Source organism: Cohaesibacter marisflavi (assembly GCF_963665895.2).
GTDB lineage: Bacteria > Pseudomonadota > Alphaproteobacteria > Rhizobiales > Cohaesibacteraceae > Cohaesibacter > Cohaesibacter marisflavi.
In genome coordinates, this window is record NZ_OY762534.1 from 3,217,488 (window position 1) to 3,332,830 (window position 115,343).

The window sequence follows — 115,343 nt, forward strand, 5'->3', positions numbered from 1 at the left end:
CAGTATCGCTACTGGTTGCGGCATCCTGATGGCCAAATTGATGAACGTGTTCTCGAAGAACAAGATCAACCCTCTGATCGGTTCTGCTGGCGTGTCGGCCGTGCCAATGGCTGCCCGCGTTAGTCAGGTGGAAGGTCAGAGAGCAGATCCAAGCAACTTCCTTCTCATGCATGCCATGGGTCCGAACGTTGCCGGTGTGATTGGTACAGCAGTGGTGGCAGGCTTCTTCCTAGCCTGGTTCTCACTCTGACATTCAGTCAAACTGAATCTAAAATTAAGGAAGCGTAGGCTTATGGCCTGCGCTTCTTTTTTTTGCGTCATCTTTTCACCAGTCCAATAAAACCTTAGTCGTAGCCAGAGGCTGATCCCCGCCGTTTTGATTGGTGTCAATGTTTCCCCCCTTCATGGGCGTAGCGTCGAAGCTGTTGTATTTGTTCCGATTATTGCACCCTGTGCAATCTAGTTGGCAAATTCCGCAGCAAGGGGAGGAAATTCATGTCCGATCGCGGGGTCGCCAGCGGTCGCGGGGAGGATTTGTCTGTCGCAAACCGACAGAACGGATCCGGAAAAGGTGTCACGGCATCCTTTCCAATCCTGACGCGCACCGATTTTTCAAAGTCAACATTCCTTATCGAAATCGAGCATCCAGTCATGGCAAAGGCCGCCAAACCCGGCCAGTTTGTCATCGTGATGTTACATGATCTGGGCGAGCGCATCCCGCTGACCATTGCCGATTTCGACAGGGAAAAGGGAACCATCACGCTTGTCGTGCAGGCCGTGGGCAAATCCACAAGGGAAATGCAGCTGCTCTGCAGACCCGGTCGTGAGATCTACGCCATGCTCGGCCCTCTTGGTATTCCCAGTGACATTTCATCGAAAACCAAAAAGGTCATTTGTGTGGGCGGCGGGCTGGGCATCGCGCCCATCTACCCTCAGGCACGAGCCTTCAAGGAAGCCGGCGCCCATGTGATCGGGGTTCTGGGCTTCCGCTCCAGCAACCTGATGTTTTGGGAAGAGAAGTTTCGCGCCATCTGTGATGACTTTATTATCTGCACGGACGATGGCTCAGCTGGCATTCACGGCCTTGTGACCCAAGGCATCGAGGCGGCAATCAGAGAGAATCCAGACGTCGACGAAGTGGTCGCTATTGGTCCTCCGGTCATGATGCGCGCCTGCACGGAAACCACGCGCCCCTATGGCATCAAGACGATGGTGAGCCTCAATCCGATCATGGTTGACGGCACTGGCATGTGTGGTGGCTGCCGCGTGAAAGTAGGAGACGCGATCAAGTTCGCCTGCGTGGACGGGCCCGATTTTGATGGCCATCAGGTCGACTTTGACGATCTCTTCACCCGACTGCAACGCTACCGCCCCGAAGAGGCCGCAGCGATGAAGCGCTATTCCGATAGTTGCCGCCGCCTGGCCCTTGCGCCGGATGCAGCACCCATTGAGGGAGGCAAGTAAATGGCTCGCAAGACAATTCGATCCATTCCGCAACAACGGGCAGACATGCCGGTTCAGGAGCCGGAGATCCGCGCCAGAAACTTTGATGAAGTGGCGCTGGGCTTTGATCTTGAAAATGCCCTTCTGGAATGTGAACGCTGCCTGATGTGTCCGCAACCGGCCTGCATCGAAGGATGCCCGGTCAAGATCGACATTCCCGGATTCATTTCCAAGATGCTGGAAAAGGATTTCCGTGGCGCCTATGAGCATATGACCGATGCGACCCAGCTTCCCGCCGTGTGCGGCCGGGTTTGCCCACAGGAGGATCAATGCGAAGGGGTTTGCGCTGTGGGCGCAGGTACCGGCCTTGAACCGGTCGCCATCGGCAGGCTTGAACGCTTCCTAGGTGACATGGCTATCAAGGAGGGGTGGCAGAAATCAGCACAGATTGAGCCCAACCGCTTCCGGGTTGCCATCGTAGGATCTGGACCAGCCGGAATGGCTTGTGCGGCGGATCTGGCCAAGGCCGGATGCGCCGTTACCATTTATGAGGCCTTTCATGTGCCCGGTGGCGTCTTGCGCTACGGTATCCCTGAATTCCGCCTGCCCAAGAGCGTGGTGGACGCCGAGATTGCCAATCTGAAGGCGTTGGGCGTCGATATCCAGTGTAACACACTGGTGGGCCGCCTGTTCACCATCGATCAGATGCTCGATGACATGGGCTATGATGCAGTCTTTATCGGCGTTGGTGCCGGTACCCCCCACTTCATGGATATTCCGGGCGAAAATCTCAACGGTGTCCTTTCTGCCAACGAGTTGCTGACCCGCTGCAATCTGATGCATGCGGGGGACTTCCCCAAATTCGACACCCCGCTGGGCCTTGGCAAGCGCGTGGCCGTGATCGGCTCGGGCAATACGGCCATGGACGCGATGCGTGTTTCCCTTCGGCTTGGTGCCGAGCAGGTGCATTGCATCTACCGGCGTAGCGAGATCGAGTGCCCTGCCCGCAAAGAAGAGCTGCATCACGCACAGGAAGAAGGCATCGAGTTCCACTGGCTGACCAACCCGGTCGAGATCCTTGGCGACGCCAACAACAATGTGCGCGGCATCCGTTGCGTGCAGATGGAGTTGGGTGAACCCGATAACTCCGGGCGCAGGCGTCCGGTAGCGGTTGAAGGCAGCGAATTCGACTTCGAAGCGGATACGGTGGTCTATGCCATCGGCACCTCGCCCAACCCGATCCTTGGTCAGACCTCATCGATCGGCCTCAACAAATGGGGCTATATCGACACCGACGACGATCTTTCAACCTCTCTTGCCGGTGTCTATGCCGGGGGAGACATCGTCACCGGAGCGGCGACCGTGATCAAGGCAATGGGCGCAGGGCGCAAGGCGGCTGACAGCATTCGCCGCTATCTGGGCCTCAGAGACACCAACGTCATTTACGAGCCGGAGACATCCGACTTCGAGAATAGCCTGTTCGGCATCGACCTTGCTGAACATTGCTTTACCAGAATAAGACAAATTTAGCTGCCGGAGCCAAAACCATGACGGAATATGGCATGCAGACTTCTTCTCACGATGCTCCTCCCAACGAGGAAAGGACTGCATTGAGGAAGTCCCCAGCAAGTGGACCTGCCGAAGTCATTCAGGAACATATTGTTGAAATCGTAAGTGACTCAGGGGAAGGCGCGCAAAGATGCGGCCAGTCCCTTGCGTCGATCGCCGCCCGATCCGGGCACGGAATCTGGACAGTGGAGATCATCCCCGCCGAGATCCAGCCCCCTCACCGCTCCATCGCGGGTGCCAGCGGCAACAGAGTGCGCATGGCCGCGCACAAGGTCACCAATGTGGGTGACAAGGCCGATCTCGTGATCGCCTTTAACGAGCAGGTGCTTTTAAGCCGCCTGAACGCCAACGAGATCAAGCCCGGAGCCACCATTCTCATCGAAGAAATGTGGAAATGCGACAAGGACCCTGCCGTTGCCGAGAATTATGAAAAGGTGACCGCCGAGGTGCGCGCAAAAGGTTACAATCTGTTCGAGATTCCGATGCAGACGGAATGTCACAAATATGTGCCTGATCCGACCAAAGGCAAGAATATGTTCGTGCTGGGCATTCTCTGCACGATCTACAGTCTGGATACGGCACTGGCCGAAGCACAGTTGCGGCTGACCTTTGCCAAAAAGGACCAGAAGATTGTCGATGCCAACCTCGAACTATTGGCGGCCGGACAGGCTTGGGCGGCGGAGAATCTTTCCGTGCGCTACATGATCCCTGCAGCACCGGTCGTGAAGCCACAAATCGTGACCAACGGCAACGCGGCGCTGGCGCTCGGGGTTGTGGCCTCGGGCATGGAAGTCTGCTCGATGTATCCGATCACGCCAGCCACCTCGGCTTCGCACTATCTCTCGACCATCTTCGAGAAGGTCGGCTGCGTGGTGCATCAGGCAGAGGACGAAATCTCGGCGGCGACCTTCGCCATCGGGGCTTCCTATGCTGGCAAATGCGCAGTGACCATCACCTCCGGCCCGGGCCTCTCGCTCAAGCAGGAAGCCATCGGCCTTGCCGTTATGACCGAAATTCCGCTGGTTGTCATTGATGTTCAGCGTGGAGGACCTTCCACCGGCCTGCCAACCAAGGTCGAGCAGGGCGACATGATGTCCGCCATGTTCGGCAGCCATGGGGATGCGCCCAAGGTGGTCATGGCGGTGGATTCCATCGAGGACTGCTTCTATTCGGTTATAACCGCACGCAAGATCGCCGAGACCTTCAACATGGTCGTGGTCATCCTCTCGGACGCGGCTCTCTCAACGGCACAGCAGCCCTTTGACAGGCCCGAATTCAACCCCGACTGGCTGGCCCCTCCGGTCAACCAATCAGCGGTGCCGGAAGATGCCCATCCCTATGACTGGGACGAACGCACAGGCATTGCGACCCGCTTCATTCCCGGCCAGCCAAACGGCATGCATTGCCTTACGGGCCTTGCCCATGATCGGGACAGCCACGTGGCCTATGACCCTCAGATCAATGAGGAGGGCCTTTTGAACCGCAGCCGCAAACTAGCTGCTTTGCAGAAGACTTTGCGTCTGGCGCCCGTCTATGGCGATGAGGAAGGCGATCTGCTGCTCATCGGTTGGGGCAGCACCCGCGGCGCCATCGAGGAGGCAGTGAAGATCATGCGGGCCAAGGGCCACAAGGTCTCCTCGCTGCATCTGAAATTCATCCAGCCGATGGCCGCAGGCATCGACGCTGTCATGAAGCGTTTCGGCAAGGTCATGACCATCGAGAATAACTGGAATGACCCAGAGAGTGATCCGCTGATCGATCCGTCAAACCGGCGTTATTCCCATCTGGCCATGCTTCTGCGTTCGCGCTGGCTGGTGGATGTGGATTGCTGGGGCAACGCCCGCGGTCAACCGCTCAAGCCTGCGGAAATCATAGAGGCCGCAATGGCCAAGCTCGACGACAAAAAGCCAACGGCGGGAGGGCAATGAGATGACCGCTTCCATGAGCCAATGTCTGATGCAAATGGTGCAAACCGACTATCAGATTGCAGACTATCAAAGCGATATCACCCCACGCTGGTGTACCGGCTGCGGCGATAACGCCATTCTCACCGCCATGCAGCGTTTGTGTCGGGATGAGCAGCTACCGCCAGAAAAGACCGTGTGTGTCTCAGGCATCGGCTGCGCCTCACGCCTGCCGCATTATATGAATGCCTACGGCTTCCATGGCATTCATGGACGTGCCTTGCCTATTGCCGAAGGTATCAAGATCCGACGGCCGGATCTCAGCGTCTTCGTCACCACCGGCGACGGCGACTGCTGCTCCATCGGGGCGGCGCACTGGATCCATGCGGTGCGCTACAACATGAACATGACCATGCTGCTGCATGACAACAATGTCTATGGCCTGACCAAGAAGCAGGCCTCGCCGACATCTCCCAAGGGCCTGAAGAGCAACACCACCCCGTTCGGGGCCACGCTCAATCCGCTCAACCCCTTGAGTGTTACGCTGGGCATCTCCAACGTGTCCTTCGTGGCGCAGGTGCCGGACTGGATACCCGAACTGCTCTATGATGTGCTCTCCAAAGCTTATCACCACAAGGGCTTTTCCTTTATCCGCATCCTGCAGCGCTGCCCGAACTTCATGAACCATCATTTCGACGCCGCCGTTCAGGATCCTCTGCGCGTGCGGATGTTGACCCATGCCGATGGTCTGAGGCTGAAGCCGGAACTTTCCCGCATCTACAAGAATCAGGAGACCCACGATCCGCTTGACCTCAATCGGGCGCAGGCTCTTGCCATGCTGGATGAGGAGATCCCGGTGGGCGTGCTTTATTCCAATCCGCACGTGCCCTGCTATGACGAATTACGCAAAGGCAAACGGCCGAGCACGCCACAGTTGGTGGAAACTGTTCTCAACGAAGAATTCGACAAGGTCGGCATCTGGCCCGAAGGCCAGCAAGCGACCTCAAACGGGGAGTGACCGATTATGCAGGTGGCTCAAATATCAACGGACCCTCAGGGTCAGGGCAGTGACGTTTTCATGGAAGAAGCCGCATTGACGGCTCTCCGTCCAGCGCTCTTTGCCCGCTATAATGCGCTCGACAGTTTGCGCTATGACTATCCTCTTGTCCTCATAGAAGGGGAAGAGGTGGAAAAACCGCTCATGCCCCTATGCCACATCGTGGACGAAGCCTTACGGCTTGTGGCCCCACAAGGACCGGACGGAGAGGAGCTGCGCCAGCAGGTTTTGCGTCTTGAACAGCGCATGCGCGAAAAGGTGGCTGCGGGCGCGGAAGAAAAGCTCTCCGAGTTGTGGCGAATCAGCGTATCCGAGCTGGTGACCGAAAGCGGCCAATCGGCCTTTGGCCCGCTTGATCAAAACCTGGATCGGGCGCGCCAAACCATCACTCTTGATGGCCGCGTCATCGGCTGCACAGAAGCAACGCCAGGCAAGGTTCTGGCCCATGTCTGGCAGTCCATGCATTTGGCCCGGGCTCGCAAGTTCCGCTACAAGGTTGACCGGCTGGTGCTTCGGCTCAATGACATCCTGAAGTCGGACCATATCAAGTCCGATGAGGCCCATAGCCCTGAAGCTCTGGCCAAGTCCATGGGGCTGGATGGAGACAATTCCATCGACTTCGGCGTTTTGTCCAATATCCTGCATCGTGTGCGCCCTGAAGACCGTCTGCCCGCCGACAGGGTAGCGCGTATCAAGCATGTGTTGCAGGTGCTCCAGACACAGGCCTTCTTCGGGCCGGGTCGGGCAACCTATAGCTATCCGGACAAGGCGGTGTGCTACAGCTATGTGTTCCAGAGCTGCACCGAAGCGCTGGATGCCTATCGGGATCGTCTGCCCAGCGTCATCGAATTCTCCAAGGCTTTGGCGATTGCCGAAATGGAAGTTGAGAACAAATATGTTCCCGACCTGCATGATGGGGTCTTTGCCAATTTCGATGAAAGCGATCTGACCGAAGAACAGATGGCCTTCCTGCCACCGGCCATGATCTTCTTGCGCGACGGGGTTACGGACTCCTCCGAGATTTCCCGCGCCTATGAAGCGCTTGCCTGCGGCTTGCCTATCAAGGTGATGATCCAGGTGGATGACATTCTCGGGCCGACCTCACCGGAACCGCCTCGCAATTCCTTTGGTGCGGGCACGGCACGGCTTGCCTCCATGGCCATGGGCATCAACAATGCCTTCGTGGTTCAGGGATCCAGCGCTCATATGACTCGTATGCAGGATGCTATGGTCCGTGCCATGCATTATGGTGGTTCGGCCATGTTCAGCATCTATTCGGGCGCCACGAAAACTGTTCCGGGCGTGCCTGCCTATATTCTGGCTGCGGCAGCAACCGAAGCACGCCTCTTCCCGAATTTCTCCTACGATCCGTCTGCTGGGCCTGATCTGGCCAGCCGGTTTGACCTGTCGGCCAACCCGCAAATGGAGAAGGACTGGCCCGAGCACACTCTTCGCTATGAAGACCCGACAGGGGTGCGCAAGGAAGAGGTCGTGAGCTTCACCTACGGGGATTTTACTCTGGCTGATACCCGCTATCACCGTTTCTGCGAAGCGATCGAGCGCAAGAGCTGGAGCGGCGATATGGTGCCATTCGAGGAATGGCTCGAAACATCAGGGGGCAGCGATGCCATCAAGCGGGCCTATGTGCAGGGTGTGGATCGACAAGACGCACTGATGCGTGTCGTGGTTGATGACAAGATTGTTGCCGCAGCCCGTCGGTGCAAGGATGCATGGAACCGTTTGCAGGAACTGGCTGGCATCAACAATTCCTACGTGCTGGCCCAACTGGCCGAGGAACGGCGCAAACGGGAGGCCCTGCTTGCCGAGCTTTCCACTGACGCAGCAAGCCCCGCTGCTGTCGAGCCGGCCCAGCCGGTCGCCGAGGCGGCGCAGCCAACAGCTGAGCCTCAGGCCGCCTCTGAAGAAGAGGACAGCGTTGCAGCAGAAGTGATGGATGACATGCCATGGATCGAAACGTCCCGCTGCACAACCTGCAACGAGTGCCGCCAGATCAATGACCAGTTATTTGGCTATAACGAAAATATGCAGGCCTTCATCGCCGACCCCGACGCTGGCACCTATCGCCAATTGGTGGAAGCTGCGGAAGGCTGTCAGGTCAGCATCATCCACCCGGGCAAGCCGCGCAATCCGGCAGAACCGGATCTGGACGATCTGATGGAACGGGCCAAACCGTTTCTCTAACAAGCATGTGCGTGTCGGTCGGGGAGCCATCCCCGACTGATGCCCTTTTATCATGGGCCATCACGGTCACATCCTCTTCAGGCAGAGAACAGAAGAGCGCCGGTCGGGGGCCTACATGAGCAGGCCTTTGTCGGCCCAATCCTTGGAAGGCCGGCGAATATGCGCATCTGTCAACACATTGACAAACCGCTCGATATCGCACTCGCTGCCGTCGGATCCATCTTCATAGCGGACAGATTGCATCGCGATGGTGGACACATCGCCAATCAGATTCAGCGCAAAGCGCGCATCAAGATCAAGATGTCTGAAAGCCATCTCGAAGCGCACAGTAGGCGGCGTGGACCAGTCCAATTGCGCCGTGGATTCGCCGCGATAGAAAAGGGTATTGGCCTTGAGGAATAATTCCGATGACGATGCCACAATATCGCTGATATTGGCATGGGAATCCGTAAAGACATACGAAATCAGATGCGCTGCATCGACAAGTCTAAGCTCGGCGATAACATCTTTCATCGCCCAAAGCATGGCATGCTCATAAACGTCTTTGCAATCAACTGTTGCAAGAGGCTTTCGACTAATCATGGTCGATTTCCGGGAAGCTTTGTTCATTCTTAGCCCGAAGCTGTTTTGTATTTCGAGCTATCGGCAGAATACACATAGTATAGAATTTCTGCAACTACTCGGAAAAACTGTGGTGGTATAGGTAAATCGACTTCACTCTCGGCGAACAATGCCCGCGCCAAGGGCACATTCTCGATCACCGGAATGTCATTTTCTTCTGCGATTTGACGGATTTTCAGCGCGATAAGGTCCTGTCCCTTTGCAACAACAACCGGCGCCTTGTCTACGCTATGCTCATAGCGCAAGGCAACGGAAAAGTGCGTCGGGTTGGCAATGACAACATTGGCCTGTGGCACAGAAGCAATCATACGGTTACGTGCCCGGTCTCTGGCCAACGAGCGCATGCGCCCCTTGACCATCGGGTCGCCTTCGGATTGCTTGATTTCATCTTTCACTTCTTTCGGACTCATGCGCAGATCCCGACGCCATTTACCCCTGACCCAAAGGACATCGAGCAGAACCAGCGAAATTGTTGCGACACAAATACCCGAGACAAGTCGGATGGTAATACTGAGGAGTTCCTCTGGCAGCAGGGTAGGATCTGTAAACATGGTATTCACCAGAACCTGTCTGTGACTTGATATGAGAATGCCGAGTACGACGGCAAGCATGGTAAGCTTAGCGAGCGCCTTGAGGAATTCGACCCAGCCTTGCGCGCCAAACATGCGCGAAAATCCCTTGCCGGGGGACAATTTGGAAAGGTCCGGACGCAATCGCTCAAACGACATTTGCGGAGGATGCTGAAACCAGGTTGCAGCAAGCCCGAGAAGGAACAAGATGGAAATGGGCACGACCAGAAATTTGGCCACTTCCATTCCGACAGCCGAACCCAGCTGAGCAAATTGTGCTTCGTTTCCAAGACGAATTTCTCCTGTTCCATCAAGTATACGCGACATGGTTGTCGATAGCGATGCGACTTGTGTTTCCAGTGCAAATGCCAGAATGAGCAGAATTCCGAGAAAGGTAGCGAAGGCATTCACCTCTTTTGAGAGAGGCAGATTCCCCTTTTCAATCGCGTCTCTTATCTTTTTCTCTGTCGGCTCTTCTGTCTTGCTGTCCTTACTCTCGTCTGACATGGGTGTCTCACATTATCCCCGCGCCTGCCGGAGCCCAGAATTGACCGGGCACCTATCAGCACCTACTGCAGAAAGGCTCCGCCCTCCTGTTTCGGGTTGAGGTCGATTTCTCCCCGTCCGGCCATTTCAAGCGCCAGGTCGGTGATTTCTCGTCTTGCCGCAAAGACGTCCCGTTCGGCAGCAGGCTGACCACTGGCCAACTCGTGCTCGATAATGCGTCGGGTCCGGCTTGCCAGCGTGGAGAGAATGGACTGCCGCAGGCCCTGATCCGTGCCCTTGAGTGCCATGACAATGGCCTCGGTGTTAATCTGGTCAAAGATGGCCATACGGGCACGCGGCGTAAGATTGATGATATCGTCGAAAGTGAACAACAGGCCTTTGAGGGCTTCTGCCGCCTTTGGTTGACGCTCTTCGAGCGAATTGAGGGCCGCTTCCATCTGGTCGCGCTCCATCTTGTTGAGAATGTCCGCCATGCGCGAGAAGGTATCAGCCTGCATGTTGCCCGAGAAGTTGAGCAGGAAGTCTTCATGCAGCACTTTCTCGATGTCTCTGGCAGCTTCGGGCACAATGGGCTTGATCGTCAACATCCGTCGCATCAACTGGTTGCGCAATTCTGGCGGCAGTTGATTCATGATCTTGGCAGCGGCGGCCGGCTTGCTACGCGAAAGAATGAAGGCAGCTGTCTGGGGGTGCTCCTTCTTGATATAGTTGGCAATCGCCGTTTCGGAAATATTGGCGATCCTGTCCCAGATGGACCAGTTGGAAGAGCCTGCCACATCGGCGATGATATCAGAGACTTCATCTTCGGGCAGAACGCCCGTCAGCAGTTTCTGAACCTCGTTGACCGAGCCATAAAGGCTGGCACCATCGCCGAATTGCTGCACGAATTCCTCGATGATGGCTTCCATCTCCCTGGCATTCACGCTGCCCAACTGGGCCGCAATGCGGGTGATCATGCGGATTTCGTCGCTATCGAAATGGGAAAGCACACGCGCCGCGTTGGTTTGCCCCATCCCCAAAATCAAAGCTGCAACTTTTTCAACGCCTCTGAATTTGCGAACCATCGGTTCGGGGGGTTGAATTTCGTTGGAAACAGCAGGCACAGCCGCCATGACACACCTCTATCGAATTTGTTACTCTTCTCATGCAATCCATGGAGCAAAACAGCGCCCCGAATGCAGCATCTTTAAAAAATGCGTAGGTCTCTCCCCGGCAGCAAGGGCGAGGAGAGAGGCCTTAATTGATGGCCTCTGGTTTGGCAACGTTCGCCGAGCCGACAATTTCCGTAAGGGAGACGCCAAAACGCGAGTTGTCGTCTTCAACCACGACCACTTCACCGCGGGCAACAACCCGTCCGTTGACAACCACCTCAACCGGCTCACCAACACGATGGTCCAGCGGAATGACCGCCCCGCGCCCGAGCTTGAGCAGGTTGGAAACCAACATCGAGGCCGACCCCAGCACCACCTGAATGTCAACCGGAATGCTCAGGATGTTGTCCAGGTTCCGATCTGTATCAATCACACCGCCAAGGGTGGCTTCGCCTTCGGCTACCTTGGAAAAGTCAGCCAGAGTTGGGCCAGATTCTTCTTTTTCCTTGGCTGCCTGTGGTGGGGTAACCGGTTCATCCAATTCGATTTTTGCGAACTCAATATCATCAGGATTCATGGGGCTGTTCCTCTTCGTTTTCCGAATGGTTCATTTCTGACGTTTGCAAGAGGCGTCATGATTTCAGGTTTACCCTGCGCAGCATCGAGGGCAGTTGATCTTCAATGCGGTAGAAGGGAGGATGTCCGGGCTTGGCTGCCACGTCGCCACCATTCAGTAGGGGATTGGTCTGCTCTTCCCTTTTCGCCGCTTCATTGGCCGCTTCACTGATCTTTTTGAGAATGTCGATCTGTTTGGTACATTCCTTGGCGATCTGCTCCTGGAAGGCGACCATTTCGAGACGCAATTCCTTTTGTTGGCCGCGTACTTCCCGGGTCATCTTGTCGATATCGGTCACAATGTCTCGTGCTTCATCAATGCGTTTACCCAGCGCATTGAGCACTTGCTGGCCGCGCACATTGATCTCGTCGATGGAGACTTCGATCCCTTCCAGAGCCAGATTGGTTTGCTCCATGATGCGGCGAAACTCATAATGATTGTCACGCAGCTTCTGCAGGCGGGAGTTCATTTTCATCACCCAGACCGAGGTAATGATAAGGGCAATCATCAAAATGCCGTCAGCGAGATAAGATATCATCTAGAATGTCCTCTTTCTGGTGGATCTGATCTTCGACCTGCAGGCAGTAGGATCCATCCGACTGACCCATCGAGCAGGTGAAGAGTGGCTGGTTGTTGCTCTGCAATGTAACTTTGGAGCGTGGCGTTGCCTGAAGCTGGATGATGTCGCCAACCTTGAGATCGGCGAGCTTGTCGAGGCTCATCTGCTGCTCTTCGAGCACGGCATTCAGCTCGACATGGGTCCGCTGGATTTCCGCCTGGAACTGCTGTGTCCATTCCTTGTCGCGATTGTTGCCCTCGCCACTGACGACCTGAGCCAGATTCTGCCTCAGAGGGGTGAGTGCGGAATGAGGCACGACAACAAACATCTCCCCGCCCCGCCCGATGGCCTGCAGAAGCAGACGACCAACGACAGCTGAATTGTTGCGACGACCAATAACGGCAAAATCCATTCGCGTTTCGATACGTTCGAACTTCAGGGTGATGTCGGCGACCGATTTCAATGCATCTTCAAGCGCCTTGATGGAATCCATGAACAGAGAGCGCGCCACCCGGGTTTCGATATTCGAGAAGGGGCGTTCGTCATCAATCGGGGGTTCGGTCCCATCAGCTCCGAATAGAACTTCCATCATAGAGAAGATGAAATCGCGGTCAAAGCCGATCAGCAGGCGAGTGTCCCATTCCGGTGTATAGACGACGGCGGCCAGTGCATTGGCCTCATTTTCGTCCAGAATATCTCCGATCCGATCATTGCCGATATAGCTCACGGAGACAAAAACCGGAGACGCCGCCCGCTGACGCATTGTGTCTGCAAATACCCGGGCCATTCGATCAAAGATGATCGGGAGCATCGGCAGACGTTCAATGGAGTTTCCTGCTGCATCCAGCAGTCGATCTGTAATTGGTGAGAGGTTATGTGCCTGTGCCATGGATTATGCCGCTCCCTTCTGGGGCATCTCGTGCACCGTGCCTTCAGCTGCTCCGCCCACAGGGCCAACCATGGTCTGGCTTTCCACTTCATCGATGCTTGGACGATCGATTTCAGAAATAGTCTTGCGGCCATGTTCAAGAGCGATCTGGGGGGCTGCTCCGTTCATGAAGGCCAGAAGGGTCTGTTTGACGATCACATAAAGACGGCCCTTTTTCTCACGCACCGATTTCACCTTGTTGGCCATTGGACCGACGATGGCGTAGGAGCTGAAGATACCGGCGAACGTGCCCACCAATGCAGCGCCAATCAGTCCGCCCAGAATGGCTGGGCTCTGATCAATGGCCCCCATGGCTTTGACGACACCAAGTACGGCGGCGACAATACCGATGGCAGGAAGGCTCTCGGCCTGCAGCGAAAGCGCAAGATAGGGCTTCATCTGATCGCGCATGCGGGTCATCAGTTCCTCATCCATCAGACTTTCGATTTCATGAGGTCTGGCATTGGAAACAATCAGAATTCTGAAATAGTCGCAAATGAAGTCACGCAGTGCCGGGTTGTTAGCAACCGACTTATATTGCTGGAAAATGACAGAGTCTTCGGGGTTTTCGATATGAGGTTCAACCTCGTTGCGGCCCTTGGCGCGAAACTCACGCATGATCGTATAAAGAAGGCCCAGAACATCGAGATATTCCTTCCTCTTCGGCGTGGAGTTGGTTATCGCCTCCAGAATGGCCCGCCCGGTATCGAACACCACCTTAAGCGGGTTGGCGACGACGAATGTTCCGAACGCAATGCCGAATACGATTACAAATTCCCAGGGCTGCAACAAAACCGCTACATGCCCGCCCATTGCGGCGAAGCCACCAAGCAAAGATGCCATCGCTATGGCTAATCCTAAAAATACACTCAAGATCGGCTCTCCCGATTTAGACTTTTCGTTGGGACCAACCTAGATTTGCTGTCTTGCGCGAACCTGACCTGACGCAAGGAAAAGGCGTTGCCGGGCTGATTTGGCTGCGCTTTTCACGCTGTTTCCAACCGGTTATCCGCAAAAACAGCACCATGGACTGACACAAGATAGATGCCCGACCAGCTCTTCTTGGCCGATCAGGCACTATATGTATCCATCAGAGACGAACGGGCTATGCGCTACCAAACAGACATCCGTTTGCCGATGAAAAGTGTGATGACGTCAGCTTGGGGCAAGTTGGGAGCATCATGATCCGCTTATCTGAAACGGAGTTATAGCCATGACTGATACCTATATGCGCGTATCCATGCTCAACCGGGATTACGAGAAGACCATCGATACGCTCAGCAAGGATGGACAGGTAAGCCGGGAAACCGAAAATTATCTTGAGAAAATCCGCGATATCAAATCCGTCGATGACTTTCTTGGCGATTACGAAATCTACAGCTACGCCATGAAGGCCTTCGGGCTGGAGGACATGATCTACGCCAAGGCCTACATGCGCAAGGTACTGGAAGAAGGCATCAGCAGCAGCAAGTCCTTTGCCAATCAGCTGACAGACCAGCGTTTCAAGGAATTCGCGACAGTTTTCAATTTCGCCAGCCACGGGGATTCGACAACCTCCTTTGAAAAGACACAGCAAGGGGTCGTTGACAAATATCTCGAACAGACCCTGGAAACCCGGGAAGGGCAGGAAAATACCGGTGTTCAGCTGGCTCTCTATTTCCAGAAGAAAGCCGCAACCATCACCTCCCCCATGGAGTTTCTCGGCGACAAGGCTCTAGCGGAAGTCGCGCGCACAATCGCAGGCATTCCTGAGGAAGCCGCAGGCGCTGATATCGACTGGCTCTCGGAGACAATCTCGGACCGGATCGATATCGACAAGATGTCCGATCCCGACTATGTCGAAGAACTGGTGCAGCGTTTTTCCATTCTCTACGATCTGAACCATGACACCACATCGACAGCAGCCCCGAATGTTCTCATTTCAAGTGGCAACTCGATCGTCGGAATGGACGAAGATCTTCTCATGTCCCTTCAGGGCCTTCAACTGGGAGGCATCTGATGCCAACATCCAACTATGTTTCTCTCTCCTCGCAGATTGCACTCAGCAACAGAATGGAATCTGTGGCGCGCAATGTCGCCAATATCAACACGGCGGGCTATCGCGGCGAGTCGATCAATTTCTCCGAGGTTCTGGCCAATTCCGGGAGCGAGTCGGTCAGTTTTGTTTCCATGGGCAACACCCATATTTCGCGCGCCAAGGGGGCCATTTCCCAGACAGGAAACCCTCTTGATCTGGCAATAGACGGCGACGCATGGTTTTCATTCCAGCGCGGCACCGAAGTGGCCTATACGCGCGATGGACGCCTGCAGATGGATTCATCGGGACGCCTCACGACCGTCAATGGAGAGCCTGTGCTTTCATCCAGTGGCTCAACCATCCAGATTGACCCGCAGGGCGGGCGCATCGTGGTGCAGGCTGATGGAGAGATCGTCCAGAATGGCCAGACCATCGACAGCATCGGTCTCTATGAAATCAACGAGGAGGATACGCTGAAACGCTATGGTGGCTCGGCGGTTGTGCCTGAAGGTGTCGCCTTCCCGCTTCAGGATTCGTCCAAGGCACGGGTCATGCAGGGCTATGTCGAGGGATCAAACGTCAATCCAATGACGGAAATGACGAAACTGATCATGATCAGCCGCGCCTTTGAAAGCGCGGAAAAGGTTATGGAAACGGCGGAAGATTCCCAGCGGCAGGCCGTGCGTGATCTTGGGGAAACCTCATGACCACACCGGATCTATCAAGCGCAGCGCTCGACGCCCTCAGGCCGAACGATCTGTCAACCAGGGCTTTGCCTCAACGTCAGAGTGCCATCTTTACCATTTCCTCATCGAGGGCCCCTGATGGCGTTGGCCAGTCCGAGACTGCAGGGCTGGTACACGAGGGCTTCTCACTTGAATCCATTCCTCTCGTGGGGGATTTCTTCTCGGTCATCTCGTCGCTCTTTTCGTCATTTGAAAGCGCGCCTTCCCAAGCAAGACAAGCGAACGTACAGCTTTCAGATGCGCTTGCCAGACCGCCATTGCATGCATCGAACATGCAGACACAGCTTGCCTCTGCGCAGGATGTGCCAGTGCAGAATACCCCAGGGCAGCAAACGGATGGGCCGCTCGATCTTAGCCGCTATCTTGCCAATCTGGATGTTGATCCCGCAGGACCGATAGATCTGGTCGGAGACAGCGAAAGAACGGGTCAGAGCAGCGCTACTGAAGAAAGCGCAGCGCAATCAGATCCGACAATATTGCCCCAGATTACAGGGCTGGCGGCACATCCTGCCAACAAAATACCCCTGGATACGCTTGCTCAAATGCAAACGCGTTATCTACAGATGACGTCCGAACAGGACTGACAAGGTGTCAAAGACTATGTCGCAAGGAAAAAAAGCAACCGCTCAGCGCCGAGACCAGGCCAATAAACTGGATCGTCTTCAAGGCGTTGTCCGGCTCTTGCAGGAAGAGCATCAGACTCTCAGAATATGCGGCTCAGTGACACAAATCACACCGGGCTATTATGGAATCAGTGGGCTGGAAAAACATGCCCATATCGGAGACTGCGTCGAACTGGATGTGTTGCGCCCTTTTGGGCGCGGGCCAGCGCGCGCCGAGGTCATCCGGATCGATCAGGGCAAGGTCTATGCCAAGCCCTTCAGCCGTCATCTTGATGTCGGCATAGGCACCCGCGTTTATCGCATGGGGCCGATCCAGTTCTGTCCTGATGACAGCTGGAAGGGACGCGTTATCGATGCTCTGGGTCGCCCGATTGATGGCAAGGGCATGCTGACGCCCGGTCGGCAAAGCGTGCTACTGGAAAACGACCCGCCTTCCGCCATGGAACGCGGCCTTATCAGCAAACCCGTCCGCACCGGCGTGCGCGCTATCGACTTGTTTACGCCTCTGTGCGTGGGGCAGCGCATCGGCGTTTTTGCAGGCTCTGGCGTGGGCAAATCCACTCTGTTGGCCATGCTGGCCCGTGCATTGGAATTTGACATCGTGATTGTTGCCCTAGTCGGGGAACGCGGACGCGAAGTACGCGAATTCATCTCCGAGACACTGGGCGACAGTCTGGAGCATTCCATCGTGGTGGTCGCCACGGGTGATGAAAGCGCCATGATGCGCCGTCAGGCTCCGAAAACAGCGATGGCACTGGCTGAATATTTCCGCGACAAGGGCAAATCGGTCCTGATGATCATGGACTCGGCCACCCGTTTTGCACTGGCTTCGCGCGATGTTGCCATGGCCTCAGGGGAGCCTGCGGTGGCCCGCGGCTTTGCCCCGAGCGTTTTTTCCGATCTGCCCCACCTGCTGGAACGCGCTGGCCCCGGCCCTGCCCCCAAGGACAAGGATCAACCCTGCGGCGCGATCACCGGTATATTTGCGGTTCTGGTCGATGGCGATGATCACAATGATCCGGTCTCTGATTCCATACGTGGCATTCTGGACGGACATATCGTGCTGGATCGCTCCATCGCTGATCAGGGACGCTATCCGGCGATCAATCTGTTGACCTCGGTTTCGCGTATGGCCAACAAGGCGTGGGCCCCCAACGAAACCTCGCTGATCATGAAGCTCAAGGGCATGATTGCCCGTTATGAAGAAACCCGGGATCTGCGGCTGCTTGGTGGCTATACAAAGGGCAGCGACCCCGAGCTGGATCACGCCATGGAGCTGGTGCCGCGCATCTATGACATTCTTTGCCAGACGCCCTTTGAGTTGGGAGATACACGCACGGACCCGTTCCGCGCGCTTTCCGATGCACTGATGGCGCAGGAGAAAAAGAAGGGATAGGGCATTCGATACTAGTGCCTTGCAAAAGAGTGGCAAGCTTCAAGCAAGCCCGACGGCCTAGGCTGACCCTGTCTTTAATCAATGAGGACTGATCCGAGGATAACCGATGGCTATTTCAATCCCTTCAGATCTGGTGCTGGACGTCGTCAACGCGGCAGATCCGGTCGAGCGACAGATGGCAGCACAACGCCTGGGCTCGGCCTCACGCTCCGCGATGCAGGTGGCCAGTGCCACCGGTGCCGTTCCCGACCTAGGGAGCGGCACCGAGCCAGCCAGCTTTGAAAAGCAGTATGCGAGCGTTGCCAAACCTGCAGTGCTCTCTGATGCAGGCATCTCGCGCTATAGCAAGGGCATTGCAAAGGAAAAGGATCCAGTCAGTGAGAAATTCGTGGCGCTGATGCTGCACGAAATGCTGGAGACCATGTTGCCCCGTGACACCGAGGGCATCTATGGCGAAGGCCTTTCTGGCGACATGTGGCGCTCGATGCTGTCCGAACAGGTCAGCAACCAAATGGCCAAAAGCGATAAACTTGATCTGGCATCCTATTTCGATCTGCCAGAGCAAGCTTGATCTTCCCCCTATTCATGAATGAAACAGAGTCTGACATGCAAACATCCATACAAGAAAACACCGGTCAGAGTGTTGATCTGGCAGTCGTTCCCGAAGGTGCCACCGACGGTGTCCAAACTCCACTGATGTCGTTGTCCGAGAGCGAGGAACGCATTCTGGAATGCGTCCAACGCGCCATCCGGGCCGTCTCCAGGGAAACCAAGGCGTTACGCGAAGAGAAAAATGTCGATCTGCGGGCGCATAGCGATGAGAAATCACGCATTTTGCTCGAATTGAGCCGACTGACCGAAATGGTGGATGTGAAGACACTTTCCTCTTCGGTCACCTCCGAGTTGCTGGTCCTGCGCAAATTGCTGGACGAAAACCAGAAGGTTTTGCAGAAGCATCTCGAAGCGGTACGCGAAATCACCGAAGTCCTGTCGAAGGCCATGTTGGCAGCGGAATCTGATGGCACCTATGGTGCTCAACCTACGGAGTGATTGAAAGCAATGCGCTACGCCCTGCTCGCCATCTGGATCGGTGCTGTATCCACCCTGTCGGCCTATGTTTCCGGCCATTGGATGAACAACAAGAGTTTTGCCGAACTGTCCGGCATTCCGCTACAGGAAGGCATGGATTTTGAAAAAACGCGTGCGATCAGCGTGCCCATGATCACGGATGGCAAGGTACGGGGCTATATCGTGGCGCAATTTGTCTACACCATCGATTCCACGACCCTGAGGGAGCTGGCGATTCCGCCCAACCCCTTCATTGTCGATGAGGCCTTCCGCACCATTTTCAATGACACATCCATCGATTTTGACGACCTCAAGGCCTATGACATCGACAAGCTGACCACCCATATCAAGGACAGCGTCAACCAGCGCATGCAAGCCAAGCTGGTGCATGACATACTGGTCGAGGAGTTCAGCTTCTTCCCGGACTCCTCCATCAACAAAAGCTGAGCCCGGCACTTCCGGCTCAGACACATACTCTCTCACACATCTCACGCATAAACGGCTCACTGGCAGCGGCTGCACACATCATGTGCCGGCTCTCAAGCCAGTGCATGCCCGCTTTTGCGCCGTTTTCTGCGGCATTGGCGCAATGGGTGAGACACAGCAGGCTGGGGAACAAGCCCGACGCAAGCTTGCCTATGCATCTTAGAACGCACGCAACGAACAACGGAGAGCGACATGTCCGACAGCCAAGTCGTCGCACCAATTGGAATGAATTCTGAGAAAAAAGGTCGGGATGTCGGCTTTGCGTTCGGTATCGTTATCATTCTGACGATCCTGTTTCTGCCCATTCCACCGATCCTTATCGATATTGGCCTGTCCCTGTCGATTGCCTTGTCCATCCTGATCCTGATGGTCGCCCTGTGGATTCAGAAACCGTTGGAATTCTCCTCATTTCCGACCATTCTGCTGATCGCCACCATGCTGCGCCTGTCGCTCAATATCGCAACGACGCGCATGATCCTGTCGCAGGGACACAAGGGGCTAGATGCTGCGGGCAATATCATCAACGGCTTTTCACAGTTTGTGATGAGCGGCGATTTCGTTATTGGCCTGATCGTCTTCACAATCCTGGTGATTGTGAACTTTCTGGTGATCACCAAAGGCGCGACCCGTATTGCTGAAGTTGGCGCCCGCTTTACGCTTGATGCCATTCCCGGCAAGCAGATGGCCATTGACGCCGACCTCAATGCCGGTCTCATCGACGACAAGGCCGCGCAGGCCCGCCGCAGTGAGCTGGAAGAGGAAAGCTCCTTTTTCGGCGCCATGGATGGTGCATCCAAATTCGTCCGCGGGGATGCCATTGCCGGTCTCATCATTACGGCCGTGAATATTTTCGGCGGTATTGTCATCGGGGCCACACGCCACGGCATGACGATGGCCGAAGCATCCGACGTCTTTACAAAACTGTCCGTGGGTGACGGGCTCGTCTCGCAGATTCCTGCACTGATCGTGTCTCTGGCTGCCGGTCTGCTCGTCTCCAAGGGCGGCACGCGCGGTTCGGCGGAAAAGGCTGTCATGGGGCAGCTTGGCAAATATCCTCGCGCCCTGTTTGTGGCGGCCAGCCTGATGATCATCCTGGCCATCATGCCCGGCCTGCCCGTACTTCCTTTTGCTGCGCTTGCAGGTGTGATGATCTTCACCGGCTATTCCATTCCCAAGCGTCTGGCCGAGGAAGAAGCCGAGAAGGCACGCCGGGCCATGATCGCAACCAAGAAGAAGGAAGATCAGGATCGCCTGTCGGCCAAGCCAAGCCTCAAGACAGCAGAAATCGAGCTTTGCCTTGGCAAGCAGCTGACCGCGCAGATGCTGACATCTCGCGATGATCTGGCCAACCGCGTGGCCAAGATGCGCCGCAAATTCGCAGAGGATTATGGCTTTGTCGTTCCCGACATCCATCTGACGGACAGCCTAGCACTGCCACCCAAAAGCTATGAAATCAAGATTCACGGCACGATCATCGCCAGCCATGAGCTGCGCGTGGGCGAGCTATTGGTTCTGGCCGGTCCGGACAAGACCGCGAGCCTGCCCGGCGAACCGACCCGCGAACCAGCCTTCGGCATGCCCGGCATCTGGGTTCCCAGCGCCTATCAGGGCGAGGTTGACCGGATTGGTCTCAACTCGGTGGACAGCACCACGATCGTTCTGACGCACTTGAGCGAAGTGATCCGCAACAACCTGCCGCAGTTGCTCTCCTACAAGGATATGCGCCATCTGATCAATCGTCTCGATCCGGAATATAAAAAGCTGATCGACGATATCTGCCCGGCCCATATCAGCTTCTCCGGCCTGCAGGCCGTGCTCAAACTGCTGCTGGCCGAGCGGGTTTCCATCCGCAACCTGCATCTCATTCTGGAAGCCATCGCGGAAATCGCACCCCATGTGCGCCGCTCCGAAGAGGTTGTCGAACATGTGCGCGTGCGCATGGGACAACAGATCTGTGGCGATCTGGCCAAGGGTGGCAAACTCTGTGTCATCCGGCTGGGCAACCGCTGGGATCTGGCCTTCCACGAGGCGCTCAAGCGCGATGCCAAGGGCGATATCATCGAAATCGATCTGGAACCGCAACTGGTTGAACAGTTTGGCCAGCAATTGACCAAGGTCGTGCATGAGCAGGCAGCCAACCAACAGAGCTATGCCCTGCTGACCACGCCTGAAGCCCGCAGCTATGTGCGCATGATCGTCGAACGGCTGTTCCCGACCCTGCCGGTGCTCTCGCATCTGGAAGTATCCCGCGGCGTCGAGCTGATCACAATCGGAAGCGTGTCCTGATCTGCCATGGCCTGGATACAACCCACAACATTGCTTGCCGTTTTCCTGATCCAGTGCCGCATTGGCGGTTGCCTGATGGTCATGCCCGGCTTTGGCAGCTCGCGCATTCCCATGAATGTGCGACTGTTCATTTCAATCGCCGTCTCCATCGGCCTTGCACCCCTGTTGCTCGCCCCTGTCATGAAAAGCCTGCCAGACACCAATCTGGACCGCGTGTTTCTGCTGATCACCACTGAACTGATGACCGGTATCACCATCGGTTTTATCGGCCGGATTTTCATGACCGCTCTGGAAACCATGGGCAGTTATGCAGCCATGTTCATGAACCTTGCCGCCATGGGTGGCAGTCCGCTGGAATCCAACGATGCCCTGCCCCCGATGGTCAATATTATCTCGATGACGGCCATCGTCATGATCTTTGTGTCAGGGTTGCATTGGCAGCTGATCTCCGGACTCGTGTCCTCCTTCTCGGTCATTCCTCCGGGACTGACCTTTGATGTGCAGGGCTCACTCATCCAGTTTGTGGACACATTGACCGAGGCTTTTCTGGTGGCTTTGCGCGTCTCGAGCCCTTTTGTGCTTTATGCCGTGCTCGCCAACCTCTCCCTTGGTCTGCTGAACAAATTTACACCGCAGATCCCGGTCTATTTCGTATCCATGCCATTCATTCTCATGGGTGGCCTGCTGCTGACCATGTTTGTTGTCAGCGAAATGGTGGGAATTTTTATCGATGCGCTTTCGCTCGCCCTTAGCCGATAAAGAAGAGAGACCATGTCAAAAAGAACAGAACGACTTCGCAGACTTCTCCACGCCCAGGAACAAATGCACCAAAGTACCCAACGAGCGGTTGAGCAGACCGTTCAACAGAAAACGCATTTGCGGGAAAAGGAAGCATCCCTGGTCAAAATGATGGCCGAAGGCGACCCCATTCTGGTCAATGCCCTGATGGCATCCCATGCCAAGCAGCTCAAAAAGGTGGCCAAGGAGCGGGCCGAGCTGGATCAAGCGCTCGAAGTGCTGCAACAACAGCTGCGCAAACATGGCACGACCATGGAATCGGTGCGACGCTTTTTAACCATGGTGGAAGACAAGGAACGCAAGGAGCAGGAAAAGTCTGATAACCTGGAAATCCTTGAAATGGTTACCAATCCGCGCGCGGATCACCCTTGAAGAAGAGCCTCTGTTATTGTTTTCTTCTCTGCATATTTTCCTTGAAAAGCCTCTTCAACGAAGGGGCTTTTCTTTTTGTTCATGCTTCTGCCAGCAAGCGCTGAATAAAAAATGTCGTGCCTCGACAGACTGGTCAGCCTGAGGCAAGGTCAGCTCACTATGGTGAGAAGCACGACAGGTTGAGCATAACCTAAAGCAAATGCTCAAAGGCATGAGGCCGCCCTGTTGTCCCGGATAAAAGCCCGGAATGTCCCCTCTATCTTCTACTTTTGAAAGGGACATAATCATGTCTAACAGTATTCTGACCAACACCTCTGCAATGACTGCTTTGCAGACCCTGAACGCCACGAACAAAAATCTGGACGCTACTCAGCAGCGCATTTCCACTGGTATGCGCGTTGCCGGAGCAGAAGACAACGCTGCCTACTGGTCCATCGCAACAACCATGCGTTCCGATAATGGCGCTCTTTCTGCTGTGCAGGATGCGCTCGGTCTTGGTGCCGCTACCGTCGACACCATGTATACGGCCATGAACTCTACCGTTGATGTGATGAAAGAGATCAAGAACAAACTGGTTGCTGCGAAGGAACCTGGTCTTGATCGTGCCAAAATCCAGTCTGACATCTCTCAGCTTCAGAACCAGTTGAAATCCGTCGCGAACTCAGCTGTGTTCAACTCCGAAAACTGGCTCGTCAGTGACACGGGTACCACACCTACCAAAAGTATCGTCAGCTCCTTCAGCCGTGACAGCTCTGGTGCCGTTCAGATTGAAACGATTGATGTCACTCTGTCCGACATTCAGCTGTTCGACTCCACTGGCGGTGGTGCAGGTATCTTCGATACTGCCTTGACTATGGGTACCAACGTTGGTGGTGCAGATCTGTCTGACTTCGACATCTCTGCTGTTGCCGATGACGATCTCACGGGTCTTGATACCCTGATCGACGACGTTGAAACCGCAATGGGCAAAATCACTGATGCTGCAACCACTCTTGGTTCGATCAAAACCCGCGTTGATCTGCAGAATGACTTCATCTCTGCTCTGACTGACGCAATTGATCGTGGTATCGGCCAGCTGGTAGATGCGGACATGAACGAAGAATCCACACGCCTGAAAGCTCTTCAGGTACAGCAGCAGCTCGGCATTCAGGCTCTCTCGATTGCCAACTCTGGTTCTCAGAGCATTCTGTCTCTGTTCCAGTAAGCTGTTCTATAAGTGGGCTCTTGATTTTGACAGCTGTAAAAGGCGCATCCTTCCGGATGCGCCTTTTCTTCATTCTGCCTTACCGATTTCTGTCTTCTTTCTCTTTCTTCTCTTTCTTCTGGCTGTGGCCTTTGTCCTCTTTGACTTTAATTTTGGACGGCTATCTTCAATTCAGACGCGCCGCACAGGCTTCACGCAAGCTTTCCGGCCCATAGTCACAAAAGACGTTTCCTTTTGCTTGAAAGAGGGTTGAATTTCGATGCCTGGAAGTGAACAAGCCGAAAAAATATTGGCAAATCTCAAAGAGCTCGGTCCAAGAAGGCTCATGGCTCTTGGCCTTATCGGGCTCATGACCCTTATGTTGGTCGGGGGTGGGGCGTATTTTCTCTCCAAACCACAGATGACCGTGCTTTATTCCGGGCTGGACCGGGAAGACATCACGCGGATCGGGTCTGCCTTGCAGGATTCCGGTATCCGGTTTGATGTGAATACGGAAAGTTCGGCGGTTCTCGTCAACCATTCCTCAGCGTCGCGCGCCCGCATGTTGCTGGCCGAAAGGGGATTGCCCCGTGGCGATAGCGCAGGATATGAGCTTTTTGACAATCTCGGTTCGCTGGGCCTTACGTCTTTCATGCAGGAGATTACGCGCGTTCGTGCGCTGGAAGGCGAATTGGGCCGAACGATCCAGTCGATGAAGGATGTGCAGTCGGCACGCGTGCATATCGTGTTGCCGGAAAAGGGATCCTTCCGCAAGAAGGACCAGATGCCTTCGGCTTCCGTTGTCATCCGGGGATCGGGCACCGGGGAATTCCAGACAGCCCAGGCCATCCGATATCTGGTGGCGGCCGCTGTTCCGGGCATGAAACCGGCCGAAGTGACGGTGTTGGATTCCTCAGGCGAGCTGCTCGCCTCCGGACAGGGCAAGGATGCCTCTTCCGCTGGTGAAATGGCCGGGCTTGAAACGCTCGTCTCTGATCGCATTCAGGAAAATATCCGCAAGACCCTAACTCCCTATCTTGGCCTTCCCAACTTTCAGGTTTCCGTTGCCGCCACGCTCAACACGGACAAGGAACGTGTAGCGCAGACGATTTTTGACCCAGACAGCCGCATCGAGCGCAGTATCCAGACCGTTCGTTCAAGCGAAAGCGCGCAGAATGCCAGCTCTCAGCCACCGACCACGGTGGAACAGAATCTCCCTGATGAACAGGTCGACAACAGCGGCAGCGAACAGTCGGTGGAAGAAAATCAACGCCGCGAGGAAACGATCAACTACGAGATTTCAACCAAGAAGGTCGAGCAGACCCGCGAGGGCTATGATGTGGAGCGTCTCTCCATCGCCGTTCTGGTCAACCGGGCCCACCTTCTGGAAACGCTGGGCGATGGCGCCGATGAAGAAACAATCAACAATGCCATCAACAAGCATATCGAAGAAATCAGCCAGTTGGCTTCTTCTGCAGCAGGCCTGAATGCCACGCGGGGAGACCAGATCAAGGTTGCTGTTGTCGATTTCCAGGCCGGCACCGGGGAGCTTGAACCACTGCCGCCGCTGACCGTGACCCAGGTGCTATTGCAGCAGTCGGGTAACGTGGTCAATGCCGTAAGCATTCTGGTGGTTTCCACCTTGCTGATCTGGTTCGGTCTGCGCCCTGCAATCAGTGCGCTGGTTCCAAAACCGGTGGCGAATGACAACACACCCGAAGAATCCGAGCTTGAGGTTGGCCTTGATGATCAGCTGGGCTACATGGCCTCCGATCCGAGTACCCATGCTGGCCTGATCGAGGAATTGTCCAAGAAGCTGGATGCCTCTCCTGTGCGTAAGCTGGAACGGGTGGTCGAGATGAATGAAGAGCAGTCCGCCGCGATCCTCAAGCAGTGGTTCTATGAATCGGAGACGGCTTGATGACGATCCCTCTCAAAGATCTGATCCCATCTGTCAAGGACGCGCCGCTGGAGCCTGCCGAAGTCAAGCCGCTGGGCAAAGAAGTGAAGCCACTTGGTAAAACAGAGCCAACCGAGATTGTCTTCGGTGGACTGGATCTCCTGCTGCCAATTGCAAAACAACCCGAGGCGCCGCAAACGTGCGCGGAAACCCAAAGCGATTGCACAGAAGCCTGGGCCAATGGATTGAAGGACGCAGAGCTCCTCTGGCAGGAGCAGTTATCCCTGCAGCGGCTGAAACTGCGCGAGGAATTCGACGCCATGAAACAGGTGCTAGCCGCCGAGCTGCATCGCCAGCTTCATGGACATGTCGCCGAACAGATGGTGGAGATCAAAAACGAGCTCGCCGATCAGGTGGCCGAAATGCTCCAGCCTTTTCTTGCTGAACAGGCACATCGCCGCATTATCGAGATCTTTTCAGACGTCGCCGAGCAGGCCTTGCATGATTGTGTTGCAGACAGCCCTATCTTGCGCGGCCCGGAAAATCTGCTCGAACAGCTAAGCTCGGCAGTGGATTGCGAAAAGCTCTCGGCGCTTGTGGGCGACGTTACCCCGCAAAATCTGCAGGACGAACCCACCGAGCTTTCCCTAAAAGTGGATTCTTGCGTTTTCGAAACGCGTATTTCCGATTATCTGACCCAACTGGAAGAGGCGGTGCAAGATGACTGATCTGGAACAGACACACGACAAGGAATTGATCATCATTCGCCGCCGCCATGATATCAATATCGAAAAACCCCATAGCGGCGTATGGAAGATCGCCCACGCCGACTTCATGACAGCGATGATGGCCTTTTTCATGGTCATGTGGCTGATTTCCAGTACCGATGATGCAGCCAAGAAGCATATCGCACGCTATTTCAACCCCGTAAAGCTCTCTGCCATGACGTCCTTTCCCAAGGGTCTGGAAGACCCGGACCCGAAGGATATGAAAGTCGGCCCAGAAGCCACACCGCCCAAAGCCTCGTCCCAGCAGGACGACGCAGATGACGGGCGGGCGCTCTCCCAGTCGGCAGCACCGGCTGAGGCCGATGGGCAGAGTAGACAGGCGAACGCGGCCCGTTCACGCGGTAAGGAAGATAGCAGACCGCTGCCAACCTTTACCGAAGCTGAAATCTTTTCAGATCCTTACGGGGTTCTTGACCGCATCGTAATGAACGGAAAAGTCGCGGCAAGCCAGTCTCAGGACGATACCGATTCCACGCAGAGCCTTGCCCAGAATGATAGCCAGATCGAAGGGTCCGGCGGCGAAGCCATGCGCGATCCATTTGCCCCTCTTTCCTGGCGTCTCAATCCCCTCTCGCTCGAAGAAATGGATATGACAGAGGAAGCCACCTCTTCCAATTTCTCCATAGCAGGGCAGGACTCCGATCAATCACCGACCCGGTCCACAGAGGGCGAAAGCCTTTCAGCTGGAGAACCGGCCCCTGACGCCGGAAATCCAGATGCGGGCTCCTCGCAAACCGACTTTGCCATGGCTTCTGCCGCTTCTGTCGGCTCTGCCCAGAGCCCAATGGAAGAACAGGGTGCCGGACCGGACGGCAAAGAGGCTCAGGCCAATGCCCCTCAAAGCAAGGGCAATGCGCGGGAGGCCCAGGCCGAGCAGGCTGCTGCAAGCCCCCACCAATCAACCGGCCTTGGCCCGGATGTTAATGACGCCATGGGCAGATCAAGAGGCACCAGTGCTCTTGACCGACAGGTGGATGAATTCAGAACAATCCTGAATGCCGCTCTCAATGAGGAACCGCGACCGACAATCGGCAATGAACTCACCGTGACCACAAGCGGCGATGACATGCTCATCAACGTCTCGGACAGCGCTGACTATGGCATGTTCGCCATCGGGTCTTCCGAGCCGACAGCGCAATCCATTACGCTGCTTGAACGCATCGCCAAGAGCCTCAAAAAGGTCAAGGGCAACATCATCATTCGGGGGCATACCGATGCGCGTCCATTCCGCAATGGCAAATCGGACAATTGGCGCCTCTCGACAGCCCGTGCCCACATGGCTCGCTTCATGTTGATCCGTGGCGGGCTGGATGAAAACCGCCTGCTCCGAGTGGAAGGTTATGCTGATCGCGCTCTCAAGCATCCCGATGATCCGGAAGCCGATGACAACCGCCGCATTGAAATTCTCGTGCAGCCGAGCAAGGAGGCACCGCAATGATCAAGCAAACTCCTTCAGCGCACAGCTGCAGTCTTCGCACCCGCCTGATGACCACCGCTCTGCTGGCCTGCCTATGCTCTGCCGCAAGCCTGTCCGGCGCGATGGCCCAGACAACAGACCAGACGGCAGGCCAGACAACAGGCAAATCAGCCGATCAGCACAAAGCGATCCGAGTCATCGAAGGGGTCTCCATGGTGCCAGCCAGAGCCGACGACGCACGCGCACCAGAAACGGGATCTGCCTCATCTTCCGGTCAGCAGGCGGCCACGACCGCTGGTCAGTCGGCAAATGGCACGATAATTCCCCATGCGGTCGATGCGTCGGTGGATGACATGCAGCCCTATCTGCAGGTTCGTGTGGTTCAGAATCTTCAGGCCCAAACCGCCAAGGGATCCACACAGGCCCTCAAGGCCCAACGCAAGCTGATCATCAATCTCAACCGGCATTTTCTCGAATTGCCTGCCAAGGTTTGGCAGAATGAGCAAAATGCGCGCGCAGCCGTTATTCATCTGCTCTCGGGTGGTCATCCCGCGGTGGGCCACCGGCTATTGTCACTCGATCCGCCGCCTGCGGTTGACCCGGCTCTTCTGAAGGGGGCCTTGGCCTATATCGAAGGCCGGAAAAACGAGGCCTATCGTGTTTTCTCAACCATAGACCCTCTATCTCTTTCGCCAACACTGGGGGGGCAGATTGCTCTGGTTCAAGCCATTCTCGCTCTACCCGACAATCTTGAGGACGCTCAGGTTGCCATCGACAAGGCACGCCTTTTGCTGCCCGGCTCCCTTGTGGAGGAGGCTGCCTTGCGTCGGGGTGTTTCGGTCGCGGCAGCAGAGAATGACACCAGACTGTTTCAAGCCTATTCCCTGCAATATATGCGGCGGTTCAACAACTCGATCTATAATTCGGATTTCAGGCGTCGCTTTGCCATTGCCATGCGCCGGTTTGGCGAGAGCAAAGAGGGCAGCAATTTTGCTGAACTCGACACGGTTATCTCCGAGTTTGACATGGATGCGCGGCGTAGCCTCTATCTACTGCTCTCCTATTCAAGCCTGATTGCAGGCAATGTCCCCCTTGCCCAACAGGCGGCAAAGGCGGCCCTGCCACTGACACTGGATGGTTCTCAAGACCAGTCACGCTCCCATCTTTATCTGGCAGGCTCCATGATTGATGCAGACAGCATCAAGCTGTCGCTCCAGCATCTGTGGAAGGTGCAGCGCAGCAACCTCACCAGCCGGGACCAGATTCTGGCAGAAAAGATATCGCAGGTGATCAACAATATCCGCGCCTGGCCCGAGACCCGCGATCCCGCGTTGGCCTTCACCATCAGACCTCTCACTGGCGACAAGGGTAAACCGGGCTGGCAGTTGGAAACCTTGACCGAGGGCAGACAGGCCATTCGTCAGACCGATCTCTTTCTGTCCTCTTCCAAACAATCCTCTCTTAGGTGAATAAGCATGCCTAGTCAGACCATTCCCGCCGCTGGTGCCAACGTCAACACAAAGGCCCTGTATTCCGGAAAACACTCTGTTCACGGAGACAGTCAGCACAAGCGACAGGCCCATGATAACAGTGCCTCTTATGGAGACGAAGCCGAACAGGCCGCCAATGAAGCGGCGGAGCTGGAAAGCAAATCACACAAGAAGCACGCAGACAAGGCCAATGGTGATACAGGGCCCTCTTCCTTTGAAAAGCTGTTTGATCTTGTTTCTCCGGATGCCAATAAAAAGGCCGCCACGGCAATGGCGGCGGAGGCCTCCAAGGAGCAGAGTGCTGAAAAAGCCGATTTCAAATCTATCCAGCAATTGTTGGCGCAAGCAGGCTTTGGACAAGCACCCGATAAAACGGGCAGCGGTGCGCTCGCTGGCACAAGAACCGATCCGCTTTTGCAGGCCGGCAAAGACCGGTTGGCCGAACAGGCCCTGAGCGATGCGGCCAAGCAGCAAAACGGGGCAGAAGGCTCCATGGGCAAAATAGGCAAGGCAGCAGCCGAGGCCAGCACTGCAAAAGATGCCAAGACCCTCTTCCAAGGTCTTTCCCAGACACAGGAGAAGGTATCCCTTGGCTCTATGGAGCAGTTGGCAAAGAGCGCGCAGTCAAACCCGGTCGATCCGACCAACCTTAAAGCCTATTCTCTGGATACCCGCGCGACATCGGCTTTTGATACGGTCATGCCGATTGTCAGGGATGCCATGTTGACGCCTACCCAGAAGGCCCAGCGCGACGGCTTCAGTGTGCTCAAACAGGAAACCCATTTTGCGCCGATGGATATGTTGGAGACGAATGGAGTGGTTTCGCCTCAGACGGGTCTTACCACGGCCAATTCCGTTCTCCGCCAGATTGGCGACGCCTTGAGCGGCAGCCTCAATGGGCAGGGCTCGGCCAATCCCGACAGCGCTCTTGATGCGCAATTCTCAAGTGGATTGAAGCTGCATCGCAGTGGCGATGTATTGCGCGTTCTTGATATCCAGCTGCATCCCGCCGATTTGGGCAAGGTGCGTCTTTCCGTGCGCCTGAATGACAACAATATCGAAGTGCGCATCGAAGCATCCAAGGCCGAAACGGCGAAGATGCTTGAGACCAACCAGCATGAGTTGAATAAATTGCTGCAAAAGGCTGGCTATCAGGCTGACCGCATTACGGTTGTCGCGATGGATGAAAAGGGCCCTTCACAGATACTGCCTCCCTCTTCCAGTGACAGTCTGAACCAGCAGAATGGTCAGGACCGGTCCGGCTCCTCCGGCGCCAACAACGGCTCGGGCGATCAAGGCGGGCAAAAACAGCAATCGGGCGCAAGAGACGAAGGCGGCCTGTTCTCGATGGAGTCCTTTGATGATAATTCCGACGGAGTGCATCATGAAGCGACAAGCGAAAGTCAGCCTTATCGCGGGCTTACTCTTTAGCGCCAGTGTGGCCGGCTCTGCTTTTGCGGCAACAGCACGGGCTGAAACAGCGACCGTTGATGCGGTATGCGAGCGGGAAATGCGCGCCGCAGCCGCCAGCGAAGGGGTGCCACTTGGCATTCTCTATGCGGTTGGACTGACAGAAACGGGGCGCGGCCTGAAGCTGCACCCCTTCGCCCTCAATATCGAGGGAAAGACGGTGATGACATCTTCCAAAAACGCCGCGCTCGACGCTGTGCGCGAGGCCAGGAAGAATGGCAAGAAGCTGATCGATATCGGTTGCATGCAGATCAATCACCATTATCATTCTGACCAGTTTGCATCCCTGGATGAAATGATCGATCCCCACGCCAATGTACGCTATGCGGCCAAATTTCTAAGGCAGTTGCGTGCCCGCCAGGGAAGCTGGACGATGGCAGTGGCGCGTTATCATGCAGGTCCTGACAACAATCCCGCTCAAAAGCGCTATGTCTGTGCTGTTATCCGCAATCTTGTGGCCAGCAAGTTTGGCCAGTGGACGGCTAAATCCCGTGCCTTTTGCGACCGGTAGGCCCACCTACTCTCTCCCGCCCATCATATTTTTCGAGCTTTTGCACCTGCCAACTTCACAAATTGGCAGGTGTTTTTATATGGAGTGGACAAAAATTCAGCCGCCCCCTCCCGTTTTGCCCCATTCTGTCCAAAGCGCACAGAAACACTTCGATTGAATATAAAAATTTAATTAATTCAAATATTTACAACAGATTGGAGGCCAGTTTCGCGCAAGCCTTCTGCCCTATCCTCTCAGCATAGAAACCTCATAGTCCCTATCAGGGCAACCTGCGCCACTGCTCCGGATGCGAGATAGCGGTTACTTTAAACAGGAGAGCACCATGGGCCTTTACGGCGTAATGCGTTCTAGTGTTTCAGGCATGAACTCCCAGTCGAGCAAGCTTGGCACTGTATCTGATAATATCATCAATGCGAACACGACCGGCTACAAGAAGGCCGAAACCGAATTCAAGTCCGTTGTGACCACCCAGAACACCACCTCCTATAATTCAGGTGGCGTGGAAGCTCTCACCTCTTACGACATCTCCACAGCCGGCAACATCGATTATACCACCAGCGTAACCGACCTGGCGATTGATGGCAGTGGCTTCTTCGTGGTGTCTGATTCTGATGGCACGCCATTCCTTACCCGGGCAGGGCACTTCGTACCTGACTCAGATGGCAATTTGGTCAACACGGCAGGATATTATCTGCAGGGCTTCGACCTCACCAATGGTTCGCCTTCGGTTGTTGCCAACGCGCTTACCGGTCTTGAAAAGGTGAATATCAACCAGTCCCAGTTGGAGGCCAACGCCACTACGGAAGGGTCGATGAGCGGCAACCTGCCCTCGAATGCTGCCATTGAGGCCGCGCCGCTTCCATCCGCCAACGATGGCACCATTTCCAACATCAATTATACCGCCAAAACATCTCTGGTTTCCTATGACGATGTAGGCAACGAAGTCCAGATGGATGTCTATTTTACCAAGACTGGTACTGACACCTGGGAAGTGGCTGTCTTCAACAACGCAGATTCCACCGATGGTGGCTTCCCCTATACCGCATCGGTCACGACCGCACACGGCAATACCTACGCCAACCCCATGTCGACCACGACACTGAATTTCAACGCAGATGGCACCTTTGCGGCCACCTCGCCAACCGAATTCAGCTTCCATATCCCAGACCATCAACCCGCCACTGAAGATGCCACCATTTCCATTGCTGGCATGACACAATTGGCTGCCGATTTTGGTGTCGATGATCCCACAGTGAACGGCAACGCGCCGCAGAATGTCGAGAGCGTTGAAATCAACCCTGATGGCACGCTCTACATGGTTTACGAGGATGGCTCACGCCAACCGGCCTATCGCATTCCGATCGCGGATGTGGCCAGTGAAGACAATCTTGCCCCCATGGGCGGCGAGGTCTTTACCACCACCAACGAAAGTGGCGACGTGCAGGTCGGCTTCCCCGGAGACAATGGCATGGGCACCCTGATTTCCAGCGCCATCGAAGGCTCCAACGTGGATCTGGCCGAAGAACTGACCAACCTGATTGTTGCCCAGAGGTCATTCTCCGCTGATTCCAAGGTATTCCAAACCGGGTCAGATCTGCTCAGTGAGGTTGTGAACCTCGCTCGCTAAGTCCGGCTTCACGAGACTACACACGTCCCCCATGGAGTTCCTCCCTTCGGGTGTAGTCTCGTGCATTTTTTAAGGTAAGTGTCATGAGTCTATCAGTTGCTCTGCAAGTCGCACAATCTGCCCTGAGCACGCGACAAAAAGAAACCGCAGTCCTTTCGCGCAATATTACCAACGCCAGTCAGGAAGGCTATACGCGCAAGACAGCATTGGTCTCAACGCTGCAAGCAAGCGACGGTTCGGGCGGTGGCGTCTATATCAGTGCCATTTCCAGAGCGACCGATCAGGCGCTGTTCCGTAGTCTCATTTCCTCCACCTCGATCGGTGAGAAAAGTGATGCCTATCTGGACGGGTTGACCCACTTGGCCAACACGCTGGGCGACACCAACCAGAGTATTTCTCCAGCCGCTGTTCTGGGTGAGTTGGAAACGGCATTGCAGGCCTATGGGGCAATGCCTTCTGATTCAGTCCTTGCTGGGCAGGTGCTTTCTGCTGCCCAGAATATGGCATCGACGCTGAATAACGCTTCGGCTACCGTGCAGGCCGAGCGGGAAAACGCGGATGAAAAGATCGCCCAATCCGTGGCGATCATCAACGACCAGCTGGCACGCATCGAAACTCTCAACAAGGAAATCGTGCGCGGCACCGAGCTTGGGTCGGATGTGACCGACGCCCTGGATGCTCGCGATCAGGCGGTGCTAGAACTGTCCGCCCAGATTGGCATCAAGACTCAGACGCGCGAAAATAACGATCTGGTCATCACCACCGAAAGCGGTGTGATGATGTTTGAAACCACTGCGCGCAGCGTCACTTTTGAACAGACAGACACTTTCTCGGCCTCAACCGTTGGCAATTCGGTGCGCGTTGACGGGGTTCCCGTGGCAGGCCCTGATGCCAGAATGGAAATCAGCAACGGCCGCATCGCAGGCCTTGTCGCCGTGCGCGATGAAGCGGCCGTGACCTATCAGAACCAGCTTGATGAAATTGCTCACGGGCTGATCTCCGCCTTTCAGGAAAGCGGCACGGCAGGCATCTTTACCCATACAGGGACACCATCGGTCCCGGCTGCAGGCACGTTGGTTCAGGGATTGGCCTCCGATATCCAGGTCAACAGCGCCCTTGATTCAGACCATCTGGACTTGATCCGGGATGGCATCACCACGGACTATAACCCGTCTGACCATGCCAGCTATGGGGATCGCATTCAGCAGCTGCTGAGCAACCTTGACACCTCCATGGTGTTCAACGGCGATACGGGCGTTGATACGACCGGCACGCTTAAGGATTTTGCATCCTCTTCTGTCAGCTGGCTGGAATCGACACGTCAAAGTGCCAACACCGTTTCCGAAAACCAGTCCATCACCCTTAATCGGGTGACGGAATCCTTCTCCAACGCGACCGGCGTCAATATTGATGAAGAAATGCAAAGCATGCTGGAAATTGAGCGTAGCTATTCCGCGACCGCGAAATTGATCAGCACGATCGATGAAATGTTGGATCAACTTCTACAGATTGCGGGTTAAATCATGACGAACTACATCTCTTCCCTTTCGTTTTCCACGGCGACAAACAAGTCCATTGCCTCGCAAACAAGCAACCTTGTTAAGCTGCAGAAGGAAGTCTCCTCGGGCCGGCACTATGATGTTGGTCTGCATTTGGGCAGCTCCACGGGCGAGGCTGTTTCCATCCGGGCGCAGTTCCACACGCTCAATGCCATTGTCGACACCAATGCGCTGATTTCCAGCAGTCTGGATGTGGGGGTGCAAGCGCTGGAGAATGTCTCCACATTGGCATCCGACTTTCAGTCCACTCTGCTGACATCCATCGGCAGCGCCACGGCGCGGAGCGTGATCGTTTCCAGTTCCAAGGACAATCTGGATTCATTGATTTCCACCCTCAACACCTCTTTCAACGGCTCTTTCATCTTCGCTGGCATCAACACCGAAGAAACACCGATCGAGACCTATGAAACCGGGTCAACAAGCAAGACCGCCATCGACGCCTCTTTTAATGCCAAATTCGGCTTCGGGCCGGACGACCCGCAGGTGGCCAACATCACCGTGGCTGATATCGAAGACTATCTTGATAACGGATTTGCCGCCGAGTTCGACTCAGCCAACTGGGCCGCCAACTGGTCCTCAGCCACCGATGAGGTTACCTCCAGCAGAATTTCCGCCACCGAGGTGATCGACACATCGGTCAGCGCCAACGAAGAACCCCTACGCAAGTTGGCCATGGCCTACACGATGATCTCTTCGCTCGGCGCCGGGAAGATGTCACAGAAAACGTTCGATGCCGTTGCCAACAAGGCAACCGAGGTTATCGGTTCGGCGATTCAGAGTCTTAACAATGTCATCGGCAAGGCCGGCAACGCACAGGCCCGGGTTTCTGACGCGTCCGATCGCCTTGCCATCCAGACCGACACTCTGAACGAGCGCATCGTCGATCTGGAAAATGTCGACAAGACAGAGGCTTCGGTGAAACTGTCCAGCGCAGTTACGCAACTGGAACTGACCTACACGATCACGAGCCGGATGCAGAATTTGAGCTTGCTGAACTATCTCTAGGTTTCACACTCAAGACACGACAATAGGGGCGGCAAGGCACGGCTCTGCCAGTTGCCACCCGCAAACCAGCATACCGGAGGGACTGACAATGAGGCGATGGATGCCTGGTCTGCCAGCACCCTTTACAGAAAGATCATCAGGGCGAGGAAGAGAATGTACACTTCTTACTATGCGGAAAGCTCTCAACTGTCTGGATCATGCCAGAAAAGCAACGAAGTCCAAGCCATCAATCATCTGGTTGAGTGCTTGAAGGAGGCGAAAGTCCAGGGGGTTCAGTCTGTCGTGGGCATCAATGCACTTTATCAGACCAATCTGGTCTGGTGCTTTTTGCTGGAAGATCTGGCCAAGCCGGAAAACACACTGCCCGATCAGCTCAAGGCCGATCTTGTGTCCATCGGTCTCTTCATTCTCAAGGAAGTCGGTCGTATTCGCCAAAACGAGAGCGATAATCTTGACGCTCTCATCGACCTCAACACCATGATCAGCACTGGACTAGCACAATGAAACCGATGCGGCTTACTTTCAAATCCGGAGAACGCTTTTACATCAATGGTGCAGTGATCCGTTTTCCCAAGAAGACAACCATCGAACTATTGAATGAAGCGGAATTCCTGCTCGAAAACCACATCATTCAGGCCGATGAAACAACCACGCCACTGCGGCAGCTCTATTTCATTGCCCAGATGATGTTCACCTCTCCGACCAACATCGAAGAGGCACACAAGACATTCCTGAAATTCGCTCGCAGTCTGACCGACACGGTCGATCATTATCGACTCTGTGCAGGCATTCAGGAAATTGTGGATGTGGTCAATGCCGGCAACTATTACGAGGCCATGAAACGCATTCGGGCTCTCTATGCGCTGGAAGAAAGCCTCTTGAGCGATGTCGTGGATGTCCATGAAAACAAGGATATGCGCTTCGACCAGTCACCATCGCCAGAAGCCCGTTTCTAACCCGATCACCATGTCAATCAATCTGACAGCTCAGGCAGGTCTTTCACCCTGCGGCAAGAAGGATTAAACAGAATGTCCGTTTCACCCGTTACATCAAGCACATCTGCAGCCTCTACCCAGTCTTCCTCCAGCGTCTCCAGCGCCATGACCCTTGACTATGACGCATTCCTGCAGATGATGGTCACCCAGATGCAGTATCAGGATCCGACCAACCCGACCGACATGTCCGAGCAGATGGGGCAGCTGGCGTCCTTCTCCAATGTCGAACAGAATATCCAGACCAACAACAAGCTCGACAATGTGCTCTCCCAGCTCTATGTGAACCAGTCGACATCGCTTGTTGGCAAGACCCTCTCGGCCACGCGTAATGGCTCGGAGATTTCAGGCACGATTGCCTCTGTCACCATAGCGACAGACGGCGTTGTCGCGAGCCTCGACGATGGCACGAATGTGCTTGTCGGCCCAGGGGTGACGATTTCCTGATGAATGAAGTTGATGCACTCGATCTTGTTCGAGAAGCCTTTTGGACCGTGATTGTTGCAGCCAGCCCCGCTGTGGGGGCTGCAATGGTCATCGGTCTGGCTATCGCCCTGTTTCAGGCCTTGACGCAGGTGCAGGAAATGACGTTGACCTTCATTCCCAAGATCCTTGTCATTTTCCTGATGCTCATCGCAAGCGGCACTTTCATCGGCACCCAGATTACCAGCTTTACCCAAATCGTGTACGACCACATCGAAAGTGGCTTTTAAACACCCCGCCTTTACCATGGGTGGAGTGTTTCTCCATGCCGTTTCAAATAGGTTGCAGCTGCCAGACATAGACTTGGGCCTTTAAGGTTCTGGGCCTTTAAGGTTTTGGTCCTCTATGGAATCAAGTCTCAATGGAACCAGACCTCCCGGCTAGCCTTCCGGCCCCATGCTGCTTGCCTGTCTCCGGTCGCCTCTCCCCGATGCCCGACCGCTACACGCCTTTTCTTCGTCTCCAATTCCCGCAAGACCTCATTAGCCCGAAGCAACCCAACGATGCCCCCGCCTCTGCCAGTGGCGTCTGAGGGCTGTATGAGGTTATGCGTGCGCTCTGGGCTGTGTCCACCCCAACCTTGTCTGAAAATCGCTGGGATCGCCTGTCAGACAGACTGGGTTGGGCAGGCTGGGTTGGGCAGGCTGATATATCCAAGCGTCCTGCTGAGCTTCTTCGGTCTGCTTCAGGCTGTTAGACCGGCATTTCATGTATTTAGTGAGAGAGTGGAGCATTTGGTCCGGCAGTAAGGGCAAGTGTCGGACAGGCGCCAGCTCAGGTTGTTCCAGAACGCAATCCTGCCGTTGGCTATATGGTGGCTATAGTCCCGCGTGACGCCGCGACATGCCCCAGATGGGGCTCATGCTATTCGCTCCTGCGGACTTATCCTTGCATTCAGGCACAAGAAGCCAGCCACGGCTCGTTTCGAGGCGGTATGAGCCATGGTCCATCAGCCCTTCACATCAAGCGTGAAGAGCAACGACGGGGTATTTGAGAGCACGCTTCATGCTGCTTCTCAATGTACCGTTTTTCTTTTTGAAAACCCTCAAGGCGGGTTGCCTTTCGGGAGAAGATCTTTCCATTTCGGCCTTCATGCCGAAACACCAATATAAGTGCAATTCTTCAAATAACTTCGTTTAATCTGTTTACGGCCAATTGCCGTGATTGTCTTGGTCTCCTTTGGGCTCTTGCTCCGGTCCAGTATAAGCCGGGGTCAAAGGCCTTGGGTCGGATTTTATGCTTAGCCTTGCTCAGAGAGAGCGTTGAACATATAGCCAAGATACCGTTTTGAATCGATCGGGTCATATCCAAGGCGCAGCTTCAGTTTCTTGCGCAGCTTGCTGATATGGCTTTCTACAACGGTTTCCTCGACATCTTCGTTCAGCAGTCCGTAAACCGCATTGTAGATCTGGGCGCGGCTGACACGGCGATCCCTGTTCTTGACGAGATATTCCAGAATGCGACGTTCACGACGCGGAAGCTCAAGTGCTTCACCGCAAATCTCCGGAGACCGTCCGTCGAAATAAACACGGACATCACCTTCTTCATGCTGCATTTCAGCTTCTACTCCTGCTCGACGGCTGATCACAGCAGCCCTGACGAGGATTTCTTTTACATGGATGGGTTTGCTAACCACGTCATCAAAACCGGCTGCAAACAGATCCAGGGTCTGTTCCAGAGAGGTTTTATCATTCAGTGCGATGAGAGGGGTTTTGCGGCAACGGGAGCGAATGAGGCCAGGATAACTGCTCCTCTCCTCACAATCCCCCAAAAGGAAAGCTTCAACCGCATTGATATCTGTATCTGAGAGACTGGTGACCCAGCTGCCAAACTCCTGCGGAACAATACCGATGGATGGCACCCCTTCACGCTGAAATCCGGCGGTATAGCCGTCAGACACCAACTCTCGCTTTTCAATTAGTACGATCATCGAAATACTCCATTCTTGGTAGATATAGAGGTATTGCAATGAGGCGCTGCCGTCACTAGAAAACACACGCTTCAAAACAGCTTTCAGAAGGCGCGGAAAAAGAAATATAAATGAGAAGGGCGTCCTTTTAGTAGAATTATGTCTAAAAGTGGCGCAATTTTTCGGAAGGATTTTATTCAAGTACCCTAATGCACTCGATTTACTCAATATTTATGCCTCGACTTTGACACAATCAAGGCACGGATCTGGAAATAGTTAATGACTGTTTACAATTATATTACACACAATCCAATAACACCATTGAAACAATAACTTTTCAAATTTTATGCTTTGGATAAGCTTTCTTCGTGGTATTACTTAGTACATATAAACTGACATTGTTAAATTTGCTTATGCCCTCTTTTAGTACCAAACTGTTTCCCAATATATCCAACAGACGATTTAATCCGCCCTTCTCCAGCCGCACGCAGCGGGCATAATCGACACGAACGCCCAATAAAAAAGGGCCTTAAACGGCCCTTTCTCATTAACCTACAGTGATGGTATGCTTGCTTGCAGACACAAGCCAGAGGCTCTCAACGGTCGTCTCTGGCTCGCATGGGCCGGTTTGCGGGGCCTTGGCCCCTCTCCTACTGGATTACAAGTTCTGCTTGCAATGCCCCGACCGTTTTCATGGTCTGCAGGATGGAGATTACCCCTGATGGTCTGAGCCCAATCCGGTTGAGACCACTGACAATGGTCTGCAAGTCCGTCCCTCCGATGATGGAGAGAGAGCCACCATCCTGGTTTACATCAATGCTCGTGTCCGGCAAGACCACGGTCTGCCCATTTTCCGAGAATGGCTCAGGCTGGCTGGCCATCGGTCTTTCGGTTATGCGCACCACCATGCTGCCATAGGTGACTGCGACTGTGGAGATCTGCACATGATTGCCGATGACGACGGTTCCCGTTCGTTCATCCACGACAACCTTGGCCGGCGTATCGGGCTGAATGACCAAGCCTTCGATCTGGGCAATAAAGCGTGTGGCGCTGACCTTTCCCGGCTTGCGCAGAACAACCGAGCGAAAATCCCTCTCCTTTGCCAGCCTCACGCCATAGCGTTCACGCGTGAAAGCATTGATAGCATCGGCTATGCGCACGGACGTGTTGAAATCTGGGTTGGTCAGTTGCAACACAAAGGAACGCAGATTGATGAATTCGTCTGCAAGTTCTCGCTCGACGATGGCGCCATTGGGGATCATGCCCGATGTTGCAATGCCTTCCTGCAAGGATTGAGCAGCCCCCTGTTCGGAAAATCCGGCTACCGCAAGCCCGCCTTGCGCAACGGCATAAACCTTGCCGTCGGATCCCATCATCGGGGTGGCAATCAGCGTGCCACCTGAGAGAGATGATGCATCTCCCAGTGAGGCCACATTGATATCGATTTTTGTGCCCTTTTTGACGAAGGCAGGGAAATTGGCTGTCACCACAACAGCGGCAACGTTGCGGGTTCTCAGGTTGGCGTTGCGCACATTGACCCCCATGCTATCGAGCATGGATTGTAGCGATTGCTCGGTAAAGGGCGAGTTGCGCATCGTATCGCCCGAGCCCTTCAGCCCGACAACAAGTCCATAGCCGATGATCTGGTTATCGCGCATGCCCTCCAGAGAGGTCACATCCTTGATACGCACGGCCGCATTGACACTTGTTGCCAGCAACAGGGTGCAAAGGGCTGCCGCAAGGCATCTGCTGAAAGTCTTCATGTTATGGCCCTATCGAAATCGTTCCATTTTCTTCAACACGCCCGACGATGATCAGCCCGGTATCTACATTCCGCACCCGGATAATCTCCCCCACGATGCCGTCCTCAAGAGGCTCGACATGGGCAACGATTTCCAGACCGCGATCCTGAAACACCAGTTGAGCGGGCTCACCGCGTTTGACGGCTTCACGCCGCCGCAAGGCCGACTTGGGAATGGGCTCACCGACCGGTAGTTGGCGCACAGCTTCCTTGCCCAGAAGGTCATTGATGTTGGGTACCACCGAAAAGCGGTCGATCCTGTTGGCTCTGAAACGCCGTTTTTCCAGGGCTGACAATGTGATGACCTGCCCCTGCGCGATTGTGGCGCGTGGCACAGGTAATGTGACCACCGGGGTGGCTGCCAATGCCTGCTGTGCCCATAAGCAAATAAGAATGACTGTTGCCCCCAGCACAGACAGCAGCCGGAGCTGCTGTTCAGCCATGGTCGGAGCCCGCCTTTGTAGCGCCGCGCTCATTAGCGTATTCCCTGCGTTACAACACCAGCCATGTCATCAACGGCCTGAATGACTTTGGAGTTCATTTCATAACCACGCTGGGCTGCGATAAGAGCGGTGATTTCCTTGACCGGATCGACGTTGGAATCTTCCAGATAGCCTTGACGGATGATGCCGAATCCCTCGTCACCGGCATTGCCTTCAACCGCTTCCCCTGAGGCTTCGGTTTCGGCAAACAGGTTGGCGCCCTTGGCTTCCAGACCGGAATCATTGGCAAAGACAGCCAGCTGCAACTGCCCCAGCAACTGAGGCGCATCCTGCCCGTCAATTTTGGCGTAGACCTGACCGGTCTCGTTGATCTCGATGTCAGTCGTCCCATCAGGAACTGAGATGGCCGGTTCGATCGGATAACCATCCGAGGTTACGAGACGGCCCTCGCCATTGGTATTGAAAGATCCGGCACGGGTATAAAAAGTGTCGCCATCGGCATTGCTGACCGTGAACCAGCCCTTGCCATCGATGGCCAGATCGTAGGTGCCTGATGTGTTGTTCAAGGTGCCCTGGCTGTGCAGATTGCGGATCGCGGCAGCCCGCACACCAAGACCAAGCTGGGCTCCTTCCGGAATCGGCGCTTCACCGGTGCGGTTGGGAACCCCCTGCACGCGCACGGCCTGATAAAGGAGATCGGTGAATTCGGCACGCGCCCGCTTGAAGCCGGTTGTGTTCATATTGGATATGTTGTTGGCAATCACTTCAACATTGAGCTGCTGCGCGCTCATTCCGGTCGCAGCAATGGCAAGAGCTTTCATTGTTTTTCCCTCGATCTGAAATATAACGTGACATCCATGACAAAGGAGACCCGCGGAGCCTGTCCGCTGTCTCCCCGGGCCGCTAGATGGTCATACGGCTGACTTCCTGGTAGGCGGCGACAACCTTGTCTCGAATGGCGATTGCGCTTTGCAGCGCCAGTTCGGCATTCATCACGGCGTCCACCACATTCTGCACGGACTCCTTGCCCTCTATGCCTTCAATGGCAGCAGTTTCACCCATCTTGACCGTGTTGATCGCGTCTGTGGTTACGCCGGAGAAATAATCAGCGAATGTGTTGCCCGATTCATCGACCTCGCCGGTCACATCAATCGCAGCCGTTTGGCCGCTATTGCTGATGAAGCGTGTTTCCGAAACGCCGTTGAAGTCACTGCCCCGGGTCGTCAGGCTGGATACTGAATTCAAACTGTCTATCATCACTAGCTCCTGAGCAGATCGATGGTGCGCAGAACCATGCTGCGTGTCTGGGTCATGACCTTGAGGTTGGCTTCATAGCTGCGATTGGTCTCGCGCATGTCGGCCAGTTCGATCATGGTGTTGACGTTCGGCATTTTCACCTGCCCGTTCTCGTCAGCGGCCGGATTGGTCGGATCATATTCAACCGAGAAGGGCGCGTTATCGATACCGACATTCTTGACCTTCACGAGTGACGCACCGGCTGCCCGATCCATCTCTTCGGAAAAGACAATTGTTTTGCGCTGATAGGGATCGGAGCCGGGGGTCGCTCCGGTCGACTGGGCGTTTGCCAGGTTTTCGGAAATGACGCGCATGCGCTCTGCCTGCGCGGACAATCCGGTAGAGGAGATGCGAAATGTCGCGGAAAGAGGATCAATCATCACTGTGCCTTCGCTGCCATCAACATCATACTGTGGATGGATTTGATCAAATTCGTTGTCAGAGTATGATCTCGGGCGACTTCACCGGCTTTCATCATTTCCTGTTCCAGTGAGACCGAGTTTCCGGAATATGTGACGTCCCAGCTATCCTTCTTCTCAACATCGACACTCCGCGTTGCAGCATTCATGGCGGTCATGTGTCCAGGTTGGGTGCTGGCCATGCGAACATGGGCTTTGTCAAAGAGCGCGGTGAAGCTTTCCACGTCCTTTGCCCGATAGCCTGGTGTGTTGGCATTGGCGACATTCTGGGCGATCGTGTTCTCGCGAACCGAGAGCCAATTCTGATGCGCATTTGCCAGCTTCATCAAATAGACAGGTTCCATTTGGATTCTCCATCAAATTCCGATAATCCAGTCTTAAGCCACCAAGCTTGCCTGAAGCTGTCGGAATATCACCTATCTCATTGATTTTATTTTATTATTTTATGTTTTAATTCAAATTTTCAGCGAAGTTTTCTCGCCTTTTCGATAAAGCCAAGCAGAGTGACTAAAGGCCTGTCGGAACAAAAAAAGCCAGACACTGAAACAGTGCCTGGCAAGAGGGCTTTGCTGCCTTGGGATAAAGGGAGAGAGACTCTCCCCTTTAGAAGAAAGATCGTATGAGACTGCCGACGAGAATGTTCCAGCCGTCGATCAGCACGAAAAAGAGCGCCTTGAAGGGAAGCGAAATGGCCGTGGGAGGCAACATCATCATGCCCATGGACATGGTAATGGTCGCAACGATCAGGTCGATCACCAGAAAGGGCAAGGCGATCAGGAAGCCCATTTCAAAACCGCGCCTAAGCTCGGAAATCATGAAGGAAGGGATCAGCACCCGCATCTCCACTTCGTCCGGTGAGGTTGCCTCCGTGGCATTGAGATTGGCGATGGCCAGATCGGAAAACATGCCGATATCTTCATCCCGCACATGCTGAAGCATGAAAGAACGGAAGGGCGAAGCCACGCGCTCATAAGCCTGCGCTTCGGTGATCTGGTTATCGAGCAGTGGCTGCACGCCATTTTTCCAGGCCTGATCAAAAGTTGGTCCCATGACATAGAAGGTCATGAAGAGCGCCAGAGAGATCATCACCATGTTGGAGGGCGTTGATTGCAGCCCCATACCCGAACGCAAAAAGGAAAAGGCGATCGAGAAGCGTATGAAGCTTGTCACCATGATCAGGAGTCCCGGCGCCAGGGACAGAACCGTGATAAGGGCAATCAGCTGGATCATCCGGCCTGATGCGGAGGCTTCTCCACTTGGCAGAATGCTGTTCAGATCGATCGACTGGGCCCATGCCGGGCTGGCAAGCAGCAGAAAGAGGGAGAGGCCGTAAGCTAGTCTTTTCACTGGATCACCATCGTCTCGAGAATGAATTCACGAATACTGCCATCCGCCCTGATTTTAGCCCTCTGGTTGAGGTCTTCCCGCAAATTCTGCAATCCGGTTGCCCCTTCCAGATCAGAGACCTTGAGGGTTCTGAGATAGGCTGCGATGTCGCTTTCCACCTGACTGACCAGAATTTTGGACTGTTCCATTGCGCTTTCGTTGAAAACAATGGAGCCCTGAACACGTACGAATGCTTTTTCGACCCCGGCCAAATTCACGATGATCGGTTTGATCCCGACGATTTCGCTGGGGCTATCGTAAAGTGCATGAACGGGAGGATTTTCTCTCTCCCTCTTTTCTTCCAGAACGATGTGGCGGGTCTGGTTGACCAGTTGCATGCCAACAAAAGCGCCAATTCCGGCGGCCAGAAGCGTCATGATGAGGATCGTGACAAACAGGCCCATGTCAGACTTGCTCGACTTGGCCTTCACTTCACCATCTGGCAAAACCATAATATTCGACATCTTGGCGGTTTATCCTTCTCAAACTTGCTCGATTGGATTGGGAGTGCGGAAGCGGATGCGAGAGGCTGGCCCTCACATCCTCAAACGGGTTGCGGTGATGCTTCCTAGAAGGGCACAAACCGATCATAAACCTGCTGGCCCCATGCGGGCTGTTGCATCTCGGTAATGCGTCCGCGGCCACCATAGGAAATGCGTGCCTCGGCGATCTTGTCGTAGGTGATGACATTGTCTGCAGCGATATCACGCGGGCGCACGATGCCTTCGACATTGAGAACCCGGACCTCTGCGTTAACGCGGACTTCCTGACTGCCGGAAATCACAAGATTATGGTTGGGCAGAACCTGGGTCACGACAGCAGCAATCTGCAAATCAATCTCTTCCTTGCGGTTGATGGCCCCCTTGCCTTTGGTGGAACTTTTTGAATCCGCATCCAGATCCGCTTCGCCGTCTTCGCCGAAGCCGAAGAGGCTGAACCCGAAGCCCAGAGACTGCTTCTCAGAGCTGTCGCGGCTGCGATCGGAGGCATTGTCGAGGCTGGCTTCATCTTCAATATTGATGAGAACCGTCAAGACATCCCCAACCCGCTTGGCGCGAGGTTCAAGGAAGAACTGATTGCGGTCTTCGGTCCAGATGGCATGAAAGCTTCTTCGCTGGGTTGGCTGATAGCCGACAAGCGTCGGATTGATCATCGGCTGACGCAAGCCATTGCCCATGGGAGACAATTCCGGGGTGGCCCCGATCTTCTCCTGATTGTTGGCACATCCGGCAAGCAGCAGAATCCCGAACAGGGGAACCAGAGCTTTGGTGAGAAGAGTGGTCATTGATCCCGTTCTCCAGACTTGATTTCGACCAGCGACGCCATTTCCTGCGTCAGGTCAGATGCCTTGGCGGCATCCATTTCGTTGAGAATGGCGCTCACGACACGCGGCTTCATCTTGGCAAGAAGCGCGATGGCAACCTGATCATCAACAGCGGCGAGCCGTTCAGCGGCCGCTTCCGGGCGCATGCGTTCGTAAACCGTGATGATGTGTTCCTTGACGTCGCTGAGCACCTTGTCGCGTTTGGCGATCCAGCCCTTGACGTCGGCGCGAAGTGCTTCGAGCTTTTCAATGCGCCCGTCTATGTCGCTTTGCAGCGCAATGAGATTTTGTAGCTGCCAGGCGTATCTCTGTTCTGACGCCAGATCGGAGATATTTTCGCAAAAACTGTTGGCGTCGATCTGGTCAACGGTTTTTGCTTTTTCGTTGGAACTTATTCCCGCTTCAACCGTTTTACTGTTTGCAGGGGCCTTGGCGTCAGCAGAATTGGCCATAGACACTGCAAGCACCAAACCAATTATCTGCAGCAGGCTCGTTCCCAAAGAGGAGTGCAGAGAAAAATATTTTCCCATCAAGCCGTCTGAGTTGCTCATTTAATCCTCGCTTTGGCGCGCTCGTCGCATCGGGTTCGCAATTGATATCCAAAATGACCGTGCAAACTTGTGTCAGGCTGTTGCATGAGTCTGAAGGACGCAGATTTTTTTAAGGGACGAGGCGCAAGAAAGGCCAAAGCAATCGTTTTGTGCAGCGTTATCCACTTAAGAGGTAAGGCGATGCTACCAAAATCCCATAAGTCGCAGTGTTTTCGCAGAGCAGGACTAGGGATAGACTGGGGACACGGTTCAGGGTGTGGCGAGATGCCCCATGTAAAAGCTCTTGATTTTCAAATATGAATACAAAATGCACTTTTGCGCACAAACGCACTGTGCATGCAAGACCATTCCGAATTCAAACGAAATCGAACGACGATCGATGAACCAGAACCCCACCCTGTTTAGACGCCTGCACAGCCAACGAGCCATTACCTTGCTCGCTTTGTGCGCTATGTGGCTGCAGGTTCTGGCCTTCGGTATTCACCTGTCCACCAGCGCGGAAGCCGCAGCTGGCACGTCGGGTGACGATATGTATTTCGGAATCATCTGTACAGCCAACGGCTTGGCTGCAGTTTCTTTCGATGGAGAAGAGACCCCGGCCACCCTCGAAAAGGACTGCGCAATCTGTGCTCTCACAGCGCTGCACGATCTTGGCTTCAATAATCATACACAGCCTTGCGAACGGCCAGTCCATTCGATTAGAACAGTTTTCTGGCCAACCGCCCCTTCTGACGGGACGCTGTCTCTTTCTCCCCGCGTTGGCACCAGCCGCGCGCCTCCACTTCTTTAAACGCCCAACATTCTGTTCACTTAATAACTGACCAATCGACCAAACTGCAGGATCCTGACTGCTACGGGACCAAACCCCCTGCAAATGGGTTGATACAGCATCAAAGAGAGCTGTCATGGAACCTATTTATGGCGATCTATTCGTCAATCTGTCGCGTTGGCAATTTGCCGCCACCGCGCTTTACCACTTTCTTTTCGTACCCCTGACGCTGGGCATCACATGGATGCTCGTGATCATGGAATCGGTCTATGTGATGACCGGCAAGGAAGTCTATAAAGACATGACCAAATTCTGGGGCAAGTTGTTCGGTATCAACTTTGCCCTGGGTGTGACCACCGGTCTGACGATGGAATTCCAGTTCGGGACGAACTGGTCTTACTATTCCCACTATGTGGGGGATGTCTTCGGTGCGCCGCTTGCCATCGAAGGCCTGATGGCCTTCTTCCTTGAATCCACCTTCGTGGGTCTGTTCTTCCTTGGCTGGGACAAGCTTTCCAAGCGCCAGCATCTGGCGGTGACCTTCTTTACCGCTTTGGGATCGAACCTCTCGGCCTTGTGGATTCTGGTTGCCAACGGTTGGATGCAAAACCCTGTCGGCTCTGAATTCTCTGCCGAAACCATGCGCATGGAAATGACCAACTTCGCTGAAGTGGTCCTCAACCCGGTCGCACAGGTGAAATTCGTACATACGGTTGCCGCTGGCTATGTCACAGCTTCCATGTTCGTAATCGGCATCTCTGCATGGTATATTCTCAAGGGCCGCGATCTGGCCTTTGCCAAGCGCTCCTTTGCTGTGGCCGCCGGCTTCGGCCTTGCTGCGTCCCTTTCAGTTATCGTGCTGGGTGACGAATCCGGTTACGAGTTGGGCGATGTGCAGAAGGTGAAACTGGCCGCAATTGAAGCGGAGTATCACACCGAAGAAGCACCTGCTGCCTTCAACCTGATCGGCTGGCCGAATGATGAAGAAATGCGCGTCGATTATGGCATCGAGATTCCATGGGTCATGGGCCTCATCGCCACGCGCTCGCTGGATAAGCAAGTTATCGGTATTTCCGATCTAAAAGACCAGCATGAAGCCCGCATCCGCTCAGGCATGATCGCCTATGACAAGCTCACCATGCTGCGTGCCGGTGACAAGTCTGAAGAAACCAAGGCTGTCTTCAACCTGCATAAGAAAGATCTGGGCTATGGTTTGCTTCTCAAGCGCTATATCGACAATCCGATGGATGCGACTGACGAGATGATTACGGCAGCGGTGGAAGATTCCATTCCGTCCGTGCCATATCTGTTCTGGAGCTTCCGTATCATGGTGGCCTTCGGCTTTACCATGCTCGGCCTGTTCGCCCTCTCCTTCTACTACACTGCCAAAAAGCAGATCGAGGAAAAGCGCTGGCTGCTCAAACTTTTGGTCATCTGCATTCCGTTGCCGTGGCTGTCTGTCGAGCTTGGATGGTTCGTGGCCGAATATGGCCGTCAGCCTTGGGCTATCGGTGAAGTTCTGCCGACCTTCCTGGCTGCATCCAGCCTGACGATTGCGGATCTGATCTTCTCGCTCACCGGCTTCCTCGCCTTCTACACCTTCCTGTTGGTCATCGAAGTGTGGCTGATGTTCAAGTTTGCACGACTGGGCCCGAGCTCGCTCCACACCGGTCGCTATCACCATGAACAATCCAAGCCGTCGTCTTTGGCTCCGGCTGAGTAAGACCCACTGATAGGAAAAAGCGATGATTATCGATTATGAAATCCTGAAATTTGCCTGGTGGGCGCTCGTAGGCGTGCTGCTTATCGGCTTCGCCATCACTGATGGCATGGATATGGGGGTTGGCACCTTGTTGCCATTCCTCGGCAAGAATGACCCCGAACGCCGCATCATCATCAACACTGTCGGCCCGCACTGGGACGGCAACCAGGTGTGGTTCATCACCGCCGGTGGCGCCATCTTCGCGGCGTGGCCTGCTGTTTATGCAGCTGCATTCTCAGGCTTCTATCTGGCCATGTTGCTGGTGCTGTTTGCTCTGTTCTTCCGCCCTGTCGGCTTTGACTATCGCTCCAAGATCGAGAATCAGGGTTGGCGCTACGCATGGGATTGGGGACTGTTTGCCGGTGGCTTCATCCCGTCCCTGATCTTCGGTGTTGCTTTCGGCAACCTGCTGCAGGGTGTTCCGTTCCATCTGGACGAGTTCTTGCGTGTGACCTATGACGCCAAATTCCTGTGGGCCCTGTTGCCGCTGCTTAACCCGTTCGCCATTCTGGCCGGGCTGGTCTCGGTTGCCATGCTTACCGGACACGGTAGCACATGGTTGCAGATGCGGGCCGATGAAGTGGTTGCTGCGCGGGCACGTCAATATGGCTTCTATGCCGGTGTTGCAACGGCTGTGCTGTTTGCTCTTGCCGGTCTGTGGATTTGGGCAGGCAACTTCAACTGGTTCGTTATCGTCAGCCAGCCAGCCTATGATGCCATGCCGAACCCGCTTGCCAAGGAAGTGGCTCGCGAAGCCGGTGCACTGTTCAATATCTACAGCAACTATCCTATCGCCATTCTGGCTCCGGCCCTTGGCATTCTCTGCCCGCTTCTGATGGCTCTGATGAGCAAGGCTGGCAAAGGTGGCTTTGCCTTCCTGTTCAGCGCGCTGGGCATGACAGGCATCATCTCCACTGCGGGGCTGTCCATGTTCCCGTTCATCATGCCATCCACCACTGATCCGCGCTCCTCACTGACGGTTTGGGATGCGACCTCCAGCCACCTGACCCTGACGGTCATGTTCTGGACGGCAGTTATCTTCGTGCCGATCGTGCTGATGTACACCCTCTGGTGCTACTGGCGCATGTGGGGTCGGGTCACGATGGACGAAATCGAAGCACGCAGCCATTCGGCTTACTGATAACCGGAAAGGAAATCTAATAATGTGGTATTTTGCATGGATCCTTGGATTGACTGCCGCCCTTTCCGTCGGCGTGATCAATGTGATGTGGTATGAAGCCCAAGATAACTATGGCGAAAAGGATACTTGATTAGCACCTTTCAACCATTATAAACCTTTTCATGACCGGGTCCGCCCGGTCATGTCGTATGTGGGCCAATAAAGGCCGAACAATCAGGGACCTCAATGTCCACGAAACACATTTCAGCCTTTCTCAAAGCCCAGTCGCGCAGAGCCCGGCGGCCTCTCAATCTTTCCATTGTCCTTTCCTTTGCTGCCGGCATCGTTTTGATCGTGCAAATGGGAGTGATTGCCTTCTGTGTCGATTCAGTCCTAACCCATCAGGCAACGCTCACAGATCTGCTGTTTCTTTTGCCTCCACTGCTTATCCTGTTTGTTCTCAGGGCGGTTCTTTCCTATTTTTCCGAGCGTCTGGCTCTCAAAGCCGCCATTGATCTCAAGCATACATTGCGCAAGGATCTGCTTACGCGCCTCATCGCCAAGGGCCCTATCCTTGAGCGCGGCAGCGAAAATGCTGTTGGAGATCAGGTCACCACATTGACCGAAGGCATCGAAGCGCTGGAAGGCTACTTTGCCCGCTATATGCCCGCGATGGTGATGACGGTGCTGCTGCCTTTCGCCATTCTGGCGGTAACCCTCACACGGGACTGGCTGTCGGCGGTGGTGATGGTGGTTACCGCGCCGCTCATTCCTGTTTTCATGATCCTCATCGGCAAGGGAACCGAGCGGCTCAACCAGAAGCAATGGCGCAAGTTGGCGCGGCTTTCCGCCCACTTCCTTGACATGATTCAGGGTCTGACGACGCTCAAGCTTTTCAATGCCTCGCGCAGGGAAGCGGAAACCGTATCACGCATGGCCGAGAGCTATCGCCGCACCACGATGAGTGTGTTGCGCGTGGCCTTTCTCTCCTCGCTGGTTCTGGAATTTTTTGCGACCGTTTCGATCGCCATTATCGCCGTGTTCATCGGCTTTCGGCTGCTTTATGGCAACATGACCTTCTTTGACGGCTTTTATGTTCTGCTGCTGGCACCGGATTTCTATTTGCCTCTGCGCAACATGGGCACCCATTATCATGCCCGCATGGAAGCAGTCGGGGCAGCCGAAACGATGGTCTCCGTCATGGAAATGGACGATGGCTCGGAAAAGAAAGAGGGCTCCCTTGATGCACTGCCAGATCTCAAGCAGGGAATTTCGCTTGAATTCCGTTCTGTTGGTTTTGTCTATCCCGATGGATCTCGTGCGCTTGAGGATGTTTCATTTACGCTTGCTGCAGGCCAAAGCCTTGCCCTTGTTGGCCCGTCCGGCGCTGGCAAGAGCACGATCATCGATCTGATTCTGGGGCTCGCCCAACCGAGTGAAGGCCAGATATTGGTCAATGGCCTTGATCTTTCCACCCTTCCGATCGCGGAGTGGCGTGCGCAGTTGGCCTATGTGCCACAAAAGCCGACGCTCTTCTCAGGCAGCATTCTGGATGCCATCCGTTATGGACAGCCAGATGCGGGGATAGAAGCCGTTGAGGCCGCGGCCAAATTGGCACAGGCTCATGACTTCATCACGGGGCTGAGCGATGGCTATAACCATCAGCTCAACGAAAAAGGCGCAGGGCTTTCCGGCGGGCAAATTCAAAGAATCGCCATTGCACGGGCCCTCTTGCGCAACGCACCGCTGGTGCTGCTTGATGAGCCCTCGGCGCATCTTGACCGCGAGAATGAAGCCAGAATCCAGAATGCGCTTCACGCTCTGGAGCAAAGCGCAACGACGATAACCATCGCCCACCGCTTGCACACGATCGAGCAGGCAGATGTCATTCTCGTCTTGGAGCAGGGCAAAATCGCCGAAATGGGCCCCCACAACGCGTTGATAGAGAAAGATGGCGCCTATGCGGGGCTGGTGCGTTCCAGCTTCGAGAGCAAATCCACGGAGGTGCAGCATGGCTGAGTTCAAAAAACTGCTCGGGCTGATGCGTCCCTGGACCGGCTGGATCATCCTTGGGGTTTTCCTCTCGCTGATCACGGCGTTGGCCAATGTGATCCTGATGTCCATTTCCGGCTGGTTCATTGCCGCCATGGCACTGGCCGGATTGGCTGGCGTGACCATGAACTATTTCACTCCGGCGGCCATCATCCGCGCCATGGCGATCACCCGCACGGTCGGGCGCTATGCCGAGCGGCTCGTTACCCATGAGGCAACCCTCCGGCTGGTGGCCGAGATGCGGCGCTGGTTTTATGACCGTATGGAGCCACTGGCTCCCGCCGGATTGCAGGGCATGAAAAGCGGCGATGTCTTCTCGCGGATCGGGGCGGATATCACCACGCTGGAGAATTTCTATCTGCGCGTTCTGGTGCCTTCGCTGGTTGCTCTCATTGCGGTTCCCATTTTCTGCTTCTTTGCTGGCTATTTCTCCTCTGGCTTGGCCCTATCGCTGATCGTGCTCTATTTCCTCGGCGGCATCCTGACCCCATGGCTCATTCACCATTTCGGGCGCAAGGCTGCCAGCGATCAGGTGCTGGAATCTGCCCAGATGCGTTCGACGTTGGTGGAAGGGCAACAGGCCCTGCGCGAAATGTTGGTCTATGGCCGCGATGATGATTACCGCCAGACGGTTGAAGCGCAATCGAGTGGCCTATGCGCCAGCCAGTTGCGGCTTGCCAAGCTTCAGGCCGCGTCGCAAAGCGCGCTGACCCTTGCGGCCAGCCTTGCCATGTTCGCGGCTCTCTGGTTCATCATTCCCAAAGTCAGCGACGGCAGCTTTGAAGGCCCGATCCTGCCGATGCTGATGCTGTTTGCCATGGCAAGCTTCGAGGTCATCGTGCCCCTGCCCGTTGCCATCCGCGCTTTCATCGAAACGCAGGTTGCAGCCAAGCGCCTGTTTGGCCTGACGGATCAAGAGCCCAAAGGGATTCCCGCATGGAGCGAAGAGGCCATCGACATCAAACCGACCGCACCCCCTTCACTGGAACTCAAGGCCGTAAGCCTTGCCTATGAAGAAGGAGCCCCAAGTGCTTTTGACCAGCTAAGCCTTTCAGTTGCGCCGGGTGAACGGGTTGCCATCGTCGGCCCTTCAGGCATTGGCAAGTCGAGCATCATCAACGCACTGGTTGGCTTCTGGCCACTCTCCGGCGGGGATATTCTCATCGACGGGCAGCCATATAGCCGCTTCAGTGCCGAAAGCTTGCGAGCGCATTTTGCCGTGGCGCCACAAAAGCCACATCTGTTCAACTCCACCCTCAAGGGCAACCTGCTGGTAGCCAATCCGGACGCGAGCGACACCATGCTCAATAAGGTACTCGATCAGGTGCAGCTATCCGATTATGTGGCTGCGCAGGAAGAGGGGCTTGATAGCTTTGTCGGCGAAGCAGGCAGCACGCTTTCCGGCGGACAGATCCGGCGGCTGTCCATTGCCCGCGCCCTGCTTTCCCCAGCGCCTATTCTGGTTCTGGATGAACCGGGTGAAGGGCTTGATCCGCAGATGGAGCGGGAAATTCTCAACCGGATTCTGGACGATGAAACAGACCGCACCATCTTGCTTATCACGCACAACAGTGCAGCCCTTGAGCGCATGGACAAGCAGCTGGTGCTAAGCGAGCGTGCATAGCGCATTTGACGCTGCCTTCAGACTGAAACAAAAAAGGCGACCAGATCCGGTCGCCTTTTTATGTGCCTTGCTCTCCTCGTCTAGCCAATGGGGATTAGATGATTGTCCCATTGATAGCGATGGGTGACGCGCATCTTGTCCATCTGGGTGCCCGCCATATCTTCAGAGAGACAGACGATGCCCATGCCGCTGGTGCGGACGAGTTTGTGATCGCGAATGGCTAGACCGCAAACATCCTCTTCATGAATCGCACCCAAGAATTCGCCGGTGTCAGTATCAAACTGATGCACCACACCGCCACGCGGGGACGAGGCGGCCAGCAGCTTCTGCTCCATATCCAGAGCGACGCTGCCCACATAGCCCTGCAGCACGCGCTGCTCATTGTCTGGCGCTTCAAGCAGGCGGGCTTCTTCGCCGCGCTTGTGCAGGCCCAGCATGGCCGGCGCATTGTTGATGTCGCCCTGCCACTGCATGGCAAAGGCCACGGTGCCATCGGCTCCAAGGCTGAGATGACGGATCGAGCTTTTGTGCATTGCCTGCGGCAACTCCACCATCTCCACCAGTGCTCCATCAAGCGTGACATAGGCAAGATTGGGTTTCATGGTGGGAATATTGAGCTTCTCGCGCCCGCTATCGGGGTGGGTTTCGATGCCGCCATTGGCGATCACCAGATGCTTCTTGTCGGGCATCAGCTTTAAATCATGCGGGCCGACGCCATGGGAAGCGAATTCGCCCACGCGCTTGTAGCCCTGATCAGCATTCCAGATGCCGATGACGCCCCGCGCATGATCATAATCATTCTCGGCCGTATAGAGCAGGCTGCCATCTTCCGAGAAAGCTCCGTGCCCCTGAAAATGACGTCCCTTCGGGCAATGGAGCACGGCCTTGGTTTCACCATTTCGGCAATCAAGCGCCATGGCGAAGTTGCCCGGACGGCGGGCGAAAGCCACTGCTTCTGGCCGCCTGGGATGAGCGGCGGCGGCATGACCGCGCCCGGGGAGGGCAATTTCGAAAATTGTACGCCCCTGCTCTGAAATGCCGAACAGGGCATATGATCCATCGGGCTTTCGGGCGGCAGACAAGAAAGCCGGACTGCCTGCGTCGGCCCAGGTGACAGACGGGCACAGGCCAAGAGCGAACAGGCCAGTGATAAATGAGCGACGATCGGGCATATCAGTCTCCATCCAGTGCGTTAAAGCCAGCAGAGATTCCCAGTTTCGGCCCAAGATACTCTGCCACGAGATCATTTGTGAATGTGATGGCGCCCTGCAACGCCTCCACGCGAATGCGCCCTTGTATTGATCCGACGCCAGCAAAGGCAGGGTCGTCCAAATCTTCAACAATACGGATAGCGCGCTCGAAGCCCCTATCGATATCCTCATCATTTTCCGACAGAAGCAACGCCAACTGACGGTTTGCCTGAAGCGAGAGCAGAACATGGCGTTGTGAGCGCTCGGAGCGTCGGGCTTCGGCGCGGTTGGGGCGTGGCTTTTCAAAGCTGCCCATCGGGCGACCAAGGCGCGTTTGAGCGGTGAACTGCAAGCCGGTCGTAAGCGCTGTATAGAGCTGACGTACCGCTTCTTCGGGCGCACGGTAGATATCATTGTCAGCCTTGATCATCATCTCGCCGTAGCCTGCCTGCCAATCCCTCAAGATGGCCGCAGAATTATTCGCGATATCCTTTGCCATGACCGCCATCAGATCGCAGCGCTGCGGAGCGGGCTGCTCAGTAAACTGGGTATCATAGAGCAGGAATTCCATCGGGTAGAAGCCCCGCGCGGCAATGGACACCGTCTTGAATTTTTCCGCATCATGAATGGCCGGATCATTGTCTGTGAGCAGGCTCGCAAGGGTCTTGGGCGTAAAGCCTCTTGTGTCGGGCCAGAAGGCCAGCGCAAAGGCGCGGTTATTTTCTTCAGAAGGCCCGAAGCGCAGATGACTGACGCCCATCCAGGCATCAAAAGCCTCATTATAGGCCAGCTTCACCGCATCCAGATTATCCGGGCAACTGGTCTCGACCGCTTTGGAAAGAGCCGCCGAGCTGGTCGCAAGACGTTCGTAACCGGGCAGAATATGCTCGTTCACCACGTTGGTGACGAGCTTTGGCATATCGACCTCTTGCGCATAGGCCGGGGCGAGAAGCAAGCTGTAAAGAATAAGGCAATATTTCCACATGGTTACAAACTTTCCAGAAATGAAATCAAGGCTGCGCGGTCGTCCGGCTGCATGGCGATAACGGCGTCTCTCTGAGGCTCGGCTTCTCCGCCATGCCAGAGCACGGCTTCCAGATGAGAGCGGGCACGGCCATCATGCAGGAAAAAGCGATGGCCGGAGACCTGCTCGGTGAGGCCAATGCCCCAGAGGGGTGGCGTGCGCCATTCCTGCCCGTTAGCACGGGCTTCGGGCTGGCCATCTGCGAGCCCTTCGCCCATATCATGCAACAGAAGATCAGTATAAGGCCATATCAGCTGGAAGCCCAATTCCGGTTCTTCCTTGAGACGATGGGTCACGTAGGACGGGGTATGACAGCTGGCGCAGCCGACCTCATGAAACAGCTTTTTGCCGCGCAAAACCGCCTTGTCCTCCACATCGCGCCGCGCAGGAACGCCGAGATGACGACTATAGAAGGTGACGAGATCAAGCCCAGTCTCATCCAGTTCCGTCCCGCGCACATCCTTGTCGCCATGAGGCGCCGAGCGGCAGTCGCTCTGGTTCAAGGAGCAATCACCCCACGCATCAGGGAAGAGCGGATTGGAGATGCCTATATCGCGGAAGAAAGCTGCTGCTGATTGCTCCTCAACCGTCGGGCGACCGGCCTTGAGGCCGAAGCGCCCCAGCATGGGCATCTGGTAACGCTCTGACCAGACAATATTGGGCTTGCCGGAAATCCCATCGCCATCAGTGTCTTCCGGGTCGGCCTTGGCAAGAATATCCGCTGCCGGAATAGCTTCGAGCAACCCAAGGCCAATCATCTGCGGCGCTATGCGGGGGCTGAGCGTGGCATCGGGATGCAGTGGCCCATAGGCTAGATCGGCAGCCTTGTAAGTTGGCTTGCGTAAACTGGCCTTATCCCCGCCAGCAAGGGGTATGCTCATCTCTTGATAGTCAATCTGCAGACGATATTCTGCAGGATATCCGGCCAGAGCAAAATCCTGAAGCTGCCCGCCATAGGTCGGGTCGGGCATGGTGCCGTGGTAGCCCTCAATGCGCTCGACCATTGGGTCGGCCTCATCGGGCACCGCGACGCGCAGGAACATGGAGACCGCGCTGTCGTCATGACTTTCAGGGGGATGCCCACGCCCATCATTGATGTGGCAGCGCATACAGGAGCGGGCATTGTAAAGCGGGCCGAGGCCGTCCGAGGCCTTGGTTGACGAGGGAGACGACACCCATAGTTTTTCAAACATCGCCTTGCCCAGCTCAAACTCCAGCTCGCTTTCAAAGCTCATGCTCGCCGATGGCTCGGAAAAAGCATCGGCATCCTTGCGCACCCGGACAGTCGCGGCCCCTGCCGAGAGAGCCTCAAAGCGCTGGGGAGCATCAAAGCCCTGCGGCGGTGCCGTTACACGTGCAATGCGCTCCACTTCCGAGGCAGTCCGCGGAATGATGGATAGATGTGGCTCGTCCAGCGGACCGGCAACAGCAGGCAGTGCGACAAACAAGGGCAAAGTTTTAAGGCCGAGACGGAGCATGCGCGTCATTTCTTGCAAGGGAGCGGATACGCAAAAAGCGCAGCCTGGAAAGGCCGCGCTCCTTGTCTTCATTCAAAGGGGCTTATTGGAAAACCGCATTCGGATTATCGAGGCTGTCGGACCCTTCAAACTCGATATCGTTGAGCTTGAGGGAGGAAACAACGCGTTCAATGGATTTGGTCTGATCAACCAGCGCGTTGACACCGCCCATGACGAGGGCTTCGCCGCCTTCGTTGCCACGGGCCAGCATCTGGTCGTAGCTGAAGCCCGCTTCAGCGGCTGACTTGATGGCACCCAGTTTGATCATGGTGGTGTTGAGTTTGCCGGTCAGCTCATCATCAAGAGCCTTGTCGGATGCTGCAACCAGATCGGACAGGGACGGGCCGGAAACACGGGAGCCATCGACGCGCACATATTCGCCGACATAGGCATTGCGGATGCCAAGACCATCATAATAGTGGCTGTTATGGGTGTTGTCGGAAAAGCAATCATGCTCTTCTTCCGGATCATTCAGCATCAAACCAAGGCGCATACGTTCACCGGCCTGTTCCCCATAGGAAAGGGAGCCCATACCGGTGACAATCGTCACGATGCCAGCATTTTCGTCAGACATGAGCGTGGCGCGGGCTTCGCCGCCCATTTGCCACTGCTTGGCCATCCAGTCGAGGTCGGAGACCAACAGATCGGTTGCGGCCTTGAGGTAGGCTGCACGACGATCGCAATTGTCGTTGGTGCAGGCATCGCCCTTGGCATAATCTGTCCAGGCGCGTTCACCGGCGCCATGCTCGGTGCCATGCAGATCTTGCCCCCAAAGCAGAAACTCGATGGCGTGGTAGCCGGTGGCCACGTTGGCTTCGATGCCGTCTGCTTCATGCAGGGTCTCGGCCAGCAGCTCCGGCGTGATGGCGCTGGCATCGATCTCTTTGCCCGAAAGGGTAAAGGACGGATTGGCGATGACATTCAGCGCCGCATATTCGTTTTCGTCGGTCGGGCCACCATAGGAGGCGTCGACATAGTCGATCAGGCCTTCATCCAGTGGCCAGGCATTGACCTTGCCTTCCCAGTCATCAACGATGGCGTTGCCAAAGCGATAGACTTCGGTCTGCTGATAAGGCACGCGGGAAGCAAGCCATGCGGCGCGCGCTGCCGTCAAGCTATCGGCCGATGGATTGGCGATCAGGGCATCAACAGCGCTTTGCAGCTTCTGGGCTGCAATCAGGCTGTCGGCATATTTGGCTTCAGCGATATTGGCATAGGTTTCCAGGACGGCTTCTTTGCTTACCGGCTCTGCGGCGGTTGCAGCTGCGCCAAGACCGAGCAGGCAGGCAACAGAATATCCAAGCAATCGATTAGTTTTCATCGGATTGTTTCCCCAATTCTTTCGTGTCCCAATGGGTTCCAGATGAGCCAGCACCAAAACGCCGGGCTCATTGGAGCTCGTAAAGACCGCCAATCGATCATTTTTATACCGATCGTTTCAGCGCGCCTTCTCTCCTTCTCAAGGCTCGAAACTTGAATTAAAAATTCATCTTTGTAAAGTTGATTATTATGTTCATAATAAAAACCTGTTGAGAGGGCCAGAAAAATTCGCGCCTCCTAGGCGAGTTTTCCCCCTGCCCTCCAGAAGGCCAAAGCGTGCTTGAGCGAATTATGCTATGCAGAACAAAGGTCTTCTATTCATGACGATGCGGGGGAGAGCATACCCATGACGATCGACTGGGATCACCACAGACGAGAAGTCCACAACCTGGGAGAGGTTCAGGACTTTCTCAAACAACTCGTCTATGGCGGCAATGATGGTATCGTGACCACCTTTGCCATTGTGGCCGGATTTGCTGGCGCACAAGCCGAGGGCGTGGCCCAGATCGGCGCCATCGCGGTTCTGGTGTTCGGGCTTGCCAACCTGTTTGCCGATGCGGTGTCCATGGGGTTGGGAGAATTTCTCTCCACCCGATCCCAAAAGGATCTTTATCACAAACAGCGCAAATTCGTTTTTGAAGAGTTGGAGCATCATCCGCAGCAAGAATATGCAGAACTGGTGCAGATGATGACCGAGCGCGGGCTGCCCCTGGAGTCGGCGAAAAAGATTGCAGACGAAATCATGAAGAGCCCGGAGCTGGTCGCTGATCTGATGATGAATTACGAGCTGGAGATGCATGACATGCGTCAGGTGTCGCCGGCTCTGGACGGGTTGGTGACCTTTTTATCCTTTGTCGCTTTCGGCATCATTCCGCTGGTGCCCTATCTTCTGATGCCCCCTACCCAGAGCACCTTTTTCCTTTCGGTTTTCACAACCTTCATGGCGCTCGTCGGGCTTGGTCTGCTGCGCTGGTGGTCTACTCGCGAGAAGATACTACGCTGCGTGGGAGAGACGGTTCTGGTTGGCGGAGCCTGCGCCATCGTTGCTTTCGTCGTCGGGGCCGTGGTCGGCTGAGCGTCGCCATGGCCAACGGTGCGATGGTGTCTGGTCATCTGAGACAAAAAGCGCTAGAGAAGATAGACTGACGCGCAACGGGCGCATTTTGCGATGGAGGCAAGTTTGTTCGACACTTCACATCCCATGCTCAAGCCGCTCTGGGTTCGACTGCTGATTTGCGGCGTGACTCTGGGTTGGGGGCTGTTTGAATTTCTTATGGCCAGCACCACTTGGGCTGCAATCTTTGGTGTTGTCGGGGTAATTTGCGTTTACCACCTGCTGCTCGAATATGAGCCCCCAAAAGATCCACCTCCGTCTGGACCAAGCGAGGATGAGGCATCGTAAGCGCCTCAAGCATATTTCGTCGTACCGTCCCATAACGGCCGCAATACCTTGCGAAGAGATAGCTGAAACGCCTTGTCTCTTTGCCTTCCCTTTCCTTTCTTCGTTCTTCCTATCCAGAGATTTCCCTGATGTCAGACAATTTAGCCATTTCATTTGATGATATTCTGAGCGCCGCCAAACGCCTTGAAGGCCACGCCGTGCGCACTCCCTTGCTCGAATTTGCCCCACTCAATGAAAGGCTTGGCAAACGGGTGTTGATCAAGTTTGAAGGGGCTCAGCATACCGGTTCGTTCAAGTTCCGTGGTGCTTTCAACCGGATCTCGACCATCGACCCGTCTGCAAAGTCAGCCGGTGTGGTCGCTTGGTCTTCAGGCAACCATGCGCAGGGCATCGCGGCTGCAGCCAGCATGAATGGCATTCCTGCCACTATCGTCATGCCCAGCGACGCACCCAAGATCAAGGTCAACAATACCCGTGCCCTTGGCGCCGACATCATCTTTTATGATCGCTACACCGAATCCCGCGAAGAGATCGCCATGGCGCTCGTCAAGGAACGAGGCGCTATTCTGGTGCCTTCTTATGATGACCCCTTCATCATTGCAGGACAGGGCACGGTTGGGCTGGAAATTGCCCAGCAGGCGGAAGAGGTGGGCGCCACCATCGGCGCTGTTATTGCGCCTTGCGGCGGCGGCGGCCTGATTTCGGGCACTGCAACGGCCATCAAGGAAAAATGCCCAGAAGCAAGGGTCTATTCCGCAGAACCGGAAGGTTTTGACAGCACGGGCCGGTCGCTCGCAAGCGACACGCCAGCAGGCAATGATCCTAAAGCCCGTTCCATTTGCGATGCATTGCAATCGCCCTATCCGGGCACGATGACCCTTCCGATCAACAAGCAGAAGCTCGCAGGAGGATTGGCGGTCAGTGATGATGAAGTGCGGGCAGCAGTTCGCTTCGCCTTCGAGAAGCTCAAACTTGTGGCGGAGCCGGGTGGTTCAGCCGGGCTTGCGGCAGCTCTTGCAGGCAAGATTCCCGATCACGATGGAGCCCTCGCGATTGTCATTTCCGGAGCCAATGTCGATCCGGAACTCTATTGCGAGATCCTGTCGGCCTAAAGGACGTGGTGATGCAGCTGTTGTTGTTGCTAATCAGCAAAAATTGGCTGTATAACAACGCCCAGAACCAAGGTGTTGCGCATGCCCCATAAAAGACCCACTTTGAAGACCATTTCCGAATTGAGCGGCTTTGCCGTGACCACCGTGTCAAGGGCGCTCAATGATGGCCCGGAGATCGGGGCGGACACCAAGGAAAAGGTCAAGAAGATTGCCCGGGAGATCGGTTATGTGCGCAACCGCTCCGGGCTTGGTCTTGTTACGGGCAGAACCAATGTCATCTCGTTGGTGCTCTCAGCCGATCACGATGTCATAGACGATCATACCGGACGCCTGATATCGGCGATCGCCCACAGCCTGACCGGCACGGTCTATCATATGAATATTGTCACTTTCTCCTCGCCTGAAGACAGGTTGAATGTCGTCAAGCATGTGGTAGAAACCCGCGCCGCAGACGCGATCATTCTCAACCAGACCAAACCGGAGGATGAACGCGTCGCCTATCTCATGGAGCGCAATTTTCCCTTTGCTGCCTATGGGCGCACCGACTGGCAAGAGAAACATCGTTATTTCGATTTTGACACCGAAGCCTTTGGGGAAATGGCCGCTCAGCGCCTTGCAGCAAAGGGCCGCAGCCATTTTCTGGTGGTCTGCCCGCCTGATGATCTTAGCTACAGCCAGCATTTGATCAAAGGGTTGGAGCGGGCCAACCAGACGCAGCCCTTCACGCTGGAGGTGCTCAAAGACGCAACGAGCCACGACACGAGCGAAAATCTGCTGCAAGCGCTGCGGACCCGGCTGGACAGCGATAAAAGCGTCGACGCCATTATCGCCCCTTCCACGGCCACGGCTGTGCTCTCCCTTGCAGCCATCGAGCAAAGCGGCAGGACCATCGGTGTCGATATTGACGTGTTTGCCAAGGAAGCCAGCCCTTATCTGAAATTCATCCGTGGCGAGGTTCTGTCCGTCTATCAGGATCTTACCGAAGCGGGAGATTTTCTGGCCAAGGCTGCCATTCAGGCCATTGAGCAGCCTCAGGCTCCGATGATGCAGAAGTTGGAGCCAACAACAGACGAGTTTAAAACCCCTTAGCTGGCGCATATTGCATCAGCTTCGCCCCACCCCACCTACCTGAAGTCTCTTTTGGGCAGGCTTCATTATCGAACAGGACTCACATTTGAATTCTCACCCCCTCTCCGGCACCAAGGCCGTTATCTTTGATTTTGATGGCGTTCTTGTCGACAGTGAACCAATCTCCCTTGGCGAACTGAAAAACAGTTTTGAAGAACATGGCATCGAGATGGAATGGAGTGCATTGGTCAAGGGCTTCCTTGGCACAGCGCCCCGCGACATCACCACCTTCATGCATGAAAAGACCGGACGCGATCCTGCAGGTGTCTTCCCTGAGGGGTGGCACAATCGCGTTATGGCTCGCATGGAACAGGGATTGACGATGATCAGCGGCGCTGAGGCCCTGCTAGACAAGCTGGATGCAGACGGGATCCCCTATTGTATCGCGTCGGGCAGCAGCCCGGACCGACTACAGCTGGCCCTTTCCAAGATTGGCCAGGAAAAGCGTTTTGAAGGCCGGAGCTTCAGCACCGAAATGGTGCCCAATGGCAAGCCCGCACCGGATATCTTCCTACATGCAGCCAAGGCGCTCAATGTAGACCCGAAAGACTGCATGGTTGTTGAAGATGGCATTGCAGGCACCGTTGGCGCCAAGGCCGCTGGCGTTGGGCGCATTGTCGGTCTGGTCGGCGGCAGCCATCTGAACGATGACGAGTTGCGCGCCATGCACGGCAAAGCGCTCACAGAGGCTGGCTCGGACCTGATTATCAAAACGCTTGACGATCTTCTCGCCTAGGTGCCCTTTGGGCTTGGCGACGCGCCACTGAGCAGATCCGCTGATCCATGCGCCTTATGCCACAGCCCCAACTATGGGTAGCGTCGGCACGTCTTGGGCCTGATAGCGAAAAAGGGCGCAGCTTCGGCGAGCGCCCTATTCTTTGCCCGCCAGATATTTATCGAAAGCAGCGAGCGTCTGCTGGGAAACGTGATGTTCGATGCCCTCGGCGTCAATTTCGGCGGTCTCTCTGGGAACCCCCACGGCAACCAACAGCTCGACCACGGAACGATGCCGGGCGCGCACACGGTGGGCCATGGCTTCGCCCTCTTCGGTCAGAAATACACCGCGATAGGGTCTTGAAACAGCAAGCCCTTCGCGCTTGAGCCGCGCAATGGCCTTGGTTGCTGTGGGGTGCGCAACGCCCATGCGCTCAGCAATGTCTGCCGTGCGCGCTTCGCCCAACTCCGCAATCAAATCGCCGATCATCTCCACATAGTCTTCCATAACCGCACAGGCCTGAGCCTCACGCGCGCGCACAAAACGCAGGCTTTGTTTGGATGGGCGACTTGGATTCTCTGGCATTGTCTTCTTCTTTGCTTGCGTTGGCTTTCGACCGATCCTGAAGACCGGGACTCTCTTGGTGCCTTGGGTAAAGAATGCGCAGGTAATTTGCAATTGGCAAATAAGGCGCACATCCTAACATAGATTTCTTGTTCATTATTTAAAATATAGCCTAGGCTACATCTTGAAATTTATTTAGCCAAGGCTAAACTTAAGAGATAGAGGATTAAATTATACACGAAGCCCGTAAAAGAGACCAGACCATGTTCGCAACAGACCAAACGCGCCTTAAAATGAGCGCAGTTCTATCAGGAGAAAGACGAGGGTGGAGCGGCAAGCTGCTGTTTGCCGGACCCGCGATCATAGCCTCTGTCGCTTATATGGACCCGGGTAACTATGCCACGAACATTCAAGCCGGAGCCGGTTATGGCTATGGATTGCTATGGGTCGTGCTTCTCGCCAATCTGATCGCCATGCTGTTTCAGGCCCTCTCCGCCCGGCTTGGCATCGTAACAGGTAAGAATCTGGCAGAGCTTTGCCGCGATAATTTCTCCTCGCCTGTTGTCTGGATCATGTGGGCTGTCAGCGAAATCGCTGCCATGGCGACTGATCTGGCCGAGTTTCTTGGTGGCGCGATTGGTCTGGCGCTTCTGTTTGATATGCCTTTGATGGCAGGCATGGGCGTCACCGCCATTGTCACCTATGGCATCCTGCTGTTCGAGGGCAAGGGCTTCCGCCCCATGGAACTGATCATCGGCGCAATGGTCGGCGTCATCGGGCTTTGCTATTTGGCAGAGATCTTTGTTGCCCCCATCGCTTGGGGCGATACCGCAACGGGTCTTGTCACCCCGGAACTGGCCGATGCCGCAGCCTTGACCATTGCCGTGGGCATCATTGGGGCAACCGTTATGCCTCACGCCATCTATCTGCATTCGGGCCTTACCCAGTCTCGCGCTGTTATCCGCACCGAAAGTGAACGCAAACGGGTGGTGAAATATTCCAACTGGGAAGTGGTTATCGCTCTGGCAGTCGCCGGTATGGTCAATATGGCGATGGTCATGATGGCCGCTAGCGCCTTTCACAATGGGCATAACGAGGTCGCAGAGATCGAAACCGCTTATCACACGCTCACCCCATTGCTTGGTGTGTTTGCAGCTGGCGCCTTTCTGGTGTCCCTCATTGCATCGGGCATTTCCAGCTCGGTGGTTGGCACCATGGCCGGACAGATGATCATGCAGGGCTTTCTGCATTTCAGAATTCCTGTCTGGCTGAGACGCCTAATCACGATGATTCCGGCCTTTGCAGTGGTCGCCATGGGGGTTAATGCCACGCAGGCACTCGTGGTCAGCCAGGTGATTCTGAGCATCTCTCTGCCAGTGCCGATGATCGCCCTGATCATTTTCACCTCTCGTCGCGATATCATGGGGGCTTATGCTACCGGGAAAGTCATGCGCACGCTCGCAGCAGTCGGTGCTACGGCGGTGTTGGTGCTCAACTTCGTGCTGCTGGCAGACACCTTCGGCATTCCGGTACCGTTTCTGGCCAGCTGATCAAATCTTGACACCACAGCACCCAACCGGCCCTTGGGGCTCTTGAGACCGTTACGGTGCTGAACAGATGGGCCGCTTCCTTCAAAAAGGCAGCGGCTCGTTGTTCTTGACTTCCTTCATGACAAAGAAGGTCCGTGTCTGCCTTACACCGGGCAGCGCGATCAGTTGCTCACCGTGCAATGTGTTGAAGTCGCTCATGTCGCGCACGCGCACGGTGATCAGATAATCAAAATCCCCTGCCACCAGATTGCAATCAAGCACCACGGGCATGGATGCAATTGCGTCTTCAAAGGCCTTGAAGCTTTCCGGTGTGGAGTGATCCAGCACCACCCCCACCATAACCAATGCACCAAGCCCAACCGGTTTCGGGTTGATCTGGGCGTGCACCCCCAGAATATAGCCCTCTTCAAACAGGCGCTGCGTGCGTCTGTGACAGGTTGCCGGGCTGACATTGACCTTTTCGGCAAGCTCCGCATTGGAAAGGCGTCCGTTTTTCTGCAAATGCCGCAATATGTTCCTGTCTATACGGTCCAGTTCAGATTTTTCCATATGAAAGAATCTTTCATTGATTACAATATTATCTTTATATTCTCTCTTATGTAGCGCAGTCATTAGCTAACATCCATAAATATTCAGATATATTTCGAAGCACCTTTCGTCTCTTTTTCGCTACTCTGGACTCATAACAAACAGTCACCAGATCCAAAGAGGCAGACCCGTGCTCGAACAATTTGAACGCTACCCCCTGACTTTCGGCCCGACGCCGATTGAAAAACTTCCCCGCCTGTCCGAAGCGCTCGGCGGCAAGGTCGAGATTTACGCCAAGCGCGAAGACTGCAACTCCGGTCTTGCCATGGGCGGCAACAAGCTGCGCAAGCTGGAATATATTATTCCCGATGCCATCGCTTCTGGCGCCGACACGCTGGTGTCCATCGGCGGTGTGCAATCCAACCATACCCGCATGGTCGCGGCGGCGGCAGCCAAGATCGGCATGAAATGCGTCGTGGTGCAGGAAAAATGGGTTCCCCATTATGATGCGGTTTATGATCGCGTTGGCAACATCCTGATGACCCGCCTGATGGGCGCTGACAGCCGTTTGGTTGAGGATGGCTTTGATATCGGCATTCGCCAGAGCTGGGAAAATGCCATCCAGTCCGTCAAGGATGCTGGCGGCGTGCCCTATGCCATTCCGGCTGGCGCTTCGGTGCATAAATATGGTGCTCTGGGCTACATCGGCTTCGCCGAGGAAGTGGCACAGCAGGAAGAAGAGCTGGGCTTCAAATTCGACTATATCGTCGTTTGTGTCGTGACCGGCTCCACCCAGGGCGGCATGATTGTCGGCTTCGCGGCGCAGGATCGTGCAGACCGGGTGATTGGCATTGACGCTTCGGCCACCGTTGACCAGACCCGAGCTCAGGTGCGCTCCATCGTGGACAACACCGCAGAGCTCGTTGGCCTTGGCCGCACCGTGCGAGACGATGAAATCGTCATCAACCCTGACTATGCTTATCCAGCCTATGGGGTTCCTTCTGAGGAGACCAACGAGGCGATCCGTCTTGCGGCCCGCACAGAGGCCATGATGACCGACCCGGTGTATGAGGGCAAAAGTATGCAGGGCATGATCGACCTGACCAAGAAAGGCTTCTTCCCTGAAGGCTCCAAGGTTCTGTATGCCCATCTGGGCGGCGCACCGGCGCTCAACGGCTACAGCTACTATTATAAGGACGGCTAAGGATCTGGTGCCAGCCCCGTCCCGGGGCCACTCTCTTCAGTCCCCCCCAAGGTTCAAGACGACACAAGAGAGTGGCCTTTCCTTTTTCATTTTTCCTTCCCTTTGCGAATCCGCTAGCTTCGGGACAATCAAGCCCCTGATTCGAGCGAGCCTCATCGTGAAGGATAGAATTCATGGCCCCTGCCGCCATACGCGAAACCGACCTGTATGCCCCCGTCAAACTCTATCTGAAACAGCAGGGCTATGAGGTAAAAGGGGAAGTGGGCGCGGCTGATATCGTGGCCAACCGCGGTGAGGATGATCCGTTGATTGTCGAGTTGAAACTCGGCTTTTCCCTTACGCTGTTCCACCAGGCCATCAGCCGACAGGGCGTTACAGACGCGGTCTATATTGCTGTGCCCCATAGCGGCAGCCGACAATTCCAGAAATCCCTCAAGAATAATATCGCGCTTTGTCGCCGTCTTGGGCTTGGTTTGATCACGGTCCGGCTGAAGGATGGTTTCGTGACGCCCCATCTGGATCCGGCCCCCTATAAGCCGCGACAGATGAAACCGCGCAAGGCGCGTCTTTTGCGCGAATTCGCACGCAGAGTGGGCGACCCGAATGCTGGCGGCTCAGCACGCAAAAAGGCGTTGGTGACAGCCTACCGGCAGGATGCGCTCAAATGCCTTAAATATCTGACGGAAAACGGACCGACCAAAGCCGCGATCGTGGCGCGCATAACCGGCGTGGAGACGGCCCGCCGTATTCTGTCTGATGACCATTATGGCTGGTTCGAGCGGGTTTCGCTGGGGATCTATCAGATTACGCCCAAGGCAGAGGCCGCTCTGCAAGACTATGCAGAAGAACTGACGCACCTGACTTTTGCCGAGGAGCCCAATACAGCGGAAGGCTCCCGTAGCTGATGCCAGAGGATCCGGCGAAGCCATCTTTTGCCAAAGCAGACTGCGCATAACGCGCCCTCAAATCGCGACGCCCACTTGCAACTTGGGCCAACTGCCCCTAATCCTAGTTTAGCGTTGTACCACACCCAACTGGTGTGTCTTTTTCCGGACCGGGGAACAAGAACAGCTCGGGCACTTGCCTGCCGCCCAGCCACTATGGGCTGGCCGCACTTGCCTTTTCATTATCAGCCTGGCCATGGCGTCTCGCCTGCCAGATGACCCAGACTCACGATTTGGAGCGTGACATGAAAATTGCTGTATCCTCTCAAAATTTCCGCACCGTAACAAACCACGCGGGCAAAGCCCGGCGCTTCATTATCTATACGGTGGGCAACGACCTGCAGCCGGTCGAAACCGATCGCCTAGATTTACCCAAAGACATGAGCATGCATGAATTTGCGGACAAAAGCGGGCCCCATCCTCTTGATGCCGCCGATGTCATTCTATCGGCCTCCTTTGGAGCGGGCTTTGCCCGGCGTATGCATGCCCGTGGTCTGATTGCCAGCATTACTGAGAAGACCGATCCGCTGGAAGCGGTCAAGGAATTCATGATGAACGGTCAGAATCTGCCGCAACTTTGTGACTGCAACCACGACCACGATCATAATCACACCCATGGTCATGCAGGGCATTAGGATTGGTGGCGGAACCTTTTTTTCTGCCAGACTCATGAAGCGGACGGGAGGGGCCTTTATCGGCCCCTTTTTCGTGGCCATCACATCACGAGGGCCCTCAGGCGAATAGCGCCAAATCAACAGCGCACTGTCATACCTCAACAATGCCTTCGCAGGCTCCCATAGCGGCTGGCATTTTATGCAACAGCTGCCGACACAGCCTCTTTAAAAAGGGGGCTATCTTCTTCTTCACACACCGACGTCGCTGGTTACGCAGGTTGATCAGCACAGATTTTGCTCAGAAATCTGCGCTGTTCGGGGTGGTTTGTGTTTTTTTTGCAACATCACTTTTGAATTGACATTTGGACTCTTAAAGTATGTTTGCGATTTACAATTAAACGGTTATTGTCTCCCTGTCGCAAGCTTATCAAAAATACTAGGGTCAGAATTATGAACATCAAGAGCCTCATCCTCGGTTCTGCAGCAGCATTGGTAGCTGGCGGCGCAGCCCAGGCAGCAGATCTGCCAGTAGCAGAGCCTGTAGATTATGTTAAAGTATGCGACGCTTATGGCGCTGGCTACTTCTTCCTCCCAGGCACCGACACCTGCCTGAAAATCAGCGGCTATGTCCGTACTGAAGCCCGTTTCAGCGAAGCTGAATCCCGCGCTGACGAAAAATTCGACATCTGGGCACGTGGCCAGGTAAACTTCGACGCTAAGGAAGAAACCGAACTGGGTACTCTTTCTTCTCGCGTTCGTATCGAAGGCGAAGATGACGGCGACATCTCCATTGCTAAAGCATGGTTGTCTCTGGGCGGCTTCTACGCTGGCTTCCTCTCCTCCGCAGGTATCGTTGACTATGTAGGCGACGTTTATGGCGGCGACTATGACTTGGGCGACACCGACGTTCCTCAGATGGGCTACAACATGGCCTTCGGTAACGGCGTAACCGCTACTCTGGGTATCGCTAACAACAAACACCTGATCGGTGACAAGTCTGTTGGTCTTGCAGCTGTTGACTATGCTGGTCAGTCCCTGCCTACTCTGGTTGCTCGTTTGAAAGTTGACCAGGCTTGGGGTTCTGTAGCTGTTGGTGGTATTGTTAGCCAGGCTCGTTATGGTTGGGCTCAGTTTGATAACGATGTAGCTTATTCCGTATCTGCTGGTGGCATCTTCAACCTCGACATGCTGTCCGCTGGTTCCGAATTCGCTCTGAACGGCTTCTACACCAAAGGTGCAATGGCTTGGAACGGCATCAACGATGCTTCCGTTATGTCTGACGCTACCTATGATGCATCTACCGGTGAGTTCGAACTCAACGAACTGTATGGTGTATCTGCAAGCTTGAAATATGCTTTTGCTGATAACCTGTGGGCTATTGTCGCTGGTGGTTATGGCGAATATGACGACCAGGGCGCTTCTGAAGACTTCGATCAGTGGACCGCTTCTGCAGAACTCGGCTACAAACCAGTTAAAAACCTGAAGGTTGTTGCTGGTATCCAGTATACCGACCGTGACTTCGAAGCAGCAGCAAGCACTGCTGACTACGACACTTGGGAAGGCAAACTGCGTCTGCAGCGTAACTTCTAAGAACAGTTAACACTGTTTCTGAGAATTGGATCCCGGGAGCCATTGCTTCCGGGATTTTTTTATCTGAAAGATTTGCCCGGCTAACTCTGCTTACAAAAAAGCCGAGCCCCTCTGGGCCCGGCGATAAAACTTTCTGGAACGTGCAACTCAGGATCTATTCCTGCTTATCCTTTCAGGCCGCTTCTGCGCCCCCTTGGGATGTCAGAGCCAGGATTGAGGCAGATAGCGTATCCAGCAGGCGGCGCAATTCCTCAATGGAACTAGCCTTGCCACACTTCATTTCCCGACATGTCATGATAATAAAATCAGCCATATGGGCAGGACATTGTCCCGAAGCACCAATATATTTGGTGTAAGGCACCAAAAGCTCTGCGAGAAACTGGCGATGCTCATTCTTGAGTTTTGCAATAGCCGGATGGTTATTCATGTCGGCATCGTTCCATAGCGTTATCGCCTCGGGATGATTTTGCAGAAAGATGAAGGGCCGCACGACCATATTTTCAAAATAGATATTCAGCTGGTCACCCAGCGATGTGCAATGCGTTATTCCTTCCCGCGTCTTGTTCAGATGCTCATGAAAAACATGATAGGAAGTTTCTGCAAACAGGTCTTCCTTATTGGCAAAGACCGCATAAACCGTTTGTCGTGAAAGGCCAGCCTGCTTGGCGACGTCTGTCATGGAAGTGCGGTTGTAGCCATAGCGCGAAATCAACTCTTGCGCGGCCTGAATAACTTTATCTTTGGTGCTCGTCATTTTGCTTGCGACACATTCCTTGCGACACGAATGTGCTTCCCTTTTTTCAAAATCTGGACTGCAATCTCGCCTGTCACCACAGTATATTGGCTTTAGCGATTGAAATTATTTTTTCTACTAGAAACAATATACGAAATCCTGATTTCTGTAAATTTTTTTCCCCTTAAAGATTGACAACCATTGTCTATTTGTCTATCTTTTGATTACACAAAATGTCATTTCGTAATGATGCTTTGGTCAAATTAAACACAGTTGCCAGTCTGTCATTGGCTCATGGTTTATAGGCAAAAGCTCAGATCTGACAGGTGCTCTGAAAACGAACAAAAACGCTGCATCATCTAGATGCAAACGTTGCTTAGTTTAGTTTTGGAGAAGAGATTCAATGTGCGGCATGCTGGAACTTAAAAATTCCGAACATGCCGCAACATAGAGATACCATTTGATGCTGCGTCAACAGCTAGAATGGTTACAGTCTGTCCGCCGAACTGCTTGCGACACATGGTGGACACTGTCGTCACGGGGCGAGTTGGGTTACCTGTCTAAGCTTTACTGCTTGCGACACCTGACGGGTAGTGCTTGCTCCGTGACGAAATTTATATCAGCAGAAATTACCCTTGAAAAGCCCACCTACAAATTTTCATTGTGTGTAATAGTGTAAATTTGCCGCACCTGATGGTTTGCGTGCATTTTCCTCTGTTTTATCCACAGTTGGAGAACATTTGTGGGCTCAATCATTCGTGATACCCAGATATGTCTTGTTGGAATGTCTCTGAATCACATGTTGATTCCTGCTATACAATCTGCAATCAGGGCGACCTGGTGCTTCTTTCCTTGCCATTATACCCGGAACAAAGCCTGTCGAGCACAAAAAAGGCGCCGTCGCCGGCGCCTAATATTTGATAGCAGGGATCACTGGTCACGCAGAGATGGGTTCCAAATCAAAAGCTGCTGCCATCAACTGCTTGGTATAGAGCTCTGTTGGCGCATCAAAAATCTGCTCCGTCAGCCCCTCTTCAACGATCACGCCCTGCTTCATGACCATCACATAATCAGACATGGCTCTGACAACTGTTAGATCGTGCGAGATGAAGAGATAGGAAAGATTGTTCTTCTCCTGAAGGTCCCTCAGCAAATCGACAATCTGCTTTTGCACCGACCGGTCCAGTGCGGATGTCGGCTCATCAAGCACCACAATCCTTGGTTTGAGTACCATGGCCCGTGCGATCGCAATGCGCTGACGCTGACCACCTGAGAACTCGTGCGGATAGCGGTTGCGCATGGACGGATCAAGCTGCACTTCTTCCAGAGCTTCAATCGCTCGCAAGTCACGCTCCTTGGCCGACAATTCAGGATGATGCACCAGAAGGCCCTCGGTGATGATCTGTCCAACCATCATACGCGGAGACAGGGAGCCAAAGGGATCCTGAAAGACCAACTGCAGGCGCTTGCGCTGCTCGCGCATGGCGTCCCCTGCAATCTCGCTCATATCGACCCCATCAAGCAAAACCTCGCCGCTGATATCTGTCAGCCGCAAGAGCGCCCTCCCGAGGGTGGATTTCCCCGAGCCAGATTCCCCGACGATACCAATAGTCTGCCCTTGATGCAGACGAATATCGACATTGTTGACAGCGCGCAGGGTATGGGTTTGTGAACCAAACAGGCCAGATGTGATGTTGAAGGTCACATTGACGCCCTTGCCTTCCAACAAAATCGGAGCCCCCGTGTCAGGAGCTTCCTTGGTGCCTTCCGGTTCGGCCGAAAGCAGCATTCTGGTATAATCGTGGCTGGGATTGTCGAAGATTTCCGCCGTGTTGCCTTCTTCCACCACTTCCCCAGTCTTCATCACATAAACCCGGTCAGCAAAGCGACGCACGATGTTCAGGTCATGAGTGATGAAGAGGATGGCCATGCCCAATTTTTTCTGAAGATCAGCCAGCAGCTGCAGGATCTGGGCCTGAATGGTCACATCCAGCGCCGTGGTCGGTTCATCTGCAATCAGCAGATCAGGATCATTGGCAAGCGCCATGGCAATCATGACGCGTTGACGCTGGCCGCCGGACATCTCATGAGGATAGGATTTGAGCCGCTTTTTCGGCTCGGGAATCCCCACCAGTTCCAACAACTCAAGCGCACGCGCCATCGCACGCTTCTTGTCCATTTTCTGGTGGACCCGCAAAGGCTCGCAAATCTGCCGACCGATGGTATAGAGCGGATCAAGCGAGGTCATGGGTTCCTGAAAGATCATGGTCATCTTGGAGCCGCGATAGCTGTTCAGCTTGCGTTTGGAGAGCCCCAGGATTTCGGTGCCATTATATTTCACCGAGCCTTCCACCCAACCATTATCGGCCAGAAGCCCCATGGCCGACATCATGACCTGGCTTTTGCCAGAGCCGGATTCTCCAACAACGGCGACCGTTTCGCCCTTTTCGATATGCATGTGAATGCCGCGCACAGCATGCACATCCTTGTCGCTGTTGGTTTCAAAATGCACATGCAGATCATTGATATCGAGCAGAGGTGTTTTGGTATCTGTCATTGTCCCGTGCTCCTATCGATCTTTGGGGTCCAGCGCATCGCGCAGACCGTCACCAATGAAATTGAGCGCAAACAGCGTTGCAGTGAGGAAGATGGATGGGAAGATCAACATCCAGCTGGCCCCTTGCAAGTTGCGCGCGCCTTCAGAAATCAGCACGCCCCATGAAGTCATGGGCTCCTGAACGCCGAGGCCAAGGAAGGACAGGAAGCTCTCAAGCAGAATAACTTTGGGCACAAGCAGAGTTACGAAGATAACCACAGGCCCCAAAGTGTTGGGAATGATATGCCGGCGCAGGATACCCCCAGCCCCGACGCCCATAGCCTCGGCGGCCAGCACATATTCCTGCCGCTTGATCGACAGGGTCTGCCCACGCACGATACGGGCCATATCAAGCCATTCCACCGCACCCACGGCAATGAACATCAATATGAAGTTTCGCCCGAAGAAGACCACCAGCAGAATCACGAAGAAAATGAAGGGCAGCGAATAGAGCACATCGACGACACGCATCATGATGAGGTCGACCCTGCCGCCGAAATAACCCGACAGCGACCCATAGGTCACACCGATGAGCAGAGCCACGCCGGAAGCCAGCAAACCGATGATCAGCGAGATCCGACCGGCGATCAGCGTTCGAGTCAGCAAGTCACGCCCGTTGGCGTCGGTGCCGAAATAGAAATGTATACGGTCAATCTTGGCCGTAATGGTCACACTCTTCTTATCATCGGAAAAACCGGAAAAAGCAGCATTCTTGAACAGGTCCGAGCGATCGAAATAGCGGACGGCCTTTTCATTGATGGCACGCTTGGAGGTGGCCTGTACGATCACCTCCTTGTCAGCGATCTTGATGTCCTCTGCGGTGAGCCGCGCGCGCTTGAGTACTTTTTCCAAGGCAGGCGCGATCTCGTCATCCCTTGGATAAGCAGCCAGAGAGGCGGGCACCTTCACATAGTTTCGGTAGACCGTGTCATACTGGTGGCCGGTAAAGAAGGGGCCAAAGAAGCAGGCCAAGGCGATGAAAAACAGCACGACAAAGGACGTCATTGCCGCGCGGTTTGCTTTCAGACGCGCCCATGCATCATCCCAGAGGGAACGCCCGACCTGCGCTTCAACCAGCTTTTCGGCTGCCTGTCCGGCTTTGGTTTTTGGAGTTTTCTTATTCATTGTTTCCTCAATCGTAGCGTACGCGTGGATCGAGCCAGGCATAAAGCAAGTCGACGATCAGGTTGAAGACCATGATGAAGACCGCAATGACAATCACGGTGCCCATGACCAGAGGATAGTCGCGGTTGAGCGCGCCCTGTACGAAATAGCGGCCAACGCCGGGAATACCGAAGACGGTTTCAATCACCACCGAGCCGGTCAGCAAAGCAGCTGCGGCCGGACCGGCATAAGAAACCACCGGCAACAAGGCGCCACGCAGGGCATGGACAACAACAACCATCCAGCCGGGTAGGCCGTTGGCACGGGCGGTTCGGATATGATGCGAGCGTAGCGCTTCGATCATGGCACCGCGTGTCAGGCGCGCCACGACGGCGACCTGCGGTAGACCGAGCGTGATAATCGGCAGGATCTTGTTCTCCCAGGCGCCATTGTTCCAGCCACCAACGGGCAGCCATCCCAGCATGACCCCGAAGATCAGCGTCAGGATTGGCGCGACAACAAAGTTGGGAATGGTGATGCCCATGGTCGCAACCGTCATGACGGAATAGTCGGGCAACTGATTCTGTTTAAGAGCAGCCCAGACACCGAGTGCTCCGCCAACAATAATCGCCATCAGCAGCGCATATCCGCCAATTTCAACGGAAATCGGCAGCCCGTTGCCAAACATTTCGGCGACCGTGAAATCACGGAAGAAGAAGCTCGGGCCCAGATTTCCGTGCAACACGTTATTCATGTAAATGAAATATTGCTCCAGCAGGGACTTATCGAGATTGTAGATCTTGTTGAGATTTTCCATCACCTTTGGATCGAGCGGACGCTCCAGATCAAACGGCCCGCCGGGGGCCACGCGGATGAGGAAAAAGGAAAGCGTGACAATGATGAACAATGTCGGAATCGCGGTTAGCAGTCGCTTGAACACATATCGCAGCATAATGCGTCCTTCTGAATGAAGTTTTCTGCAGCCCTTCCCCGAACCGGGGCACAGGGGCAGTTTCGTCGGATACCCGGACCTGACTTTTCGTCGACATCAATGATGTTTTTGAAATCGAAGACATCCTGACGGTCGCATAACTTGCGAAAGCGCGTCCCAGGTTCACTTCTTATTTTTCTTATCGAAGCTTTATCGCTTCTTGCTTGACAATTCTAGCAATCTGTCCGCGAAAAGCGAACTTCAAAGCCACAATTGTACACAAAAGGGCTGCCCAATAGGCAGCCCTTCGCGGTTTGTACCGACTTAGTCCTTGGACATCCAACGAGAAGGATGGACGTTCAGGAGGTTATCTTCCCAGCCATGCAGCTTGTCGGAGACAAGGCTGAGGGAGCTGTAGTAAAGCAGCGGCAGATAAGGCTGATTTTCCATGAAGATCTTTTCAGCGTTGAAGAGAATTTCAGCGCGTTTATCCAGATCCACAGTCATGGCAGCTTTGTCCATCAGTGCATCATAGTCCGCATTCTTCCACTGGGCATAGTTGAAGCCGGAATCGGATTCTACGAGCATCAGGAAGTTCTGCGGGTCAGAATAGTCACCGATCCAGCCAGCGCGTGCAAAGTCGAACGGAGCATGTTCACGCAGGTTCGCATAGTGGGTCTTGGTATCGGTGTTGAGCAGCGTGGTTTTCACACCGATCTGTTTCCACATGTCAGCAATGGCAACAGCCGTATTCTTGTGGTTTTCCGACGTATTGTAGCGGATTTCCACTTCAAGCGGCTTGTCTTCGCTGTAACCGGCTTCTTCCAGAATGGCTTTTGCAGCGTCTTCACGGTCGAACTGGTCCATATCCTTGAAGTCGGCATAGGCAGGTTCGCCATAGTTGCCAATTCCGGGAGGAACGAGCGAATAGCCCGGCAGCATGGTGCCACCCCAGATGTCGTCGGCGATGAATTCACGATCAATCGCCATGGACAGGGCGCGACGGATTTTCGGGTCGGCCAGCTTGTCTTCGGTGGTGTTCACTGCGTAATAGTAGGTGCCCAGATATGGGGCTACGCGGAACTGGTCACCCAGATTTTCACGCATGAAGTCGACCTGTTCGACCGGAGCATCGTTGTTGGAATCCAGTTCGCCAGCCTGGAAGCGGCGCAGAGCAGCCCCGCGATCTTCGGTTGGGTAATACATGACGGCATCGATTTTCACGTCTGCAGCGTCATGGAACATTGGGTTCTTGACAGCTTTCACATGGCTGTTCGGAACGAACTCGGCCAGCGTGAAGGCACCGTTGGAAACCATGTTGCCCGGCTTGGAGAAGTCCTCGCCATATTTTTCAACACTTGCAGGATGAACCGGCAATGCGGACTGATGGCAGAGCTGACCCAGGAAATACGGGGTCGGCGCATTCAGAGTGATTTCCAGAGTGGCATCGTCTATCGCTTTTACGCCAAGGTCTTCCTTGGGCAATTCGCCCTTGTTGACTTTTTCGGCGTTCATGATCGGATACATGATGGTGGAATATTGAGCAGCCGTTTCCGGATCTTCAATACGGCGCAGGGAATAGACGAAATCGCCAGCAACCACAGGATCGCCATTGGACCATTTTGCATCATCACGGAAATGGAAGGTATAGACCAGACCGTCTTCGGAGACATCCCAGGATTTGGCCACACCGGCAACGCATTTGCCGTCTGCGCTGTAGGCCAGAAGGCCTTCATAGAGATCGCGCAGGATGTGGGATTCATAGACCGTTTGGGTCTTATGCTGATCGAGGGTTTCCGGATCAGCAGAGTTACCACGGTTATAGACAACCTCTGCAGAAGCAGACGTCGCAACCAGCGGAAGTGCGCACACTCCAGCCAGCAGGAGGGCTGCAATAGAATTTTTCATCATAGACAATATCTCCCTGTTGTTCCCAAAAGGCTTATTCCATTTATTGGTCAAACGCTAATTCGTTTGGTCCCGAATCCGCAAGTAAAATGAAGCAATTTTACATGAATCATGGAGAAAGCGAACAGTTTATCAGCTTATGTTTCTTAGGAACTGACCTTGCCTGCATAGTAAAAATTAGCCCAAAGAGCAAGCGCTTCAGCGTCCATTCACATGCTAGCAGAGAGGTCTTAAGACGCATCCAAACGCTGTGATTCAAAAAAAGTTTGGGGAAACAAAGAGCAAGCATATGTGCATGTGCCTGAAAACCAGGCAAAGAAAAAGGCGCGCAGTCTCCGGGCTGGTTTGCTAACCGGGGACTGCGCGCCTCACCTTGATTTTTAGTCGAGATTACCGCCCAGAGCAGCCATGGCACCACGTAATTCGGCAAGGCCTCTCAAACGCCCAATCGCCGGATAGCCGGGGTTAGAACGGCGGGTCAGATCGTCAAGAATCTGATGGCCGTGGTCAGGGCGGAACGGGATCGATTTGCCCACCTTGTCTTCCACGCTCTTGAAGTGCTTGATGACTTCGACCAGATTGCCATCGCCTTCAAGATGGTTGGCTTCATAGAAACTCTTGCCATCACGCTGTGTGGAACGCAGATGGAAGAAGTGAATGAAGTCGGCGAATTCGTCGATCATTGCCGTAAGGTCATTGTCACCGCGCACACCGTAGGAACCAGTGCACAGGGTAAAGCCATTGGCAGGGCTCTCGTTGATGGCCCTCAGGGCACGCATGTCTTCTACGGTAGAAACGATGCGCGGCAGGCCAAACAGCGGACGGGGTGGATCGTCAGGATGGATGGCCATCACTGCGCCCACTTCATCGGCAATCGGCAGAACCGTATTCAGGAACTCGGCCAGATGCTCGCGCAGCTTGTCCGCATCAATCTCTTTATAGAGGTTGAGCTGGGCACGGAACTGCTCAATGGTGTAGCTTTCTTCAGAGCCGGGCAGGCCAGCGATCATGTTGCGCACCAGAAGATTCTTGTCATCTTCTGTCATCGCATCAAAGCAGGCTTTTGCAGAGGCTTTTTCCTCGTCCGTATATTCGCCCTGTGCTTCTGCACGTTCGAGAATATACAGATCGAAGGCTGCAAAGCGGTCTGCGTCAAAGCGCAGGCAACGAGCACCGGTAGGCAATTCCCAAGCCAGATCGGTCCGGGTCCAGTCCAGAACAGGCATGAAGTTGTAGCAAATGTTGTTGACCCCTTCCAAGGCCAGATTGCGCAGGGATTCACCCCAGTTTGCAATCAGGGTCTTGTAGTCTCCGCGCTGAAGCTTGATGTCTTCATGCAGCGGGATGGATTCAACAACAGACCAGACAAGTCCTTTGTCTTCGATGATCTTTTTGCGTTCGGCAATCGCTTCGCGGCTCCAAACGGTGCCGTTTGGAACTTCATGCAGAGCGGTGACAATGCCGGTGGCCCCAGCCTGACGGATGTCGTCAAGGGTGACCGGATCATTAGGCCCGTACCAGCGCCAGGTCTGTTTCATTTTTTGCCTCTTATTTCCAGTTTGGGTGCTCCGAACTGCGGGTCATCTGCAATCGGGAGCAGGGTTTATTGTCGGCCTCGTCACACCAACTTGACGCAGCCGACCTGTTATTTGTTCAGTTTGACGACCTTGGGCGTCTTGAACAGATCTCCATCGAACTTCGGATCCTCAACATCGGAGAGAACCAGAAGCGTATTGCGCACATTCTCGAGATGGTTCCACATGGCGTCGCGGGCCTTGCCCGGGTCCTTGCGATTGAGGGCCGTCAGGATCTGTTGATGATCATCCAGCCATTGCTGGCGATAGCTCTCGTCAAAAATGCGGGCATGCAGACCATCCCAGATCTGGTTGCCCTTTCTGAGGCGCCACATGTCATTGACCATATCGATCAGGACGCCATTCTGGGTAGATTCCGCAATCAATCGGTGGAACCACTCGTCGCCATCATAATCGGCCTTGCCAGAATCGATGGCCTGAATTTCCATATCCAGCGCTTCCTGCATGCGCTGAATGTCATTCTTGGTTACCATGGTTGCGGCAAATGCGGCGATATTGCTTTCCAGCAGCTGACGTGCCTGCAACAATTCAAACGGTCCGATATCCGAGCGTGCGATGGCATTCTTTTCGGATTGATTGGGCAACCGCTCGATATAGATGCCAGACCCCTTGCGTACCGACACGAGGCCCTCGATTTCCAGCATGATGATTGCTTCACGGACAACCGAACGCGACACATCGAAATCCTCGGCAATCTGTCTTTCCGTCCGCAAACGCGTCCCCACGGAAAGAGACTGATCAATCATTTCCTTTTTCAGCGCCTCGGCAACTTCCTGATAGCGTCTCTTACCTGTATCCGTGATCATCTTTGGCCCTCGCTAGCCACAACAGGAGGCACATGAAAATTGTGCCGCGCCTGCGCCTTGCGTCTTGCCGATCCTGACCGGCGGCACCCGCTTCATACAGCGCCTTGCCGGTCCCGGTTCGGGCTTCTTGTTGTTATTGTTCACCTTCCAGTCGCTTCTCGGCATAAAAAGCCGCAAGCTTGTGGAAGGCCTCTTTCTTGGTTGCCTTGTCAGCGTCGATCAGCCCCTTCTTGTTGCCTCCGCGCTGGAAGACATTCTGGCGGCGCTCCACGCGGAAGTCATAAAGAATCCAGGGCGAGATGCCCTTGACGTAATCGAGTTCCCGCAGGGTTGCGATCTGCTTTTCGTAGACCTCGGTCTGATAGGCTTCGCTAAAGAGTCCTTTTTTGGGACCCGACGCGCTGATATCGGCATCAGCTCCGGTCTCCGAAATGACAACCGGTTTGTCAGGAGAAGAGTTCACGCCAATTTCAACGAGATCTTCAAAGTTTTCCTCATACCAGCCGTAATATTCATTGATCCCGATCACGTCGATGTAATTCGACAGACGATCTTCGATCTTTTTCTTGGCGTGGTTGATCAAACAGGCCGCAGACGTCAACCGGGTCGGGTCAACCTGCTTTGCTGTTTCTGACAAACGGCGCATGAAATCGAGGCGGGCATCGGTATCCGGATTTTCATTGCCAACGGACCAGATGATGACACTGGCACGGTTACGGTCGCGCTTGATGAGTTCGATCAACTGGTTCTGCGCATCCTTGAAGGTGGCTGGATTTTCGAAATCGATCGCCCAATAGACCGGAATTTCTTCCCAAAGAAGGAAGCCCAGTTCATCGGCCATTTTGGCAGCCATTTCATGGTGCGGATAGTGGGCCAGGCGCAGGAAATTGCAGTTGAGATCCTTAGCGTGCGCGAAGCGACGCTCCAGATCTTCCTTGCTTGTTACCTTGCCCTTGACCTTGTCATCTTCATGCACCGAAATGCCGCGCAGGAAGAGCGGCTTTCCGTTCAGCTGCAGGCCGGCTCCGACCTGTTCAATCTGGCGAAAGCCAACCCGGTCGCGCACTTCATCCTCGCCGAGGCGAGCGATAACGTCATAAAGGCGCGGGGTGGAGGGGGACCATAGTTCCGGGCTGGCTTCGATCTCGGCTTTTGCCAGGCCATCTTGGGAGGATGCGATGACTGTGTTGATACCGAGATCTGGGAGCTGAATTTCGATCTGTGCACCCTTGGCATCAGGACCATCGAGCACGGCCTCAACGACAATGCGGCTATAGGTCCCGTCAGGTACAAGACTGACAAAGAGGTCACGAATGAAGGTTTTTGGCGTGGTGTAGAGTTCGACCTCACGATAGACACCGCCATAGTTGAACCAGTCCGTGTTGCGCATCGGCACACGATCCAGCGTGCGGGTGTTGTTGACACACAGCATCAGCCAGTTTTCTCCCTCGCGGAGCTTTTCGGTCAGCTCGACGCAGAAAGGGGTAGAGCCGCCATAGTGGTTGCCCAGAAACTCGCCGTTGAGGAATATCTTGCAGTCATACTGCGCTGCGCCAATGCGCAGAAATTTGCGTTCATCCGCACCAAGGGATGCGGCATTGAAGGAGCGGCTATACCAGGCGCTGCCTTCAAAGAAATACCATTTCTCTTTCAGCATCTGCCAGTTGGAAGGCACCACCACCTGCTCGCCCATATAGGGATCGTAATCATAGGGCTCGATACGCTCTTCAGGATCCATCTGGGCCATTTCGAACCACTTTTGGCGAAGACCGGTATCCAGTAGATCGACACAGAAGTTCCAGGCTCCATCGAGACTTTCACCGTCGCGGCCGCCGGTAAAAATCAGGGTTTCATGATTAAGATTCTGCCAATTGTATGGGGCATCATAGGCTTCATCATGAAGGCACTGGAGGGCATTTTCCGCCAATTCAGATCGCTCGAGAACCATTGGGAACTTCCTGTTATTGAGATGGCCTGCCTATTCTTGAGGTGCCGGGCAGGGTCGGGAAAAACATGGCGGTTAGATGTCCGCCATGTTCGAGAGTTTGGATCGGCAAGGAGCAGGCCCTTTTGCCGGATCGGAAGACTGACTTCAAAGCCAGTTCTTATTTTACAGCCTTGATGCGTTCGATCAGGTCTGCCAGACGTTCGGATTTGGCAGCCAGCTCTTCATGCATTGGCATAACTGCCTGGATGAATGGTTCTTTGTCGACTTCAACAAATTCCACACCCAGATCGGCCTTGGCCTTCTCGATTTCCTTTGAAACGATTTCACCCCAAAGCTTGCGATGGAAGTCCATGGATTCATGCGCAGCCTGACGAACCGCTTTCTGCTGGTCTTCGCTCAGACGGTCCCACTTCCTGGTGGACATCACCAGCACGGAAGGAATCATGGTGTGTTCGTCTTTGGAGAAGACCTTGGAAACTTCACCATGACGGGCAGTGGTCATTGCGGTCGGGTTGTTTTCAGCGCCGTCAACAACACCCTGTTTCAGCGCAGAATAGAGTTCACCCCAAGCAATCGGGGTCGGGTTACCACCAAGCAGCTCCACCATACGGATCGCGGATGGTGATGGCTGCACACGGATTTTCATGCCATCCAGGTCAGCCGGTGTATTGATGGCCTTGTTGGCATAGAAGGAGCGAGCACCTTCATAGTAGTAAGTCAGACCGATGAAACCCTTGTCTTTGGAAGACATCAGGATGTCGTCACCAATTTCACCACCAAGTGCGTTAAAGAAGTGATCTTCGGAGGTGAAGAGATATGGCAGGTTCAGGGCGCTGTAAGATTCTTCAAATGCTTCAAGCTCGGAAGCGTTGGACTTGGCCATCGCCAGCGTGCCATTCTGCACCAGCTCCATGGATTCACGCTGCGTGCCGAGCTGGGCGTTTGCGTAGATGCGAACCTTGACGTCGCCATTGGTCAGCTCTTTTACGCGATCCGCAAAGAAGGACATGGATTTGTGAAGAGGATGATCTTCTGGGTTATTGTGGCTGATCTTCAGGGTAACAGCGCTTGCTGCAGTTGCAGACAGAGCGAAAGCTGCACCAGCGACAGCACTAATAATGGAAAGCTTACGAGTCATTTTTCCCTCCCGAATGAAATCTCAGTCGGTTTGTTTGCCTTGCCCCCCTGCCAAGGAAAGCGGGGAGCCATTCATCCAACCAAGCACATTTGCAATCAGTTCAAGTTGCTGACCACAGACGCCTCGACCGGTCTAACCAATATTTCGTTTTGGTTGACCAAACAATTCTCCATTTTGAAATTTTTGTCAATCAATTTTTATTTTGGTTGACCAATTTTGTTTTTTGAGCGATGTGTATAGCCAACAGAGATGCCGAATGGCACACCAAGTCTGCGGACATTTTGTAGGAAACGCTTTTAGAAACCAGCTATATCACTGATTTATAGCAACTTTCTTCTGAGCTTTACGAATGCAGGCCGATTTGCTGCTGATCTGCATCCCTCGATTTCGAGTGGCAAAGCCGACTGGAGAAAAGTTGTTCTCCAATTTCTGGTTGAACCACTTGCTGTCAACCTGGGAACCGGCTGTTGATAAATTGGCCGACCAATTCTCTTCCAAGGGGCAGTCATTTCGCGCTCGATTGGTTCGAGCTGAGAACAAACAGCTATTGGAGTGCAGCCATGAAACAAGCTGTTCGCCTGGTAAATGCGGTTCTTGGAACCCTGACCGTCCTGGTCTTTACCATCCTTGTCGTCTGCGTTGTCTGGCAGGTCGTCTCGCGTTTTATCCTTGGAACGCCAAGCACCACCACCGACGAAATCGCACGCTTCCTCTTTATGTGGGTCGCTTTTGTGGGCGCCGCTTACACACTCGGCCTGAAGCGCCATCTGGCAATTGATATCGTCACACTGATTATTGATGGCCCTGCCGTTCGCTATATCCGTGTTGCCGTTTTGTTGATTGTCGCCGCCTTTGCTGGCGTGGTGATGGTCTATGGCGGCCTTGAACTGATGTTCAAGACTCTTGAATCCGGCCAGATGACCCCGGCTCTTCGCCTGCCGATGGGCTATGTCTACGGTGCAATCCCATTCTCCGGTGCCATGATGCTGTTTTACTGCGCGGCGTTGATCGTTGAACTGTTTTCACCTGAAAGCGGGGAAGAGAGCAACGAGAGCTCCGAGCCAACCCCTGCCAAACAAGACTAAACGGATCGAAGAGAGAGTAACCAACCATGGAATGGCAAGCAACTATCACGCTGTTTTCGATCTTCATCGTCCTGATGGCATTCAGCGTTCCTATTTCCTTCGCAATCGGTATCGCGACCATGTTCACCTTCATGGTGATCGACATGTCGTTCGACCAATCGATTTTCATCGTCGCCCAGCAAATGGCCTCCGGCCTTGATAGCTTCACCCTGCTGGCGATCCCCTTCTTCATTCTGGCGGGCAACATCATGAACCGTGGCGGTATCGCCATGCGCCTGATTGAATTCGCCAAGATCCTCGGCGGCCGCCTGCCCGGCTCGCTGGCCCACTGCAACGTGCTGGCCAACATGATGTTCGGCGCAATTTCCGGCTCGGCTGTTGCTTCAGCTGCTGCTGTGGGTGGCGTAATGTCGCCACTGCAGAAGAAGGAAGGCTATGATCCGGCCTATTCGGCAGCTGTCAACATTGCCTCCTGCCCGACCGGCCTGCTCATCCCGCCATCAACCACCTTCATCGTCTATTCGCTGATCACTGGTGGTACGTCCATTGCAGCCCTGTTCCTTGCAGGCTATCTGCCGGGCATTCTGATGGGGCTGGGTCTGATGACCGTGGCCGGCATCATTGCCAAGAAGCGCGGCTATGCCGTGGCAGAAAAACCCACCCGACAGGAGATGTGCGAGAAAACCAAGGCAGCCATCCTGCCGTTGGGTCTGATCATCATCATCATGGGCGGTATCATCGGCGGTATCTTTACCGCAACGGAAGCCTCTGCTGTTGCCGTGGTCTACACCCTGTTCCTCGCCCTGATCTGGTATCGCGAAATCTCGGTTCGTGATCTACCGAAGATCATTCTGGAATCGGCTGTCACCACCTCCATCGTTCTTCTGATGGTTGGCTGTTCGATCGGCATGTCCAAGGCCATGGCCTTCTCGGATATTCCTTTCTACATCTCCGATGCCCTGCTGGCGGTTTCCGATAACCCGATCGTCATTCTGCTGGTCATGAACCTTGCCCTGCTGATCATCGGTACCTTCATGGACATGACGCCAGCCCTTCTGATCTTCACCCCGATCTTCCTGCCAGTAGTTCAGGATCTGGGCATGGATCCGGTTCACTTCGGTGTCATGATGACCTTCAACCTCTGCATCGGCATCTGCACGCCGCCGGTTGGCTCCGCTCTGTTCATCGGTTGCTCGGTCGGCAAGGTCGCCATTTCCAAGGTTCTGAAACCAATGCTGCCATTCTATGCAGTGCTGGTCGGCCTTCTCCTGGCGGTCACCTACATTCCTGAGCTGTCCCTGATCCTGCCGCGCTTCTTCCTTGGCTATGGCGGCTAATCATACAGCCTGACAAACGCGATGGCGGCCCCTTGCAAGGCGCGCCGCCATCGCACGACACGACCTGACGCACCAGGTCAGACACCAGCGGGTGAGAGTTCGGCAGACCTGAAGAAAGGTCGCGTACCGCCTCCCCGATATGAATCAGCATTTCCTGCAAACCGGAGATGCTGCAAATCCTATAAATTCGGCTCTTAGCCAATATCCGGTCAAAAGCCGCTATCGGCAGAGAACCTCAGGGAGACCTTCATGTATCAGCTGAAAAAATGGACGCTACAAAGCCAGACCTCCACGGGCATCGTGCTCGAAGTCGAAGGACGGCACAGCCTGCAGATCGATATTCTTGAGGAGCGCATGGCCCGTGTGCAACTGCTCAAGGATGGCAGCTATCGTCTTGACCGCAGCTGGACCGTCGCCCCCAAGGGGGACGCTCCCCTCGAAGGCCGCAATCGCGCCTCGCTCGACGGATTCTCATGCCCTGCCTTCACTTGCGAAACCGCAGACGACACCGTGACCCTTGCAACGGGCTGCCTGAAGGTGGTGGTTCGCCAGCCGCTGGGCCTTGTCTGGTTCGGCCGCTGCAGCGCCAGCGATGAATGGCAACAGATTGCGGAAGACCGCCCGACCGGTGCCTATATGCTGGGCCGCAAGGATCATGCACACAGCCACTTCCTGCGCCGTGCCAAGACGGACCGCTTCTACGGCCTTGGTGAGAAAACCGGTGAGCTGGAACGCTCCGGCCGTCGCTTTGAAATGCGCAATCTGGATGCGATGGGCTATAATGCAAGCTCCACCGACCCGCTTTACAAGCATGTGCCTTTCACGATCACCCGCCTTGAAAGTGGCCTGTCCTATTCGCTCTTCTATGACAATCTGGCGCCTTGCTGGTTTGATCTGGGCAACGAGCTGGACAACTATCATCAGCCGTTCCGCTCCTATCGCGCCGAAGATGGCGACCTTGATTACTATTTCGCCCTTGGCGATTCTGTTCTTGAGCTGACCAAGACCCACACGCAGCTGACAGGCGGCACCGCCTTCCTACCGCGCTGGTCTCTGGGCTATTCGGGCTCGACCATGTCCTACACGGATGCTCCCAATGCGCAGGAACAGCTGCATGGCTTTGTGCGTCTGATCAAGGAACATGACATTCCGTGCGACAGCTTCCAGCTTTCTTCCGGTTACACCTCTATCGGCCCCAAGCGCTATGTGTTCAACTGGAACACGGACAAGGTGCCTGATGCCAAAGGCATGGCCAAGGTCTTTGCCGATGCGGGCCTTGAATTGATTGCCAACATCAAGCCTTGCCTGCTGCAGGATCATCCACGTTATGGTGAGGTGGACAATCTGGGTCTTTTCATCAAGGATAGTGACACCGGCTCTGCCGAACGCTCTGTCTTCTGGGATGACGAAGGCAGCCATCTGGACTTTACCAATCCGGAAACCCAGACATGGTGGCGTGACAATGTCAAAACCGCTCTTCTGGACTATGGCATCAATTCCACCTGGAACGACAATAACGAATATGAGATCTGGGACCGTCAGGCCCAGTGTGATGGTTTTGGCGATCCAATCGACATCAATTTGATCCGCCCGGTTCAGCCTCTTCTCATGACCCGCGCATCCAACGATGCTCAGGTTGCGTTTGCTCCTGAAAAGCGCGCCTATCTCATTTCACGTTCCGGCTGCCCGGGTATCCAGCGCTATGCGCAGACCTGGTCTGGTGACAACCGCACCAACTGGAACAGCCTCAAATACAACATCCGCATGGGCCTAGGCATGAGTCTCTCGGGCCTTTACAATGTCGGCCATGACGTTGGCGGCTTCTCGGGTGATCGTCCGGATCCGGAACTGTTCGTGCGTTGGGTCCAGAACGGCATCTTCCATCCTCGTTTCACCATTCACAGCTGGAACGATGACCAGACTGTCAACGAGCCATGGATGTATCCTGAGGTAACAGCCCATATCCGTAACGCGATCAATCTGCGTTATACCCTGCTGCCTTATCTCTACACGCTGCTTTACAAAGCCGTGGTGGATGATGAACCGATGATCCGTCCGACCTTCCTTGATCATGAGCATGACGAGCGCTGCTATGCGCCGACCGATGATTTCTTCCTCGGCCGTGACATGCTGGTGGCCAACGTGGTGGAAGAAGGCGCCAAGACCCGCACACTCTATCTGCCGGATAACGGGGTCGGCTATTATGACTTCTGGTCCGGGGAGTATTACCACGGTGGTCAGGAAGTCACCGTTCCGGTTGCTCTTGGGTCCATTCCCCTGTTCGTCAAAGCTGGCACCGTGCTGACCCTGTCTCCAGGCGTTAAACGCTCTGGCTCTGTTGAAGGGCAGTTGCGTCAGATCGTCATCTATCCGCTGCATGGAGAAGCCAGCTGCACATTCGAGGCTCAGGCTTATGAAGATGACGTGGACAATGTCGATGCGCTTTCGGGCAACCACCGCCTGACGACCTTCAAGGTCACTCAAACGGCAACAACCCTCGACCTTGACTGGCAGCATGACGGCCAGTTCGATCCGGCCCTTGAAGGCTGCAAGGTCAGCGTTGCCACCCGCGATTCCCGCCTGCTGTCTGTCTCAGGCGCCCCTTATAAAACCGGCACTCTGCTGCCATTCTGATCTGGAGATTTTTCATGACCATTTCCGATTTGCTCAACGCGCCGGGCAACCCGCAATTGCCCGATTATGACCGCAAGGGTCTGCGTCCGCGCCTTATCCATCTGGGCTTTGGCGCCTTCGCCCGCGCACACTGGATGAGCTACCATCAGGACTTCCTGCTGAAGCATCCGGCCAGTGACTGGGGCGTGGTGGTCAGCGACATCCTGTTCGGGGCGGACCGTTTTGCCCAGCTGGAAGAGAATGACCATCTTTACAGTGTTCTGGAACATGGCGATGCCGGTTCCAACCTGCGCATCATCGGCTCCATCGTCAAAACCGCGCATCCAGAACGCGGCGGCATGGATGCTTTCTTCGCGCCCTTCCTTGAACCGGATGTTGCCATCGTTTCCATGACGGTCACCGAAAAGGGCTATTGTCTGGCAGGCGGCAAGCTGGATGAGAGCAACCCGGCCATCAAGCATGACCTTGAAAATCCGCATACGCCGAAGTCGGCCATCGGAGCACTGGTAGAAGCGCTGCGTCGTCGTCGCGACGCCGGTCTTGACGGCTTCACCATTCTTAGCCTCGATAACCTGCCCTCCAACGGCAAGCTGTGCCAGCTGGCGGTAACGAGCTTCGTGGAAAAGCTGGATGCCGAACTTGCCAAATGGATCAAGGCGAATGTGACCTTCCCTTGCTCCATGGTGGACCGCATCGTTCCGGCTCTCACCGACGAAAGCCGTGCGCTGATCAAGGAAACCCTTGGTGGCATGGAAGATCCGAATGGGATCGTTTGTGAGCCGTTCCGTCAGTGGGTTATCGAAGACAATTTCGTCAAGGGTCGTCCGGCTTGGGAAGAAGTCGGCGCACAGTTTGTACCAGACGTCGAGCCTTTCGAGGAAATGAAGCTGCGTACCCTGAACGGCGCTCATTCCTTCCTCGCCTATCTCGGCTATCTGGGTGGCTACGAGACCATCGACGCCTGCATGGGTGACGAGAATTACAAGAAGGCTGCCCACACGCTGATGGTCAAGGAACAGCAGCCAACCCTGTCTGTGCCCGGTGATGTGGATCTGGATGCCTATGCGGATGCGCTGATCAAGCGCTTCTCCAACAGCCAGCTCAAACACAAGACCGCGCAGATTGCCTCTGACGGTAGCCAGAAACTGCCCCAGCGCATGCTTGCTTCCATTGCATGGCATATGGACAACGGCTCTGACTGGTCTTTGCTCGCTCTGGGCGTTGCCGGATGGCTCCGCTTCATGACCGGTGAAGATGAAAATGGCCAGCCAACACCGATCAATGATCCGCTCGCAGATCAGATCGCGCAAAAGGCCCTGCAGTTGCCAAACTGGGAAGCTTACATTAACGGCGTTCTGGAAATGGATGCGATTTTCCCTGCAAAACTGTCGCAAGATTCCAATTTTGTGACGAGAATCAAAGCAACTTATGCGACTTTAGTCCAGACGGGAGCGAAGGCGACTGTGGCTGCCGCGCTCTCTTAAGACCATCAAGAGCTGCGCATTTCACGAAGCCTTCAGGTCACCGATCTGAGGGCTTCATTTTCATGCAGTCCGTCGCTCATGACAGGAGAAAACACCATGCAAACATTTCTAGGCCCTGATTTCCTGCTGGACACCGCAGCAGCGCGTCACCTTTATCATGACGTTGCAGTTGGTCTGCCGATTGTTGACTATCATAACCATCTCATTCCTGAGCAAATCGCGAATGACAAGAAATGGGACACCATCGGCGAAGTCTGGCTGGCTGGGGACCACTACAAATGGCGCGCCATGCGCTGGGCGGGCATTCCGGAAGAAAAATGCTCTGGAGCTGCAACATTCCGCGAAAAATTCGACGCCTTCGCGAGCGTTGTGCCGAAATGCTTCGGCAACCCTCTCTATCACTGGACCCATCTGGAACTGCAGCGCTATTTCGGCATCGATGAACTGCTTTCGCCAGAAACCGCTGACATGATCTGGGAAAAGGCAAACGGCATGCTGGCTGAAGACAGCCACTCGGCACGCGGTCTTCTGCGCCAGTTCAAGGTTGAGTTTGTTGGCACCACCGACGCCCCTTGCGATGATCTGGCCTTCCACAAACAGATGGCAGAAGATGCAAGCCTGAGCGACATGGTTGTTGCCCCAAGCTTCCGTCCGGACGCAGCCTACAAGATCGATCTGCCTGGCTTTGACGGTTTCATTGCCGATCTGGCAAAGGTCGTTGGCTATTCTGTCGACAGCTATGCGCCTTTGATGAAAGCACTGATCGAACGCCTTGATCACTTTGTGGCCCATGGCTGCAAGGCAACCGACCACGGCATCGATGTTCTGCGCTATGCCAAACCGGTAGACGAAGCCAGCCTTGATGCAATCATCGCCAAACGCCTTTCCGGCGAAGCGCTGAGCGAGCTGGAAATCGCCCAGTTCCAGACCAACATGTTCGTTGACCTGTCCAAGGCTTATTACGAACGCGATCTGGTCATGCAGCTGCATATCGGCGCAGTGCGCAACTGCAACCATCGCCTCTATAAATCACTTGGCCCGGATGTGGGCGGCGATTCCATCAATGACCGTCCGATCGCTATCGAACTGAACGGCCTGATGGGTGAAATGGATCGCGATGGTCACCTGCCGAAAACAGTTCTCTACCACCTCAATCCATCCTTCAACGAAGTCATCGTCTCCACGGCGGGCAACTTCCAGGATGGCGAAATTGCAGGCAAGGTACAGGCTGGCTCAGGCTGGTGGTTCAACGATCAGCTCGACGGCATGGAACGCCAGATGACCCAGCTTTCGCAGATGGGCCTCTTCTCCCACTTCATCGGCATGCTGACGGATAGCCGGTCCTTCCTGTCCTTCCCGCGCCATGAATATTTCCGCCGCCTGGTTTGCCAGATGGTCGGTCGCTGGGTAGAAAATGGCCATGTGCCCAATGATACCGAAATGCTCGACAAGCTTGTGCGCGATGTTTGCTATCAGAATGCAGCAAACTGGTTCCTGCCACAGAAATAAGACTTGGCGTTGATAGCATCACGACAACAAAATCAAATAGTCCGACGGATTGATATCCGCCGGACTTTTGCATATCCGGAACAAAAAGATGCGATAAATCATTAACGCCATTTTCTGGAAATGCAGCAGAGTTGCTTCAATTGTGATATAAATTCAAATAATGAGGAAACGCACACAGCAAAAATCGCAAAGATAGAGCCAAACAAAGGAACAGACTTCGATCTTTCTACGCAGGTAGAAGATGATCTAACATCAAGTTCATCTGTCATGATGCTTCGATTGTAAATCCTTCTAACGAAAACCATAAGGGATATACCATGCATCCAAAAGTCTCCCCGCTTCTTTCGGGAACAAAGGTTATTCCGGTTCTTGTGATCGAGAATGCCGATGATGCCCAGCCTCTGGCGCAATGCCTTGTCGATAACGGCCTGCCTGTGCTGGAAGTAACTCTACGCAGCCATGAAGCACTCAGAGCCATCGAAATTATCGCCAATCAGGTGGAAGGCGCCGTGATTGGCGTCGGATCCATTCTTACGGAAATGCAACTCAACGCGGCCCAATCGGCTGGTGGTTGGTTCGGCGTTTCGCCGGGCGTATCCGAGCGGCTTTTGCAGGCCCTCAAGCTCAATGATTGGCCCTTTTTGCCCGGTGCCTCTACCCTCTCCGAGATCATGATTCTCAGAGATGCCGGTTTCATGGAGCAAAAGCTGTTTCCGGCCAACATCGTTGGCGGCGTTCCCATGTTGCGTGCAATCTCCGGCCCTGTGAGCGATGTTTCCTTCTGCCCGACAGGCGGCATCACCCCTGATACAGCCGATGACTATCTCATCGAAGACAATGTCTTTGCCATCGGTGGTAGCTGGATTGCCCCTGTTGATCTGGTGCGCGCCAAAGACTGGCATGAAATCGGGCGTCGCGCCCGCAATGCTGCCAATCTGGGCAGGCAGTGGCGCACCGCCGTTTGATCTTTGCTCATCTAAGCAGACAAAGCATGTGAAGGCCGGAAGACATTTCTCCGGCCTTTTCTTATGTCTTCCGCTACGGTCTACCCACCGGATGATCCCAAAAGGCTGCTGGACCCCATTGGGCTTTTCACCTAGCATCGCGACCATATACTTTTCTTTATTCTTCGCCGGAGAACACCATGGCCTTGCGACAGTTCGTTTCCTTGATCCAATCCTTACAGAACACTCATAAAAGACATTGGCTCGGTCTATGTGTTGCAGTTCTGCTCGCGCTGTCCGGCGGGAACGCTCAAGCGGCGGATGCAGACTCCGATATTGATTTGCGGCTGTTCGGGCAGAATGTCATTGAAGGCTATAACGGGTGCCATCTGGCCTTCTGGCAGGCCAACAAAAATCCTCAGTCCGACAAATATGCCTATGTTTTCTATGCGCCTTTCAATGATGGGGAAGAGTTGCCAGCATGGATGAAAGTGGGCAAGACGGTCTATGAGTTCCAACGGCAGGATAAAGGCACAAGTGGTGGGCAGACGTTGGAGCCCCTGCGGCTCTATCGCACCTCCAAGGGCACCTATACAACACTTGTGGAGGTGCAGGATCAGCATGTATCTGGTGACTCAATCGTTGTGGACCGCGCCAAGCTGACCATTACGCGTAACAAGCATTATCCTTTCATTATCTCCGTCAAGGGAGGCATTTTCTGTCCGCAACAGCCAGAGCAAAGTCAGGCAAGCCAGCAACCCCAGCCCAACCAGACCGCAAGCAACAGCACCATTCAGGTCGATCCGCCCTTCGGTGATCCGGTGCCACTGGGAGACGCGGTGTCCTTTGACCGACTCGATGCTGTGCCCCGCGGCGTGCGCAATGCCATCCGTCGAGACGCACCGGAATGTGACATGGAGCAGACAGCCGGCTTTGGCGCCCATTATGCCATCAGCGATGCCGTCACCCTGTGGGAAGTGCCCTGCAACCTCTATGCTCATGCGGGAAGCTCTACCTATGTGGTCAGCATGAATGACAATGCGGATTATGCCACCGTACTGCCCTTCCCTGCTCTTCCCGGCATAGGCTCTCGAAAAGAAAACCACGAGATCCGCAATCCGCAGATGAATGTCGCAAACGGTACTGTCACCTCGGAATATTATGATGGAGATGGCAGCTGCGGCAGCTTTGAAGCCTATCAGCTGCGTTCGGTGGAAGGGGAGGCTCTGGAATTCTTCCTGTTGGAATATCGCGAGAAGCCAACATGCGATGGCGTTGAGACCAGTGCCCGACAATTCCCGCTTGTCTATACGGCGAGATGAGCTGCACCTGAGACCTGCATGAGCGCTCTTGGCTTACCTCAGAGAGCCGCAAAAGTCTGTATTCAGGCGTGGAGCCTGTATTTTTCTTCGAATTCGAACCCCACCTCGCAGGCTTCCAGCGGGTTGGGGGAAAGAGAATAGGTGGCTTCGCGCAAATAGCGCATCAGTGCCTTACTGTCCTTGGACAGGGGATCAAGCACGTCGCGCCCGATCGGTTCGCCAACCACAACCTTGACCGGTGTGTCGACCCTTTTCCTGAATTCCTTGAGCAACAGCCCCATGCGCAAGGTGTAATGCATGTGGCTGGCGATCTGGAACAGGCGCGAGGTGTGCCCATCAAAGAAGATCGGCACCACAGTGGCGTCGGACTTGCCGATCATGCGGGCGGTAAAGCCGCGCCAGTTGGGGTCCATGGGACGGGAGAACGGCTTGGCGGCCGTGCTCACCGTGCCGCCGGGAAAAATACCAATAGCACCGCCATCACCGAGATAGTGCAATGCGGTTTTGCGGGTCTCTATATTCTGCCGCACGGCATCCTTGGTCTCTTCAAAGGAAATGGGCAGAATGATGCGGTTGATGTCATCGGCCTTGCGGAAGACCTTATGGGCCAGAATGCGGAAATCACCGCGCAATTCAGACAGGATATGCCCCATCATCAGTCCATCCAGAATGCCATAGGGATGATTGGCAATGAGAATAAGTGGACCGCTGCGCGGAATGTTGCTCAGGTGTCCGCCGATCACATCCAGCGAAAGCCCGTAGCGCTCGACCATCACTTCCCAGAAATCCCGACCAGCAGCGACTTCACGCTCATAGCCATCGGCACGTTTGATCAGCTGCAAGCGTCCGGTTGTGTTTTCCAGCAGCTTGATAATGGCGCGGCCCCGTCTGGTTTCCGCAGAATAGGCATAGGTTATGTCACGCGCGACATGTCTGCGAGAGGACATGCATGAAACTCCGGTCCAGACCGCCTCCCTATAGAGGCGCGAGCATTTTCATATCTCGACCATGTGACAGTTTTGCGAAGACATTTTGTCAATATGCCTCAAGATCGCGCCTATTCATGCATAGTCACAGACTCAAACGCAAATTTGGGTGACAGAGGCCAGCAGCAAAAAAAGGCGGACTTATCAATTAAGCCCGCCTTCATAAGATCATAGCCCCAGAGCGGCTTGCAAATCATCCAGAAGCCCGAGACCAGACAGCAGAATCAGCAGAATCGCAACAGGCGCGATGAAGCGCAGAATGAAGATCCAAGTCTTGGCCAACAGGCCAGGCGCATCTTCACCACACACTTCCTTGAGAGCACGCGGGGTAACGACCCAGCCAACAAAGATGGCAATCAGGAAGCCGCCGATTGGCAGAATGAGGTTCGAGGTCAGGAAGTCCATCAGATCGAAGAAATTCTTCCCGAAGATGGTAAAATCTCCCCAGATACCCATCGCCAGAGAGCAGGGAATGCCCAGAAGGAAGGACAGGAAACCAGAGGTAACCGTGATCTGCTTGCGGGTGTAGCCTTTGGACGAGAAGAAGGCGACGAGCGGCTCTAGCAGCGAAATGGAGCTGGTCAGCGCCGCAATCGTCAGCAGCAGGAAGAAGAGCGTGCCAAAAAAGATGCCACCGGGCATCGACATGAAGACGGCAGGCAGCGTGACAAAGGTCAGGCCTGGCCCTGCGCCCGGGTCCATGCCAAAAGCAAAGACGGCAGGCAAAATGGCAAGACCGGCCAGAATGGCAACAGATGTGTCAAGGAACGTCACCTGCCAGGCGGATTTGCCCAGATTGGCTTCCCTATCCAGATAGGAGCCGTAGGTCAGGATGGCGCCCATGCCCAGTGACAGGGAGAAAAAGGCCTGCCCGAGCGCCGCCATGATGGTTTCGCCGGTGATCTTGGAAAAATCAGGAGCAAGGAAAAAGGCCAGCCCTTTTCCTGCGCCCGGCAGCGTGACCGAACGGATGACCAAGGCAATCAGGATGAGGAACAGGATCGGCATCAAGATCTTGCCTGCCCGTTCGATGCCATTGGCAACGCCGCCAAGCACGACCATGACCGTCAGGGCAACAAAGATAGCCTGATAGATGATTGGCTGCACCGGGTCAGAGATAAAACCGCCAAAGGCCTGCCCCAATGCGTCTGCATCCATGCCAGAGAAGGCACCGCTGGCAAACTTGATCACATAATCAATGGTCCAGCCTGCGACAACGCAATAGAAAGACAGGATCATGAAAGCGGCGGCGATGCCCATATAACCGACGATAGAAAAGAAGCCCGGCCCCAGCTTCTTGAAGGCGTTCACCGCATCAGACTGACTCGCCCGACCGATCATGATTTCGGCAAGAAGGACAGACAGGCCAATGGTAAAGACCAGAGCCAGATAGATGATGATGAAGGCCGCTCCCCCGTTGTCGCCAGCCATATAAGGGAACTTCCAGATATTTCCAAGGCCGACAGCTGATCCCGCTGTCGCCATGATGAAACCGAGGCGGGAGCCCCAGTGTTCGCGTTTGGCACTCATTGTTGATTTCTTCCCAAAGCATTTTTATCGGATGGTTGTTCCCTCATGGGATAGTGACCACCAGCTCCAAACTGCTCGTACTGGTCCGCCCCCTCAGGCACTCCTGAAAGCCCTCAGGGACTGGCCGCTCCACCAAGCTGCTCAACCGGACAGGACTCTGACTTAGAGAAATCCCTGCGCGGCACATCGAACAGCCATCGACCACAATTGGACAGACTTGTCCCAATTGTTAAGACTTGACTAACAGCGCACACTTTTTGCGCAATCGCTGCTCAAAAGTCGATCAAAGAATCAATAAAAAGTCTAATTTGGCTCAAAAAGAAGAGTATTCGGCATGTTCTTCGGCAAAAATATTAACAAATCCTTCAAAATGTTCTGATTTTTAGACAGACAGGTGTCAAAAAAGCATCATGTTTCTCTCAGAACATCGCACGCACGAAGACGATCAATAGCCCGCCAAGGATCAGCCCAATGCGCAGGGGCAACCGGTAATTGGCGATCAGCCCGTAGGAAATGGCAGCAAGACCAGCCCCGACCTGACAGGCCACCAGCAAGGCTTCAATTGGATGCTGCCCCAGTTGGATCAGCTCGGGGTTGGCGATCATGCCAAGGGGGATGATATAGAGACCAATGCCAAGGGACATTGCCGCAAGCGCTACCTTGAGCCAGTCTTCCCCTATCATGCCTGCCGCAATGAACACGGCGCCGCAGACCGGTGGCGTAATCGTGGAGAGAAGCGCAAACCAGAAGACAAACAGATGGGCCTGAAGAGGCTCAAGACCCGATTCCACCAATGCCGGACCTGCGACGGATATGCAAATGACGTAAGCAGCCGTGGTTGGCACCTCCATCCCCAGCACAAGGCAGGCAAGCGCCGTCAGCAGCAGAGATGGCCAGAGCAGGCCCGATGAGCCGGACAGGATCAGAGAGGTGATCTTGACCCCCAGCCCCGTAACCGACAGCACCCCGATGATAATACTTGCACACAGGATGATCGAGGCGATCATGGCAACCTGTCTGGCTGCCGTGTTGAAGGCAATCTCGAAGCGCCGGATGATCTGGCTGGGCACGGCCTTCAGACTGCGGTTGATGAAGAGCATGAGAGCGCCGGCCAAAATGGACAGGCTCGCCGCATATTGTGGCGTGTATTCGGCCACGAACATACCCCACAAGAGCACGAAGAAGGGCACCAGAAAGAATGCCGACGTGATCAGCACATCCCGCAAAGGCGGACGGTCTTCCTCGGCGATGCCGGAGAGCTCGAATTTTGTTGCATAAGCGTTGATGCCGATCCATACGGCAAAGAAATAGAGGACAGCAGGTAGCAGCGCCGCCATAATGATCGACGTGTAGGGAGTTCCGGTCAGCTCGACCATCACGAAGGCGCCTGCCCCCATCAATGGCGGCATGATCTGCCCTCCCGAAGACGCCACCGCCTCCACGGCTCCTGCCAATTTCTTGGGATAGCCAAGACGCGTCATGGCGGGCAGCGTGATCGCACCGGTGGAAGCCACATTGGCGCTGGCCGAACCGGAAATGGAACCAAACAGCGCAGAAGAAACCACAGACACTTTGGCACCGCCACCCGTGAGGCGCCCGGCGGCCGCAGCGGCCACATTCATGAAGCCCTGCCCGGCTTCCCCGGCATTAAGCACCGCGCCGAAAATAACGAAGATGGCAACCACTGATACGGAAACACCTGTCAGGCTGCCCCAAAGACCACCCTCAGCAATCGTCAGAGTCCCAAGAAAAGAACCCAACGGCATGGGCGAATGACCGAACTCGCCGGGAATATATTGACCGAACAAGCCATACATCAGCGCAAGGAAGGCAACGATGGGCAGAGGCCAGCCGATGGCGCGTCTTGCGGCTTCCAGCACGACTACAATCAGTACACTCGCCATGAGGATCTGGCCGTTGCCCTCAAGAAACCCATATTGATCGATGAGATCGGATTGATTGATCGCGATGTAAAGACAGGCCGCAATACCGGCAGCAGCGAGCAGCCAGCCAGAATAGCGATAGAGCTGATTGCCCTCTCCAGCGCGCGTGCCGATGATGAGAATCCATGGCAGAGCCAGCGCCATATGAATGGGGCGCGAGACCAGATTGGGCGTCAAGCCCGAAAAGATCAGTCCAAGATGAAAGACCACGAGCACGATTGCCAAAAAGGTTACAATCAGACGGATCGGCAGGCTCTTGACTTCAGGGGCTTGCATCATGGGACGGCTCTTTTTCTATCAGTTTCTTATCGTTGAATGGCGCTTGGGTTTACGGAGGTCCAAGAGCCTTAAAGGGCAGGTATAACAAGGCCGTGACCGAAAGGGCCACGGCTTCATTTTGTCTTGATCAGATGCTGGCTTACATCTGGCTTTCGGAAAGCTCGAAACCGGCTTCCTTATAATATTTTACAGCGCCAGGATGCAGCTTGGTGGTGATGTTGCTCATCAGTGCCTTGTTGACACCCTTCCACCATGGTGCGGTTTCACTCATCTTGGCTTTCTGTTCCCAGAAGGTCTTGGTGAGTTCATAAGCGGTGGCTTCATCCATGGCTGCGGTTGCGTAGGCAACAACCGGCAGCGAGGTGGTTTCAACGTCCGTGTCCTGCCCGGCATAGGTTCCGGCAGGAATAACCAGCTTGGCGCGTTTGGTCTTGGCGATCTGCTCTTCGGAAAGGGACAGGATTGTTACATCAGTGGATGCGGCAGCTTCCACAACGTTCGGTGCCGGATAGGAACCGGAGGTGACAAAGCCGTCAATCTGGCCATTCTTAAGAGCCGGCACTGCGTTGGACAGTTCTACCTCGGCCAGATCGATCTTGCCTTCAAGGCCAAACAGCTTGAGATATTTTTCCCCTTCGCGTGCACCAAAAGAGCCCTTGCCGAGCAGGATGGATTTGCCTTCCATGCCAGCGAAATCCGTGATGCCGCTGTTTTTGGAAACAACAAAATGCATTGTCAGACTCGGGATCGGAAAGAGCGCCCGGATGTCAGCGAATTTCGGGCTTGTCTTGCCTTCAAAGGCGCCTTTGCCAGCCTGCGCAAGGCCGACCAGTGCTGGCGGCGTGGTAAAGACATAGTCGGCGCCACGGCCGCGCACTTCCATGACATTCTGCACAGAGCCCTGGCTTTCTTCGACCGTGACGATGATATCACCGTCGGTACCGGCCTTGATGGCTTCGGCGATCTGAACACCCATCTGGTAGTAGGATGAAGAGGTTTTCGCAGATTTATAGGTCACGCGTGTTTCGGCATGAGCCAGCCCAGCTGTTGCCACAACAGCGGCGGCTGCGAGGAGAGTTCCACCCCATTTGAGCATTGTATTTCCTCCGATTTTGGAAAGCTTTGGTTTTGTTGGTCCCCACACTAGCCAAATTTCCCAAGGCTGCAAGGAAAAGGCGGGAAACAAACGTAACTTTTGACAAATTTTCATGCCTTGAAGGCACATTATCGACACGGCCTGCGGAGTTATACGCAAGAAAACAGACAGAAGTTGCAATCAGCGCCGTTAACGCGCCGCGCTCTTTTGGGGTGGAGCAAGATTAGGGGCCAACAGAATGATAAGCAGAGCCAGAGAGGAAAGCAGCAGGAACGCCCAGCGGATGGAAAAGGTATCCGCGAGCAAGCCGATGGCTACCGGCCCAAATAGTCCCCCACCATAGCCGAAGGTCGCCACGGCCGCGATGGCCGGACCGGGCGACATGGTATCATCGTTGCCAGCACGCGAGAAGGCCAAAGGCACTATGAAGGCATAGCCAAGTCCCATCATGGCAAAGCCGACAAAAATGGCAGGAAGACTTGCAAAGGAAATAGCCAGCAACGACCCGCTTGCGGCGAGAAGGCCACTCATACGCGCAGCCCTCACCGCTCCCAACCGACTGATAATGAAATCGCCTGCAAGACGCATAACCACCATCGCGACAGAAAAGCAGGTATAGCCAAGAGCGGCCGTGCCCTCGTTGGTCTGGGCGACCTGTACGAGGAAAATGGCACCCCAATCGCCCATGGCCCCTTCGCCCAGCCCGGCACAAAGCCCCATGATGCCCACGAGCGCCAAGGCCCCCTTGGGTAAGACGAACAAAGCTCGCTTGGCGCCCGGCTTGCGCTCGATGCGTGGCGACGACCAGGCTACATAGCCAAAAGGAAGCGCCAGCAGCAGGCAGACTACACCTCCAATCAAGAAATGCACCATCGGGCTGAGCGCTAGATGCACTGCCAGAAATCCTGTTGCTGCCCCAAGCCCCGACCCGAGGCTCCACATGGCGTGAAAGGAAGACATGATAGGCTTACCGCGCGCTTTCTCCACTTCTCCGGCCCATGCATTCATGGACACATCCATGGCCCCGTGTGCCGCCCCAAAGGCAAACAGGGCAGCTCCAAGCAGCAGGGCGCTGGGAGCGAAGGCTAGACCGGCAAGCGCCGCACTATAGACAAGGGCGACAACTTTCGTGACAGACGCGCTGCCATAGCGTTCCACCAGACTGCCGGTTGTGGGGAAGGAGACAATAGCCCCGGCGCACATGCTCAGTAGCAAAATGCCAAGCATGGTCTCACTGAGTTGATGCATTTGCGCAATGGCCGGTACGCGCGAAGCCCACATGCCGAAAAAGGCCCCATTGAGCATAAACATGGCCGAAACGGCCTTCCTCGGCGTGCGGAGGCCATTCCATGGCAATGGCGCATTGGCGAATGTCGAAGGGTTATGCATGAATGATCTCCGCACCGGCATCCCCGAACGGCTGCATCGTGGGTGCGTCGGCGTCTGTAACAATAGTGGTGATGTCTTTAACCGGCAAAATACGATGCCGCGCCCGCTGGCCGACCTTTTCTTTCGCGCAGACGAGAATGACTTCATTGGCCGCCTTGATCATCGCGCGGGTCATACCAGCCTCATCGGTATAATCCATGCTGAACCCGAATGCCTGGTCCAGACCACAGATACCGGGAAAGGCAAGGTCTGCGGCGAGGTTGCCCAGTGCGGCTTCCGCTTCACACCCAACAGCACACGCGCCCCATGGACTCAGCCGCCCTCCAACGAGATAAGTCTGGATCGACTTTTCAAGCGTAATCGAGGCAATGGCAGGCGCGGGAGTGATGACAAACAGATCGTCAAGTGGCTCGAGATAGGCCGCCAGACGGACAAGTGTCGTTCCGCCTCCCAGAATAATCGTCATGCCGCTTTTGATCAGTGGCAAGGTGGCCTTTGCAAGCGTGTCATGGTTGGCCGCTGGCTCGGCTCTTCGTTCGGTATAAGGCGTGGCTGCAGAACGAACCGGGATGGCTCCACCTCTGACCCGTCGCGCCAGCCCTCCGTCTTCCAACGCGAGTAGATCACGGCGGATGGTATCGAGGGAAATACCGAATTCATTGGCTAAGTCGACAGCGACGAGCTGCTCACCGCTCTCCAGTCGGGATCGCAGCAAGGTCTGTCTGACGGAAGGATTGTTGAGTGTAAGGTCTGTCATGATGGACCATGCGTCGTGCATAGTTTTGCATTATTCCGCAAAAATATGCAACACAATGCAAAAAATTGCAACACATTTCATATATGTCCCATATGCGTCACACACCCAATAAGAAGCAGGTAAACGTAACTCAACCCAGCTTTGAAGGAGGTAAAGTTCTCAAAAGAGAGACGTTGCCCTAGTCAAGTTCCATATCCACGACCTCGGAAATCAAGACAAACCCGCTATCGAGAATCGGCCAGCTTTTGGCTATCTTAACGGCTTCATCCTTGTTCCGAGCTTCAATCTCGGCATAGGCTGACAAGGTTTCACCCGGCGTCACGGTTTCAACATTTTCAGACGTGACAATAAGAGACTGTTTCAAAACACTGCCTGGATTGACGACGAACTTCTCGAACGACTTGCTCCAAGCCTTCAAGGCAGCAAGATCCTTTTCGCCTTCTTCGAAGGTCTCAGGCAATTGTTTTGAGTGAAAAAATAAATTGTACTTGGGCACCACCACACTCCATGTCATATATATCGGAGTGTCTGATTTAATGGTAAATGTGTCAAAATCCGAGCAAAATTGTGGCTTTGACGTTTGTTAGTGACACATATCAACTGTTAGAGTTGTATAAGAAACATGGGAGAGCAAAATGATCCGTTGGGGCATTCTAGGAACCGCCAAAATTGCCAGAGAGCAATTGGTACCAGCCATTCAAGCATCGCGAAACGGAACCCTGCAGGCTGTTGCCAGCCGCAGTCAGGCGAGCGCTGACGCCTTTGCCGAGAGATTTGGCATGCCTCTGGCCTATGGTAGTTACGAAGACTTGCTTAGCAGCCCGGAGGTGGACGCAATCTATATTCCGCTGCCAACATCCCAGCATGTGGAGTGGACCAAGCGCTGTCTGGAAGCAGGTAAACATGTCCTTTGCGAAAAGCCGATTTCCCTGCATGCCAAGGAAATTGATACTCTGATTGAAGCTCGGGACAAAAGCGGCCTTGTCGCCAGCGAAGCCTTCATGGTCACTTACCATCCGCAATGGCAGCTGGTGCGTGACTTGATCGCCAATGGTGAAATCGGCACCTTGCGTCACATTCAGGGCGCCTTCAGCTATTACAATGTTGATCCAGACAACATGCGTAACAAGGTCGAGCTGGGCGGTGGAGGACTGCCTGATATCGGCGTATATCCGACGGTGACAGCCCGTTTTGCCACCGGTAAAGACCCGGTTAGGGCCAGAGCTTCCATTGAGCGCGATCCAGATTTCGGGACGGATATCTATGCCAACTGCCAATATGATTTTGGCAGCTTTGACATGACCTTCTACTGCTCCACCCAGCTTGCCTTGCGGCAAAGCATGTCATTCCATGGCGACAAAGGGTTGATTGAAGTAAGCGCACCGTTCAATGCCTTGAACTACGATGCAGTGAATGTTTGCCTTTACAACAACAATCGCAGCGAAATGAAGAAATGGTCCTTCCAGGGTGCCTATCAGTACCAGCTTCAGGTCGAGGCCTTCGGCGACAAGATCGCCGGTGAGGAGGCCACGATCTTCACGCTGGAAAGCTCACGCGCCAATCAGGCTGCTATTGACGCACTGTATGCAGCGGACCTCAGCGACGGCTGGGTTGATATCTAAGGAGAGGCCGGCTTCCCTCATGGGGAAGCCTTCTCTTGTCGCAGCGAAAATTAAAGGGAAAGGGGCTCATCGGGGCCCCTTTTTCATGTCCAGCCAAATGCCCATCCAGCGGCCAGCCGAAAAGGCTATATGGAACTTTAAGCATCTCTGAATGTTGTATTATTTGTTAACGACATTACATTATAATTGTAAGAGTGAAGAGACTTTTTCATCCTGTTGCGGTCTAATAAAAGCGTGACTTGACGGGATGATCAGCAAGTCTAAGGAGGAAAGAGATGTTTTATGTCGGTTTGAGCATACTCTCTGTATGCTTCACATTCGGCCTTGTTACTGGAGCATTGCTTTTTTAGCCTTGGGTTCTCGATCAGAACCATAAGCAGGCATTGTTTTTTGTAAGGGCCCTGCTGTCAAATGAGCATAATGAGCCCACATTTGCTCATACAGGTTCGTCTATTTCAAAGGCCGCGGTTCGCGGCCTTTCGCATGTCTGCACCCCGCACGGCTTTGCCTTTCCCTCCAAAGGAAATCCTAACCTTTTCACCATTGTGTTTGATGCTCTTCTTTGGTCGGAGCGCAAGCGGGCTGGCACGATGGGCACAAACACGCCTATAATGACGTGTTGCAACGGCCTAGAGCGCATGTGCGCTTTGCGGCTTCTTTCAGTCCTTTACGGCGAGCAGAGCAAATGGTTGAAAAGCTGATACCCTTTATAAGGATCAAGTCCTTTCACCTGCTCATCATCACTCTGCTTATATTGATCATTTCCTTTCCCTTCTATGAGGAAATGAAGAACCGGATCAATGCCAGCAAGCTGATCATCAACATGTATAAATCGAGCCTGGAATCCTCGATTTACCAATATAAATTTCTTCCTTTCATCCTCTCGCAAAACCAGAAGATCGTCGACATCACCACAGGCGATCTGGATTCGGTTGAAAGCGGCTATTTCCTGCAGCGCATCAAATATGCCACCAACGTTGCCACCGTCTTTGTGCAGGATAAATCCGGCAAGACCATCGCCTCAAGCAACTGGGACAGGCCCGATAGCTATATCGGCAAAAATTACGGTTTCAGACCCTATTTCAAGGCCGCCATGGCGGGACGACTTGGCCAGTTTTACGGGGTTGGCATCACATCTCTCACCCCGGGCTACTTCATTTCCTACGGGTTGAAGTCGGGCGGAGAGATCATCGGTACCATTACAATCGAGATCAATCTCTCCGATCTGGAGGACGTCTGGGCGTCCGGTCCCGATGAAATCATCGTCTCGGATGTCCATAACATCATTTTCCTGAGTTCCAACAAGGCCTGGAAGAACAAGACCCTTGGCGATATCAGCGCGCGGGCCATCGACAAGGTGGATTCGGAGAAGCAGTTCGTCCGGCATCTGCTGAGCCCTATTGCCCTGTCGCGCTGTTATAGCGTGGGCGAAATGACCTTCTACAGCAATTCCAAGTTCGGCTGCGCGCTTCCGGGTATCTTTTCTATCCAAGAGGACATTCTCGACTATGGCTGGACTATTCTGTCGCTGCAAAGCACACACTATTATTATGCGCTCGCCGTACTTGCTGTCCTTCTAGCTTTGCTGATCTATGGCATCATCCTGTTTGCCTATCGGAACTTCCGCAACAAATACAAACGCAGCATCCAGAAACTGCAGAACCAGCTGGTTGAAAACAGCAAGCTGGCCTCGATTGGCCAGATGGCGACGGAACTGGCGCATGAATTCAATCAGCCGCTTTCGGCCATCTATATGCTGCTTGATACCTCCCGACTGTTGCTTGAACGCAAGCTCTATCCGCAGGTGGACGAAAATCTGGCGCTGGTGGCCTCTCATATCGAGCGCATGACGCAACAGATATCGGAACTCAAATCCTTTGCCAGCCGGCATCGCATCTCCAGCGGCAATGCCAACATCGTGTTGGTAGCGAATTCTTCCATCAAGCTGTTTCAGGCCACACTGAAGAAGAGCAATGTGCAACTCGAATTCCAGGCCAGTCACAATGTCATACAGGTGCCCTGCAATGACATTGGTCTGGAGCAGATTTTCAGTAACTTGATCACCAATGCGCTTGACGCCATGAGCAATCGTGAAAAGAAGAGATTGCTCATACTGATCAGCAAGGAAGAGGGTAAGGTGCAGGTGCGGGTGCGCGACAATGGCTGCGGCATTTCCGATCCGACACGGATCTTTGAGTCCTACTTCTCCACCAAGCAGCGGGGCACCGGTCTCGGGCTGGCGATCATCAAGGGGATTGTCGAGAATTCCGGTGGCTCCATCAAGGCGCAGCATCATGCCGCAGGCGGGGCCGAGTTCATTATCAAATGGCGCGAATGGGTCGACGCGACGCAAGTTCCATCAGAAGACACCATCTAGGCATCAAGCCTTGTAAGCGCACAACCGACAGCCGGCCTAATCCGCCAGGTTGTTCGAGCGAAAGGCATCGGGCTTGATGTCGTGGCGATTGAGCTTGTCATAAAGGGTCTTGCGCGGCAGCAACAATTGCTTGGCAGCCGAGCCGACATGTCCTCCGGTCTGACGCAGGGCATCCTCAATCAGTTGCTTCTCAAAGGAATCCAGACATTCCGTGAGGCTCATGCGGTTTTCATCCGAAATGGAGAAGCCGTCCGTCTCAGGGGGCACAAAACCGAGAATATAGCGGTCGGCGAAATGTTTCAGCTCGCGCACATTGCCCGGCCATTTCTGGGTTTGTAGCCAGATAATAAGCTCGGGCTTAATGTCCGGCATCGGGCGCCGATATTGCTGGGCGGCCTGAAAGGCAAAATGATAAAACAGCTCGGGAATGTCTTCACGCCGCTCGCGCAGGGGTGGCAGATGAATGGTAACGACATTCAGCCGATAATAGAGGTCTGAGCGAAAGGCCTTCTTTTCGCTCAGCTCCTGAAGATCTTCCTTCGTGGCTGCCACCACACGGCAATCGACCGGCACGAGCACATTGTTGCCCAATCGCTCGACGGTGCGCTCTTGCAACACGCGCAGAAATTTGGCCTGAATATCCAGCGGCATGCTTTCGATCTCATCGAGAAACAGCGTACCCTTATGCGCATATTCCACTTTGCCGATCCGCTTTTTGGTGGCGCCGGTGAAGGTGCCTGCCTCATGACCGAACATTTCGCTTTCAAACAGGCTATCGGGGAAGGCAGCACAGTTGAGCGGCACGAAATTGGCATTGCGCCGATCGCTCCACATATGGATGGCATTGGCCACCACTTCCTTGCCTGTGCCCGTTTCACCCTGCACCAGCACGTCGGCATCTGTATCCGAGATGTTCAGGATCATCTCCCGAATACGGTTCATCGCCTTGCTCGAGCCAATCATCACGGGGCCATTGGCCGCCTTTTGCTGCAAGCGTGACTGGACATTCTCCAGCTCCAGCCGACGCTTGTCGACCGCCCGCTGCAGGATTTCCGTCAGGCGCTTGTTGCTGCATGGTTTTTCGATAAAATCATGGGCGCCCTGCTTCATGGCATTGACCGCCATTTCCACATCGCCATGGCCCGTGATCAGCACCACGGGAATGGCCGGATCAATGGCGAGTACCTTTTCCATCAACTTGACGCCAGACATGCCCGGCAGTCGAATGTCGGTCAGAACGACCGAGGCCGGATGCTTTCGCACCAGCTTCAACCCGTCTTCCGCATTGTCTGCTGTAGAAACAGTAAAGCCAGCCATTTCCATGGATTGCTGATACGCAAATTGCACGCTTTTATCGTCTTCGATGTAAAGTATCGAAATATCGATTTGATCCACGCCTTGGTCCTCTCTGACAGGGCAACCCGCAAGGTCCTCACCACGGCGGGCAGTTCATCGGGCTGTCCCTTATTTCGGACCATACCACCCGCGAACCGCTCTTCTTGCCCTCCTCCAACCCTTCAACTTTATACACATAACGAAGCAAGCGTCGAGGCGCTCGATAGGAGGAAGAGACCAAAACTGACTTTTTGCCGGTTTTAACAGGTCCATGCGGCATCTTGTCCCCGCACTCTACGCAACTATGTGCGGATATCGTGACACTTGCTCCTGAGGGTGTCTGGAAATCCGCACAAACCCGCGCATTTTCGTTAGACTAAGGATCAAGCCTCCTAACCTCTTCCAATTTTCTTTGAGCCCTTCTTGAAAAAATTTGTCCGCATCACCATGAGAGTCTTTCTCCTGCTCACTGGTGAAAAAGCATCTATGTTACAAATGGTTAATGATTGAGCGATCAGGCTGCAAGCTCCGCTTGTGCCTTCCGGCACACCGTTTTTGTGCGCCTTCGGCTACTATTTGGCACGGGGCTTGCTGATGTTTGTACAAGCGGCACGCAAGCTCGTTGGGTGGAACTCCACAATCGAACCGGGGACTGGCGTGCTCAGGATCAACCGATCCTATGAAGGAGGAGCATACAGGGAGCGAGGTGAGGCCTCGCCCCATCATGAAATGAAACCCGGATCGCAGGATCCAAAAGAAATCAGGTTGATCCGGCTTCTATTGCTATGAGGGCGGTTCGACTCACAGATCAGACACCCTCGCGGTGTCGAAGCTACATTCGAATAACAGGCTTTTTTTGAAGACAGGATAGGGAGGAAACCTAATGATCCGTCTCGCAAGTATTCTCGGCGCTGGCCTTATGGCCCTGTCGCTCGCAGCCCCGACTTTCGCTGCCGACGTCACCCTCAAGCTCGGCCATATTGCCGTGCCAGACCATCCGTATGGCAAGGGCGCTGACTATTTCGCCAAACTCGTCAACGAAAAGAGCAACGGCTCCATCGAAGTCAAGGTTTTTCCAAGCTCCCAGCTGGGTGGTCAGAAAGACCTGATCGAAGGCATGGTTTTCGGTGCTGTTGACATGGCTCTGGTCGGCACCGCTGTTCTGGGCCAGTTCCAGCCACAGATTTCCATCTTCGACCTTCCCTTCATCTTCAACGACCGGCCGCATGCCTACAAGTCTCTGGACAGCGTCGGCATGGAGCTTGGCAAGGAATTGGAAGGCCGCGGCATCAAGCTGCTGGGCTATATGGAAAACGGCATCCGCCACGTTACCAACAATGTCCGCCCCATCAAGGAACCGGCCGACATGGAAGGCCTGAAGATCCGCGTCATGACCAACAAGATCTTTGTTGAAATGATGAAATCTCTGGGTGCATCTCCAACCCCTATGGCCTTCAGCGAACTCTATTCTGCCATGCAGCAGGGCACGGTTGACGGTCAGGAAAACCCTTCCGCGCATATCTTCACCAAACGCTTCTATGAAGTCCAGAAATATGCCTCCAAGACTGCACACGCCTATTCTCCGGAACCGATGATCATTTCCATGATCAGCTGGGCAAAACTCAATGATGAGCAGAAAGCCATCATTCAGGACGCAGCCAAGGAAGCGATTGCATGGCAGCGCAAGATCTCTGAAGAGCAGGACAATGAATATTGGGATCAGATCATCGCGACTGGCAAAATGGAAGTCATCGACGTTGATCGCTCCAAATTCAAGGCCGCTACGGCTCCTGTGATCGAAATGTTCGCCGATACCGTTGGTCAGGACAATATCGACAAGATCAACGCTCTGGCCGAATAACAAAAGCCAGCCCCAAGAGAGCCCACAACAAACACATATCAGGGCTCGTGCCGAGCTTGGGCAGGGGCTGGCCCGGTCGCAAGACCCCGGGTCAGCCCACTGCGCACATCCATTCTGGCCAATTCGGCCAGTCCGCAGCGCAAGGCTCCTCGGGCCTCATCACCCGAATTCATGATCCAATCAACAACAAGGCTTGGCCCGGAGCGTTTCCGAAGGCTTCTCCGGCCTCATAAAAGGTCTCAATTCATGGACGCCATATTCAAAATCCTGCGCAAGTTGCTGTATGGGATTTCCGTCGTTGCCATGCTTGTCATGCTGACAATCATCTTCATACAGGTGATCACCCGCTATCTGTTCGGCTTCTCGTTCGAGTGGTCCGAAGAGCTGGCCCGCTTCCTGTTTGTCTGGGTCGTATTCCTTGGCTCCGCGCTTATAATGGGCGAAGACGGCCATTTGGCTGTTGAGCTGGTCCCGCGCCTTCTCAATGGCACAAAGCCCGGCTTCGTGCTCAATCTGTTCATCAATGCCTGCGGCTATGTTTTCATCCTGCTGCTAATCATACAGGGCTGGAAAATGACGCAGACCATGACCTTCCAGACCTCTCCCGGTCTCGGCCTGTCGATGAGCTATGTCTATATCATCATGCCCGTCTCGGGTGTTCTCATGCTGATGTATCACATCAAGGACACCATAAGCATCTTCCGCTCGCTCGCTGGCAAAGCTGAAGACGACAATGCCGATGACACATCGGTTGTAACGGACTAGCGGGAGCCTGATATCATGGAAGTCGCACTTATTCTTTCCTTCGTCGCGATGGCGCTGATCGGTGTGCCGGTGGCTTATGCCTTGGCTCTTTCGGTCTCCTTCGTTCTGGCGTTCTACATGGACCTGCCACAGGTTCTCATCACCAACAACCTCTTCTCCGGCATCGATTCCTTCTCCTTCATGGCGGTGCCCTTCTTCATGCTTGCCGGTGCCTTCATGTCCGCAGGCGGGGTGACCTCGCGTCTGGTCAATGTGGCGCAAGCGATGGTCGGTTCCTTTACCGGAGGTCTGGCTCAGGCCGTGGCTGTGGCCGGCATGTTCTTTGCTGCCATCTCGGGGTCTTCCGCTGCGACCACGGCAGCCATCGGCTCAACCATGGTCAACGAAATGGAGCAGAAGGGCTATAAACGCGAAATGGCAACCGGCATCGTGGCTGCGGCCGGTACAGTCGGCATCGTCATTCCGCCTTCCATCACCTTCGTGGTGTATGGGGTTATTGCCAACGTCTCGATCGGCGATCTGTTCATGGCCGGTGTTGTTCCGGGCCTGCTGATGGGCGGCGCCATGTGCGGCATGGGCTGGTATCTTGCCAAGAAAGGCCAGATCCCCCCCGACGGGTCTTTCTCCTGCAAGCGCCTCGCTCTGGCCCTCAAGGACGCCTTCTGGGCTCTGATGACCCCGGTCATCATTATCGGCGGCATCTATTCGGGTATTTTCACGCCAACAGAAGCGGCCGCAGTTGCTGCGGTCTATGGCATCCTGGTCGGTCTGTTCATCTATAAAGAGCTGGCCATTCGGGATTTCCCTGAAATCGTCTTCAAGGCAGTGATCGGCACAACGCTCATCATGTTCCTTGTGGGCGCTGCCAAGGTCTTCGGCTGGCTGATGACCAACCTGCAGATCCCGCACATGATCGGTGAAGCCATTATCCAGTTCACCAGTTCTGGCATCGTCTTCCTGCTGATCATGAACGTGCTGCTTCTGGTGTTGGGAACCCTTGTGAATGCGTCGGCGGCGGTGGTCATCCTGACTCCGATCTTCCTGCCGGTCGCCCTCAACATGGGCATTGACCCGATCCATTTCGGCGTAATCATGGTCGTCAACCTTGCCATCGGCTGTATCACGCCTCCGGTAGGGCTGGATCTGTTCGTGGCCAGTGCCATCACCAAGGTCCCGTTGGAAAAGGTCATGAAATCGACCGCTCCCTATCTAGGCGCGCTGATCGTCGCCTTGCTGATGATCACGATGATTGAACCGATTTCCACCACGTTGCCGTATCTCTTCAAATAAGCCCTAAAACACATGCGCTGGCAATCCTCTGCCAGTGCCCCTCTTGGCCCCGGAAACGGGGCCTTTTTTTTGGCAAAGCATTTTGCCAATGCATGAGGGGGTATACTGCAGGCACAGCCAAAAGACCATACGAACACACATATGCAGCATGCTGCCTAAGCGATAAGATACTGATGTAAAGGGGAGAATGGCGCGCTGGGGAGGATTCGAACCCCCGACCCCCAGATTCGTAGTCTGGTGCTCTATCCAACTGAGCTACCAGCGCAACCTGTGTGCCATGCTCGTTTTGAGCTCGGCAAGTGAGGCTGTTGTCTAATCCCTATTGGCCGAGTTGGCAAGGGCGTTTTGGTTTTTATTTCATTTTTTTAACAGCGTTGAGCAAGCCTGTGAAAAGAGATGGCGGAAAGCCGCGAAAGAGCCGTTGTCAGGGCGTTTGAAAGCGGTGCACAAACGCCCTGTGGATCGATCTAGTCTTTCTTGCGCCAGCTATCCGTTTGCCACATATGGGCAAATGCTTCCCGATAAGTCGGATAGTGCAAGATGCCACCGATCAACTCATGCAGACGAATATTGCTGCAACGCTTGTTCTCGCCATAGAAGCTGCGCGCCATGGGGCTTATGTCAGCGTCTTCGAATGACTGCTCCTTGGGACGCGGCACCCCCATCAAGTCTGCACAGTAATAAATGACCTCTTGCGGCGCGGCGGGTTCATCATCCACCACGTTAAGAATGCCGCTGTGGCGCTGCTTGGCAGCTTTCGCCACAGCTAGACCGATATCTGCTACATGAATGCGATTGAAGACCTGACCGGGTTTGTTGATGGCCCGGCAGGTGCCTGCATCCAGTTTGATCATCTGGTTGCGCCCGGGGCCATAGATGCCGGCCAGCCGATAGATGCCAAGTGGCATGTCCAGCTCTGATGCCAGTGCTTGCCAGTCTTTTTCAGCCGCGATCCGCTGCACCGATCGACGCGAGACAGGGCGACATTCGGTGTCTTCATCCACCCATGCGCCATCATGATTGCCATAGACGCCAACGGTTGAGAGATAACCGATCCAGCAAAGCGCGGGAAGCTGTTTTAGATCTTCGCGCAGGCAATTGAGAACAGGATCACCCTCGGCCCCCGGCGCGATTGAAATGAGCAGGTGTGTTGCCTCTGTCAGCGCTTCCTTAAGGGCTGTAGAAGGGCTTTCGCCATCAAATTGAAAGGCACGCAGCCCGGCGGCAGTCATCGCCGCGGCTTTTTTCTCCGAGCGTGTGGTTGCCGCGATCCAATCGCAGTCTGGAGCCAGTTCCTGCGCAATGGCTCGAGCGCTATAGCCATATCCGAAGATAAACAGTTTCATTGGGTCTTTCCTTCCAGCGCCAAGTGCCATTCTTCATTCACATCCAGGGCTGTTTCCCCGTCAATGCGGTCTTTTGCCATTTGAACAAATTCCTGTGCGGGCATCAGGCGCCCAAGCGCCCAGATAGCTGCCCCCCTGACCAGAGGATCACCATCGCCAAGATGCGGTGTGACCGCCCCGATCAGCCCGGATATTTCCGTAGCGTCTCCCCTGCCCGCGTTGCCTGCAGCAATCAGCACATTGCGCATGAAGCGATTGCGACCAATGCGCTTGATGGGAGAGCCGGAGAAATGCTGGCGGAAGGCCGCGTCATCCAGCGCCAGAAAATCAACAAGCGCCGGTGCCTTGAGGTCGGCGCGCGCCTTGAGCTTGGCTTCGCTGGCCTGTTGCGCAAACTTGTTCCATGGACAAGCGGCCAGGCAATCATCACAGCCATAGATGCGATTGCCGATGGCCCCGCGCAAAGCATGCGGGATCGGGCCCTTATTCTCGATGGTCAGATAGGAAATACAGCGGCTGGCGTCGATCTGATAAGGCTTGGGAAAGGCGCCCGTCGGGCAGGCCTCCTGACAGGCCACACAGGAGCCACAGCGGTCCATCTCGGCTTCATCGGGGACAAGGTCCAGATTGGTGAAGATTGCGCCCAGAAACAGCCATGAGCCAAACTCACGACTAACCAGATTGGTGTGCTTTCCCTGCCAGCCCAGTCCGGCAAGCTCTGCCAGCGGTTTTTCCATCACGGGGGCAGTGTCGACAAACACCTTGATGGCACCATCCGGCTGGCTGTCGCGCACGCGCGAGAGCAGCTTGGCTGAAAGCTGCTTTAATCGCCCCTTGATCAGGTCGTGATAATCGCGATGGCGGGCATAAACCGAAATATTGGCCTTGTCGGGATGCGCCAGAAGATCTCGAGGATCTTCGTCTGGACCGTAGTTAAAACCAAGCATGAGGATGGATTGCACATCATCCCACAGATTGGTCGGGTGGGCGCGGCGGTCCAGCGTCTCCTCCATCCAGTCCATGGAGCCGTGATAGCCCTTCTCGACAAAGTGCCGCAAAACTGCTTCGCGGCTCTTGGCATCACTGGCGCGACAGACCCGCAATTGGGCAAAGCCCAGCGCCTGAGCCTCTTTGTCAATGAAGGCGCGCAATTTTGCCTGTTTATCCGGGTTTGGCACGGTCATGCACCATCATTGTAGGAGGTGAGACTAGAAGTCCAGATCCATATACTGGCTCGAAGGTGGTATCCCCTTGAGGCTATCGGCCAGAATGGGGCGGAACGCCGGACGTGATTTGATGCGCTGATACCAATCCTTGACGATCGGTTCCTTCTCCCATGGCACTTCGCCCAGATAATCGATGGTCGAAAGCATGGCCCCTGCTGCGAGGTCGGCATAGGAGAAATTCTCACCAGCGAGCCATTTCCGGCGCTCGGCCAGATAGGCGATATAGTTGAGATGGATCTTCAGATTGCCTCTGGCTGCGCGCAGAAGGGTTGAGTCGGGAGACCCGCCCCCTTCGCTCGGGCGGCGCATGCGCTTGTAGATTTTTTCGTCAACGAAAAAGCGGGCGCTTTCATCCACGGCCTTGTTGAGAAACCAGTGCACGAGCCTGCGCACTTCAGCGCGATGGTTGGGATGGTCTGGCAAAAGGCGACGGCTGCCGAGCGCATAGCCACGGGTTTCGTCCAAATATTCGGCGATGGTCATCGCTCCACATACCGGTGGCCCGTCATTCTCTCTGAGCACAGGAACAGTGCCCGCCGGATTGACCAGCAGAAACTCTTCTGTCCGCTCCCAGGGAAGAACTTCGGTCAATTCTGCATTCGCCTTGCACTCGGCCAAAATCAGCCGTGTAAAGCGAGATGGGACTGACATCATGGTGTGGTAGAGCAGTAGCATTGCCCGTGCGATTCCTTTCGTGCCTAACGCTTCTTCGAGCAGAAAACTGGCAAAAGTGTGGACGCTCATCCATTCAAGTATGAAATGATTATCAGCAATTTAACAGACGTGATTTAAAAGCGTCCATTAGGTGCCACACTTTCACCCGATTTGAGGATGAAGGGGACCATAGTGGCAGAAACTTTTTTCTGCCAGTGAGAGAATGAGATAAAAATGGATCTTGCCACATATTTCGAAGCTGTCATCCTTGGCCTTATTGAGGGCTTTACCGAGTTCCTTCCTGTTTCCTCTACCGGGCATATTCTACTGGCGGGACATTTTCTGGGATTTCAGAATGACGGCAAGACATTCGAAGTCCTGATCCAGCTTGGCGCGATCCTGGCTATTCTGACGGTTTATTCGCAGCGACTCATCAAGATTGCTGTTGATCTGCCCACCAGCAAGAAAGCACGTCTGTTTGTGGCGGGTATCCTGCTGGCCTTTCTGCCAGCGGCCGTGCTGGGGGCAAGCTTGCATGGCTTCATCAAGCAGGTCCTGTTTGAAAGCCCGCGTCTCATATGCACCACATTGATTGTTGGCGGCGTTGTACTGGCCTGGATTGATCGGCTCGATCTCAAGCCACGTTATACCGACATCATGGATTACCCCCTCTCGCTCTGCTTCAAGATCGGCCTGTTCCAATGTCTGGCGCTGGTACCGGGCATGTCCCGATCGGGCTCGACGATTGCCGGCGCGCTATTGATGGGGACAGACAAACGCTCTGCTGCGGAATTTTCTTTCTTTCTGGCCATGCCGACCATGGCAGGCGCCTTTGCCTATGATCTCTACAAGAACCGGGACATTATCAGTCTGGATCAGGCTGGCGTGATTACAGTGGGCTTTATCGCCGCTTTCATCGCTGCAGTCTTTGTCGTGCGGCAGTTGCTCGACTTCGTCTCCCGCCATGGCTTCATGCCCTTTGCCATCTGGCGTATTGTCGTGGGGGTTGCGGGATTTATCGGACTTTATATGGTCGGCTAACAGCACCAACTCACTGCATGGTGGAGCAAGCTATGGTCTTTTGGCATTGTGAGCAAACACAAAGAGGTCTACAAACAGCACTTCATAAAATGCCGTTTTACCTTCCCTCCCCCTCTTCACCTTGTAAAGACTTACTTCAGCTACAGAATTGAAGGGTATTTTGGCGGGCTTTTACACAAAGGAGCCGATTTTCGTATCACCATGCGATACTTTTAAAGGGAAATCTACTTAGCTTTTCCAGATGGGTAAATATTCCACGCACCTTCACCCAAGTTTAATCTGGAAAATTACCTTCCGATTTTCCTCGGCTTTTCATACATTTAGGTCAGAGCATTCTTTCCACCCTGTCATAAATACCTATCGAAAAGTGCACCCCAAAAGGCCTCATCCTCTCTCGATTTATGCCCAAAATCTGCGGTTTTGAGGGTTTTGGGCCATTTATAACAAATTAACAGATTGCTCACAGCGTGTAATCCAAAGGTCTTGAAATCCATAAGTGTCCTCTATGAAGGAGGCGCTCGATTTACTTTGAGGAACGTTTGATGAGGCATCTTTTACTCAACCGGTTGCTTGCCGCGATCGTGTCTATCCCGGTTCTGGCTATCCTCGGTCTTGGAGGATTTCTCTCCTA

The 115,343-nt window shown here is 54.6% G+C and carries 104 protein-coding genes and 1 tRNA gene (2 of these 105 cut by a window edge); 60 read left to right on the plus strand and 45 right to left on the minus strand.

Annotated features, from left to right (window positions below; all coding sequences use genetic code 11):
• The 6 genes from ACKPCT_RS15520 to ACKPCT_RS15545 all read left to right on the plus strand — a co-directional run.
• Positions 1 to 250: the end of a sodium ion-translocating decarboxylase subunit beta gene (locus ACKPCT_RS15520; protein WP_210186654.1), read on the plus strand. The gene continues 902 nt to the left of window position 1, outside the view; 250 of the gene's 1,152 nt are visible here — the last part of the coding sequence; its start codon lies off the left edge, out of view; the stop codon is at positions 248 to 250.
• A gap of 245 nt (positions 251 to 495) precedes the next feature.
• Entirely contained in the window at positions 496 to 1,464 is a 969-nt protein-coding gene (locus ACKPCT_RS15525) for a sulfide/dihydroorotate dehydrogenase-like FAD/NAD-binding protein (RefSeq protein WP_090069394.1), read from the plus strand.
• Positions 1,465 to 2,973: an NADPH-dependent glutamate synthase gene (gene gltA / locus ACKPCT_RS15530; RefSeq protein ID WP_090069392.1), complete on the plus strand. Its 1,509-nt coding sequence runs from the start codon at positions 1,465 to 1,467 to the stop codon at positions 2,971 to 2,973. It begins immediately after the preceding gene.
• A gap of 32 nt (positions 2,974 to 3,005) precedes the next feature.
• A complete protein-coding gene (locus ACKPCT_RS15535) occupies positions 3,006 to 4,940 on the plus strand; it encodes a 2-oxoacid:acceptor oxidoreductase subunit alpha (RefSeq protein WP_319567353.1) in 1,935 nt (644 codons plus the stop codon).
• Position 4,941: 1 nt separating this feature from the next.
• Complete coding sequence (locus ACKPCT_RS15540) at positions 4,942 to 5,934, plus strand: thiamine pyrophosphate-dependent enzyme (RefSeq protein WP_090069390.1); 993 nt, start codon at positions 4,942 to 4,944, stop codon at positions 5,932 to 5,934.
• A 6-nt stretch (positions 5,935 to 5,940) separates the two neighbouring features.
• The gene (locus ACKPCT_RS15545) at positions 5,941 to 8,175 is read left to right on the plus strand and encodes a ferredoxin (protein WP_319567354.1); all 2,235 of its coding nucleotides are present in this window, start codon (positions 5,941 to 5,943) and stop codon (positions 8,173 to 8,175) included.
• 111 nt (positions 8,176 to 8,286) lie between these two features.
• Here the strand turns inward: ACKPCT_RS15545 and ACKPCT_RS15550 are convergent, their stop codons facing one another.
• The 7 genes from ACKPCT_RS15550 to motA all read right to left on the minus strand — a co-directional run bounded on the left by ACKPCT_RS15550 (position 8,287) and on the right by motA (position 13,939).
• Positions 8,287 to 8,757, minus strand: a complete 471-nt coding sequence (locus ACKPCT_RS15550; RefSeq protein WP_139229199.1) for a hypothetical protein — start codon at positions 8,755 to 8,757, stop codon at positions 8,287 to 8,289.
• A gap of 29 nt (positions 8,758 to 8,786) precedes the next feature.
• On the minus strand, positions 8,787 to 9,872 hold the full coding sequence (gene flhB / locus ACKPCT_RS15555; RefSeq protein ID WP_090069382.1) for a flagellar biosynthesis protein FlhB: 1,086 nt from the start codon (positions 9,870 to 9,872) through the stop codon (positions 8,787 to 8,789).
• 62 nt (positions 9,873 to 9,934) lie between these two features.
• Entirely contained in the window at positions 9,935 to 10,984 is a 1,050-nt protein-coding gene (locus ACKPCT_RS15560; RefSeq protein ID WP_090069380.1) for a flagellar motor switch protein FliG, read from the minus strand.
• Between the two features lie 124 nt (positions 10,985 to 11,108).
• On the minus strand, positions 11,109 to 11,540 hold the full coding sequence (gene fliN / locus ACKPCT_RS15565) for a flagellar motor switch protein FliN (RefSeq protein ID WP_090069378.1): 432 nt from the start codon (positions 11,538 to 11,540) through the stop codon (positions 11,109 to 11,111).
• Between the two features lie 55 nt (positions 11,541 to 11,595).
• A complete protein-coding gene (locus ACKPCT_RS15570) occupies positions 11,596 to 12,117 on the minus strand; it encodes a hypothetical protein (protein WP_090069376.1) in 522 nt (173 codons plus the stop codon).
• Positions 12,098 to 13,027: a flagellar motor switch protein FliM gene (locus ACKPCT_RS15575; RefSeq protein WP_090069374.1), complete on the minus strand. Its 930-nt coding sequence runs from the start codon at positions 13,025 to 13,027 to the stop codon at positions 12,098 to 12,100. The genes ACKPCT_RS15570 and ACKPCT_RS15575 overlap by 20 nt, the downstream gene beginning before the upstream one ends.
• A 3-nt stretch (positions 13,028 to 13,030) precedes the next feature.
• Positions 13,031 to 13,939 (minus strand): flagellar motor stator protein MotA, encoded by a 909-nt coding sequence (gene motA, locus ACKPCT_RS15580; RefSeq protein WP_090069372.1) that lies wholly within the window; start codon positions 13,937 to 13,939, stop codon positions 13,031 to 13,033.
• Positions 13,940 to 14,279: 340 nt separating this feature from the next.
• Here motA and ACKPCT_RS15585 point away from each other — a divergent pair, with 340 nt between their 5' ends.
• The 24 genes from ACKPCT_RS15585 to fliQ all read left to right on the plus strand — a co-directional run bounded on the left by ACKPCT_RS15585 (position 14,280) and on the right by fliQ (position 37,513).
• Positions 14,280 to 15,065, plus strand: coding sequence for a DUF1217 domain-containing protein (locus ACKPCT_RS15585; RefSeq protein WP_319567355.1), 786 nt, complete (start codon positions 14,280 to 14,282; stop codon positions 15,063 to 15,065).
• A complete protein-coding gene (gene flgF / locus ACKPCT_RS15590; RefSeq protein WP_319567356.1) occupies positions 15,065 to 15,790 on the plus strand; it encodes a flagellar basal-body rod protein FlgF in 726 nt (241 codons plus the stop codon). Before ACKPCT_RS15585 ends, flgF begins: the two co-directional genes overlap by 1 nt.
• A complete protein-coding gene (locus ACKPCT_RS15595) occupies positions 15,787 to 16,413 on the plus strand; it encodes a hypothetical protein (RefSeq protein WP_319567357.1) in 627 nt (208 codons plus the stop codon). The genes flgF and ACKPCT_RS15595 overlap by 4 nt, the downstream gene beginning before the upstream one ends.
• Positions 16,414 to 16,429: 16 nt before the next feature.
• Positions 16,430 to 17,848, plus strand: coding sequence for a FliI/YscN family ATPase (locus ACKPCT_RS15600; protein WP_319567358.1), 1,419 nt, complete (start codon positions 16,430 to 16,432; stop codon positions 17,846 to 17,848).
• A 106-nt stretch (positions 17,849 to 17,954) separates the two neighbouring features.
• Positions 17,955 to 18,419 (plus strand): rod-binding protein, encoded by a 465-nt coding sequence (locus ACKPCT_RS15605; RefSeq protein WP_090069362.1) that lies wholly within the window; start codon positions 17,955 to 17,957, stop codon positions 18,417 to 18,419.
• Between the two features lie 35 nt (positions 18,420 to 18,454).
• Positions 18,455 to 18,898 (plus strand): flagellar protein FlgN, encoded by a 444-nt coding sequence (locus ACKPCT_RS15610; RefSeq protein ID WP_319567359.1) that lies wholly within the window; start codon positions 18,455 to 18,457, stop codon positions 18,896 to 18,898.
• A 9-nt stretch (positions 18,899 to 18,907) separates the two neighbouring features.
• Positions 18,908 to 19,363 carry a hypothetical protein gene (locus tag ACKPCT_RS15615; RefSeq protein WP_090069358.1) on the plus strand — a complete coding sequence of 152 codons (456 nt, stop codon included), beginning with the start codon at positions 18,908 to 18,910 and terminating at the stop codon, positions 19,361 to 19,363.
• A gap of 231 nt (positions 19,364 to 19,594) precedes the next feature.
• The gene (flhA, locus tag ACKPCT_RS15620; protein ID WP_090069355.1) at positions 19,595 to 21,688 is read left to right on the plus strand and encodes a flagellar biosynthesis protein FlhA; all 2,094 of its coding nucleotides are present in this window, start codon (positions 19,595 to 19,597) and stop codon (positions 21,686 to 21,688) included.
• A 6-nt stretch (positions 21,689 to 21,694) separates the two neighbouring features.
• Complete coding sequence (locus tag ACKPCT_RS15625; protein ID WP_090069352.1) at positions 21,695 to 22,447, plus strand: flagellar biosynthetic protein FliR; 753 nt, start codon at positions 21,695 to 21,697, stop codon at positions 22,445 to 22,447.
• Positions 22,448 to 22,510: 63 nt separating this feature from the next.
• Positions 22,511 to 22,858, plus strand: a complete 348-nt coding sequence (locus ACKPCT_RS15630; protein WP_090069350.1) for a hypothetical protein — start codon at positions 22,511 to 22,513, stop codon at positions 22,856 to 22,858.
• Between the two features lie 286 nt (positions 22,859 to 23,144).
• Entirely contained in the window at positions 23,145 to 24,062 is a 918-nt protein-coding gene (locus ACKPCT_RS15635) for a flagellin N-terminal helical domain-containing protein (RefSeq protein WP_319567360.1), read from the plus strand.
• A 325-nt stretch (positions 24,063 to 24,387) separates the two neighbouring features.
• A complete protein-coding gene (fliF, locus tag ACKPCT_RS15640) occupies positions 24,388 to 25,962 on the plus strand; it encodes a flagellar basal-body MS-ring/collar protein FliF (protein WP_407062699.1) in 1,575 nt (524 codons plus the stop codon).
• Entirely contained in the window at positions 25,962 to 26,669 is a 708-nt protein-coding gene (locus ACKPCT_RS15645) for a hypothetical protein (protein ID WP_319567361.1), read from the plus strand. The genes fliF and ACKPCT_RS15645 overlap by 1 nt, the downstream gene beginning before the upstream one ends.
• Complete coding sequence (locus ACKPCT_RS15650) at positions 26,662 to 28,167, plus strand: MotB family protein (RefSeq protein ID WP_319567362.1); 1,506 nt, start codon at positions 26,662 to 26,664, stop codon at positions 28,165 to 28,167. The genes ACKPCT_RS15645 and ACKPCT_RS15650 overlap by 8 nt, the downstream gene beginning before the upstream one ends.
• Positions 28,164 to 29,615 (plus strand): chemotaxis protein, encoded by a 1,452-nt coding sequence (locus ACKPCT_RS15655; protein ID WP_319567363.1) that lies wholly within the window; start codon positions 28,164 to 28,166, stop codon positions 29,613 to 29,615. The genes ACKPCT_RS15650 and ACKPCT_RS15655 overlap by 4 nt, the downstream gene beginning before the upstream one ends.
• A 6-nt stretch (positions 29,616 to 29,621) precedes the next feature.
• On the plus strand, positions 29,622 to 31,067 hold the full coding sequence (locus ACKPCT_RS15660) for a flagellar hook-length control protein FliK (RefSeq protein WP_319567364.1): 1,446 nt from the start codon (positions 29,622 to 29,624) through the stop codon (positions 31,065 to 31,067).
• The gene (locus tag ACKPCT_RS15665) at positions 31,021 to 31,617 is read left to right on the plus strand and encodes a transglycosylase SLT domain-containing protein (protein ID WP_407062698.1); all 597 of its coding nucleotides are present in this window, start codon (positions 31,021 to 31,023) and stop codon (positions 31,615 to 31,617) included. The genes ACKPCT_RS15660 and ACKPCT_RS15665 overlap by 47 nt, the downstream gene beginning before the upstream one ends.
• Before the next feature lie 322 nt (positions 31,618 to 31,939).
• Positions 31,940 to 33,244 carry a flagellar hook protein FlgE gene (locus tag ACKPCT_RS15670; protein WP_090069336.1) on the plus strand — a complete coding sequence of 435 codons (1,305 nt, stop codon included), beginning with the start codon at positions 31,940 to 31,942 and terminating at the stop codon, positions 33,242 to 33,244.
• Between the two features lie 83 nt (positions 33,245 to 33,327).
• Positions 33,328 to 34,764 carry a flagellar hook-associated protein FlgK gene (gene flgK, locus ACKPCT_RS15675; RefSeq protein WP_319567365.1) on the plus strand — a complete coding sequence of 479 codons (1,437 nt, stop codon included), beginning with the start codon at positions 33,328 to 33,330 and terminating at the stop codon, positions 34,762 to 34,764.
• Positions 34,765 to 34,767: 3 nt separating this feature from the next.
• Entirely contained in the window at positions 34,768 to 35,808 is a 1,041-nt protein-coding gene (locus ACKPCT_RS15680) for a flagellar hook-associated family protein (protein WP_090069332.1), read from the plus strand.
• A 153-nt stretch (positions 35,809 to 35,961) separates the two neighbouring features.
• Positions 35,962 to 36,312: a flagellar biosynthesis regulator FlaF gene (gene flaF / locus ACKPCT_RS15685; protein ID WP_175527914.1), complete on the plus strand. Its 351-nt coding sequence runs from the start codon at positions 35,962 to 35,964 to the stop codon at positions 36,310 to 36,312.
• Complete coding sequence (gene flbT, locus ACKPCT_RS15690) at positions 36,309 to 36,764, plus strand: flagellar biosynthesis repressor FlbT (RefSeq protein ID WP_090069328.1); 456 nt, start codon at positions 36,309 to 36,311, stop codon at positions 36,762 to 36,764. The genes flaF and flbT overlap by 4 nt, the downstream gene beginning before the upstream one ends.
• Positions 36,765 to 36,836: 72 nt before the next feature.
• Positions 36,837 to 37,247 (plus strand): flagellar hook assembly protein FlgD, encoded by a 411-nt coding sequence (flgD, locus tag ACKPCT_RS15695; RefSeq protein ID WP_090069326.1) that lies wholly within the window; start codon positions 36,837 to 36,839, stop codon positions 37,245 to 37,247.
• Positions 37,247 to 37,513 carry a flagellar biosynthesis protein FliQ gene (gene fliQ, locus ACKPCT_RS15700; protein ID WP_090069324.1) on the plus strand — a complete coding sequence of 89 codons (267 nt, stop codon included), beginning with the start codon at positions 37,247 to 37,249 and terminating at the stop codon, positions 37,511 to 37,513. Before flgD ends, fliQ begins: the two co-directional genes overlap by 1 nt.
• A 1,010-nt stretch (positions 37,514 to 38,523) precedes the next feature.
• On the opposite strand, the gene ACKPCT_RS15705 is transcribed toward fliQ, so the two are convergent.
• The 11 genes from ACKPCT_RS15705 to ACKPCT_RS15755 form a co-directional block, all read right to left on the minus strand.
• Positions 38,524 to 39,213, minus strand: coding sequence for a response regulator transcription factor (locus ACKPCT_RS15705; protein WP_090070343.1), 690 nt, complete (start codon positions 39,211 to 39,213; stop codon positions 38,524 to 38,526).
• A gap of 629 nt (positions 39,214 to 39,842) precedes the next feature.
• The gene (gene flgI / locus ACKPCT_RS15710) at positions 39,843 to 40,955 is read right to left on the minus strand and encodes a flagellar basal body P-ring protein FlgI (protein ID WP_090069320.1); all 1,113 of its coding nucleotides are present in this window, start codon (positions 40,953 to 40,955) and stop codon (positions 39,843 to 39,845) included.
• 1 nt (position 40,956) lies between these two features.
• Entirely contained in the window at positions 40,957 to 41,469 is a 513-nt protein-coding gene (gene flgA / locus ACKPCT_RS15715) for a flagellar basal body P-ring formation chaperone FlgA (protein ID WP_319567366.1), read from the minus strand.
• Positions 41,469 to 42,257: a flagellar basal-body rod protein FlgG gene (flgG, locus tag ACKPCT_RS15720; protein ID WP_090069316.1), complete on the minus strand. Its 789-nt coding sequence runs from the start codon at positions 42,255 to 42,257 to the stop codon at positions 41,469 to 41,471. The genes flgA and flgG overlap by 1 nt, the downstream gene beginning before the upstream one ends.
• A gap of 82 nt (positions 42,258 to 42,339) precedes the next feature.
• Positions 42,340 to 42,693 carry a flagellar hook-basal body complex protein FliE gene (locus tag ACKPCT_RS15725; RefSeq protein ID WP_090069314.1) on the minus strand — a complete coding sequence of 118 codons (354 nt, stop codon included), beginning with the start codon at positions 42,691 to 42,693 and terminating at the stop codon, positions 42,340 to 42,342.
• Positions 42,694 to 42,695: 2 nt separating this feature from the next.
• A complete protein-coding gene (gene flgC / locus ACKPCT_RS15730; RefSeq protein ID WP_090069312.1) occupies positions 42,696 to 43,112 on the minus strand; it encodes a flagellar basal body rod protein FlgC in 417 nt (138 codons plus the stop codon).
• Positions 43,112 to 43,495 carry a flagellar basal body rod protein FlgB gene (gene flgB, locus ACKPCT_RS15735; RefSeq protein WP_090069310.1) on the minus strand — a complete coding sequence of 128 codons (384 nt, stop codon included), beginning with the start codon at positions 43,493 to 43,495 and terminating at the stop codon, positions 43,112 to 43,114. The genes flgC and flgB overlap by 1 nt, the downstream gene beginning before the upstream one ends.
• 259 nt (positions 43,496 to 43,754) lie before the next feature.
• On the minus strand, positions 43,755 to 44,498 hold the full coding sequence (gene fliP / locus ACKPCT_RS15740) for a flagellar type III secretion system pore protein FliP (protein WP_244544592.1): 744 nt from the start codon (positions 44,496 to 44,498) through the stop codon (positions 43,755 to 43,757).
• Positions 44,495 to 45,001 carry a flagellar basal body-associated FliL family protein gene (locus ACKPCT_RS15745; protein WP_090069308.1) on the minus strand — a complete coding sequence of 169 codons (507 nt, stop codon included), beginning with the start codon at positions 44,999 to 45,001 and terminating at the stop codon, positions 44,495 to 44,497. The genes fliP and ACKPCT_RS15745 overlap by 4 nt, the downstream gene beginning before the upstream one ends.
• A gap of 104 nt (positions 45,002 to 45,105) precedes the next feature.
• The gene (flgH, locus tag ACKPCT_RS15750; protein ID WP_090069306.1) at positions 45,106 to 45,822 is read right to left on the minus strand and encodes a flagellar basal body L-ring protein FlgH; all 717 of its coding nucleotides are present in this window, start codon (positions 45,820 to 45,822) and stop codon (positions 45,106 to 45,108) included.
• Positions 45,819 to 46,412, minus strand: coding sequence for a MotE family protein (locus ACKPCT_RS15755; RefSeq protein ID WP_090069304.1), 594 nt, complete (start codon positions 46,410 to 46,412; stop codon positions 45,819 to 45,821). Before ACKPCT_RS15755 ends, flgH begins: the two co-directional genes overlap by 4 nt.
• A gap of 379 nt (positions 46,413 to 46,791) precedes the next feature.
• On the opposite strand from ACKPCT_RS15755, the gene ACKPCT_RS15760 reads away from it, so the two are divergent.
• The 6 genes from ACKPCT_RS15760 to cydC all read left to right on the plus strand — a co-directional run bounded on the left by ACKPCT_RS15760 (position 46,792) and on the right by cydC (position 53,739).
• Positions 46,792 to 47,202, plus strand: a complete 411-nt coding sequence (locus ACKPCT_RS15760; protein WP_139229196.1) for a DUF2946 family protein — start codon at positions 46,792 to 46,794, stop codon at positions 47,200 to 47,202.
• A gap of 115 nt (positions 47,203 to 47,317) precedes the next feature.
• Positions 47,318 to 48,904 (plus strand): cytochrome ubiquinol oxidase subunit I, encoded by a 1,587-nt coding sequence (locus ACKPCT_RS15765; protein ID WP_319567367.1) that lies wholly within the window; start codon positions 47,318 to 47,320, stop codon positions 48,902 to 48,904.
• 22 nt (positions 48,905 to 48,926) lie between these two features.
• Positions 48,927 to 50,084 carry a cytochrome d ubiquinol oxidase subunit II gene (cydB, locus tag ACKPCT_RS15770; protein ID WP_319567368.1) on the plus strand — a complete coding sequence of 386 codons (1,158 nt, stop codon included), beginning with the start codon at positions 48,927 to 48,929 and terminating at the stop codon, positions 50,082 to 50,084.
• A gap of 22 nt (positions 50,085 to 50,106) precedes the next feature.
• A complete protein-coding gene (cydX, locus tag ACKPCT_RS15775) occupies positions 50,107 to 50,214 on the plus strand; it encodes a cytochrome bd-I oxidase subunit CydX (RefSeq protein WP_090069298.1) in 108 nt (35 codons plus the stop codon).
• Positions 50,215 to 50,309: 95 nt separating this feature from the next.
• Complete coding sequence (gene cydD, locus ACKPCT_RS15780; RefSeq protein WP_090069296.1) at positions 50,310 to 52,082, plus strand: thiol reductant ABC exporter subunit CydD; 1,773 nt, start codon at positions 50,310 to 50,312, stop codon at positions 52,080 to 52,082.
• Positions 52,075 to 53,739, plus strand: a complete 1,665-nt coding sequence (gene cydC, locus ACKPCT_RS15785) for a thiol reductant ABC exporter subunit CydC (RefSeq protein WP_319567369.1) — start codon at positions 52,075 to 52,077, stop codon at positions 53,737 to 53,739. The genes cydD and cydC overlap by 8 nt, the downstream gene beginning before the upstream one ends.
• A gap of 80 nt (positions 53,740 to 53,819) precedes the next feature.
• Here the strand turns inward: cydC and ACKPCT_RS15790 are convergent, their stop codons facing one another.
• The 4 genes from ACKPCT_RS15790 to ACKPCT_RS15805 all read right to left on the minus strand — a co-directional run bounded on the left by ACKPCT_RS15790 (position 53,820) and on the right by ACKPCT_RS15805 (position 58,791).
• Positions 53,820 to 54,911: a DUF1513 domain-containing protein gene (locus ACKPCT_RS15790; RefSeq protein WP_090069292.1), complete on the minus strand. Its 1,092-nt coding sequence runs from the start codon at positions 54,909 to 54,911 to the stop codon at positions 53,820 to 53,822.
• Between the two features lies 1 nt (position 54,912).
• Positions 54,913 to 55,848, minus strand: a complete 936-nt coding sequence (locus tag ACKPCT_RS15795; RefSeq protein WP_319567370.1) for an imelysin family protein — start codon at positions 55,846 to 55,848, stop codon at positions 54,913 to 54,915.
• Between the two features lie 68 nt (positions 55,849 to 55,916).
• Complete coding sequence (locus tag ACKPCT_RS15800; protein ID WP_090070336.1) at positions 55,917 to 57,431, minus strand: di-heme oxidoreductase family protein; 1,515 nt, start codon at positions 57,429 to 57,431, stop codon at positions 55,917 to 55,919.
• Positions 57,432 to 57,513: 82 nt separating this feature from the next.
• Positions 57,514 to 58,791: an imelysin family protein gene (locus tag ACKPCT_RS15805; protein ID WP_090070333.1), complete on the minus strand. Its 1,278-nt coding sequence runs from the start codon at positions 58,789 to 58,791 to the stop codon at positions 57,514 to 57,516.
• Positions 58,792 to 59,136: 345 nt separating this feature from the next.
• On the opposite strand from ACKPCT_RS15805, the gene ACKPCT_RS15810 reads away from it, so the two are divergent.
• The 5 genes from ACKPCT_RS15810 to ACKPCT_RS15830 all read left to right on the plus strand — a co-directional run bounded on the left by ACKPCT_RS15810 (position 59,137) and on the right by ACKPCT_RS15830 (position 63,168).
• Positions 59,137 to 59,865, plus strand: coding sequence for a VIT1/CCC1 transporter family protein (locus tag ACKPCT_RS15810; protein WP_319567371.1), 729 nt, complete (start codon positions 59,137 to 59,139; stop codon positions 59,863 to 59,865).
• Between the two features lie 105 nt (positions 59,866 to 59,970).
• The gene (locus ACKPCT_RS15815) at positions 59,971 to 60,192 is read left to right on the plus strand and encodes a DUF3329 domain-containing protein (RefSeq protein ID WP_175527912.1); all 222 of its coding nucleotides are present in this window, start codon (positions 59,971 to 59,973) and stop codon (positions 60,190 to 60,192) included.
• A 128-nt stretch (positions 60,193 to 60,320) separates the two neighbouring features.
• Positions 60,321 to 61,304: a threonine ammonia-lyase gene (locus ACKPCT_RS15820; protein WP_319567372.1), complete on the plus strand. Its 984-nt coding sequence runs from the start codon at positions 60,321 to 60,323 to the stop codon at positions 61,302 to 61,304.
• Between the two features lie 81 nt (positions 61,305 to 61,385).
• A complete protein-coding gene (locus tag ACKPCT_RS15825) occupies positions 61,386 to 62,393 on the plus strand; it encodes a LacI family transcriptional regulator (protein WP_139229195.1) in 1,008 nt (335 codons plus the stop codon).
• Positions 62,394 to 62,478: 85 nt separating this feature from the next.
• On the plus strand, positions 62,479 to 63,168 hold the full coding sequence (locus ACKPCT_RS15830; protein ID WP_175527910.1) for an HAD family hydrolase: 690 nt from the start codon (positions 62,479 to 62,481) through the stop codon (positions 63,166 to 63,168).
• A gap of 135 nt (positions 63,169 to 63,303) precedes the next feature.
• On the opposite strand, the gene mntR is transcribed toward ACKPCT_RS15830, so the two are convergent.
• Positions 63,304 to 63,732: a manganese-binding transcriptional regulator MntR gene (gene mntR, locus ACKPCT_RS15835; protein WP_090069280.1), complete on the minus strand. Its 429-nt coding sequence runs from the start codon at positions 63,730 to 63,732 to the stop codon at positions 63,304 to 63,306.
• 242 nt (positions 63,733 to 63,974) lie between these two features.
• Between mntR and ACKPCT_RS15840 the strand changes: the two genes are divergently transcribed.
• Positions 63,975 to 65,261 carry an Nramp family divalent metal transporter gene (locus ACKPCT_RS15840; protein ID WP_090069278.1) on the plus strand — a complete coding sequence of 429 codons (1,287 nt, stop codon included), beginning with the start codon at positions 63,975 to 63,977 and terminating at the stop codon, positions 65,259 to 65,261.
• A gap of 81 nt (positions 65,262 to 65,342) precedes the next feature.
• Here the strand turns inward: ACKPCT_RS15840 and ACKPCT_RS15845 are convergent, their stop codons facing one another.
• A complete protein-coding gene (locus ACKPCT_RS15845; protein ID WP_090069276.1) occupies positions 65,343 to 65,810 on the minus strand; it encodes an Lrp/AsnC family transcriptional regulator in 468 nt (155 codons plus the stop codon).
• A gap of 169 nt (positions 65,811 to 65,979) precedes the next feature.
• On the opposite strand from ACKPCT_RS15845, the gene ACKPCT_RS15850 reads away from it, so the two are divergent.
• The 4 genes from ACKPCT_RS15850 (at position 65,980) to ACKPCT_RS15865 (ending at position 70,141) form a co-directional block, all read left to right on the plus strand.
• Positions 65,980 to 66,993, plus strand: a complete 1,014-nt coding sequence (locus ACKPCT_RS15850; RefSeq protein WP_319567373.1) for a 1-aminocyclopropane-1-carboxylate deaminase — start codon at positions 65,980 to 65,982, stop codon at positions 66,991 to 66,993.
• 173 nt (positions 66,994 to 67,166) lie between these two features.
• Positions 67,167 to 67,898: a DUF2161 domain-containing phosphodiesterase gene (locus ACKPCT_RS15855; RefSeq protein ID WP_319567374.1), complete on the plus strand. Its 732-nt coding sequence runs from the start codon at positions 67,167 to 67,169 to the stop codon at positions 67,896 to 67,898.
• 284 nt (positions 67,899 to 68,182) lie between these two features.
• Entirely contained in the window at positions 68,183 to 68,572 is a 390-nt protein-coding gene (locus ACKPCT_RS15860; RefSeq protein WP_090069267.1) for a NifB/NifX family molybdenum-iron cluster-binding protein, read from the plus strand.
• Between the two features lie 429 nt (positions 68,573 to 69,001).
• Complete coding sequence (locus ACKPCT_RS15865; RefSeq protein WP_319567375.1) at positions 69,002 to 70,141, plus strand: porin; 1,140 nt, start codon at positions 69,002 to 69,004, stop codon at positions 70,139 to 70,141.
• A 172-nt stretch (positions 70,142 to 70,313) separates the two neighbouring features.
• On the opposite strand, the gene ACKPCT_RS15870 is transcribed toward ACKPCT_RS15865, so the two are convergent.
• The 9 genes from ACKPCT_RS15870 to ACKPCT_RS15910 all read right to left on the minus strand — a co-directional run bounded on the left by ACKPCT_RS15870 (position 70,314) and on the right by ACKPCT_RS15910 (position 82,900).
• On the minus strand, positions 70,314 to 70,895 hold the full coding sequence (locus tag ACKPCT_RS15870; RefSeq protein WP_090069262.1) for a TetR/AcrR family transcriptional regulator: 582 nt from the start codon (positions 70,893 to 70,895) through the stop codon (positions 70,314 to 70,316).
• A 916-nt stretch (positions 70,896 to 71,811) separates the two neighbouring features.
• On the minus strand, positions 71,812 to 73,431 hold the full coding sequence (locus ACKPCT_RS15875; RefSeq protein WP_319567376.1) for an ABC transporter ATP-binding protein: 1,620 nt from the start codon (positions 73,429 to 73,431) through the stop codon (positions 71,812 to 71,814).
• 12 nt (positions 73,432 to 73,443) lie between these two features.
• Positions 73,444 to 74,595 carry an ABC transporter permease gene (locus ACKPCT_RS15880; protein WP_319567377.1) on the minus strand — a complete coding sequence of 384 codons (1,152 nt, stop codon included), beginning with the start codon at positions 74,593 to 74,595 and terminating at the stop codon, positions 73,444 to 73,446.
• A gap of 7 nt (positions 74,596 to 74,602) precedes the next feature.
• Positions 74,603 to 75,526 carry an oligopeptide ABC transporter permease OppB gene (gene oppB / locus ACKPCT_RS15885; protein WP_319515309.1) on the minus strand — a complete coding sequence of 308 codons (924 nt, stop codon included), beginning with the start codon at positions 75,524 to 75,526 and terminating at the stop codon, positions 74,603 to 74,605.
• A 303-nt stretch (positions 75,527 to 75,829) separates the two neighbouring features.
• The gene (locus ACKPCT_RS15890; protein ID WP_407652492.1) at positions 75,830 to 77,413 is read right to left on the minus strand and encodes a peptide ABC transporter substrate-binding protein; all 1,584 of its coding nucleotides are present in this window, start codon (positions 77,411 to 77,413) and stop codon (positions 75,830 to 75,832) included.
• 380 nt (positions 77,414 to 77,793) lie between these two features.
• Entirely contained in the window at positions 77,794 to 78,951 is a 1,158-nt protein-coding gene (gene uxuA, locus ACKPCT_RS15895; RefSeq protein ID WP_090069246.1) for a mannonate dehydratase, read from the minus strand.
• Between the two features lie 107 nt (positions 78,952 to 79,058).
• Positions 79,059 to 79,814: an FCD domain-containing protein gene (locus ACKPCT_RS15900; RefSeq protein WP_090069243.1), complete on the minus strand. Its 756-nt coding sequence runs from the start codon at positions 79,812 to 79,814 to the stop codon at positions 79,059 to 79,061.
• 133 nt (positions 79,815 to 79,947) lie between these two features.
• Positions 79,948 to 81,762 carry a glycoside hydrolase family 2 protein gene (locus tag ACKPCT_RS15905; protein WP_319567379.1) on the minus strand — a complete coding sequence of 605 codons (1,815 nt, stop codon included), beginning with the start codon at positions 81,760 to 81,762 and terminating at the stop codon, positions 79,948 to 79,950.
• A 157-nt stretch (positions 81,763 to 81,919) separates the two neighbouring features.
• Complete coding sequence (locus ACKPCT_RS15910) at positions 81,920 to 82,900, minus strand: TRAP transporter substrate-binding protein (protein WP_090069238.1); 981 nt, start codon at positions 82,898 to 82,900, stop codon at positions 81,920 to 81,922.
• 560 nt (positions 82,901 to 83,460) lie between these two features.
• Here ACKPCT_RS15910 and ACKPCT_RS15915 point away from each other — a divergent pair.
• From ACKPCT_RS15915 to ACKPCT_RS15945, 7 genes are all read left to right on the plus strand, one after another.
• On the plus strand, positions 83,461 to 83,985 hold the full coding sequence (locus tag ACKPCT_RS15915) for a TRAP transporter small permease (protein ID WP_090069234.1): 525 nt from the start codon (positions 83,461 to 83,463) through the stop codon (positions 83,983 to 83,985).
• 26 nt (positions 83,986 to 84,011) lie between these two features.
• Positions 84,012 to 85,322: a TRAP transporter large permease gene (locus tag ACKPCT_RS15920; RefSeq protein ID WP_090069231.1), complete on the plus strand. Its 1,311-nt coding sequence runs from the start codon at positions 84,012 to 84,014 to the stop codon at positions 85,320 to 85,322.
• Between the two features lie 249 nt (positions 85,323 to 85,571).
• Positions 85,572 to 87,956: a glycoside hydrolase family 31 protein gene (locus ACKPCT_RS15925; RefSeq protein WP_319567380.1), complete on the plus strand. Its 2,385-nt coding sequence runs from the start codon at positions 85,572 to 85,574 to the stop codon at positions 87,954 to 87,956.
• Positions 87,957 to 87,970: 14 nt separating this feature from the next.
• Positions 87,971 to 89,440: a mannitol dehydrogenase family protein gene (locus ACKPCT_RS15930; RefSeq protein ID WP_090069225.1), complete on the plus strand. Its 1,470-nt coding sequence runs from the start codon at positions 87,971 to 87,973 to the stop codon at positions 89,438 to 89,440.
• Between the two features lie 96 nt (positions 89,441 to 89,536).
• The gene (gene uxaC / locus ACKPCT_RS15935) at positions 89,537 to 90,949 is read left to right on the plus strand and encodes a glucuronate isomerase (RefSeq protein ID WP_090070329.1); all 1,413 of its coding nucleotides are present in this window, start codon (positions 89,537 to 89,539) and stop codon (positions 90,947 to 90,949) included.
• Positions 90,950 to 91,266: 317 nt separating this feature from the next.
• Positions 91,267 to 91,914, plus strand: coding sequence for a bifunctional 4-hydroxy-2-oxoglutarate aldolase/2-dehydro-3-deoxy-phosphogluconate aldolase (eda, locus tag ACKPCT_RS15940; protein ID WP_090069222.1), 648 nt, complete (start codon positions 91,267 to 91,269; stop codon positions 91,912 to 91,914).
• A 179-nt stretch (positions 91,915 to 92,093) separates the two neighbouring features.
• Positions 92,094 to 93,215 (plus strand): hypothetical protein, encoded by a 1,122-nt coding sequence (locus tag ACKPCT_RS15945; protein WP_319567381.1) that lies wholly within the window; start codon positions 92,094 to 92,096, stop codon positions 93,213 to 93,215.
• A 62-nt stretch (positions 93,216 to 93,277) separates the two neighbouring features.
• Here ACKPCT_RS15945 and ACKPCT_RS15950 read toward each other — a convergent pair whose 3' ends face one another.
• The 7 genes from ACKPCT_RS15950 to ACKPCT_RS15980 form a co-directional block, all read right to left on the minus strand.
• Positions 93,278 to 94,162, minus strand: a complete 885-nt coding sequence (locus tag ACKPCT_RS15950; RefSeq protein ID WP_090069216.1) for a lysophospholipid acyltransferase family protein — start codon at positions 94,160 to 94,162, stop codon at positions 93,278 to 93,280.
• A gap of 207 nt (positions 94,163 to 94,369) precedes the next feature.
• Entirely contained in the window at positions 94,370 to 95,731 is a 1,362-nt protein-coding gene (locus tag ACKPCT_RS15955) for a sodium-dependent transporter (RefSeq protein WP_319567382.1), read from the minus strand.
• A gap of 419 nt (positions 95,732 to 96,150) precedes the next feature.
• Positions 96,151 to 97,953: a TRAP transporter permease gene (locus tag ACKPCT_RS15960; protein WP_244544591.1), complete on the minus strand. Its 1,803-nt coding sequence runs from the start codon at positions 97,951 to 97,953 to the stop codon at positions 96,151 to 96,153.
• 139 nt (positions 97,954 to 98,092) lie between these two features.
• Complete coding sequence (locus tag ACKPCT_RS15965) at positions 98,093 to 99,049, minus strand: TAXI family TRAP transporter solute-binding subunit (RefSeq protein WP_090069211.1); 957 nt, start codon at positions 99,047 to 99,049, stop codon at positions 98,093 to 98,095.
• 189 nt (positions 99,050 to 99,238) lie between these two features.
• Complete coding sequence (locus ACKPCT_RS15970) at positions 99,239 to 100,438, minus strand: MFS transporter (RefSeq protein ID WP_210186650.1); 1,200 nt, start codon at positions 100,436 to 100,438, stop codon at positions 99,239 to 99,241.
• Positions 100,431 to 101,195, minus strand: a complete 765-nt coding sequence (locus ACKPCT_RS15975; protein WP_319567383.1) for a DeoR/GlpR family DNA-binding transcription regulator — start codon at positions 101,193 to 101,195, stop codon at positions 100,431 to 100,433. Before ACKPCT_RS15975 ends, ACKPCT_RS15970 begins: the two co-directional genes overlap by 8 nt.
• 178 nt (positions 101,196 to 101,373) lie before the next feature.
• Positions 101,374 to 101,691 carry a hypothetical protein gene (locus tag ACKPCT_RS15980; RefSeq protein WP_139229194.1) on the minus strand — a complete coding sequence of 106 codons (318 nt, stop codon included), beginning with the start codon at positions 101,689 to 101,691 and terminating at the stop codon, positions 101,374 to 101,376.
• Positions 101,692 to 101,830: 139 nt separating this feature from the next.
• On the opposite strand from ACKPCT_RS15980, the gene ACKPCT_RS15985 reads away from it, so the two are divergent.
• Together ACKPCT_RS15985 and ACKPCT_RS15990 are read left to right on the plus strand one after the other, a co-directional pair.
• Positions 101,831 to 102,817, plus strand: a complete 987-nt coding sequence (locus ACKPCT_RS15985; RefSeq protein WP_319567384.1) for a Gfo/Idh/MocA family protein — start codon at positions 101,831 to 101,833, stop codon at positions 102,815 to 102,817.
• Positions 102,818 to 103,502: 685 nt separating this feature from the next.
• Positions 103,503 to 105,194, plus strand: a complete 1,692-nt coding sequence (locus ACKPCT_RS15990) for an ATP-binding protein (RefSeq protein ID WP_319567385.1) — start codon at positions 103,503 to 103,505, stop codon at positions 105,192 to 105,194.
• A 36-nt stretch (positions 105,195 to 105,230) separates the two neighbouring features.
• On the opposite strand, the gene ACKPCT_RS15995 is transcribed toward ACKPCT_RS15990, so the two are convergent.
• A complete protein-coding gene (locus tag ACKPCT_RS15995; protein WP_090069198.1) occupies positions 105,231 to 106,589 on the minus strand; it encodes a sigma-54-dependent transcriptional regulator in 1,359 nt (452 codons plus the stop codon).
• Between the two features lie 823 nt (positions 106,590 to 107,412).
• Between ACKPCT_RS15995 and ACKPCT_RS16000 the strand changes: the two genes are divergently transcribed.
• From ACKPCT_RS16000 to ACKPCT_RS16010, 3 genes are all read left to right on the plus strand, one after another.
• Positions 107,413 to 108,390 (plus strand): TRAP transporter substrate-binding protein, encoded by a 978-nt coding sequence (locus ACKPCT_RS16000; RefSeq protein ID WP_090069196.1) that lies wholly within the window; start codon positions 107,413 to 107,415, stop codon positions 108,388 to 108,390.
• A 246-nt stretch (positions 108,391 to 108,636) separates the two neighbouring features.
• Complete coding sequence (locus ACKPCT_RS16005; protein WP_090069194.1) at positions 108,637 to 109,155, plus strand: TRAP transporter small permease; 519 nt, start codon at positions 108,637 to 108,639, stop codon at positions 109,153 to 109,155.
• A gap of 15 nt (positions 109,156 to 109,170) precedes the next feature.
• Positions 109,171 to 110,445, plus strand: coding sequence for a TRAP transporter large permease (locus ACKPCT_RS16010; RefSeq protein ID WP_090069191.1), 1,275 nt, complete (start codon positions 109,171 to 109,173; stop codon positions 110,443 to 110,445).
• Between the two features lie 188 nt (positions 110,446 to 110,633).
• Here the strand turns inward: ACKPCT_RS16010 and ACKPCT_RS16015 are convergent.
• The 4 genes from ACKPCT_RS16015 to ACKPCT_RS16030 all read right to left on the minus strand — a co-directional run bounded on the left by ACKPCT_RS16015 (position 110,634) and on the right by ACKPCT_RS16030 (position 113,692).
• Positions 110,634 to 110,710: transfer RNA gene (locus tag ACKPCT_RS16015), tRNA-Arg, on the minus strand.
• A gap of 202 nt (positions 110,711 to 110,912) precedes the next feature.
• Complete coding sequence (locus ACKPCT_RS16020) at positions 110,913 to 111,791, minus strand: SDR family oxidoreductase (protein WP_319567386.1); 879 nt, start codon at positions 111,789 to 111,791, stop codon at positions 110,913 to 110,915.
• Entirely contained in the window at positions 111,788 to 112,975 is a 1,188-nt protein-coding gene (queG, locus tag ACKPCT_RS16025; RefSeq protein ID WP_319567387.1) for a tRNA epoxyqueuosine(34) reductase QueG, read from the minus strand. Before queG ends, ACKPCT_RS16020 begins: the two co-directional genes overlap by 4 nt.
• A gap of 24 nt (positions 112,976 to 112,999) precedes the next feature.
• Positions 113,000 to 113,692 (minus strand): glutathione S-transferase family protein, encoded by a 693-nt coding sequence (locus tag ACKPCT_RS16030; protein ID WP_090069154.1) that lies wholly within the window; start codon positions 113,690 to 113,692, stop codon positions 113,000 to 113,002.
• Between the two features lie 213 nt (positions 113,693 to 113,905).
• Between ACKPCT_RS16030 and ACKPCT_RS16035 the strand changes: the two genes are divergently transcribed.
• Both ACKPCT_RS16035 and ACKPCT_RS16040 read left to right on the plus strand, forming a co-directional pair.
• Positions 113,906 to 114,712, plus strand: a complete 807-nt coding sequence (locus ACKPCT_RS16035; protein WP_319567388.1) for an undecaprenyl-diphosphate phosphatase — start codon at positions 113,906 to 113,908, stop codon at positions 114,710 to 114,712.
• 542 nt (positions 114,713 to 115,254) lie between these two features.
• Positions 115,255 to 115,343 carry the 5' portion of a methyl-accepting chemotaxis protein gene (locus ACKPCT_RS16040; protein ID WP_319567389.1) on the plus strand. It continues 1,915 nt past the right edge of the window, so only the first 89 of its 2,004 coding nucleotides appear in the window; it begins with the start codon at positions 115,255 to 115,257; the stop codon falls past the right edge of the window.

Bases quoted from the DNA above. Each gene is read 5' to 3' on its own strand.
- ACKPCT_RS15570 (WP_090069376.1), bottom strand. From the start codon at position 12,117: ATGATATCTTATCTCGCTGACGGCATTTTGATGATTGCCCTTATCATT.
- ACKPCT_RS15925 (WP_319567380.1), top strand. From the start codon at position 85,572: ATGTATCAGCTGAAAAAATGGACGCTACAAAGCCAGACCTCCACGGGC.
- ACKPCT_RS15660 (WP_319567364.1), top strand. From the start codon at position 29,622: ATGCCTAGTCAGACCATTCCCGCCGCTGGTGCCAACGTCAACACAAAG.
- flgG (WP_090069316.1), bottom strand. From the start codon at position 42,257: ATGAAAGCTCTTGCCATTGCTGCGACCGGAATGAGCGCGCAGCAGCTC.
- ACKPCT_RS16035 (WP_319567388.1), top strand. From the start codon at position 113,906: ATGGATCTTGCCACATATTTCGAAGCTGTCATCCTTGGCCTTATTGAG.
- flgF (WP_319567356.1), top strand. From the start codon at position 15,065: ATGCCAACATCCAACTATGTTTCTCTCTCCTCGCAGATTGCACTCAGC.
- ACKPCT_RS15845 (WP_090069276.1), bottom strand. From the start codon at position 65,810: ATGGAAAAATCTGAACTGGACCGTATAGACAGGAACATATTGCGGCAT.
- ACKPCT_RS15545 (WP_319567354.1), top strand. From the start codon at position 5,941: ATGCAGGTGGCTCAAATATCAACGGACCCTCAGGGTCAGGGCAGTGAC.
- ACKPCT_RS15615 (WP_090069358.1), top strand. From the start codon at position 18,908: ATGCGCTACGCCCTGCTCGCCATCTGGATCGGTGCTGTATCCACCCTG.
- ACKPCT_RS15625 (WP_090069352.1), top strand. From the start codon at position 21,695: ATGGCCTGGATACAACCCACAACATTGCTTGCCGTTTTCCTGATCCAG.
- ACKPCT_RS15605 (WP_090069362.1), top strand. From the start codon at position 17,955: ATGGCTATTTCAATCCCTTCAGATCTGGTGCTGGACGTCGTCAACGCG.
- flgB (WP_090069310.1), bottom strand. From the start codon at position 43,495: ATGGAACCTGTCTATTTGATGAAGCTGGCAAATGCGCATCAGAATTGG.
- fliN (WP_090069378.1), bottom strand. From the start codon at position 11,540: ATGAATCCTGATGATATTGAGTTCGCAAAAATCGAATTGGATGAACCG.
- ACKPCT_RS15915 (WP_090069234.1), top strand. From the start codon at position 83,461: ATGAAACAAGCTGTTCGCCTGGTAAATGCGGTTCTTGGAACCCTGACC.
- ACKPCT_RS15760 (WP_139229196.1), top strand. From the start codon at position 46,792: ATGAACCAGAACCCCACCCTGTTTAGACGCCTGCACAGCCAACGAGCC.
- ACKPCT_RS15860 (WP_090069267.1), top strand. From the start codon at position 68,183: ATGAAAATTGCTGTATCCTCTCAAAATTTCCGCACCGTAACAAACCAC.
- ACKPCT_RS15825 (WP_139229195.1), top strand. From the start codon at position 61,386: ATGCCCCATAAAAGACCCACTTTGAAGACCATTTCCGAATTGAGCGGC.
- ACKPCT_RS15910 (WP_090069238.1), bottom strand. From the start codon at position 82,900: ATGACTCGTAAGCTTTCCATTATTAGTGCTGTCGCTGGTGCAGCTTTC.
- ACKPCT_RS15745 (WP_090069308.1), bottom strand. From the start codon at position 45,001: ATGTCGAATATTATGGTTTTGCCAGATGGTGAAGTGAAGGCCAAGTCG.
- ACKPCT_RS15985 (WP_319567384.1), top strand. From the start codon at position 101,831: ATGATCCGTTGGGGCATTCTAGGAACCGCCAAAATTGCCAGAGAGCAA.
- ACKPCT_RS15795 (WP_319567370.1), bottom strand. From the start codon at position 55,848: ATGCCAAAGCTCGTCACCAACGTGGTGAACGAGCATATTCTGCCCGGT.
- ACKPCT_RS15920 (WP_090069231.1), top strand. From the start codon at position 84,012: ATGGAATGGCAAGCAACTATCACGCTGTTTTCGATCTTCATCGTCCTG.
- ACKPCT_RS15705 (WP_090070343.1), bottom strand. From the start codon at position 39,213: ATGATCGTACTAATTGAAAAGCGAGAGTTGGTGTCTGACGGCTATACC.
- ACKPCT_RS15965 (WP_090069211.1), bottom strand. From the start codon at position 99,049: ATGCTCAAATGGGGTGGAACTCTCCTCGCAGCCGCCGCTGTTGTGGCA.
- flgK (WP_319567365.1), top strand. From the start codon at position 33,328: ATGAGTCTATCAGTTGCTCTGCAAGTCGCACAATCTGCCCTGAGCACG.
- ACKPCT_RS16010 (WP_090069191.1), top strand. From the start codon at position 109,171: ATGGAAGTCGCACTTATTCTTTCCTTCGTCGCGATGGCGCTGATCGGT.
- ACKPCT_RS15765 (WP_319567367.1), top strand. From the start codon at position 47,318: ATGGAACCTATTTATGGCGATCTATTCGTCAATCTGTCGCGTTGGCAA.
- ACKPCT_RS15585 (WP_319567355.1), top strand. From the start codon at position 14,280: ATGACTGATACCTATATGCGCGTATCCATGCTCAACCGGGATTACGAG.
- ACKPCT_RS16020 (WP_319567386.1), bottom strand. From the start codon at position 111,791: ATGAAACTGTTTATCTTCGGATATGGCTATAGCGCTCGAGCCATTGCG.
- ACKPCT_RS15550 (WP_139229199.1), bottom strand. From the start codon at position 8,757: ATGATTAGTCGAAAGCCTCTTGCAACAGTTGATTGCAAAGACGTTTAT.
- ACKPCT_RS15535 (WP_319567353.1), top strand. From the start codon at position 3,006: ATGCAGACTTCTTCTCACGATGCTCCTCCCAACGAGGAAAGGACTGCA.
- flgH (WP_090069306.1), bottom strand. From the start codon at position 45,822: ATGACCACTCTTCTCACCAAAGCTCTGGTTCCCCTGTTCGGGATTCTG.
- ACKPCT_RS15600 (WP_319567358.1), top strand. From the start codon at position 16,430: ATGTCGCAAGGAAAAAAAGCAACCGCTCAGCGCCGAGACCAGGCCAAT.
- ACKPCT_RS15970 (WP_210186650.1), bottom strand. From the start codon at position 100,438: ATGCATAACCCTTCGACATTCGCCAATGCGCCATTGCCATGGAATGGC.
- ACKPCT_RS15595 (WP_319567357.1), top strand. From the start codon at position 15,787: ATGACCACACCGGATCTATCAAGCGCAGCGCTCGACGCCCTCAGGCCG.
- flgD (WP_090069326.1), top strand. From the start codon at position 36,837: ATGTCCGTTTCACCCGTTACATCAAGCACATCTGCAGCCTCTACCCAG.
- ACKPCT_RS15905 (WP_319567379.1), bottom strand. From the start codon at position 81,762: ATGGTTCTCGAGCGATCTGAATTGGCGGAAAATGCCCTCCAGTGCCTT.
- ACKPCT_RS15855 (WP_319567374.1), top strand. From the start codon at position 67,167: ATGGCCCCTGCCGCCATACGCGAAACCGACCTGTATGCCCCCGTCAAA.
- ACKPCT_RS15875 (WP_319567376.1), bottom strand. From the start codon at position 73,431: ATGACAGATACCAAAACACCTCTGCTCGATATCAATGATCTGCATGTG.
- ACKPCT_RS15960 (WP_244544591.1), bottom strand. From the start codon at position 97,953: ATGATGCAAGCCCCTGAAGTCAAGAGCCTGCCGATCCGTCTGATTGTA.
- ACKPCT_RS15900 (WP_090069243.1), bottom strand. From the start codon at position 79,814: ATGATCACGGATACAGGTAAGAGACGCTATCAGGAAGTTGCCGAGGCG.
- flgC (WP_090069312.1), bottom strand. From the start codon at position 43,112: ATGATTGATCCTCTTTCCGCGACATTTCGCATCTCCTCTACCGGATTG.
- flgI (WP_090069320.1), bottom strand. From the start codon at position 40,955: ATGAAGACTTTCAGCAGATGCCTTGCGGCAGCCCTTTGCACCCTGTTG.
- ACKPCT_RS15755 (WP_090069304.1), bottom strand. From the start codon at position 46,412: ATGAGCAACTCAGACGGCTTGATGGGAAAATATTTTTCTCTGCACTCC.
- ACKPCT_RS15635 (WP_319567360.1), top strand. From the start codon at position 23,145: ATGTCTAACAGTATTCTGACCAACACCTCTGCAATGACTGCTTTGCAG.
- flaF (WP_175527914.1), top strand. From the start codon at position 35,962: ATGTACACTTCTTACTATGCGGAAAGCTCTCAACTGTCTGGATCATGC.
- uxaC (WP_090070329.1), top strand. From the start codon at position 89,537: ATGCAAACATTTCTAGGCCCTGATTTCCTGCTGGACACCGCAGCAGCG.
- ACKPCT_RS15990 (WP_319567385.1), top strand. From the start codon at position 103,503: ATGGTTGAAAAGCTGATACCCTTTATAAGGATCAAGTCCTTTCACCTG.
- ACKPCT_RS15810 (WP_319567371.1), top strand. From the start codon at position 59,137: ATGACGATCGACTGGGATCACCACAGACGAGAAGTCCACAACCTGGGA.
- cydD (WP_090069296.1), top strand. From the start codon at position 50,310: ATGTCCACGAAACACATTTCAGCCTTTCTCAAAGCCCAGTCGCGCAGA.
- eda (WP_090069222.1), top strand. From the start codon at position 91,267: ATGCATCCAAAAGTCTCCCCGCTTCTTTCGGGAACAAAGGTTATTCCG.
- ACKPCT_RS16030 (WP_090069154.1), bottom strand. From the start codon at position 113,692: ATGCTACTGCTCTACCACACCATGATGTCAGTCCCATCTCGCTTTACA.
- ACKPCT_RS15560 (WP_090069380.1), bottom strand. From the start codon at position 10,984: ATGGCGGCTGTGCCTGCTGTTTCCAACGAAATTCAACCCCCCGAACCG.
- mntR (WP_090069280.1), bottom strand. From the start codon at position 63,732: ATGCCAGAGAATCCAAGTCGCCCATCCAAACAAAGCCTGCGTTTTGTG.
- ACKPCT_RS15800 (WP_090070336.1), bottom strand. From the start codon at position 57,431: ATGCTCCGTCTCGGCCTTAAAACTTTGCCCTTGTTTGTCGCACTGCCT.
- ACKPCT_RS15630 (WP_090069350.1), top strand. From the start codon at position 22,511: ATGCACCAAAGTACCCAACGAGCGGTTGAGCAGACCGTTCAACAGAAA.
- ACKPCT_RS15670 (WP_090069336.1), top strand. From the start codon at position 31,940: ATGGGCCTTTACGGCGTAATGCGTTCTAGTGTTTCAGGCATGAACTCC.
- cydX (WP_090069298.1), top strand. From the start codon at position 50,107: ATGTGGTATTTTGCATGGATCCTTGGATTGACTGCCGCCCTTTCCGTC.
- gltA (WP_090069392.1), top strand. From the start codon at position 1,465: ATGGCTCGCAAGACAATTCGATCCATTCCGCAACAACGGGCAGACATG.
- ACKPCT_RS15655 (WP_319567363.1), top strand. From the start codon at position 28,164: ATGATCAAGCAAACTCCTTCAGCGCACAGCTGCAGTCTTCGCACCCGC.
- ACKPCT_RS15725 (WP_090069314.1), bottom strand. From the start codon at position 42,693: ATGATAGACAGTTTGAATTCAGTATCCAGCCTGACGACCCGGGGCAGT.
- oppB (WP_319515309.1), bottom strand. From the start codon at position 75,526: ATGCTGCGATATGTGTTCAAGCGACTGCTAACCGCGATTCCGACATTG.
- ACKPCT_RS15645 (WP_319567361.1), top strand. From the start codon at position 25,962: ATGACGATCCCTCTCAAAGATCTGATCCCATCTGTCAAGGACGCGCCG.
- flbT (WP_090069328.1), top strand. From the start codon at position 36,309: ATGAAACCGATGCGGCTTACTTTCAAATCCGGAGAACGCTTTTACATC.
- ACKPCT_RS15950 (WP_090069216.1), bottom strand. From the start codon at position 94,162: ATGTCCTCTCGCAGACATGTCGCGCGTGACATAACCTATGCCTATTCT.
- fliQ (WP_090069324.1), top strand. From the start codon at position 37,247: ATGAATGAAGTTGATGCACTCGATCTTGTTCGAGAAGCCTTTTGGACC.
- ACKPCT_RS15930 (WP_090069225.1), top strand. From the start codon at position 87,971: ATGACCATTTCCGATTTGCTCAACGCGCCGGGCAACCCGCAATTGCCC.
- queG (WP_319567387.1), bottom strand. From the start codon at position 112,975: ATGACCGTGCCAAACCCGGATAAACAGGCAAAATTGCGCGCCTTCATT.
- flgA (WP_319567366.1), bottom strand. From the start codon at position 41,469: ATGAGCGCGGCGCTACAAAGGCGGGCTCCGACCATGGCTGAACAGCAG.
- fliF (WP_407062699.1), top strand. From the start codon at position 24,388: ATGGCTCTTGGCCTTATCGGGCTCATGACCCTTATGTTGGTCGGGGGT.
- uxuA (WP_090069246.1), bottom strand. From the start codon at position 78,951: ATGAAACAGACCTGGCGCTGGTACGGGCCTAATGATCCGGTCACCCTT.
- ACKPCT_RS15820 (WP_319567372.1), top strand. From the start codon at position 60,321: ATGTCAGACAATTTAGCCATTTCATTTGATGATATTCTGAGCGCCGCC.
- ACKPCT_RS15610 (WP_319567359.1), top strand. From the start codon at position 18,455: ATGCAAACATCCATACAAGAAAACACCGGTCAGAGTGTTGATCTGGCA.
- ACKPCT_RS15945 (WP_319567381.1), top strand. From the start codon at position 92,094: ATGGCCTTGCGACAGTTCGTTTCCTTGATCCAATCCTTACAGAACACT.
- flhA (WP_090069355.1), top strand. From the start codon at position 19,595: ATGTCCGACAGCCAAGTCGTCGCACCAATTGGAATGAATTCTGAGAAA.
- ACKPCT_RS16005 (WP_090069194.1), top strand. From the start codon at position 108,637: ATGGACGCCATATTCAAAATCCTGCGCAAGTTGCTGTATGGGATTTCC.
- ACKPCT_RS15880 (WP_319567377.1), bottom strand. From the start codon at position 74,595: ATGAATAAGAAAACTCCAAAAACCAAAGCCGGACAGGCAGCCGAAAAG.
- ACKPCT_RS15790 (WP_090069292.1), bottom strand. From the start codon at position 54,911: ATGCCCGATCGTCGCTCATTTATCACTGGCCTGTTCGCTCTTGGCCTG.
- ACKPCT_RS15870 (WP_090069262.1), bottom strand. From the start codon at position 70,895: ATGACGAGCACCAAAGATAAAGTTATTCAGGCCGCGCAAGAGTTGATT.
- ACKPCT_RS15955 (WP_319567382.1), bottom strand. From the start codon at position 95,731: ATGAGTGCCAAACGCGAACACTGGGGCTCCCGCCTCGGTTTCATCATG.
- ACKPCT_RS15540 (WP_090069390.1), top strand. From the start codon at position 4,942: ATGACCGCTTCCATGAGCCAATGTCTGATGCAAATGGTGCAAACCGAC.
- cydB (WP_319567368.1), top strand. From the start codon at position 48,927: ATGATTATCGATTATGAAATCCTGAAATTTGCCTGGTGGGCGCTCGTA.
- ACKPCT_RS15665 (WP_407062698.1), top strand. From the start codon at position 31,021: ATGAAGCGACAAGCGAAAGTCAGCCTTATCGCGGGCTTACTCTTTAGC.
- ACKPCT_RS15575 (WP_090069374.1), bottom strand. From the start codon at position 13,027: ATGGCACAGGCACATAACCTCTCACCAATTACAGATCGACTGCTGGAT.
- cydC (WP_319567369.1), top strand. From the start codon at position 52,075: ATGGCTGAGTTCAAAAAACTGCTCGGGCTGATGCGTCCCTGGACCGGC.
- ACKPCT_RS15650 (WP_319567362.1), top strand. From the start codon at position 26,662: ATGACTGATCTGGAACAGACACACGACAAGGAATTGATCATCATTCGC.
- ACKPCT_RS15890 (WP_407652492.1), bottom strand. From the start codon at position 77,413: ATGAAAAATTCTATTGCAGCCCTCCTGCTGGCTGGAGTGTGCGCACTT.
- flhB (WP_090069382.1), bottom strand. From the start codon at position 9,872: ATGTCAGACGAGAGTAAGGACAGCAAGACAGAAGAGCCGACAGAGAAA.
- ACKPCT_RS16000 (WP_090069196.1), top strand. From the start codon at position 107,413: ATGATCCGTCTCGCAAGTATTCTCGGCGCTGGCCTTATGGCCCTGTCG.
- ACKPCT_RS15865 (WP_319567375.1), top strand. From the start codon at position 69,002: ATGAACATCAAGAGCCTCATCCTCGGTTCTGCAGCAGCATTGGTAGCT.
- ACKPCT_RS15805 (WP_090070333.1), bottom strand. From the start codon at position 58,791: ATGAAAACTAATCGATTGCTTGGATATTCTGTTGCCTGCCTGCTCGGT.
- ACKPCT_RS15840 (WP_090069278.1), top strand. From the start codon at position 63,975: ATGTTCGCAACAGACCAAACGCGCCTTAAAATGAGCGCAGTTCTATCA.
- ACKPCT_RS15975 (WP_319567383.1), bottom strand. From the start codon at position 101,195: ATGACAGACCTTACACTCAACAATCCTTCCGTCAGACAGACCTTGCTG.
- ACKPCT_RS15680 (WP_090069332.1), top strand. From the start codon at position 34,768: ATGACGAACTACATCTCTTCCCTTTCGTTTTCCACGGCGACAAACAAG.
- ACKPCT_RS15525 (WP_090069394.1), top strand. From the start codon at position 496: ATGTCCGATCGCGGGGTCGCCAGCGGTCGCGGGGAGGATTTGTCTGTC.